The organism is Candidatus Accumulibacter sp. ACC012 (assembly GCF_907163155.1).
Lineage (GTDB): Bacteria > Pseudomonadota > Gammaproteobacteria > Burkholderiales > Rhodocyclaceae > Accumulibacter > Accumulibacter delftensis.
In genome coordinates, this window is the sequence record NZ_CAJQUC010000003.1 from 57,672 (window position 1) to 173,014 (window position 115,343).

Genomic DNA, 115,343 nt, shown 5'->3' on the forward strand with positions numbered 1-115,343 from the left:
GACTCGACGTCGTTCATCAGTTGATGCAAGCGCATGGCCAGCCCGGCGATCATCTTGCGGCCGAGCTTGGGGTCGGCATCCAGTTCTTCGTTGATCGCCGCCTTCGAGATGTGCAGTAGCAGCGAGTCGGCGAGCGCCTGCGCATAGACCATGAACGGCCTGTCGGTGAACATGACTGCCTCGCCGAAGGTTTGCCCCTGCGGCAGGATGTCGACGACTTTTTCGCCGCCTTGCGGTGAGGTGAATGCCAGCTTCACCTGGCCATAGACGATCAGGTAGAAGCCGGTCGGTGTGTCGCCCTTGTGGAACAGGATGTCGCCACGCGTGGCTTTTATTTCGCGTGTGCCGCGCGCAAGGCGCGCAATCTCCGCTTTCTCCAACTCGTTGAACAGTGGTACGTGCGCCAGTAGCGCTTCAATATTGATGCCGGGTTGGGGCGAATGCATGGGCAGTTTCCGAAACGGTCAGCCAGAAGTAGAAGTAACTGCGGGCAACAATATTCGCATGTGTATTCGCCGGGAGCAAGCTGCGCTCGGCCGTAGCACCTCGACGCCTGCCAGCGAATGACATGTAGATTTCCCGTGATAAACGCCGGGCAGCGCCGCTCGTTTGGCATATCGCGCCGCCTGGCCGTATACTCGGCCGATTTTTTGCGTGAGGCAATTGTGGATTCACACATGGTGACGCTTGGTTCGGACGCACCCCTAGTGCCGGAAATCGCTGCTGGCACGCCCGCCAGCTTGGCGCGTGCCTGGTTGTGGTTAGGGGTAATGGCGCTGATCGGCTCTGGCTTGTTGGCGGTTCTGCTGGTCCTGTCACGAACGCCGGGCATTCAGGATGTCTTCCCGCTCAAGGATTTGTTCCGTGCGGCGCTGGTGGTGCACGTCGACCTGTCGGTGGCGGTGTGGTTCATGGCTTTTGCCGCGGTCATCTGGTGTGCCGTCGGTGCTGCCGGTCTGGCGTGGCTGGGCTGGAGTGGTTTCGCCCTGGCGGCCCTGGGTACCGCGCTGATGACCGTTTCACCGTTCTTCCCGGGCGCCGAGCCGGTACTCAACAATTACATCCCGGTGTTGAAGCAGCCGCTGTTTTTTACCTCGCTGTGGATCTTTGCCGTCGGCATCACTCTGACGGTAATGCGCGGGTTGATCACCATCTGGCCGCAACGCTTTCTCGGTGAGCCACTACGCCTTGGCGCTTTCCTGGGCGCGGTCGCCGCTTTCCTGGCGCTGGCCGCATTCTACTGGTCGTGGTTGCTGGTGCCCGAGGTCGAGGGAACGATCTATTACGAAGTGATGTTCTGGGGCGGTGGGCACACCCTGCAATTTCAGCACGCGCTGCTGATGGTTGTCGCCTGGTTGTGGATCGCCGCAGCGCTCGGCTGCCCGTCGGCGGCATCGCACCGTGCGGTGTCGGTGCTGTTCCTGGTCGCCGCGCTACCGCTGCTGGCGGTGCCGGCCATCTATCTGTTGTTGCCGGTCGGTGAACTGCCGCATGTCGAGCTGTTCGCCAAACTGATGGAGTGGGGCCATCCGTATATGGGACCGCTGATCCTGCTCGGTGCCTTGTCCCTGTGGGGCGTGCGCTCCTTGCCCGCGGCACCGGCCAAGTCGGCGTTTATCGCTTCTTTCACGCTGTTCGCGCTCGGCGGTGTCCTCGGCTACATGATCCACGGCGTAAATGTTGTCATTCCGGCGCACTATCACGGCTCGACGGTTGGCGTCACGCTGGCCTTCATGGGCCTGGCCTATGTGCTCCTGCCTCGCCTCGGCTTCGGCCCGGTCGAAGGTCGCATGGCGCGCTGGCAGCCCTACGTCTATGGCGGTGGGCAACTGATCCATGTCCTCGGCCTGGCCTGGTCGGGAGGCTACGGCGTGCAGCGCAAGGTCGCTGGCGCCGAGCAGATGCTGACCACGCTGCCGCAGAAGATCGGCATGGGGATGATGGGCCTCGGCGGCCTGATCGCCGTTATCGGCGGCCTGATGTTCGTTTTGGTGTGTCTGAAAGCGATGTCACGACGGCGCGCGCAGGCAGCGGAAAAGGTGGAAAAGGTGGAAAAGGAGCGGCGGGCATGAATCAGCAGCGTGCGCTGTGGGTGGCGGTAGTCGCCGGCGTATTGACCGTGGCCACCGTGGCACTGCTCGCCTATCGCGTCCTGGTTCTCGGCGGATTGCCTCCCGGCGACACCATTCCCGACAGCTTGCGCTCGCCGCCGCAACTCTCGCCGGAAGCAGCGCAGGCCGAAGTTGACGCGATCATGACGCTGACTCTCGATGATCTTGATGGCCGCCCGCAGGCCATGGCGCAGTGGCAGGGCAAGGTCCTGGTGGTCAATTACTGGGCCAGTTGGTGCAAACCTTGCGTCGAAGAAATGCCGGTATTTTCCCGCCTGTACAGCCGCTACGCCGCGCAGGGCGTGCAGTTTGTCGGCATTGGCATCGACGAAGTCGACAATCTGCGCAGCTTCGTCAAGGCGACGCCGGTTTCCTATCCGCTGCTGCTGGGCGGCAAGAATGCCGGCGAGACGCCGGGCCTGCAGGTGAAGGCGCTGCCGTATACGGTGGTCATCGGGCGCGATGGGCGCTTCGCAAGCAGTCGCCTGGGGCGGCTGGATGAGGCGACACTCGAGCCGATGCTGAAGGAGCTGATCGGGAAGTAAGCGGACTAAGCTGTTTGAGCTGTTTGAGCTGGCGGTTGCTGGTGACCGATTGCTGCGGCGAGCATGGGGACGCGGCAGCTAGTTGCGGCCGGGGTGAGAGCGGTCTGCGCTGACCTGAGCGCGGTGAAGTTGCAGCCGGCCGTCCGAACGCGTGGCGCGCAGAGCAAAGTCGAAGCGATCGGCGTGCGCGCAGAGGCTGAGATCGCTGGCAGGCAGGTTGGCGTTGCTGTCGGCCTGAAAGCGCCGCCCGAAATCGGAGTTGCGCACGCGGGCGGCGTACACTTCTGGATCGGGGTCTTCGCCGTGCAGCAGGGCTTCAATATAGTCTGCGCAAGCGATATCCTCGTCACCATCGCGGTCGACCCATTCGCCGGTGATCACGAAACAGACCTCGGCAGGCTGCAAGGCGAGAAGCGCCTGTGCCGTCGCCCGCCCGAGGACCAGGCTGCCGGCGAACAAGGCGCGGCAGGAGCTGAATCGCAGCAGCCCGCGAACTCCCGCGGCAGTGGTCTGAATGAGTGGTCGCCCGGCCAGCTTGGCGCCCTGCAAGGCAGACGGCGAATTGCCGAAGTCGAAACCGGGTATCGGGTCGCCACCGCCTACCGCGCCAGTGGTCAGCGCGTCCGGCAGCGCGTGTTGCAGGTGAAAGGCTGCGGAGATCGTTTCCACCGGGTAGATGGTACTGGCGCCAGCGGCGAGAGCGTAGGCGGCCGTCGAGAAAGAACGCAGCACGTCAATCACCACCACGGCATCCTCGGGCTCGTGTTGTCCGGGATCGAGGCGGTTCAGGAAGAGGCGGCGGGTGTGCATGCTTGCTTCAAACCCCTGTTCAACAAGACGAAAAGAACGATTGAGGCCTCAAGGTGAATCAATGAATTCGCGTAGATCGCGGACGAAGCGGTCGCGCTCCCACTGGTGCGGAGAGTGGTCCGTGCCTGCGTAGACATGCAGGATGGCACCGGCGATGCGGTTCTTGACGTAGTGTGCAGTTTCGCTACGGTAGTAATTGCTGTCGCCGCCGTAGACCAGTAGCGCCGGGATGTCGATACGTTCGAGAACGGACCGGTAATCGGCTTCGGTCAGGCTCTCCCAGCAGGCAATCAGCGGCTTCGCATCCTGCGCGCTCAGCCACTGCCGCGCTTTCTCCAGACCGGGCGAGTTTTCGTGATACTTCTGCCTGGCGCGGACATTGAGTCCCATGCCGCCAAGGCGAAGAACCGATTCGGCGAAGTCGTCTTCCAGATGCTTCAGGAAGGCTTGCGACTGCTCACGGTCGAAGTTGCCGTAGATGCCGTTGGACCAACTGTCATCGGTCAGCAGTTTTGGCGACTGGTCGATGAAGACCAGCTTGTGCAGATTCCGGCAACCGTGTTCGCCGATGTACTGCCAGAGAGTCAAGGCACCCATCGAGTGGCCGACGACCACCAGTTTGTCGAGTGCATAGTTCTCGATCAGGTTGTTCAGGTCTTGCGCCATGCGTTGCACGGTAGGCACCGTGGCCTGCGTCAGGCGGTGGCCACCATGACCGCGGGCATCCCATCGGAATACACGGTGGTGGGCGGTCAGTGCTTCGAGGAAGGGCTGCCATTCGCGGTGGCTGGCGGTCCAGCCGTGCAGCATGAGGATTGGCGAGCCATCGCCGGAAACCTGTACGTGGATTTTTTCGCCATCGTCGGCAAAGAAATGCGTCATAGAAGGGGATCAGCAGGAAAAATGCCAGGGTGTCACAAGCAGGTGACAACGGCAACAATAATTGCCATCTCGCAAGAAAGGTTTGGCTGTCAATTGCCGAGTGAGGAAATCCTCGAAGTTTTCGCCACCGACCTGGATCTGAACGCCCAGGGACTCGACGTCTGGCTGGGCGCTCGCTCAGCGCCCGGTACGCGTCGAAAGAAGCGGCGTCGCGCGGGCGGCAATAGTGCGGGTGCAGCCGTCACCGAACAGCGCGGTCGGGCCGCCGATTTTGCAGTAGATGCCGCTGTCGCGAGTCGGAATGGCGCCTTCGACGACCAGCAGGGAGGCGCCCTTGTTCGCGGCCATGATCGTCCTGCACTTTGCCGACAATGGCGCGGGCATCACCGAGGCCAATTTGGCGCGTCTCTTCGATCCCTTCTTCACCACCAAGCCGGTCGGGCAGGGTGGCCGGGGTCTCAGGCTGTCGATCGGCTATGGCATCGTCGAACCCCAGGGCGGCCGACTGGAAGCGGCGAACCGGCCGCAGGGTGGCGCTCTGTTCACCCTGAGCCTGCCTCTGGCGCCGCGCTAACGGTCATGACATGTCAGGATACCCCGGATCATGAAATTCATGACCGTTTCCCCCTCTTCCCCGACCCTGCTCCCGCGAGCCGAGAAGGGAGTTTCGTGAGTCGCATTCGCGACTTTCACATTAACGGTCATGACACGTGGAGACACCCCAAATCATGAAAGTCATGACCGTTTCCCTCTTCCCCTGCCCCTTCTCCCGCAAGGGGAGAAGGGAGTTTCGTGAGTCGCTTGCGCGACTTTCACATTAAGCTGGGTCACCGCCGCCGGTCATTTCTCGCGCTTTAACCCAGCGGTCGAAGTCCTCGCCACTGACGTACTCCAGCTCCAGCGCTGCTTCGCGTAGCGTGCTGCCGGCATGGTGTGCGCGCTTGGCGATCTCGGCGGCGCGGTCGTAGCCGATGTGCGGTGCCAGCGCGGTGACCAGCATCAGCGAGCGCTCCAGCAACTCGCCGATGCGTTCGCGTCTGGCCTCGATGCCGCCAACGCAGTGCGCCTCGAAGCTGTTCATGCCGTCGGCCAGCAAGCGCACACTTTGCAGAAAGTTGTGGGCGATCAGCGGCTTGAAAACATTCAGTTCGAAGTTGCCGGAGGCGCCGCCGATGCCGATTGCGACGTCGTTGCCCATCACCTGGCAGCAGAGCATGGTCAGCGCCTCGCACTGCGTCGGGTTGACCTTGCCGGGCATGATCGAACTGCCTGGCTCGTTTTCGGGGATGCTGATCTCGCCGAGGCCGCAGCGCGGTCCCGATGCCAGCCAGCGGATGTCGTTGGCGATCTTCATCAGCGCGACGGCCAGCGTCCTGAGCGCGCCGTGTGCAGCGACCAGGCCATCGTGCGCCGCCAGCGCCGCGAACTTGTTGCTTTCCTCGATAAAGGGCAGGCCGCTTTCGCGGGCGAGTTCCGCGCTCACGCGCGCGCCAAAGTCTGCGGCGGTGTTGAGGCCGGTGCCGACCGCGGTGCCGCCAATGGCCAGCGGGTACAGCGAGGCCAAGGCGTCTTCGATCACCGCTTCGGCATGTTCGAGCTGGGCGACGTAGCCGGAAAACTCCTGACCCAGGGTCAGCGGCGTTGCGTCCTGGAGGTGAGTGCGGCCGATCTTGACGATGTCCGCAAAGGCTGCCGACTTGGCCGCCAGCGTCGTGCGTAGCCGGGCCAGTGCTGGCAGTAGTGCGCGCGTAATGCCGAGTACCGCCGCCACATGGATGGCCGTCGGAAAGACGTCGTTCGACGACTGGCCGCGATTGACGTCGTCGTTGGCGTGCACGCAGCGCTTCGCGCCGCGTTCGCCGCCGAGCAGTTCCGACGCGCGGTTGGCCAGGACCTCGTTGATGTTCATGTTGCTCTGCGTACCCGAGCCGGTCTGCCAGACCGAGAGCGGAAACTCCTGGCGATGGCGGCCGAGCAGGATTTCCTCGGCGGCAGCAGCGATCGCCGTTGCCTTGCTCTCCGCCAACAACCCGAGCGCGCAGTTCACACGCGCGCAGGCCGACTTGACGGTGGCGAGGGCGAGCACCAGCTCCTCGGGCAGGCGCTCGCTGGAGATGTCGAAGTGTTCGAGTGAGCGCTGCGTCTGCGCTCCCCAGAGGCGATCGTTGGCTACCTCGATGCTGCCGAACGAGTCCTGTTCCCGGCGCGTCGTGCTCATTGCCGGTATCGCCGCGGGTGGGGATTGGTTTGCCGGAATCGGCGCATCGCCTTTTCTCCTGACTGATGGAAGCGCGAATCATAGCTTCCGGGCCTGGCTACGGCTAGTAACGGCTAGTAACCGCCAGTCATCGGTTCCGGCCGATTTGCCAAAAATAAATTGTTAGATGTCACTTACTAAAAAAATAGGTGCATCTCGGCCGGGCGCGTGCTATCGTTACTCCATGGTTAATCGACTGGCACGTTACGAATTCAGCGAACGACTCGCCGACCTGCTCGGCGAGTCGCGGCGCGACCTGCGCTTTCGGGTCACCCTGATGGTCACCGGCGGGCTGGTGGCTCCTGGCCCCCGCGGTCGTGGTTCGCCACCGGCGACGCCGCAGTACGCGGCGCAGTTGTTGATCGGCGCGATGGCGGCACCGCAGCAGGCGCAGACCATCGAAGCCATCCGCTGCTATGAGGATTTGCGGCCGGCGGCGGTCGCGCCGGGGGGGAATACTCCCCGTGTCCTCTTCGGTCCGGCAGTGGCAAGGACCGACGCCGAGGAGCCACCGGCGGCGGCGATTGGCCTGCACGGCATGCGCTTTGGCGAAGCGCTGGCTCAGCTTCTGGAACTGGCCTGTGCCGAGGAGACGCGCGCCATCGTTGCCGGCGAACTTTTTGGCGTCTGGATCAACCGTGGTTGTCCGGTTGCCTCACTGCAATTCAGCGCCTGGTGGCAGGGCCGCCGCGCCGTCTTCAGTCACACCTATGGCCTGGCCCCGGGCGCTGCCCCGCCGGCCTGGCTTGACCCCCAGCGTGGTGGATTGGTCGATCCAGGGCTGTTCCACACCGTTTTCCTGCCGGTCCGCAAATTGATCGAGATCGGTTCGCTTACCACCTTGTCCGATGACAGGAGTAGTCCAATGCTGAACAAACTGGGCAACAAAATGGCCGCCATTGCGAATATGGCAAAACTCGCTGCCAAGACGCCGCACGGAAGTCGCTGGGAGAAGCTTCTCTCGACGCTGGCCTCGGTAAAAGCCTGGTCCGACCAGGTCGACGCGCAGGAAAGCCGCTTGCGCGAAGTCAGCGCCTTCGGCAGTAATCCCGGTGAATTGAAGATGTACACCTATCTCCCCGAGGGGCTGCCAGCGAACGCCCCGCTGGTCGTCGTCCTGCATGGCTGTACGCAGAGCGCCGCCTCCTACAACAAGGGCAGTGGCTGGTCGACGGTCGCCGATCGGCATGGTTTCGCGCTGCTCTTTCCGCAGCAGCAATGGAACAACAATCCGCTGTGCTGCTTCAACTGGTTCCGCCCCGAAGACAACGAACGCGAACGTGGCGAGGCGCAGTCGATCGTACAGATGGTCGACAAGATGGTGGTCGAGCACGGCCTTGATGGTTGCCGGGTCTATGTGACCGGCACCTCGTCCGGTGGCGCCATGACGGCGGTGATGCTGGCCAGCTATCCGGAAGTCTTTGCCGGTGGTGCAGTCATCGCCGGGGTACCCTACCGCACGGCCACGGGCTTGCAGGAGGGGCTGGAGAGCATTTTCCAGGGGCGAGTACGTTCTGGCCAGGAATGGGGGGCGCTGGTGCGCGCCGCGTCTGCACACCAGGGGCCGTGGCCGACGCTGTCGGTGTGGCACGGCGATGCCGACACAGCGGTGAAGCCGGTCAATGCCGAAGAGCTCATCAAGCAGTGGGCCGACGTGCACGGGCTGGACGCCAGGCCAAGCATCGAGATGCGCATTGACGGCTATCCGCGCCGGGTCTGGCAGGGCGCCGACGGCGAGGAGTTGATCGAGTCCTACACGATTACCGGTATGTCGCACGGCGCGGCGCTCGATCCCGGACCCGAGCCGCATCAGTGCGGCACCGCGGCGCCGTTCTTCAACGCCGTCGGGATTTCGTCTACCCACCGTATTGCCGATTTCTGGGGCCTGCTTGCCGAGCGCCCGGCAAGCGCGCAGGCGCCCGGAGTCGTCGAAGGCGCCGGCGCGCGGGCAGCGAATACGGCGGCCGAGTCTGCTGCGGAAACGGCAGCGGCAGCGGAGCCTGCTCCGGCGGGCGCCAGTCGTGCCCGCCCCGTCGGTGTCGCTGAGCCCTTGCTTCGCGAGGAGCCCTCTGCAGGCGCAGGCGCCGGGAAGGCGCACGCGGGGCGCGCTGAAGAAGCGTCGGGGACTGCACATCGCGCCCTGGGTCTCGATGTGCATGGCATCATTTCGGCATCGCTGCAGGCGGCGGGACTGCTCAAGCCGGGCAGCCGGCCACGCAGTTCCGCGCCACTGGGCATCGATGTTCCGGGAATCATTTCCACCGCGCTGGAAGCGGCGGGAGTGCTCAAGGGCGGTGCGCAGCGTTCAGGTCCGTTCAGCCCGTTTAGCCCGGAAACCTTGCGCAGCGCTGGCTGGGAAGGCGCCGGCTGGGATTTGCTGCACGATGATGCGCGTGCTTTTCGCGGTGGGTCGATGCTCTACGGGCATGCTTCGTCAGGCGATTCCGGGGCCGTCGGCGCGCGCGCGCAATCGATCTCGCGGCGTCTCACGCTCGGTCCGCGGCCGGAGCTGAGCTATGTGCGGCGGCTGGACCTGAACGCTGCGGTCAATGACTACACCAGCGCCAGCTTCAGGGTTCTGGTCGATGGCATTGTCGTCGATGAAGTTACGGCGATTGGTATGGTCCACCAGGAGAACGAATGGCTGCGTCAGTCAGCGCTCGATCTGGCGCGTTTTGCCAACCGTGAGGTGACACTGACGCTCGAAGTGGCGGCCTATTCGAACATCTACAGCACGGTGTATGCCAAGGCCTGGGTGGATCAGGTGACGATCAGCAATACGGTCGATGTTGCGGCGCATTGCTGATGCTGGTGGGCAATACGCCGCGCGGGGCTGCAAGGCTCCGCGCGGTTTTTACGTTCAGCGGTTGGTGAAAGCCGCTTTACGTTTTTCGACGAAGGCGGTCATGCCTTCTTTCTGATCGTCGAGGGCAAAAGCCGAGTGGAAAGCACGCCGTTCGAAGAGCAGGCCTTCGTTGAGCGAGCTCTCGTAAGAACGATTGATGCACTCCTTGATCATCATCACCACCGGTAGCGAGAAACCGGCGATGCGGGTAGCGGTCGACATCGCCTCGTCGAGCAGCTTGTCGGCCGGCACGACGCGCGAAACCAGGCCAGAGCGTTCGGCTTCCTCGGCGTCGATATTGCGCGAGGCGAGGCACATTTCCATCGCCTTGGCTTTGGAGATGGCGCGTGGCAGGCGTTGCGTGCCGCCGGCGCCGGGCAGGATGCCCAGGCGCACTTCCGGCTGACCAAACTGCGCCGTGTCGGCGGCCAGGATGATGTCGCACATCATCGCCAGTTCGCAGCCACCGCCGAGGGCGTAGCCGGCGACTGCCGCAATTACCGGTTTGCGGCAATTCTTGACGCCTTCCCAGTTACGGCTGATGAAATCGCCTTTGTAGGCTTCCATGTACGTCAGCGATTGCATTACCGTGATGTCGGCGCCGGCCGCAAAGGCCTTGTCCGAGCCGGTGATGACGATCGCCCCGATATTCTCGTCGGCCTCGTAGGCGGCCAGCGCGCTACCCAGCTCGTCCATCAGTTCATCGTTGAGGGCGTTCAGCTGCTTCGGGCGATTGAGGGTGATCAGGCCGACTTTTCCACGGACTTCGGCGATGATGTTGACGTAACTCATAAAGGAAATCTCCAGATTCAAAATGGGTGATATTGAGTATCCACGACAAGGTGGGCACTCCTGTTGCTGCGCTTGACTTGGTTGTGCTGCTTGCCGCGACCGCTATCATGAACGCCTTATGCCGCCGTCGCGTGCTCTGCCGTCGTTTTTTCGCTGTACGCGAAGCCTGGCCAGAAGCGACGCGGCCGACCTAGACGATTCTCGTCGGGCCGGCCGCGTGATCTACAGCGGGTCAGAAGGCGATCGTCAGGTGCACGGCGCCGTCATTCCCTGGGATCCTCACTGCTCAGGAAATGTCCATCTGGAACTTCACCGGGCCGCGCGCCGCTTTGCCATTGGCGTCGGTGAACTCGCCGGTCACCGGTGCCTTCTTGCCATACGGGCTGGTCAGAATGGCGACGTGACCACCGTAGAAAGCGACCGACTCGAGACCGTCCCAGCCTTCCAGGAACTTGTTGCCGGCGGTGGCGCAAGCCGGCGTGACCAGGTCGTCCTTGATCGCGTAGTTCTGGTACCACGGCACTTTCAGGTCGATCAGGCTCTTGATGTTCAGCGGCTGGTCGAAGAGTTTCACCGGCAAGCTGCCATCGTCGGCAATAGCGTCCTGGAAGGTATGCGAACTCATGTTGGCGATGGCTAGTGGCAGGTGCACACGTTCCTTGAGCAGCCAGCGGAACAGGGCGGCGGGCGTCTTGCCCGGGTTCATGCCGGTGGCGCGCTGCAGCGAGGCCTGATCGAGCACCTTGACCAGCGGCGTTTCGCGGTCGATGGCCACAAAGCGCATGCCCAGGCTGAGCAGGTAGCCGTTGGCGACCTTGTTGCCGCTCGGCAGGGTGGTGGTGACAAAGTCGTGGTGCATCTGCGGCATGCCGCTGATAGCATCGCTGTAGGTGCCGTCAACCGGCGTTACGTTGGTGATCAGGGCGTCGCAGACATCCTGCAGCTTGCCCGAGAGGATGTTCATCATGCAGATGTAGCCGCCCTGGCAAGTACCGTTCAAGGTGACTTTCTTGCCGTCGTTGAGCTCCATGATCTTGGCGCAGAGCTGGCGTGTCTGCTCGCAGTCCTCCTCCGGCGTCATCGTTTGCACCTTCTCGGTGGTCATGATGTCCTTGACGACGCGGACGTAGGTCGGAATGCCCTCGTTGGCAAAGGAGTGGCTGTAGCTCTTGTTCTCGAAAGGCAGGAAGGCCAGGATATGTACGCCGAGCATGTACGGCGGAACGAGCATGACCGGCTTCAGATCCTTGCGGACCTCGACGCCTTCTTTCAGCGGCAGCACCTGGTAGAGATCAAAGCTGTCTGTTTCGTGAACCAGTTTGTAGTTGGGAGTATCGAAGTGGAAGCCGAACTCGTCGCCAATGGCCTCGATCTGTTCGTTGAAGTTGGCAACCGCTTCCATGATTTCGGCTTCGCGGCGCATGTAGCCGCCGAGCTTCTCACCGTCGGAATTCAGGATCGTGTTCAGATAGGCACGGGTGCCTTCTTCAATCTGGTCGAAAGCGTAGTCGGCCATCTTCTCCTGCATGCCGGCAGATCCCTTGCGGGCCAGGCCGACACTATGTTCCATGACCTCGAAGCTTTCCAGCATGCTCATCGGGTTGTCGCGTGCGGCGGTCATGGCGATGTGCGCGGCAATGAACATATTGTCATTGAACTCGCCGACTTCGCGGTTGGAAGCGCGCGTCATCGCCAGCATGTATCTCCACCAACTCGTGGTGAAATCCGGCATTTCCCGTAGCAGTGAATACATATCCTTACCTCCAGCAATAAAATGAATCAAAACGAGCCAGCCCAAGCGGGGCGGCCCACGCGTACCCTGGTCCCGCCGGCAGTCCTGATCGTAGTGGACTGGCCGCGGACGATGATCCTGTTGGTCCTTGTTGCCAAGCTGCAAAGCACTGAATCGGTGCCGCATATCTCGCCAGCGTCGGCCGGTGCCAGCCGACCTTGAATGAGCTGAAACGACCCCGAAAACGAGCGCCATCCCGCACCGCACAATTCATTCTACTCCTCTGAGCCGGATTTGTTCACCCGGGCGACACTAATGGCTAATATTATCCGATAGATGGCAAAAAAGACCACAGCACCACCGTTTCAGCCCTTGGGCCAGCGCGGCGGAGGGCTTTCTACGGGTCGAGTCGCCAGCGAAAGTAGCTATGCGTGGCTTTTCGCTGTTGCCCGTGATGGCGTTATATAGTATTGGTATGTTGCGCTGCGATGCCGGTGCTCACGGCACGGCTTTCAGCCGAACCACTTGCTGGCGCAGCCCGGGTTCATGGGCCGCGGTGCTGCAGTGCGGCAATGCCGCGCCTAGGCATATCTCCCGGCGGCAGGTCAGGCCTGCCTGGTGCGTGCAGCGAGTTGCGCTCGTCGCCGATGTGCCGCGGAGTCAGTTCAAATTGAGGGCTGGCGCGCTTCGGTACGCGCGCCCCGGGTTTCGTCACAGGGAGGAAAAAATGCTGCAACTAGCGACGCTCATCAAACACCACGCGCAGTTTCGGCCGGATCAGGTCGCGGTCGTCTTCGAGCAGGAGCGTCTCACCTGGCGCGAGTTCGAGGCGCGCGTCAGCCAATGCGCTCGCTTGCTGACCTGGCTTGGCGTGCGCAAGGGTGACCGCGTGGCGACCGTCTTGTCGAACTGCCGCGAATTGCTCGAAGTCTACTGGGCCGTGCCGTCGATCGGCGCCGTCCTGGTGCCGCTCAGCCCCTTGCTGATGCCCTCTGGTCTCGCCAGTCTGCTGCGTGACTCGGGTGCCAACTGCCTGATCACGCAGCGTTCGATGGCGCCGATGCTCGATCAGGTGCGTGCCGAGCTGCCCGACCTGGCTGCCGATCACGTGCTGATGGTTGACGGTCCGACAGCCGATTACCCCGACTACGCGTCGCTGCTCAAGACCTGTCCGCAAGGCGGCAGCGAGCCAGTGCGGGTCGGCGCCGACGATATTTTCAACATCATGTATACGAGCGGCACGACCGGACTGCCGAAAGGAATCATCCACAGCCATTTCGTCCGCTCGATGTACGGCACCTTGTTCGCGTCTGCCTGGCGGATGACTTCGGAGTCGGTGGTGCTGCACACCGGTGCAATCGTCTTCAACGGCGCCTTCGTGACCCTGATGCCGTGCTTCTATCTCGGCGCGCGCTACCTCCTGCAGCGCCAGTTCGACGCTGAAGAAGCCATCGAAATCATCGCCCGCGAGCGCGTTACCCACACCATGATGGTGCCGGCGCAAATCATCGCGGTGCTCAATGCGCCGAATTTTTCGCCCGAGAAGCTGGCCTCGCTGGAAATGATTCTCTCGCTCGGTGCGCCGCTGTACCAGGAGTACAAGGACCTGCTCAATCGCCTCTTGCCCGACCGCTTCTACGAACTTTACGGCCTCACCGAAGGTTTCTGGACCATCCTCGACAAGACACAATCGCTGCGCAAATCGGGTTCGGTGGGCCGGCCGCCCGCGTTCTACGCGATGCGCATCGTTCGTGAAGACGGCAGCGACGCACCGGCCGGCGAAGTCGGCGAGATCGTCGGCCGTGGACCTTCGCTGATGGGCGGCTACTACGGTCGCCTCGACTTGACCGAACAGGCGATTCGTGACGGCTGGCTATTCACCGGTGACCTCGGCTATCGAGACGGTGAGGGCTATCTCTACCTCGTCGATCGCAAGAAAGACATGATCGACAGCGGCGGCGTCAAGGTCTACCCGAAGGATGTCGAGGAAGTCGCCGCCCGCCACCCGGCGGTCAGGGAAGTCGCCGTCTTCGGCGTGGCGCACGAAAAATGGGGCGAAACACCAGTCGCTGCCGTCGTCCTGAATAGCGGCGCCTCGATCACCGCCGCCGAACTGCGCGACTGGATCAACGAACGCGTCGGCGCCCGCTACCAACGCCTGCACGCCCTGCAGATCATGGACGACTTCCCGCGCAACGCCGCCGGTAAGACGCTGAAGCGCGAAATGCGCGACGCTTATCAGGCGGCGGCAGGCTAGGGCGGCTGAAGTTCTTGGCCGGCGCCGCGCTGATCACCGGGCGCGGGCTACGCCTTAGTGGTTGTCATTGGGCGCGGAGTCAACAGGCAATCGCCGTGTGATGGCGGCCCCATGGCGAGCAAGGAAAGCGCTCGGCTCAGGGCTGCTGGCCCTTCGCCGTTTCCACTCCGGCGGTATTCTCCAGCAAGCTCCTGGTGGCAATTTGCAGGAAGGCTTCGAGCCTGGTTTTCAACTCCGGGGCGAGGTCGAGCGGAATGCGTTCGGCTTTCGGATTGGCACCCAGCTGGTAGCTGTAGAGGCGCGGCTCGAAGCCCTTGGGCTCGATCAGGATGCGCTGCGGGGTGACCAGAGCGACGGTCTGATCGCCGCCCGAGGGCTTGATCACACCGATGCCAAGGTCGCCTTCCGGCAGATTGAGCAGGTCGCGTCCCCAGCACTGATGGCGTACCGTGCCGCCAAGGCGGCCCATGATCGTCGGCACCACGTCGACCTGCGTGCCGACGTGGTGATTGTGGCTGCCAAACTTTTCCTGAATTCCCGGAGCGATCAGCAGCAGCGGCACATTGAAGCGGAAGAGATCCATTTCGGTCAGTTGCTGGTCGCTGCCGAAGCCATGGTCGCCGACCACGACGAACAGGGTGTGCTTGTAATACGCTGACTTGCGGGCTTTCGCGAAGAACTCGCCGAGCGCCCAGTCGGCATAGCGCATGGCGGTCAGGTGTTCGCTGAAAGTGCCGCGATCGGTGACCGGCTTGACCGGCAGGTCCTTCGGCAGCGCGTAGGGGGTGTGGTTGGAAAGAGTCTGCACCAGCGCATAGAAAGGCTTGTCGGCAGGCAGCTTGTCGAGCTCGGCGGCGGCGCGGTCGAACATGTCCTGATCCGAAACGCCCCAGGTTGGGTCCATATACACCGGGTTGACGAAATCTTCACGACCGATGAAGCGGGTCATGCCCTGGTTGCTGAAGAAGCCGGACTGGTTGTCCCACTGGAAGTTGCCGTTGTACACGTACAGGTTGTCGTAGCCGCGCGCGCTGAGCAGCTGCGGCAGCCCGGAGAACCTGTGCGCGCCTTCCGGGGTGCGCATCAGGTACTCGAAACCGGGCAGGTTCGGAAAACAGGCCATGGTGGCGAACATGCCCTGGTGGGTGTGCGTACCATTGGAGAAGAAGCGGTCGAAGAGCAGGCCTTCTTTGGCCAAAGCGTCGAAGTGCGGGGTGATGTCGCCGGTGCCGCCCAGCGCGCCGACGAAACGGCCGGCGAAGCTTTCCATCAGAATCACCACCACGTTGCGAATCGGCAGCGTACGCTCGGCGGGTGGAGTGAAGTCACGGCGGATCGCCGCGCTGTCGGCGTCGACCAACTGGTCGTGCGGCGTCAGCAGCAGTTGGCGTACGGTCTGCAGCGCCTGTTCGTCGGGCATGGTCGCTTGCCAGGTATTGCTACGCTGTGAGGACATGCTGGCCTCGGCCGCGGAAAGCAGCGTCAGCGAACCGTTCAGGCCAAGCTGATTGGCGAACATCGAACTGGTGGTATAAGCGTCACCCCAGCGTAGCGGCGGACCTTGACGCAGGTGGCCGCGGGCGGCGACCACGGCAAGCAGTGCGCAGAGGAGGAACAGGCCGGTTCGCCAGTACCAGGTCGGTGCGGCGTAGCTCGGCTGCGGCGGCGATGCCTCTGGCGCCGCCGGGATTGCCGGCCGGCTGAGCCGATCGAGGCCCTTGAACAGTCTGGCCAGCAGCCAGGTGGCGGCTGCCCAGGCCAGCAGGTAGCGGCCAACCGGGAAGCCGTTCCACAACATGCTTCCCACCGTGGCCAGGTCTTCCTCGAAATACTGGAACACCAGGCCGTTCAGGCGCTGGTGGAATTCGCGGTAGAAATCCAGTTCGCTAATGCCGAGCAGCAGAGTGAAACTGGCGAAGGCGGTCAGCCACCCGCGCAGCAGGCCGCGGGCGGCCATGGCGCGGATGCTGAGGAGCGCCAGCAGCAGTGGCGTGAGCGCATAGACCACCAGGCGCACATCGAAACGCAGGCCATTGTAGAAAGCCTCGATAAAGGTCGCTGCCGGAGTGCTGCCGATCAGTTCGCGGTTGTAGAGCAGCAGCGCGAGGCGCAACAAGGTGTACAGCGTGAGCAGCGCGGCGGCGCTGAGGAGGGTGAAGGCGAGGTGACTTTTCAGGGTCGGCTGGCTGATGTGGCGGCTGAGCGGCGGGCTGCGCTGGGCGAGGGTGGCGGTCATGGTTGCTCAGAGTTTCAGAGTTTCAGAATGAGGCGGGGCGGGCGAGTTTCAGGATGCGCTGGCGCCCCTGTTCGGCCAGCAGGTAACTGCCGGCAGCGAGGGGAATGATGGTTTGCGCGGAACGCAGGTGGGTCAGGATGACCTGCAGCTGGCCGCTGGTGTCGAGCAGCAGCACACGTGCCATGTGCGTTGCGTCCTCGGTGATCCAAAGGCCATCCGTAGTGCATTGTACAAAACCGGGTGCGTTGAGGCCATCGGCGACGACGATGTCCGGGCCCTTGGCCCGCCATTGCTTGACCCAGCCCTGGCGCTTCTCGGTATAGAACAGCCGGCCGTCGGCGCACAGGCTGACGCCCTCGCCATCGTCCAGCCCGTCACGAAGCACGCTCAGTTCGCCGCTATCGGGGGTGAAGCGCAACAGGCGGCCCGGCCGCGCATCCTCGATGGCGTAGAGCACCTGGCCGTCGGTGGCGATGCCCTCGATGCCGTTGCCCTCGAAGAGTGTCTCGGTCTGGCCGTTGCGCAGCCACAGCACCGGCAGCTTGCCACCTTCCTGGCCGGTCACCAGGCCGCCACGGAAAATCACCTGGCCGTCCGGTTTGGAAAGCCCGCTGAGTATCTCCGTGAGGTCGCCGTCGGGCGTCAGTTTGAGGATCTTGCCCTTGCCGCTGGCGATCTCCTGGCTGATGTAGAGACCGCCCTGGCCGTCCAGTGCCAGCGCGCTGACCATGGGAATCTCGTCGCGATAGACCTGCACCTCCCAGCCCGCCGCGGCAGTCACCGGGTAGAACTGCCGCCAGCTGGCATGGATCAGATACAGCGTCAGGGCGGCGCCGAAGACGGCGAGAGCAGCGCGCCAGTAAGGCTTCAGGAGCAAGGACATGCTGTGGTCTTTCCTTTGTATTCAGTATCTGAAGTCGCGTCGGCGATCGGCAGGCTGGCGTTGTCGCCAGATCTTGCCGGCCTAAGTGGTGTCAATGATGGGTGCAAAAACGACGGTCGCTGCGACTCTATCGAAATTTCTTGGTGGTCGCTCCTTTGATGCACGTTAATGCACGCGAAAGTCGCGTGGGAGCGAAGATAGCGAGCGGGAATTAGGGGAAGCTTAGGGGCAAGGGCTTACTGCTGATCCGGCGTGGACAGGAATCGTGCGTTAATGCTGGACAGCGGACAAGATCCGCATTCCTGCCGCCAGATGTTCTCCATGCACCCTACCGTTAATGTGAAAGTCGCGCATGCGACTCACGAAGCTCCCTTCTCCCCCTGCGGGAGAAGGGCCGGGGGAAGAGGGGGACGGTCATGACTTTCATCATCCGGGGTATCTCGACTGTCATGACCGTTAGCTCGCGAACCGACAATCGGGGTGACGCCGCGCGCGGCGTTTTCGCTCCCGCAGCAGGAAGACCAGCCCGCCAGTGCGGGTGGTGCGTGAAGCGCATTTTCACAGGCCGCTGATCTCCACATGTCGCAGCCCTCATCCGTCGCCCCATCGCTCAGGTCAGACGGCGGCCCAAAAATCGCCGCAGCCGTATTTTTCGATCCGGCCAAAAAGCGCTGGCCGCGTCTCCGCCTGGGCATGCTGCTGGTCGGTGTCGCCCTGACCCTGCTGCTCGGCGGACTGCTGCTCAGTGTTCTGGCAGCGCCGGTCTTGCCGGCGCTACGTCTGCCGAACGTCAGTTTTCTGCCGCACGGCGCGCACGCCGTGCCGGATATCCCGGCGCTCGCTCCCGAACGACCCACGACCCGCCGCGAACGCGCCTTGCGTGACGAGCAGCTCAAACTCGCCCGCGAGCGTGAGCGCAGCCTGCGCCAGCTGCTACAGCCAGCGCGCGCGAACGCCGCGAACGCCGCGAACGTGGATCACCAGCCCTTGGCGATTGGCTTCTTCGTCAACTGGGACGATGCCAGCATGAGTTCGCTGAAGGAGAACCTCGGCAGCCTGGATACGGTGATCGCCGAGTGGCTGCACCTGGCGGGTGAGGACGGCACGCTGCGCGAGAACGATGCGCTGCGCACCGCACACGTCAGCGACTACATTCGCGCCCGCCGACCCGACCTGTCGCTGGTGCCGCTGGTCAACAACTGGAACGGCCATGAGTGGGAAGGCGCCAAACTGGGACGCATGCTCGCCGATCCGGCTGCACGCAAGCGAACGATCGAGCAGATTCTCGTCTTTGTCGAAGCGCATCGCTATGCCGGCATCAGCATCGACTTCGAGAACATTGCCGCCAAGGCGCAAGCCGACTTCCAGCGCTTCATGGCCGAGCTGTATGCGGTGATGCATCCGCGCAAGCTGCTGGTGTCGGTCAACGTGCCGGCTGCCGACGCCGCTTTCGATTACCGCCGCCTGGTGCGCAATGCCGACTATCTGATTCTGATGGCCTACGACGAGCACTGGGCCGACGGCTCGCCGGGGCCGATCGCCAGTCTGCCGTGGTTCGCGCGCGTCCTGCGCGCCAGGCAACGCGACATCCCGGCCGAGAAAATGATCGTCGCCATCGGCAACTACGCCTACGATTGGGGCCCCCCCGGCCAGCCGGCCGAGGAGCGCACTTTCGAAGAGGCCGTTCTCATTGCCAAGGAATCCGAAGGCAAGCCGCGGCTCGACCCCACCTCGCTCAACCCGACCTTTTCTTACGCCGACGATGACGATCGTCGCCATCACGTCTGGCTGCTCGATGCCACGACTGCCTTCAAGCAGCTGGTCACCCTGCGCTCGCTGCAGCCGCGCGGCGTCGCCCTGTCGCGGCTTGGCAGTGAGGATCCCGCCTTGTGGAAGGTCTTCGCCAGGAAAGGTCCGCTCGACGCCGCACGCGCCGAGGAACTGGCCGAAATTCGTTTCGCCTATGGCGTCGACTACGAAGGCCAGGGCGAAGGCCTCGAGGTCACTGCGCAGCCGCAGATCGGCCGGCGGATCATCAAGTTCGACGCACAGCGCGGCCTGATCTCCGGCGAGCGTTTCAGCGCTTTTCCGTCGCCCTACGTCATCACCCGCCACGGTAGCGCCAAGCACAAGATTGTCCTCACTTTCGACGACGGGCCCGATCCCAAGTCCACGCTACTAATTCTCGACGCCCTGCGCGATGCCGGCGTGCCGGCGACCTTCTTCATCATCGGCGCCAACGGCCAGAACCATCCGGAATTGCTGCGCCGCGCGATCGCTGAAGGGCACGAGTTGGGCAACCACACGTTCACCCATCCCAATATTTCAAGCATCTCGCCGCAGCAGCTGGAACTCGAGCTTTCTGCCACGCAACACCTGCTGGCCAGCGAAGTCGGTCGGCACTCCCTGCTCTTCCGCTCGCCCTATGCCGTCGACGCCGAACCGGAAACCATCGACCAGGTTCGCCCCGTCGAACTCGCCGCCCGGCAAGGCTATGTCAACGTCGGCATGCAGATCGACCCGGACGACTGGAAGCGTCCCGGCAGCGACGCGATCGTCAAACGCGTTGTCGAGGCCGCGGAGCGCGGTGAAGGCAACATCGTGTTGCTGCACGATTCGGGCGGCGACCGCACCCAGACCATCGCCGCGATTCCGGGAATCGTCGAAGAACTGCACAAGCGTGGCTTCGAATTCGTCACCATTGCGCAGCTCCTCGGCCGCAGCCGCGACGCCATCATGCCACCGGTGCCGCCCGAAGAGCAGTTGCGCAGCCGTTTCGACGGCGCCGCGTTCGCGGTCATCAACTGGGCTGGCGCGGCGATCGACTGGCTGTTCGTGCTCGGCATCGTCCTGGGCATTGCGCGTCTGCTGTTCGTTGGCGGGCTCGCCGTGTCCCAGCGCTACCGTGAGCGTCATCGTCAGCCAGGCCAACGCTGGCAAGCCCGCCGCGCTCAACTTCGGTTTCGCGCAAACGACGGCCGACATCGTCGTCGCCCTCGACGCTGACACGGTGTTAACCAGGGACACCGTCAGCGAGCTCGTTCGCCATTTCAAGGATCCCCGTGTCGGTGCCGTTGCCGGCAACACCAAGGTCGGCAATCGCATCAATCTGCTCACTCGCTGGCAGGCGCTCGAGTACATCACCAGCCAGAACCTCGATCGCCGCGCCTTCGCCGTCCTCAACTGCATCACCGTCGTTCCCGGCGCCGTTGGCGCCTGGCGGCGCGAGCTGGTCGAAAGTGCCGGTGGTTTCAGGCACGACACCCTGGCCGAAGATGCCGACCTCACCCTGGCCATTCGAAAACTCGGCAAGCGCATCGTTTACGAAGAGGAGGCCATCGCTCTAACGGAAGCACCCGACACCGTGCGGGGCTTCATCGGTCAGCGCTACCGCTGGATGTACGGCACCATGCAAGCGGCCTGGAAACACCGTGACGTGCTTTTTCGCCGGCGTTACGGCGCCCTGGGTTTTGTCGCCTTGCCCAATGTCGTCATTTTCCAGGTGCTCTTTCCGCTGATCTCGCCGATCATGGACCTACTCCTGATCGGCTCGCTGGGATCGGCCGCCTTCAGCTACTCGCACCACCCGGAGGAGGAGGAGTATTCGGCCGACAATCTCTGGCGCGTCCTTTTCTACTACGCGCTCTTCGTCAGCGTGGACTACCTGGCCGCCATCCTGGCCTTCGCCCTCGAACGCAAGGAAAGCTGGGGGCTATTGATATGGCTGTTCTGGCAGCGTTTCTTCTATCGCCAGCTGATGTACTACGTGGCCATCAAGAGCACCATCACCTCGTTGAAAGGCGTTCTCGTTGGCTGGGGGAGGCGGAGCGTAAAGCGAGCGTGCAGGTGGAGGCTTGATCGTCGCTTGGCGATGCCGGGCGAGCGAACGGTCATTACGGTCCTCCTCTCACTTGCAGTGCGCATTCCGGCTTGCACGCCGGAATCGTTCGCCGGGCAGGGAGCATGCTCCCTGAATTCCCCGCCTCACCCCTGGCCGTTTTCCCGCGAGGGGAGAACGGAGATTCGTGAGCCGCTTGCGCGACTTTCACATTAACCCAGACGCGCCAGCAAGCTGAGGAATTCGTCGGCGCTCATGAAGCCGACGACGCGTACGCCGTCGATCTCCCGGCCCTGGCCGTCAAAGAAGATGATCCCTGGCGGACCGTAGAGATTGAAGCGCTGCAGCAGGGCCTTGTCTTCGTCCGAATTGGCGGTGACGTCAGCTTGTAGCAAGGTCCACCCTGCCAGCCTGGCGCGCACGCGCGCATCGGAAAAAGTGAAACGTTCCATTTCCTTGCAGGACACGCACCAGTCGGCATAGAAGTCGAGCAGCACCGGCTGGCCAGCGCTCTCGATGCGGCTCTCGAGTTCGGCGAGAGTCCGGACGCGGGTGAACGGCAGCGGCCGGATTTCGACCTCGGCGGCACTGCTGCGCAGTACCGACAGCGGCTGCAGCGGGTCGCGCGAGCCGGCCAGTGCGCCGAGCAGCATCGCCGTGCCGCCGATGAGCATGAAAATCCCGATGCCTTTCCAGAAGCGCAGCCAGCCTTTGCTGTGCGCCGGCAGCGGATCGAGGGCGTGCAGGTAGATGGCCGGGATGATGAGCAGCAGGGCCCAGGCAATCATTTGTGCGACGACCGGGATGACCGGCGAAAGCAACCACACGGCGGTGGCCAGCAGGAGCACGCCAAACGCTTTTTTGACGGCCTCCATCCACGGGCCAGAGCGCGGCAGCAGGATACCGGCCGACAGGCCGACGGCGAGCAGTGGGGCGCCCATGCCGAGCCCCATGGCGAACAGTGCTGCGCCGCCGAGGACGGCGTCGCCGCTGCGCCCGATGTAGAGCAGGGCGCCGGCCAGGGGGGCGGCGACACAGGGGCCGACGATGATCGCCGAGAGCACGCCCATGGCCGCGACAGCGGGAAGCGAGCCGCCGCGCAGGTGGCTGGCTTCCTCGGAGACCTTGCTTTGCAGGAAAGTCGGCAACTGCAGTTCGTAGAAACCGAACATCGACAAGGACAGGGCGACGAAAACCAGTGCGAAGCCACCGAGCACCCAGGCGTTCTGCAAGGCCGCGGTGAGCAGCGTGCCGGTCAGCCCGGCCGCGACTCCGGCGGCGGCGTAGGTAATGGCCATGCCCAGGACGTAGGCCAGCGACAGCAGGAAGCCGCGCGCGTGCGAAACGCCGCGACCGTCGCGACCGGAGCCGACGATGATGCTCGACAGGATGGGAATCATCGGGAAGCAGCACGGCGTCAGGGACAGCAGCAGCCCGAAGCCGAAGAAGCTGGCGACCAGCAACCAGAAGCTGGCATTCTTGAACAACTGCGCGATGCGTCCGGACTCGTCGTCGCTGAACTTCTCGCTCGCTGCACCGGTGGCGCTGGTGGCTATTGGCGTTGTCGCCGGGTCCGGCAACTCGAGCTTGAGCGTCTGTCTTTGCGGCGGATAGCAGATGCCGGCGTCGGCGCAACCCTGGGAAGTGACTTTCAGGGTCAGCGGCAGTGGCCCGGAGCTGTTACGTTCCACGGGAATGCGGATCAGCGCTTGCTGGTAATAGACCTCGACGTCGCCGAAATTGGGATCCTCCTTGACCTTGCCCGGTGGCAGCATCGGCGTGCCCAGTGGCACGCTCTCGGGTTCGGCGGCGAAGCGGAATTTGTCGCGGTAGAGGTAATAGCCCCGGGCGATCTCGAAACGCACTTCGATGGTCTGCCCGTCGATGGCTCGTGCCGTCGGTTTGAAGGCAACGGCCGGGTCGAGGAACTCTTCGCCCTGCGCTGGCCAGGCGAGCAGCAGCAGCGAAAGGAAGAACGGCAGCAGGGAGGAGCGTCGGATTGGGCGCGGGAACGAGAACAGCCAGGTCATTGCGGTGCGTTTTCAGTCTTCAAGGTCGTCTGAGGCGGGCGTTTCGGCAGCTACCCAGGCGAGATAGTCGGGTAGCCCGGCGGTCACCGGCAAGGCGATGATTTCCGGAAGCTCATAGGGGTGGTGCTGGCGAATCGCTGCTTCGAGCGCCGCGTAGCGTTCGCTGCGGGTCTTGATCAGCAGCGGCACTTCGCTGGCAGTTTCGAGCTCCCCCTGCCAGCGGTAGATCGAGTGGCAACCTGCCAGCACATTGACGCAGGCGGCCAGACGCGTTTCGACGAGTTCTCTGGCCAGCGCTTCGGCAGAGAGTCGGTCGGGTAGATTGGTCAGGACGAGAAGGGTGGTCACAGGGTGGATTGTACTCCTCTACTCTTCGACGCCCCCGACGCTACCGCCACCCCGGCAGCGTCCGCGTTCAGTGGCGCCAGGCGCGACTGACGATTTCGCGGATGACGTGAAGGCGACGGTGGAAGAAGTGATCGGCGCCGGGGACGACGATCACCGGTAGCTCTAGCGGCTTCGCCCATTCGATGACGTTGGCCAGGGGCACGGTGCTGTCTTCCGAGCCGTGGATGACGATGGTGTCGCCGGGCACGGCCTTGGTGTGGTACTGGCGCGCGCCTTCGACGAAACCGGACGCCGTGCCGACCAGCACCAGGCGCTGTGCCGGATGACCGGCTTCGAGCAAGGCCGCGGCGACACGCGTCTGCACGTAGGCGCCGAAGGAGAAACCGGCCAGCGCCACCGGCAGATTGCCGTAGCGGCACTTGGCTTCGGCGAGTACGGCGAGCATGTCTTCGGTTTCACCGCGGCCGTCGTCGTGCGTGCCCTCGGTCTGACCGATGCCGCGGAAATTGGGGCGCAGCGCGACGTAGTCGAGATGGGTGAAGGTGCGCGCCAGTGTCTGCACCACCTTGTTGGTATTGCCGCCGCCAAACAAGGGGTGCGGGTGGCCGATCATGGCGATGCCACGCGGCGCGCCGGGGTTTTCGACGATGATCTCGATCTTGCCGACCGGTCCGTCGATGAGCAGGTGTTCGGGCTGTATTTTCATGGCCAGGGTTTCCTCTCGCTGCCGTTTCTCAGATGCGCAGTCGTTCGACGACCCGCCCGTGTACCAGGTGTTCCTGGATGATTTCCTCGATGTCTTCGTGGTCGACGTAGCTGTACCAGACCTCTTCCGGATAGACCACCAGGACCGGTCCGTTGTCGCAGCGGTCGAGGCAGCCGGCGCGGTTGATGCGCACCTTGCCGGCACCTTTCATCTTCAGTTCGCCGATGCGGTCTTTGGCATAGGTCTGGGCGGCGGTCGCGCCCGCGTTGTTGCAGCAGGTCTCACCCTCGCCGCGCTGGTTGCAGCAGAAAAAGACATGATGCTTGAAGTAACTCATGCGCACGGGCTCCTGGCGACTGTTTGCTGATTGCGGCGGTCGATTCTAACCCCGATTCGTCTGCCGCAAGAGCTCTGCCGAGCGCCGCAGCGCGATGACTACAGGCCGAAGAGCGGAGGAAAGCTCGTCGATCGCGTAAAATTCGCCTGCTGTCGTGGCGTCCGTGGGCTCTTCTGTCTTCTGGTCACGGCAAGTTTTCAAGCTGCCAGAACTGCCCAATCAATGACTATCTGTGAAGATCCTTTCGCCATTCTCGGTGTCAGCCCCGAGGCTTCGCCGGCCGACGTCAAGCGCGCCTATCGCCGGCTGGCCATGCACTGGCACCCGGATCGCAATCCGGCAGCGCTGGCCGAGGCCGAGTTCAAGCGCGTGAACGCGGCCTACGAGCTGTTTCTCGACCCGCAGCGGCTGGCCGAATGGCGACAGGCACAGGCTGCCAGCGAGGCCGGCGAACGCCGGCAGCGCGAAGGCAAGGGCAGCGCCAGCAAGGCGCGCGAGAGCAAAGGCGATGGAAGTAGTTCCGGCGCCCGCAAGGCGGCTGGCAAGCAGAATGAGCAGAGTGCCGGCGAAGACCTGACGCAGGCCTTGACGCTGACCTTCGAGGAGGCGGCCCTCGGTTGCCGGAAAACGATCGCCCTGGTGCAGGGCGTTCGCTGTGCCAGTTGTCGCAGCAGCGGCCGTGTGCAACACCGCAATTCGGTACCCTGCAAGCATTGCAGCGGTTGCGGTCGGCTTAGCCAAGGCGGCGGCGAGACCCGCATCTGCACGAGTTGTGGTGGGCGTGGCTTTCTGCGTGAGACCGACTGTCCTGATTGCAGCGGCAGTGGTTGGCTACACCAACCACGCACGCTGTCAGTGACCGTGCCAGCGGGCTTGCTCGCAGGTGAGCGCCTGCGGCTGGCTGGCCAGGCGCCGCTGCCTGCAGGCAGTGGCGGTGGCGGTAGCGACGCTGGCAAAGCCGGCGACCTGTACCTCGAGATAAAGCTGGCCGCGCATCCACTGTTCGTCCTGCACGGGCGCGACGTCCATTGTCAGGTGCCGGTGAGTGCCTACCGCCTGCTCTGCGGTGGGCGGATCGAGGTGCCGAGCCTGGGCGGCACCACGACGCTCAAACTCTCTACCGACCCGCAGCAGCCGCTTGAGTATCGTCTGCCGGGCCAGGGCTGGCCCGCAAAAGGACGGCATAAGGCCGGCGATCTGCTGCTGCAGTTGCAGCGTATTCAGCCGCAGAGCGTCAGTGCGCCGGACGTCGAGCTGCTCGAACGCCTGGAACAGCGTCTTGCCGGCGATCTCGCTCGACGCGCGCCAGAATTGGCCGTGTGGGAAGCGGCAATGCGGGCTCGGCGGAAGCTGGCCGGCGCGTAACTCGCGTAACTCTTCGCTACAGGCGCCGCCCGAGCGCGGTCAGATAGGGCAGGGCGAGGAAAGGCCAGAGACTGGCGATCCAGCGGGTCAGGCCGTTGAAATTGAGGAAGTGACCTTGTCGCCAGGTGGCCAGTGCCGCTTCCGAGTACGGGTTGGGTGGCGTCAGATTGACCAGAGCCGCGCCGCCCATCAGGGCGACGCCGGCAAAGCCGATGCGCCAGGCCGCCGGCAGCATCAGCAGTAGTGAGAGCAGCACGCCGCCGATCAGCAGCCCGAGCCGCGCCCCCGGGGTCAACCAGGCCAGGGCGTCATGCGGAGCGAGCAGTACCGCCGCGGCCAGCGTCCTGATCGCCAGCGCCAGCATGAAAAAGGCGAACAGCACCAGCTGTGGCGCGTTCCGGTCGGCGAGCAGGGTGCGCGCGAACAGACCGATGACGATCGTATTGCAGACGATGACTCCGGTTTCGAGCATGAAGAATGCCGGCGGGGCATACGGCACCGCCGGCGTTAGCCCCAGCACATGGCGCAGGTCACCAACGCCAAAGAGCAGTGTCTCCGGTGACAGCTGGGTTAGCAGCCACATGCCGATCAGCACCAGGCCCAGTTCGGCGTGCGGAATTGGTGCCAGCAGCGCCTGCTGCAGCTGAGCGATGCCCCGAAAGATCGGCTTGCCCTTCCATACCGCGATCACCGCACCGATCGCGCTTCCGGCGCTGTTGCACGCCAGGTCGAGATTCGAGGGCACACGCGCCGGTAGCCAGTTCTGCAGCCACTCCAGGGTGAGGCTGAGCAGGGCGCCGGTGCACAGCGCGGCGAGCGCCGCTGGCCAGCGGCCGGGCAGCCGGCGCAGGGCCAGCGCCAGCAGGAAGCCGAGCGGCACATAGACGATGACATTGACCGCGAGGTCGAAACCCGTCCAGTAGCGCGGCCAGGCGGCGCCGAGAAAGGCCAGCGGCGAGAGGCCCAGGTCGCGCCAGTTGGCGAGCGGGTAGAGGCTGGCGTAGCTGATCAGCACCAGGTAGGCGAGGGCCAGGTAGAGGGGCAGGCGCGTCGGTCGCGGCAGCGCTTGCAGCGCCTGCGCAGGAGTCTCGTCGGTCGGGGAAATAGCTGGGGGCGGTGCTTGCTCCATGCGCATGGTGCCGAGCGTTATGAAGCCGCCATTCTAGCGCCTGCGAGCGCCGTCGCGACTCCCGTTCCTGCCTATGGCGACATCGGGTGCCGCTAGTGGCCCGATTTGTGCGACACTCTGCCCTTTTTCACCCTCCTTGGCCGTCGCCACGGCCAATTGCGAGACCAGCGGGAGAGACGCCTTGGCAAAACCAAATTATCAGTTCGAGAAGCGCCAGAGAGAACTTGAGAAGAAGCGCAAGAAGGACGAGAAGCGCCAAGTCGCTCTCGCCAGCAAAGATGCAGGGGCCAACGACACGGACGCTGCAGAGCAGCCAGCGGCGGCGGAAAGCGATGCACCGGGGACGACAACCGGCAGTTGAGCAAAGCGGCGATCACGGCCTGCGTCCTGCCGTAGCTAGGCGTGGCCTGCGCACGGCCCGGGTCTGGTGCTGTGGCGCCGAGCCCGGGCCGTGTGCTTTCGTTGCGGCTGCCGCCGGCCTGGTTCTTGCCGGCAGATGGGCGGACGACAGAGACGACAGCGAAGACAGCGAATTGCGCACATGTTTTTGACGCTCATTCTCCTTTGCGTGCCTGCTTTTCTGGTCGCGGCGGCAGGGCTTCTGGCGGGCCTCGTCTTCTTGTCTCGTCTGTCCATGCCCAGGGTGCAGCGCAGCGGTACGGTGACCCTGATCCTGCCTTTGACCGGTGAAGCCGACGGAGTTGTCGCCCTGCTGCGCGCGCTCGCGGCGCAAACGCTGCCCGTACGGCGCCTGTTGATCTGCGTCGAGGGCGTGCATGACCCGGCCTATGCCCGGGCGACGGAACTGGCGAGCACGAGTAGCACGAAGAGCACGATCAGCCTGCCGATCGAGATTCTGATTGCCGGCGAGGCGACGCATTGCGCCCAGAAGTGCTGCAATCAGATTGCCGGTCTGGCGCGCATCGATGCGCGTGACGAGGTGGTCGTCCTGTTCGACGCGGACATCGTGCCGCCGCCGTGGTGGCTGTCGGCGCTGGCGACTCCGATTCTTGACGGCAGTGCCGATATCGTTACCGGTTACCGCTGGCCGCTGCTCAGCGGGCAGGGCTGCGGTGCTCCGCTTGGCGCCATGCTTGCTGCACAGATCGCCGCGGCGATTGACCGGGGAATTGCCTTGTTGCCGCGCCTGGCTGCCTTTCCGGTCACCTGGGGCGGGTCGCTGGCGCTGTCGCCGCGCGCCCTCGAAAAACTCGACGCGGCGCGTCTTCTCGGCGGCACCCTGTCGGACGACTGCAGCATTGGCGCGCAGGCCGCCGCCCTCGGCTTGCGCGTGCTCACCCGGCGCGCGCTGCTGGTGCCGACGCCGGCGAGCGACGGTCTGGCGGCGCTGTGGCGTTTCGGTCGCCGGCAGTATCAGATCATCCGCGTCTATCGGCCGCCGCTGTGGTGGCTCGCCTGCCTCGCGCTGAGCAGCCGGGTGATCGCCTGGGGAGTTCTGCTGACCAACTTCGGGGAGGTCTGGGCGCGCCTGGCGACGCTGGCGCTGCTCGTTATCGCGCTGGCGGCAGTGGGCGTCCAGGCGCTCGTCGGACGGCGTTTGGGAATGGCGGATCCGCTGGCGGTGACGGTGCTGCAGGTCGGTGTCGCGCTGTGCAAACCGCTCGTCGATGTCTTTCACTGGAGCCTGATGCTGGCCGCCTGGGATACGCGCGTCATTTGTTGGGGTCATCTCGGTTATCGCGTCTTCGGGCCCGGACAGATTGCCATCGTGAGTCGTCGCCGATGGGGCTGATCCTGTCACTTGCCGGCCGTCTCGCCGGTCGCTCGGCGCTCATGACGCGCCTGGCGGGGCGTTTGGTGGCGCGCGAGTTGCGCCACCTCAAAGGCAAACCGGTCGAGCGCCAGTTACTGGTCTACGACCTGCCGGAAACGCAACTGGCCCTGGCCAACGATCTGCGCGTCGTCGACACCCTGCTCAGCGATCGGGCGGGAACCTTCCCCAAGGCGGCGGCGCTCGAGCGCCTGCTCCGGCCGCTGGTCGGCGGCGGTGTTTTCGGCCAGCCCGGGGGCGACGCCGTCAAGCAGGCGCGGCGCATTTTCCTGCGCGCGCTGGTGCGCATCCCCGAGCAGCGGGTAACTGGCGTGGCCCGCGAGCTGACGCGCGCCTATCTGGCCGACTGGCAACGGCAAGGCCAGCCCGTGGCGATCCCCAGCGAACTGTCGCGGCTGACCATCGACATCGTCAGCGAGGCCAGCCTGGGCGGGCGTTTCAGCGCCGCGGAGGGGAAGCGTTTCGTCGAGCTGTTCTTTGCCTATCACCAGCGCGCCAATCCGGTACTGCTGCTGCTCGGCGGCCAGGCGCCGGCCACGCAGCAGGCATTGGTCGAACGTATGGGGCTGGCGGCGATCGGCGCCGAGATGCGCGCCTTGATCCGCCAGCGCTTCCTGGTGCCCTTGCTGGAAGACCGGCCGCTGGCCGAGCGTGCGCCGTTCGCCGCTGCCTTGCTCGAAGCCGCCGCCATGGGGCGGGGTGTGGAGGTCTCGCTGGCGCAGGATGAGGCGCGCCAAACGGCGATGCTCGACGAGATCGCGGTGATGCTCCTTGCCGGACACGAGACGACCGCCTCGGTGCTCAGCTGGCTGCTCTGGGAACTGGCCGACGCGCCGCAGGAGCAGGACACTGCCGCCCGCCTGATCGCCGCGGCAAGCCTCGGCGAGGGGCAAAATGGCGACGCTGACGCCAGCCAGCAGCAAGCCGCCGTTGACGGCGGAAAAGCCGCCGCCAGGCAGTTGGCGGCGCTGACTCAGGAGGCGCTGCGTTTGTATCCGCCGATTGCCTTCCTGTTGCGTGAAACGACCGCCGCAGTGAGCTTTCGTGAACGGCCCATCTGTGCCGGCGGCTTCGTTGTCGTTTCGCCATGGACTCTTCAACGCCACCGGGCGCTGTGGTCCGCGCCCGATCGTTTCGATCCCGGGCGCTGGCTGGCTGCCGAGCCGCCGCCGGCGATGGCGGAGCGCCTGGCGATGATTCCTTTCGGTTACGGTCCGCGCGTCTGTCCGGGCAAGCGTTTTGCCGAGGTCGAGATGCAAGCCATCCTCTCCGAGCTGCTCGGCAGCTGCCATATTGCACGCGGCCGCGGCCGGGCGCCCAATCCGCTCGGCACGCTGACTTCGCGGCCGGACTACGACTTTCGTCTGCAGGTCACGCCGCGTGGCCCTGGCTGAGCGCATGTCCGACTTGCTCCCTCCGTGCCCGATTACCGGCCGACCGGCGCGCCGCCGCGTGCATGGCGTGTCGACGCGGGCTCTGTTGGCGATGTGGCGCGCGGCCGGCGCTGGCGATCTGAGCCATTTGTTTCCCGAAGCACCGCAGGTGGTCCTCTACGAGTCGGATACCGGGCTGTACTTTTTTGCGCCCGCGGTTGCCGGCGATGCCGGTTTCTACCAGCACTTCTACGCCACCCACGCCGCACATGCGACGCTCAGCGCACATTCCGAAGCGCGGCGCGAGTTCGTCAATGCCGCCCGCTGCATCACTGCCGGGTCGCAGGTGCTCGACGTCGGCTGCGGCAGTGGCGCTTTTCGCGACCACCTGCCGCTTGGCACTTATCGCGGACTTGATCCGTATGCCGAAGCCGGGGTGGCAGGCGACGTCATCCGCCAGAGCCTGAACGAGCATGTCGACGAAGCGCGTGGGCGATACGACGTGGTGACTGCCTTTCAGGTTATCGAACACGTCGCCGACCCGCTCGGTTTCACTCGCCAGCTGGTCGCCCTGCTGCGTCCAGGCGGCACGCTTATCATCTGCGCGCCGCTGCACCCCTCGCCTCTGACCGAGATTCCCAATTTCCTGATCAATGCTCCGCCGCACCACCTCACTTGGTGGACTGCCAGTGCCTGCCAGGCCCTCGCCGACGCGGTGGGCGTCGAAGTGCTTGAAATCGTCGCCGTCGCGGCATCGCCCCACGAGGCCATCGTTTACTGGATGCACCGCTTTTCCCTGCTGCACGCGCGCCCCGGACCGGGCGAGCGCTATTTCGCGCACCGCTGGAGCTGGCACCTGAACCTGGCGCTCAGTTACCTGTTGGCGCGCGTGGCAACGGCGGTGCTGCCGCCACCACGCGGCGGGCGGCCCTGCAACGTGATGCTGATCGCGCGCTCGCCGCAGCCTTAGCCAGTCTGGTAAACTCTGCCGCCCGAGAGTGATCGCCGCAACCATTGGAGAGCTTTGTATGTGTGACGACCAGGCCGTGCTCATCAGTTGCCGCGCAAGCGTGCCTGCCCGCTGATGAATGAGCATCGTTACCCGGCGGCGGATGTGGCCGCCATCGAGCGGGTCATCCGCGAGCGTCGCGATATTCGGCAGTTCGCCGAGGGGGCGCTTCCCGAAGGTCTGCTCGGCCGCCTGATCGAGGCCGCTCATCGCGCGCCGTCGGTAGGTTACATGCAGCCCTGGCGTTTCGTGCGCATCGTCACTGCCCCGACCCGCGAAGCACTGTGGCGCATCGTTGATGTTGAACGTCTGGTGACTGCCGCGAGTCTGCCGACGCGCGCTGCCGCGTTCTTGAAACTCAAGATCGACGGCATTCGCGAGGCCGCCGAAGTGCTGGTGGTGGCGCTGATGCCGGATCGGGAAGCGCATATTTTTGGCCGCCGCACGATGCCGGAAATGGATCTCGCGTCGACCGCCTGCGCCATCCAGAATATGTGGCTGCTGGCGCGGGCCGAAGGTGTCGGCCTGGGCTGGGTTTCGTTTTTCGACCCTGAAGCGGTTAGTGATTTGCTCGAGATGCCGGCTGGCAGCCGTCCGATCGCCATCCTCTGTCTTGGTCCGGTGGCCGAGTTTCCACCGCAACCGGTGCTTGAATCGAAAGGTTGGGGTAGCCGCTTGCCGCTTGATGAGGTGCTCTTCGAGGACCGTTGGCGAGCCGGCGCCGGTGGCACGCCGACGGCGTATTGATTGCCATCGCCATTGCCCAGGCTCGCTTGCCCGGCGAGTGCTTCCGGGTACGCCGGCCTGATCAACCGCTGCGGCTTGAACCTGGGCGTGCCCGGTGAGCGAGCCGAGCAGCCGTCGCAATTTTCTGCGTGGCCGATTTTCGCGCCGCCCGGCCGCGCTGCGGCCGCCGTGGGCGCTTGCCGAAGCCGCTTTTCTGGAGGCCTGCACGCGCTGCACTGACTGCCAGTCGGTCTGCCCAACGGGCATCATCAGCAACAGCGATAGCGGCTATCCGGTGCTTGATTTCAGTCGTGGCGAGTGTTCGTTCTGTGCGGCTTGTGTAGATGCCTGCAGCAGCGGCGCCTTGCAGCGCGCAGCGGCACAGCCGCCGTGGTCGCTGCGCGCAGCGATTGGCGAGCACTGCCTGGCGGCCAAGCAGATCGAATGCCGGATCTGTGGCGACTATTGCCTGGTCGGCGCCATTCGCTTCGTGCCGCGGGTCGGTGGCGTTTCGCTGCCGGTGGTGGACACTGCACGCTGTACCGGTTGTGCCGCCTGCTTCGCGCCGTGTCCAACCCAGGCCATTCGTATCAGGGAAATCGATGATAAAACGTGAGCACTGGCAGGGAAGTAAATCCTGCATCGCCGCTTCGCACTTGCTGTGCGCTGCAGTTGGCGCGGGCGGGGAGCCGAGACCGTGAGCGTCGCACAGCCGCAAGAACCGCAAGCATTGCCAATGGCCTCGGAGCGCTTGCTGAGCGTGCTCACCGCCCTGGTCGCCGAGACACGCCCGGGACGGGTTGAACGGGTGAGCATGAGCAGCCATCTCGAGCGCGACCTGGGGCTGGACAGCCTGGCGCGCGTCGAGCTTCTGTTGCGTGTCGGTAGTGAGTTTGGCCGCTCCTTGCCGGAAACGGCGCTGGCCGAGGCGGAAACGGCGCAGGATTTGCTGCGCTTCATTGCCAGTGCCACGGCCGAAGAGCGTTCGACGACGCGCATCGATTTGTCGACCTCCAGCGGCCCGATCAGCGTTCCGACACAAGCGACGACCCTGGTCGAAGTGTTCGAATGGCATGTGCAACAGCATCCGCAACGCACGCATGTGCTGCTCTACGGAAGTGGCGGCGAGCGGGGTGAGTTCCATCCCGAGGCCATCTCCTACGCCGATCTCTTCGAGCAGTCGCGCCGCATCGCCAGCGGTCTGGTGAGCCGCGGGCTGTTGCCGCAGCAAACGGTGGCCTTGATGCTGCCCACCAGCCGCGACTATCTGAGCAGCTTTTTCGGGGTGCTCCTCGCCGGTGGAATTCCGGTGCCGATTTATCCGCCGGCGCGGCTGGCGCAGATTGAGGATCACCTGTGCAGGCACGCGCGCATTCTCGCCAACGCGGAAGCGGTGTTCATCATTACGGTGCCGCAGGCAAAAGGCGTCGCCGCGCTGCTGCGCCGCGACGCGCCGAGTCTGAGTGAAGTGCTCACGCCGGCGGAACTCGATAGCGAGCCGATGGAACTGCTGTATCGCGCACAAGCCGACGATATTGCTTTCCTGCAGTACACCTCGGGCAGCACCGGCGACCCCAAGGGTGTCGTACTCAGCCACGCCAACCTGTTGGCCAATGTGCGCGTGATGTGTGAGACCTGCGCGGTCAGCAGCGACGACGTTTTTGTTTCATGGCTGCCGCTCTACCACGACATGGGACTGATTGGCGCCTGGTTCTGTCCGCTCTATTCCGGGATGCAACTGGTGTTGATGTCGCCGCTGGCTTTTCTGTCCCGGCCGGTGCGCTGGCTGCGGGCCATCTCCGACCATCGCGGAACGATTTCGCCGGCGCCCAATTTTGCTTATGACCTCTGTGCAAAAAAACTCGTCGACAGCGACCTGCAGGGACTGGATCTCTCGTCCTGGCGTCTGGCACTGAACGGCGCCGAACCGGTGAGCCCGGCCACGCTGCAAGCTTTTGCCGAGCGCTTCGCCCCTTATGGTCTGCACGGCGAGGCCATCACGCCCGTCTATGGCCTCGCCGAATGCTCGGTCGGGCTGGCCTTCCCGGTGTTGAAGCGCGGTCCACTGATTGATCGGATCGAGCGCGACGAATTGATCAAGCGGAAATGCGCGGTACCGGTCAGCGGCAGCGATGGCGAAGCGATGCTCGTTCCGGCGTGCGGGCGGGCCTTGCCCGGGCATGAGGTTCGTATTGTCGACGCGGAAGGTTGCGAGCTGCCGGATCGCAGTGTCGGGCGACTACAGTTCCGTGGCCCTTCGGCGACGCGTGGCTATTATCGCAACCCGGTGGCGACGCAGGCCTTGTTCAGCGATAGCTGGCTCGACTCTGGGGATTGCGCGTATACCGTCGCTGGCGAAATCTATCTGACCGGCCGGGTCAAGGATTTGATCATCCGCGGCGGAAGAAACCTCTACCCCTACGAACTGGAACAGGCGGTGGGCAATATTCCGGGCGTGCGCAAGGGCTGCGTGGCCGTTTTTGCCAGCAAGAATACGCTCAATGCCAGCGAACGGCTGGTGGTTCTGGCCGAAACACGTGAGGAAGAGGCCAGCGCGCTAGAGGCCATGCGGCAGAAGATCGACGCTGCCGCGATTGACGCAATTGGGATGCCGGCTGACGAAATCGTCCTGGCCCCGCCGAATTCGGTGCTCAAGACTTCGAGTGGCAAGATACGTCGCAACGCTTCGCGCGACGCCTACGAGAATGGCTTGATTGGCGCTCCCACGGTGCCAGCCCGGCAACAAATGTTGCGCCTCGGTATCGCGTCCCTGCGTGCGCGTTTGGGAGAGGCGGCACGGCGCTTTGGCAGGCGCGCCTATGGCCTCTGGTGCTGGAGCGTTTTTGTCGTCCTCGGTGTGCCGACTGCGGCGGTAGTTGTCGTCCTCGGTAAACTGCTGCGCTCGCCGGCGAGCGGACGCCGCCTGGTGCGCCGGGTGGCGCGGCTCTTCTTTGCGCTGGCCGGGGTTCGCTTGCAGACTAGCGCGGCGGTGGATTTGCCGGCAGTGCCGCATCTGCTACTGGTCAACCATTGCAGCTATCTCGATGCGCTGGCCCTTTGCGCGGCCCTGCCGCCGAGCCAGGCCTACGGCTTTGTGGCCAAGCGCGAGTTGGTCGAACAGCCGGCGATCCACGCTTTTCTGAGCGCGCTCGGCACGCTGTTCGTCGAACGCTTCGCGGCGTCCAGGAGCGCCGAGGACGTCGACGAGATTGCCGGCGCGCTCCGGCAGGGACAGAATCTGGTCATTTTTCCGGAAGGGACTTTTTCTCGCGAAGCCGGGCTGAAACCGTTTCGCATGGGGGCTTTCGTCGCCGCTGCGCGGGCGGGGACGCCAGTGCTGGTGGCTGGTCTATGCGGGTCGCGCCGGATGTTGCGCGATCAGACCTGGATGCTGCGGCGAGGTCGCCTGGCACTCGCCTTCGGGCCGCTACTGGCCCCGGCGGGTGACGATTGGGCGGCGGCGGTGGCTCTGCGTGATGCGGCGCGCAAGGAAATGCTCAGTCTGTGCGGAGAGCACGATCTGGAACGCTGAGTAGCGTGGCTAGCGCCCGGGGAGAGGGAGGAAAGGCTCTGACAGTGCCAGAGCGGTAGCGGCACGGTGGCACGGTGGCGTGGCGGCTTTCCCGAGCTGAGTGGCCGGCACTTGGCCGGCCCACTCCCTGATGCTACTTCCTGGCTTAGTTCTTCTTGACCGGCTTCTTGACGGCGTCGCCCTTGAAGGTGTTGTCGACCAGCGGCGGCGCGTCAATCTGTGGCACGTGGCACTGCACGCAGCTGTAGCGAGCGCCGGTCGCTTCGGCGTGTTTCTTGCCGTCGCGGTCGATGAAATGGCTATCGCCCATCTTTGGTGCTTTTTTCTTCTCATGGGTTGCTGCCGAGTGGCAGTCCATGCACTGGTTTTCTTCGAGGTTGATTTCGTCGAAGTTCTCCACTGCGTGCGGGATGACCGGTGGCTGCGTGCTGAAGGTGCGTGCGACCGGCGCTTCGGTGCCGGGGCGTTTGCCGGCGTAGTCCTTGACCGCGGGCGCCGGGCTGGGTGCGGCGACGTCTATGCCGCGCATGGAGGTTGTGGCGTCGGCGGCAAAGACCAGCGAAGTCAGGCAACTGGCGACGATGGCGATGGTAAGTTTCAGTGAGTGCTTCATGGTTGGTGTTCCCTCCACGTCAAAAAAATGATTTCTGATGTTTCTCGAGTACTTCAGTTGCCGTTTGTCGCTGCTTGCGGTGTGACCTGCCTGCCGTTGTCCGGCGGGTTGTCGAAGCGCAGGCCGAAAGTGAACACATCTTTGGAGCAGACATCGATACAGCGCCCGCAGTTGGTACAGTTGCTGGCCAGAATGACCGGGCCGACACCTTTGCCGGCGCCCTTCAGTGCCGGGCGAATGACCTGTGGCTCGGGGCAGACTTCGAAGCAGTCCATGCAGTCGTTGCAGGCTGCACGCTTGCTGGCCGTCACGCGCAGCGGACTGCCCTTGCCGAGCAGGCTGTAGAAGGCGCCGACCGGGCATAGGTGGCCGCACCAGCCGCGGCTCATCACGAACAGGTCAAACAGAAAGACAGCCAGCACGACGGCCCACGCGGCGCCCAGTCCGAAGAACAGTCCGCGATGCAGCATCGATACCGGATTGACCAGTTCCCAGGCGATGCTGCCGGTGAGTGCCGCGAGCAGCAAGGTCATCGCCAGGATCCAGTAGCGGCTGCTGCGCGCGATGTGTGCGCTGCCCTTGATCCCCAGCCGGCGGCGCAGCCAGCCGGCGAGGTCGGTGACCGGATTGATCGGGCAGACCCAGGCGCAATAGACACGGCCGCCGACGAGAAAATAGAAAACCACAACGATCGAGACGCCGATCAGCGCGAGTTTCTCGGGCCAGTTGCCAGCCAGTAGCGATTGCAGCAGCACGTAGGGGTCGGTCAGCGGCAGGGTGTCGAGGGTCAGGCTATACGCCAGATTCCCTTTGATGATCCATACGGCCGCCAGGGGGCCGAGCAGGAACAGGGCCAGAATGGCCAACTGGCACAGGCGGCGGGCCAACAGCCACTGGTGGGCAGCGATCCAGCCCTTGGTGGCAACTGCCTCGGCACCGGTGCGCTTGCTGCTCATCGCGCAGCCTCGGCAGGCAAGGCATTGACGCGACTGCCCGGCGCAGCGGGACCACCGAGACCCGGCGGCAGGCTGGGAAGCGCCGGGCCGTTAGCCGGCATTCCTGCCGGCACTTGCTCGCTACCTGGATCGAAGTGGCCTTCGAGGTGCATGCCGTCAGGCATGCGGTCGGGCAAATCAACGATGCCCCTGTCTTCGACCAGCGAATGCCCGCCGGCCTTGCTTTTCTCGTCCCAGCCGAGGCGGTAATGCTTGCCGAGTGAGCCTCTTACCAGTTTGGCGGGCAGCACCTTGATTGATGCTTCTTCGGTGACGCAGGCGCTTTCGCACTTGCCGCAGCCGGTGCAATGCTCGGAGTGTACGGTCGGGATGAACATCGCGTGCCGGCCGGTACGGGTGTTTGGGCGTACTTCGAGGGTGATTGCCTTGTCGATGACCGGGCAGACACGGTAGCAGACGTCACAGCGCAGACCGAGGAAGTTGAGGCAGGTCTCCTGGTCGGAGAGAACGGCCAGGCCCATCCTTGACTGGTTGATGTCGGTCAGGCGGTGGTCCAGGGCGCCTGTCGGACAGGCCTTGACGCAGGGGATGTCTTCACACATCTCGCAGGGTCCGCTACGGGCAGTGAAATAGGGTGTGCCCGTGGCAATCGGCGACTCTGGTCGGGCCAGTTCGAGAATGTTGTAGGGGCAGTCGCGCACGCACATACCACAGCGAATGCAGGCGCCGAGAAAGTTGTCTTCGCTGGCCGCGCCTGGCGGACGGATCGCCAGCGCTGGCAAGGCCTTCGCCTGTTTGGTGTACGCCGCGAGGCCCAGTCCGAGTACGCCGACACCGCAAAGCAGTCGTGCCGAATCGAAGACGAACTGGCGGCGCGCCAGCGACTGGATATGGGTGGTTGCGGTGGTCGCACGCGCGGGCAGGCGACTACTGTTTTTGTTTGCCGTGGGCATTATTGCGTAGCCAGAAACCGGGCAGGTGCCTAGTGTGAAAGTCGCGTCCGCGACTCTCGAATCTCCCTTCTCCCCCTGCGGGAGAAGGGCCGGGGGTGAGGCGGGCATTCAGGGAGCATGCTCTCTGCCCGTCGAACGATTCCGGCGTGCAAGCCGGAATGCGCACTGCAAGCGAGAGGGGGCGGCCATGAGGCGGGCGATGTTCTGCCCGCCCTGGCTCTCCCTGATTGCCCTGCGTTCGCGCGTCGATCAGGCCTTGACCACCTTGCACGCGCATTTCTTGAAGTCGGTTTCCTTCGAGATGGGACAAGTGGCGTCGAGCGTCAGCTTGTTGACCAGGCGATGCTCGTCGAAGAACGGGATGAACACCAGGCCGGCTGGTGGCTTGTTGCGGCCACGCGTTTCGACGCGCAACTCGATCTCGCCGCGGCGGGTGCTGGTCTTGACGACGTCGCCGCGTTGCAGGCCGCGCTTCTTGGCGTCGGCTGGATTCATGTAGATCCAGGCGTCAGGCATCGCCTTGTACAACTCGGGGACACGGCGGGTCATCGAGCCGGTATGCCAGTGTTCGAGAACACGCCCGGTGCACAGCCAGAGGTCATACTCCTGGTCGGGCATTTCGGCGGCCGGTTGGTAGGGCAGCGCGAAAATGACTGCCTTGCCGTCCGGCTTGCCGTAGAACTTCACGCCTTCGCCAGCCTTGACGTAGGGGTCGTAGCCCTCGCGGAAGCGCCACAGCGTTTCCTTGCCGTCGACCACCGGCCAGCGCAGGCCGCGTGCCTTGTGATAGGTATCGAACTCGGCCAGGTCGTGAGCATGGCCGCGACCAAAGGCGGCATACTCCTCGAACAGGCCTTTCTGCAGGTAGAAGCCGCAGGCTTTTGCTTCGTCGTTGTCGAAGCCCTTGTAGGTCTGGCTGATCGGGAACTTGTCGACCTGGCCATTGGCGAAGAGCACCTCGTAGAGAGTCTTGCCCTTGTACTCGGGGTTCTTGGCGAGCAGTTCTGCCGGCCAGACTTCGTCGGTCGTGAAACGCTTCGAGAATTCGATGTACTGGATCAGGTCGGAGCGGGCCTCGCCCGGGGCCTTGACCTGTTGGCGCCAGAACTGCGTGCGGCGTTCGGCGTTGCCGAACGCACCTTCTTTTTCCATCCACATGGCCGAAGGCAGGATCAGGTCACCGGACATCGCCGAAACCGTCGGATAGCAGTCGGAGACGACGATGAAATTGTCGGGGTTGCGCCAGCCCGGGAAGACCTCGTCATTGACGTTCGGCCCGGCCTGCATGTTGTTGGTCGTCGTCGTCCAGTAGAAGTTGATCTTGCCGTCCTTGAGCAGGCGGCTTTGCAGTACGGCGTGTGCGCCGACCCAGTCCGGAATCGTTCCGGCAGGCAGCTTCCACACTTTCTCGCTCGCCTCCCTGTGCTTCGGATTGGTGACCACCATATCGGCCGGCAGGCGGTGCGAGAAGGTGCCGACTTCACGGGCCGTGCCGCAGGCCGAGGGCTGGCCGGTCAGCGAGAACGGGCTGTTGCCGGGCTCGGAAATCTTGCCGACCAGCAGGTGCACGTTGTAGATCATGTTGTTGGCCCAGGTACCACGCGTGTGCTGGTTGAAGCCCATGGTCCAGAACGAGGTGACCTTGGCGTTCGGATCGGCGTAGGCCTTGGCCAGTGCTTCGAGATTCTCTTTCGGTACACCGGAGATCTCGTGCGTCTTGTCGAGCGTGTATTCGGCGACAAAAGCCTTGAATTCGTCGAAAGTCATCGGGCTGGCGCCGCCGGGGTCGCCCTTGGGTTTGCCGTCTTCACCCGGATAGCCGTTGTTCATTGCCACTTTTTCGAGCGGATGATTCGGTCGCAGGCCGTAGCCGATGTCGGTGACGCCCTTCTTGAAGTTGACGTTGCGGGCGACGAATTCTTCATTCACCGCGTTGTTCTGGATGATGTAGTTGCAGATGTAGTTGAGAATTGCCAGATCGCTCTGCGGCTTGAAGATCAACTCGTTGTCGGCCAACTCCGTTGAACGATGGCCAAAGGTCGAAAGCACGTGGACCTTGACGTTCTTGCCGGTCAGGCGGCGATCGGTGAGCCGCGACCACAGAATCGGGTGCATCTCGGCCATGTTCGAACCCCAGAGCACGAAAGTGTCGGCATGTTCGAGGTCGTCGTAGCAGCCCATGGGTTCGTCGATGCCGAAAGTGCGCATGAAACCGGCGACCGCAGAGGCCATGCAGTGACGGGCATTCGGATCGATGTTGTTGCTCAGCAGCCCGGCTTTCATCAGTTTGGCGGCAGCGTAGCCTTCCCAAACCGTCCATTGCCCGGAGCCAAACATGCCGATGTTGCGCGGACCGCCTTTCTTGAGCGCGGCCTTGCATTTTTCGGCCATGATGTCATAAGCCTGGTCCCAGGAAATCGGCGTGAACTCGCCGTTCTTGTCGAACTTGCCGTCCTTCATGCGCAGCAGGGGAGTGGTCAGGCGATCCTTGCCGTACTGGACCTTGGAGAGGAAATAGCCCTTGATGCAATTGAGTCCTCTGTTGACTGGTGCGTCCGGATCGCCCTGGGTGGCAACGATGCGGCCGCCCTTGGTTCCGACCAGCACGCCGCAACCTGTTCCGCAGTAGCGGCAGGCGCCTTTGTCCCAGCGCACGCCGTCGGACTTCGCGGGGGCTGCCTGGGCGATGGCGGGAATGCTGATGCCGGCCGCGGTGGCGGCGGCGGCGACGGCATTGCTCTTGATAAAGTCACGCCTGGTCAACGTCAATTTCATCTCATGCTTCCTCATCGGGATGGGGTTCAAACTGGTGGTAAACCAATGCTGCGGAGAGTACGCCTGGCTGCTGACTGACCGTGGTGAACATGTCGGCTGCAGCGCGATCGCTGTCGGCTTCGATGGTCACGATCAGTTGGCCCTTCTCGGTCGCGGCGTGTACTTCAACACCGCCCAGGAGCAGCAGACCGTCCTGCACCTGTTGTTGAAGTTCGGGGCGGGCATTGACCAGCAAGCTGGAAATATTCATCGGATCGAGGCTCTCCTGTTGGCAAGCTGAGTGCGGGTGTCGCCGAAGCGGCGGAACACAACGTCAAGCAATCTTGCATCTGGCAAATACACTAAGCGTCCGGTGAGGTGTTTTGCTTGATCCAGGTCAAGCGGGAAGGAATTCAGCGTGCAAGCCGGAATGCACACGGCAAGTGCGAGGTGAGAGGTGATGACCGCTAGCGGAAGGGGGGCGCAAAAAAAAGCGCGGGACCAAAGGTTCCGCGCTTTTAAATTTTGTCCCCGCAAGTGCCGTCAGGCCGGCATCCTGAACCTGGGTTCAGATAGGTCACTTTCCTTCCGCATCAGGTATGCCCGACTTGAGGGGCACACACAACAACGGTTTCTATGGTCGGCGACCAATGCCAATTAGCATTGGTTCAAGGAATCTATGACCTTAACAAACACCGCAGGGAACTCTCTCGGAGTCTTCGGAACCTGCTATCAGGGCTTCAGCACGGGGGCTTCAGCGCTGCCTCAAGTTCCGTCTCCATGTGGCAAATTCTACGCCTAAAGGCGTCGATGTCCAGCGCTATTTCTGATTCAATTCTCTGATCTTCCGTGGCTACACTCTGATTTCCGGAGAGGTGCTCGTGGGCAATGTTCAGCGCAGCCATCACCGCGATGCGCTCGGTGTGATTGCTCCTGGTTTTCTCGGCGATGTCGCGCATCTTGCCATCAACATAGGCCGCAGCATTGAGTAGCGCGGCGCGCTCATCCGCTGGGCAGGCGACACGGAACTCCTTGCCAAGGAGGGTGATATCCAGAAAATTGGCTTCGTTGGGCATCGGACAAGAACCTTCAGGCTTTGGCTTCGGGGAGCTGCTGGGCAAGCTGCTCAAGTCGGGCGGAGGCCGCTCCCATGCGCTCGGCGAGGCCTTGTCTGTCCCCTTCGGCGACAGCGAGTTGCTCGCGGAGGTGGTCATTTTCCGCGCGCAGGCTGTGACAGAGGGTCACCACCTGGCCAATCTTGCTCTCGAGCGTGTCTAGTTCATTCAGCATGGCCAGACTATAGATTCAAGAGGCGTCCCCGGTCAAGGTGTGCAGCGCTTCGCGGCTGTGCCTGCTTGCCTGGCAGCGGTGGCTTTCGGTGGCGATGGCGGGCCGCCGGCCGTCTGGCGCGCTATAATCCGCCCTTTCGTCGACTGCGGTTAGCGAAAAACCATCGTGCAAGGTGCCGCAACGCAGATCCTCTGCAGCGGTTAAACGGGAAGCAGGTGCGTGTTCTCAGGAACACCATGCCTGCGCTGCCCCCGCAACGGTAAGCGAGTGCGGGTGTGTCGAAATGCCACTGGGCGCCGGCCTGGGAAGGCGACACACCAAGACTCGCGAGCCCGGATACCGGCCTTCGCACACATTTGACGCAAGTGCCGCGGGGAAGCGGACACGAAACGCTCGGCTGCGCCGCTCGCCTCGTTGTTTGCTCCCTCGTGCATTTGATATTTGTTTGCTCGCCGGCTTGCGGGGACGCGTGCCGGATCCAGGGAGAAACCCATGAGATATCAGAGGGCGCCGCGCGCAGGTTCTGCCGCGGCATTGGCCACGCTTTGCGGCGCGCTATTTCCGGTGGCGGCCAACGCTGCCGATCAGCAGCTTGATCCTATCGTGGTCACCGCCACGCGACAGGCGACGCGCGCCAACGAATTGACCAGCGACGTGTCGGTGATCACCCGCGAAGAAATCAATGCGGCCGGACAATCAACGCTCGAGCAACTGCTGTCGCGGCAAGCCGGCATTCAGTACACGGCCAATGGCGGTCCTGGCACCAACAGCGGCGTGATTATCCGCGGCGCCAGCAGCAATCAGTCGATCGTGCTCATCGACGGCCAGCGCATCGGTTCGGCGACGACCGGCAGTGCGGCGCTGGCGCGCATTCCTCTTGACCAGATCGATCGCATCGAGATCCTGCGCGGCCCGGCTTCGTCGCTGTACGGAGCCGACGCCATTGGTGGCGTCATCCAGATCTTCACTCGCAAAGGCGAGGGTCCGACGCGACTGAATGCGAGTACGGGCTATGGCACTTACGGGACCACTGACACCACGGTCGGCGTCTCCGGTGGGACAGATCTGGTTTCCTACAGTGTTCAGGCGGGTTATCTGGATACTGGCAGTTTCAACGCCATTCACAACAAGTCGGACATCAATTACAACCCCGACGATGATGGCTATCGCAACAGTAACCTGAGTGCGAACTTCTCCGTGCGTCCGGCAGCCGGTCAGGAAATTGGCGTCAACCTGCTCGCCAGCGACGGTAGCAACCAGTACGACTCGAACGACTTCAGTGCCGTCGGCGCCGACAAGAACTACACCAACGATCAGCTGCTGGAGTCCTATTCGATCTACTCGCGCAACCGCTTGAACCAGGTATGGACGAGCACCCTGCGTCTCGGTACCAGCACCGACGCCTCCAAGGGCTATGCCGGTAACATCAGGGAGTACACCATACGCACGGACATGGATCAGGCTTCGTGGCAGAACGATATCGTCCTGCCCATCGGCGAAGCGCTGCTGGCCGTCGAGTACACCAAGCAGAAAGTGTCTGGCAGCACTGACTACACGGTGACCGAACGCACGATTCGCTCGCTGCTCGGTGGCTGGAACGCCAGTATCGAGAAGCACCGCTTGCAGTTCAACCTGCGCCGTGACGACAACTCCCAGTTCGGCGATGAAACGACGGGTTCCGCTTCCTACGGCTACCAGTTCACTCCGGACTGGCGCGCGCACTTATCGTATGGGACGGCATTTCGCGCGCCGACTTTCAACGAACTGTATTTTCCCCCGAGCGCTTTCTTCTCCGGCGGTAACCCCGATCTGCAGCCGGAACAGGCGAAGAACACCGAGGTGGGTGCGAACTGGGAGCGCGGCAATCATCGTGCGTCGCTGGTCCTGTACAACAATGTTGTCACCGACCTGATCGAGTTCCGGCCACCGACCTATGCGCCGGTCAACGTCAGCAAAGCCTTGCTGCGTGGTGCAACACTGACCTACGACGGACGCTTCTCGGAATGGGGGGCGGGCGCTGCCGTCGATTTCCTCGATCCGAAAAACGAGGAAGACGGGCCGAACAAGGGCAATCGACTGGCCCGCCGCTCCACACAACAGATGAGCAGTTACATCAGCCGAACGCTTGGCAACTGGGATTTGCGCGGCGAGTGGCAACTGGTCGGCAATCGCTACGACGACCAGGCCAACACCAATCTTCTCGGTGGCTACGGTCTGGTCAACCTGTATGCCGACTATCGCCTGCAACGTGACTGGACCCTGTTCGCTCGCGCCAACAACATTTTCGACAAGTACTACGAGACGATTGACAACTACGCCACTGCGGGAGCGAATGTCTTCGTCGGTGTCCGCTACGCACCCAAGTAGGAAGCTGGATGCCCACCCGTCGCCGCGCTTTGCTGATTCTCGCAGCCCTCGCCGGGCTGTCGCAGTTGAGCATAGCGCTGGCGCTGATGGTGGGCAGTATTTCGATCACCCCCTTCGAGGTCCTGGCGGCACTGGTCGACAACGGCGGCGGCACCGCTGGCGAGGTTGTGCGCAGCCTGCGCCTGCCGCGTGCCTTGACCGGTTTCGCCTGCGGCGGCTTGCTGGCCCTGGCCGGGGCCCTGCTCCAGGTGTTGTTGCGCAACCCGCTCGCCGATCCCTACGTACTCGGCATTTCGGGGGGAGCCGGTATTGGCGCGCTGCTGGCCATCGTCTTCGGGTTCGGCGTTGCCGGGGTCAACGGCTTGGCTTTTGTGGGCGCACTCGGCGCCATGCTACTGGTCTTCGGCCTGGCGCATGGCGAGGGCGGCTGGACGCATTCACGCCTGTTGTTGACCGGGGTGATCGTTGCCGCCGGCTGCGGCGCGGTGGTTACCCTGATGTTGGCCATTGCTCCCGAAGATCGGCTGCGCGGCATGCTCTTCTGGTTGATGGGCGACCTCTCGCAGACCGGAGACCCGAAATTGGTGCTCATCCTGCTCGCGATGGTGCTCCTGATCTCCCTGCCGTTTGCCCGTGAACTCAATCTCCTGGCGCGCGGAGCCGATGTTGCGCAGGCGCTTGGTGTCGCGGTCCGCCCTTTGCGCCGCGGTGTCTACCTGGTTGCCTCGCTGGCCACTGCCGCGGCAGTCACGCATGCCGGTGCGATCGGTTTTATCGGCCTGATTGTGCCGCATCTGGTGCGCCTGGCGACCGGTAACGACCAGCGTCTCTTGCTACCAGCCTCGGTGCTCGCCGGTGGTAGCCTGCTGGTGATTGCCGACACGCTGGCGCGGACCGTCCTGGCGCCACAGCAATTGCCGGTGGGTGTTCTGACCGCGATGATTGGCGTGCCTGCCTTTCTCTTCCTGCTGACGCGCGGCGCTGCCGGGAGGGGATGAGATGGAGCAGACGGCGCCTCTCCTGACCACCCGTGCCCTTGCTGTCGGCATCGCTGGCCGGACTTTTTGCCGCGATCTGGAACTGAGCGTGCAGCCAGGTGATTCGCTGGCCATTCTCGGCCGCAACGGCGCCGGCAAGTCGACCCTGCTTTCGGTGCTGGCGGGCTTGCGCGAGCCGGAAGGCGGCGAGGTGCGCATCGCCGGCGCCCGCTATGCGCAACTCGGTGCGCGTCGCTGTGCTCGTATTCGTGGCTGGTTGCCGCAGAGCCGCAGCGAAGCTTTTTCCTCGACGGTCCTGGAAACGGCACTGGTCGGACGTCATCCCCATCTCGATCGCTGGGACTGGGAGTCCGAGGCAGATGCTCGGCAAGCCCGTCGGGCGCTGGCCTGCGTCGGCCTTGCCGACCTGGCGCAACGCGACGTGCAGACACTTTCCGGCGGCGAGCGGCAGCGCTTGGCCATCGCCACCCTGCTGACGCAGGCGCCGCAGCTCTACCTGCTCGACGAGCCACTGGCTCACCTCGATCTGAATCACCAGATCGCCACTCTCGAGTTGTTTGCGGCGCTCAATCGCGAAGAGCAGATGGCCAGCGTGATGGTCCTTCATGAACCCGGCCTGGCGGCGCGCTTCTGCTCGCGAGCACTGCTGCTTTTCGACGACGGCACGACGCTGCTGGGACGCAGTGACGAGGTCATCAGTAGCGATTCCTTGAGCCGGTTGTACGGCTATCCGCTGCGCGAAGTGGGCGCTGGCGAACTGCGCTGGTTCATGCCGGCGTAGCGACGCTCGGCAGTCAGTGTGCAAGTCGCGGACGCGGCACACGATCCTTTCTCCCCTTGCCGGAGAAAGGCCGGAAAAGAGGGGGGGTCAGGTGCTCGGCGTTGCCGGCCCACTGCGGCCACTCTCCAGGCCTTGCTTGCGCCGGTACATGTCGGCATCGGAACACTGCACCAGCGATTCGACATCCTGCCCATCTTCGGGGTACATGGCCAGGCCGACAGAAGCGCCGGTGTTGGCATCCAGCGCCGTCGTATCGATCGACAGCAGTGGCGTGCCAAGCAGCTGCTCGATGTTGCTGCGCGCGCTCTCCGCGTCCTGGCGGTTGTTGACCGCATCGAGCATGACCACGAACTCGTCGCCAGCGTAGCGCGCGACCAGGTCGCGGCTGCGCAGTCCGCTGAGCATGCGCTGCGCGATTTCCTGCAGCACCTTGTCACCGACGTCATGGCCGAAGCTGTCGTTGATGTTCTTGAAACCGTTGAGGTCGATGAAGAGAATGGCGAAGGGGCGGGGCTCGGGGAGTTCGCGTTGCCGGGCCAGGCGGTCGTCGACGCGGCGCAGGAAGGCTTCGCGGTTGGCCAGCCCGGTCAAGCGGTCGCTGAGCAGTTTGCTCTGCATGCTCCGGAAGCTTTTCGCCAGGTCGCCGATTTCATCGCTGCGGGTGACATCGAAAGCCGCATTGAGGTCGCCGTTGCCGACCTTGCGGGCTGCCACGGCCAGTTCCTTGAGGTCGCGGGTGACGACCGAGAGGACCATGAAGCCGATGAAGATGGTCATCAGCGAGGCGAGCAAGGCGAGTAACACGGTGCGCTTGAAGTTCTCGGTGACGCCGAACAGAAAGTCGCTGCGTGGTACCGCGACGACGATGATCCAGTCCAGTCCGGCGGCATCCTGGATGCGCGCATAGGCGGCTTCGACCGCCTCACCGTTGGCGCTTTCAAAGACCGCGGTTTGCGGGTGCGGGGCTTTGGCGGAAGGGTGTAGCAGCTTGCGGATCTCGCGGAAACTGGCGGCTACCAGGGGATCGTCGCTGTCCTGCACATTGAGTCGCACATTGCCCTCGGTGGCATCCTTGCGCAGGTGTGGGCCGCGTGAGGTGCCGATCAGCCGGCCGTCGGTTTCGACGACGTAGGCGATGCCGTTGGCGCTCAGTCGCAAGGAGCGCAGAAACTCGTTGACTCCTTGCAGCGACAGATCGGTGGCCACGACGCCCTGAAACTTGCCCTCTGCGTCGTTGACTCGTCTGGCACGGGTGGCGACCAGTTCCTCGGTTTTGAAGTCGATGTACACCGAGGTCCAGGTGTGCATCGTCGAGCTCTCGCCAGACTTGAACCACGGGCGTTCACGGGGCTCGAAGATGCGCATTTCGCGCACCGGGTCGCTCAGTTCGCCAGCGATCCCGGAAAAGCGATAGATCGTTCGCGGGCCATCGCCGGTGGTTCGCAGGCGCAATTCGGCGTCACTTTCGGAATGGCGCCAGAGTCCGAAAAAGTGTCCGCTACGATCGCCGTAATAGGCGTAGTTGTTGGGGTCGCGATGCACCGAGGTGGCCAGCCAGAAGCGCGTGCGCAGGTCGTCGAGGTCGTCGTCGATGTTGGCCGGCGCGGCCACGCCGGTGGGAAACGCCGTTTCGAGCACCGCACTGGCGCCAAAGACGTGCCGCTCAGCCGCCTGGGCGATTCGGTACACCATCTCCGAGAGCAGTTGATTCGACAGGGTGTCGACGGCAACGCGGCCTGCCGAATACGACAAGCCGCCGATGGCTGCCGCCAGCAGCAGAACCAGCACCACGTACGGCATGGTGAGCATCTGCCGCAGTGAAAGGATTTGCAGGAACTTCATGGATTCCTCGCTAGGGGCCGGCTGCGGAAATACTCGCTAGAGCGAATGCTATGCGAAGGCTGTGGGGCCCGCGCGTGAGGGATGTCACGATGCGTGGCGCAGCCTCGCTGTAAGGCGTCCCTGGTTAATGTGAAAGTCGCGCATGCGACTCACGAACCTCCCTTCTCCCCCTGCGGGAGAAGGGCCGGGAGAAGAGGGGAAACGGTCATGACTTTCATCATTCGGGGTATCTCGACTGTCGTGACCGTTAGCGGCTGACTGGCGGCAGTTCGAGTGAAGCCGGTAGCGCGTACCGGTCGTCAAGGCGTAGGAGTTGCGGCGGCCGCCTTGACGCTCGGCACGTAGTCGAAGTCGGCGACCAGGATGTGGTTGTAGAACCAGCCGTTGATCAGGAACTTGACCTCGTCGGCAATCTCGTCGAGGGTCATCTGCTTGGCATTCTCCAGCAGCGTGAACAGCATTCGCCGGAATTCCGTGTGCAGTTGCCGATGCGCCTCGAGGCCAGGGTAATGGCAAGCGGCCATCATCTGCTCTTCTTCGCGCAAATGAACTTTCACGTACTCGGTCAGTATGGCCAGTGACTTGAGCACCCGGATTTGATCCCCATCACCAGCAAAGGTCGCCGCAAGGTCGAACAATTGCCGATGCTGCGCATCAATGTTTGGCAAACCGACGAGTATCTTCGGCGACCACTCCACCAACTCATATTTCATTTACTGCTCCAATTGCTGTGTAGGGGGCCAAGCACCTCACGAGATTGTCGGGCCGGCCGAATCGATCCGTTCGGCGAGCGTCAGCCAGTGCTCTTCCAGTTTCGCCAACTGCACGGCGATCTCGCTCATGCGTGTTCCCAGAGCCGCCAGATCAGCGGCGGCCAGTGGCTTCGACAAACGGCTCTCCAGAGAGTGCTGTTCTTGCTGCAGATCGAGCAGCTCCTTTTCGATCCGGCCCTGGTCGCGGGCCAGGGCTTTCAGCGTTCCGGGCCCTTTCCGGTTGGCCGTGGTGCTCACCGATGCTGCGGCTTGGCGCGGCTCCTTGGCGCTCTTCAGCGATTTCTTGAGACTGTCTCGGCTGCGTTTTGCTTCGTCAAGCAGGTAGCGCTGGTAGTCATCGAGATCGCCCGTAAAGTCGGCCACGCCACCGCGGCTGACCAGCCAGAACTCGTCACATACCGAGCGCAACAGCGAGCGGTCGTGGCTGACCAGCATTACCGTGCCCTCGAATTCGTTGAGTGCGATCGACAAGGCTTCGCGGGTGCCGAGGTCGAGATGGTTGGTCGGTTCGTCGAGCAGCAGCAGGTTGGGGCGTTGCCAGACGATCATGCACAGCACCAGGCGTGCTTTTTCGCCGCCACTCATCGTGCCGACCGCTTGCTTGACCATGTCGCCACTGAAGTTGAAGGTGCCGAGGAAGCTGCGCAGATCCTGCTCGCGGCCGCTCTGGCCGTTGGGCAGTCCCTCCTTGGCCATGCGCACCATATGTTCGAGAGGTGTTTCGTCGGGGCGTAGAACGTCGAGCTCCTGCTGCGCGAAATAACCAATGTGCAGGCCTTTCCCTTCGGCGAGGCTGCCGCTGGTACAGCTGAGGACGCGGGCAATGGTTTTCACCAGCGTTGACTTGCCCTGTCCGTTGGCGCCCAGGATCCCGATGCGCTGGCCAGCCAGCACCGAGCGCGTGACCTGACGGACGATCACCGTCGGCGGGGTGCCGGCGGCTGCCTCGGCAGGTGCCGGGTAGCCGAAGCTGGCGTTGTCCATGATCAGCATCGGGTTGGGCAGGTTGGCGGCTTCCTTGAACTCGAAGCTGAACTCGGCATTGGCCAGTATCGGCGCCAGACGCTCGATTCTTTCCAGTGCCTTGACCCGGCTCTGCGCCTGCTTGGCCTTGGTCGCCTTGGCTTTGAAGCGGTTGATGAAGCTCTGCAGATGGGCGATCTTGTCCTGTTGTTTGGCGTAGGCGTTTTGCTGCAGTTCGAGCTGCTGGGCGCGGGTTTCCTCGAAAACGCTGTAGTTGCCGCCATAACGCGTCAATTGCTCGTTGTCGAGATGCAGCGTCACCGTCGAAATTGCGTCGAGAAACTCACGATCGTGACTGATAACCAGCATTGTGCCTTCGTAGCGCTTGAGCCAGCTCTCCAGCCACACCAGCGCGTCCAGGTCGAGGTGGTTGGTCGGTTCGTCGAGAAGCAGGAGGTCGGACGGACACATCAGCGCCCGGGCCAGCTGCAGGCGCATTCGCCAGCCGCCGGAGAAGCTGTCGACCGGATTGTTCAGTTCGGTAGTCTTGAAGCCGAGGCCAAGGATCAGGGCCTGCGCACGTGCCTGCGCATCGTGTGCGCCAGCGTCGTGCAGGGCCATGTAGGCATGTGCCAGGTCGTCGCCGTCGCCGCTCGCTTCGGCCAGGCGTACTTCCTCCTGGGCTGCGAGCAAGGCGGTGTCGCCGGTAATCACGAAATCGGTGGCGCTTTGCGAGGTTTCCGGCATTTCCTGCAGGACTTGCGCGAGGCGCCACTGGGCTGGCCGGAAGAACTCACCGGCGTCTTCGTGCAGGCTGCCGTCGAGCAGCGCGAAAAGCGTCGACTTGCCGGCGCCGTTGCGACCGATCAGGCCAACCCGTTCGCCGGTGTTGATGGTCACCGAGGTGTTATCGAGCAACACCCTGGCGCCGCGGCGCAGGGTAACGCCTTTGAGGGTGATCATGCGGCAGAAAACTCCAGGTGGTCGTCCAGCAGACTTGGTCGTGCCGAGACTTGAGGGTAATGGCTATCGGTGCTGGCGGGGCTCAGCGGAATATCACGGTCTTGTTGGCGTGCAGAAGGACGCGATCTTCGAGGTGATAGCGCAGCCCGCGCGCCAATACCGCCTTCTCGATGTCCTTGCCGTAGCGCACCATGTCTTCGACGGAGTCCGAGTGATCGATGCGGATCACGTCCTGCTCGACGATCGGTCCCTGGTCGAGTTCGCGGGTGACGTAGTGGCAGGTTGCGCCGATCAGCTTGACGCCGCGCTGGAAGGCCTGGTGGTAAGGCCGGGCGCCGACGAAGCTGGGCAGAAACGAATGGTGGATGTTGATCATCTGTCCCGGGTAGCGGGTGCACATATCGGCCGGCAGAATCTGCATGTAACGCGCAAGGACCATGGTGTCACCCTTGACTTCGTCGTAGATGCGACAGATTTCAGCGTGCGCCGCCTGCTTGTTGTCGGCGCTGACCGGCACGTGGTGGAAGGGGATGCCGTGCCACTCGACGAAAGCCTTGAAAGTGTCGTGATTCGAGATTACGCAGGGGATCTCGATGGCGAGCTCTTTCGATTGCCAGCGTGCGAGAAGGTCGTAAAGGCAGTGTTCCTGCTTGCTGACCATCAGCACCACGCGCCGCTTGACTGCCGAGTCGCTGATCTTCCAGTCCATCGATAGTTCAGCAGCCAGCGGCGCGAAGCGGTCGCGAAACTCGGCCAGATGAAAGGGCAGCGAATCGGCTTTCACCTGCATGCGCATGAAGTAGCGGCTGGCATGCTCATCGTTGCCTTCGTCGGCGTGATAGCTCGATTCGAGAATCCAGCCCTGGTGCTGGGCGATGAAGCCCGAGATGCGCGCGATGATGCCGATCTGGTCGGGGCAGGATCCGGAAAGGGTGTAGAAACGTTTGCTTTGCATGCGGCGGTAATCCTAGGCGGCGGCGCGCGTGGCGAAGGCTTTGTCGATTTCGGCACGGAGGTCGGCGAAGGTCTGCGTGACCGGATACTGCGGGAACTCCTTGATCACTTTCTCCGGTGGGCGAAAGAGGATGCCGGCATGCGCTTCGCCGAGCATGGCCGTGTCGTTGTACGAATCGCCGGCGGCGACGACCGAGAAGCGGAGTTCCTTCAGGCGTTGCACGGCCTCGCGTTTCTGGTCCGGCATGCGCAGCCGGTAGTTCACCACCTTGCCGTCGGCGTTGGCTTCCAGACTGTGGCAGAACAATGTCGGCCAGCCGAGCTGGCGCATCAGAGGATGCGCGAATTCGTAGAAGGTATCCGAAAGGATGATCAGCTGATAGGTTTCGCGCAGTCCATCGACGAATGCGCGGGCGCCCTCGACCGGTCCCATCTCGGCGATCACTTTTTGTATGTCCGGCAGGCCCAGCTTGTTCTCGGCCAGGATGGCCAGCCGGTAGTTCATCAGCTTGTCATAGTTGGGCTCGTCGCGCGTGGTACGGCGAAGCTCTGGAATGCCGGTGCGCGCGGCGAATTCGATCCAGATTTCGGGGACGAGTACGCCTTCGAGGTCAAGGCAGACGATTTGCACGGCAGGCTCCTGGTGGGTGAGGTTTGGCAAAAAGACGAGATTCTACCAAATCCGCCCTGCCAGGTCCGCAGAGCGACCGTGTTTGGGCGATCGCAGCGCTTGAACGGTGGTGATTGCGCCCGGCTCCGATTACGCTCGGTCACCAGGCTCGTTTATAGTACACGCGGCTAACAGGCGCATCAGTCTGCGCGCCGGTGGCGGTGACGCGAGCGAGCGGACCGACCACTACCACTCGATGAGGATATGGAAGGGGAATTGCATGCGTGCTGCGGGCGGTTTGCTGGCCCTGTTGATGTCGATCAGTGCTGCGGCGTCCGCCGACGAGCCTGTGCCGGTTCCCGTGCCGCAGACGCTGGAGCAGGCCGTGGCCCAACGTGAGCGGGCCGACGCGCTACGCGAGCAGGCCGAGGAGCGCTATCAGGCCGAACAGAATGCTTGCTACGAGAAGTTCCTGATGAGCGATTGTCTGGTGGCGGCCAAGAAACGCCACGCGGCGTCGCTGGTCACGGCGCGCAAGCTCGACCAGCCGGCGATCGATTTCGAGCGTGCGGCGCGGCGGCAGGAACTCGACTCCAGGGAAGCGCAACGCGCTGCCGACAATCTTGCTCGCCAGTCCGAGGAGCCGGAGCGCGCTCAGCGCTACCGCGCCGAGCAAACGGCCAAGCTGGCCGAGCGCGAGGCGAAGCTGGCCGACAAGGCGAAAAAAGCCGAGGCGGGGCGGCAGAAGGCGGCTGCTGAGCAGGCCAAGCGGCAAGCCAAGCTCGACAAGCGGGCGCGGCAGGACGCCGAGAGAGAAGCCAGGAAAGCGGCCGAAGCGGCCGCCGCTGCGAGCAAGTAAGGAAGCAAGGCGGTCGCCAGCCCGGTCAACTGATCCCGGCAAGGGTTTTGCCGGCGGGCCGGCCGGCGGGCCGATCGTCGCTGCTCTACGCCGGGCCGACGAGTGACCCGCGTCGCTGCCGGGTCAGGCCAGACCCTGGCTGGCGAGGTACTCTTCGTAAGTGCCCAGGTAATTGACCAGCGTGCCGTCGAGGCGAATTTCCAGGATCCGCGTCGCCAGTGACGAGACGAACTCGCGGTCGTGGGAGACGAAAACCAGCGTTCCCTTGAATTTCTCCAAGGCCGTATTGAGCGACTCGATGGATTCCATATCGAGGTGGTTGGTCGGCTCGTCCATGACCAGCACGTTTGTTTTCATGAGCATCAGCTTGCCGAAAATCATGCGCCCCTGCTCGCCCCCGGAGATCACCTTTACTGGCTTGCGCACTTCGTTGCCCGAGAACAGCAGGCGGCCGAGGGTGCCGCGGATCAGCGTTTCGAGGTCGTCTCCCTCGCTCGCGCTGGCGCGTGCGTAGCCAGCGATCCAGTCGGTCAGGTTGACGCCGCTGTCGAAATCATGGGCATGGTCCTGAGCATAGTAACCGAGGCTTGCTTTCTCGGCCCACTTGATGCTACCGCGTTGTGGCTGCAACTCGCCCATCAGCAGCTTCAGCAGCGTCGTCTTGCCGACACCGTTTTCGCCAATGATTGCCAGCCGGTCGCCGCCGTTGATGCTCAGAGTCAGCTTGTCGAAGATTTTCTGCTTGCTGCCCGGATAGGCGAAGCCCAGGTTTTCGATTTCGACGGCCTGGCGGTGGAGCTTCTCCCGCTCATCGTATTCGAAGCGGATCCAGGGGTACTGTCGCGACGAAGGCTTGACGTCTTCCGGCTTGAGTTTTTCGATCAACTTGACGCGTGACGTTGCCTGCTTGGCCTTGGAGGCATTGGCCGAAAAGCGGCGCACGAAATTCTGCAGGTCGGCAATCCGTTCCTTGGCCTTGGCGTTGGCGTTCTGCTGGCGTTCGCGTGCCTGCGCCGAAGCTTCCATGAAATCGTCGTAATTGCCCGGGTACACGGTGATCTTGCCGTAATCCAGGTCGGCCATGTGGGTGCACACCTGGTTCAGGAAGTGGCGATCGTGGGAAATGATGATCATCGTGCTGTTGCGGTCGTTGATCACGTTTTCCAGCCAGCGGATGGTGGCGATGTCGAGGTTGTTGGTCGGTTCGTCGAGGAGCAGGATCTCGGGGTTGGCAAATAGTGCCTGAATCAACAGCACGCGCAGCTTCCAGCCAGGAGCGACATCGCTCATCGGACCGAAATGCTGTTCCGCCGGGATGCCGACCCCGAGCAGCAGTTCGCCGGCGCGTGCCTCGGCGGTGTAGCCATCGTATTCGGCAAAGCGGCCTTCCAGTTCGGCGGCGTGCAGGTAGTCCTCCTCGCTCGCTTCCGGATTGGCGTAGATGGCGTCCTTCTCGACCATGCAGGCCCACATTTCCGCGTGGCCCATCATCACCACGTCGATTACCCGCTGTTCTTCAAAGGCAAACTGGTCCTGGCGAAGGTAGGCCATCCGCTCGTGCGCGTCTTTCGAGACGTTGCCGGCGGTCGCTTCGAGTTCGCCGTCGAGAATCTTCATGAAAGTCGACTTTCCGGAGCCATTGGCGCCGATCAGTCCGTAGCGATAGCCCTCGCCGAACTTGACCGAGACATTTTCAAAAAGGGGCTTGACCCCGAACTGCATGGTGATGTTGTTGGCAACGAGCACTAAGAAACCTCGGTAAAATCACACCCGTGAAAGTCGCGTCCGCGACTCACGAAGCTCCGTTCTCCCCCTGCGGGAGAAGGGTTGGAGAAGAGGGGGACGGTCAAGGCTTTGGTGGTCGACGGCGTCTCGACATCTCGTGACCGTTGAGGTGCAAAAAGGGCGATATTGTACCTCAGGGTTTGCTGGTGTGCTTGCCTGGCGCCCGCCATGGCGTACCTGCCCCGCCCGTGTGCGGCTGCGACGTGGCCAGCGTGCCAGGGCCCGGAATCAGCTGGAAGACGACAATCGCGGCAATGAAGCTCGAGTAGTTCTGAATCTCGAACACCTCGTTCTCTCCGCTGCGCTCGGCTAGCGTCGTCGCTCAGGCATGGTCGACGGCGACGCTGCTCACTGCCAGCAAGCGATCAAGCTCCAACCACAAGGGGTCGCAGAGGCCTGCGCGGTAAGCCGAGCGTCTGAAGCCCGCGTGTTCCTCGCGATAGACAGTCATCAGGCCGCGTTGGTCGTCGAGGACGCAGCTTCTGACGTTCGCCAGGCGGTCTGCGGCCTTGACCAGCAGGGCCACTTCGTTGGCGCCGGTGACCGTGGCCAGGAGGGCGTAGGTCTTCGCCTTGCGCTCGGCGCGGCTGGCTCCGGAGAGGTCGGTAAGCAAGCTGACACAGTCGGCGACCAGCGCGCCGAAGCGGGCGCGGATTTCGCTCTCGGTGACCGCCGTGTCCTCGACCACGTCATGCAGGTAGCCGATGACCTGTGCCTGGCTGCCGTAGGGGGCGAGTAGGGCGACGACCGCGTCAAGGTGAAAGGAATACGGCCGGTCGCCGTAGCGTTGGCTGCCGTGGGCAGCCAGGGCAAAGGAGCGTGCTTCGTCAAGCATGGTTCTTTCCTTGCGGGCAGCCGTGCAACGGCTGCTGTTGGGCAGCGTTTCGCCAGCGGCTTCAGCTCAGCCTGACCAGGCCTGGGTCACTGAAGTGTTCGATCAGGATCCGCCGCACGCGATCCTGCCACAGCTCGGCGAACAGCGCTGCCTGCTCGGCATCGCCCTTGCCCGCGAGTAGCGCCTGCAGCAGCGGCGCGAGACGGGAGTCGGCAGGAACCTGGCCGAGGTGCAGCGAGGCGCACAGACTTTGCCCGTTATCCTGACGGGTGAAGCGTATCTCGCCGGGCAACTCGGCTCCGAAGCTGAGCAGCTCGCGACGCGAGAAACGACCGGCCAGTCCCTTGAAGCCGCCAATTCCGGCGGCCCCGGTGAGCAGTCCGACCACCGCTGCGACGACGCCGGTCACCGCGCTCTCCTGCGCATCGCGGAAATCGACGCGCAGTTCACCGCGCAGCGGTATCTCGTCCGGATAAAGCGCCTGTAGTGCGCGGCTGCTGAGCAGATAGCTGCCAGCCACTGTCGGGCAGGAATGACCAGCCAGTTTGACGGCATCGGCGTAGCCGTATTCGATCAGGCCGCCAGCGGCGGCGCCGAGGAATTCGGCCAGGCGATCGCGCATGACGATCGTCGGCACGGCGGCGAAGAAGCTCGGGAAAGTCATGACCGTCAGCCTTTCTTCTGGATCAGCTCGATCTTGTAGCCATCGGGATCTTCGACAAAGGCAATCACCGTCGTTCCGTGTTTCATCGGACCCGCTTCGCGGACCACCTTGCCGCCACGCGTCTTGATCTGCTCGCAGGCCGCGTAGGCATCGGCGACTTCGATGGCGATGTGGCCGAAGGCATTGCCGAGTTCGTAAGCCGGCGTATCCCAGTTATAGGTCAGTTCCAGCACCGCCTCTTCCGACTCCGGGCCGAAACCGACAAAAGCCAGGGTGAAGCGACCGCCCGGATAATCCTGGCGGCGCAGTTGCTGCATTCCGAGGACCCCGGTATAGAAAGCCAGCGAGCGGTCCAGATGGCCAACGCGCAACATGGTGTGCAGAATTCTCATGATTTTTCCTTGCCGGTTTGCGCTTGCGATGCGATCGCGCGATTGCCGGAAAAGATACACCAGAAGTGCAGGCTTTTGTCGACCTGGAGTTAGCGTCGGGCTGGGCGGGGCGGGGCGCTGCCTTGCGCCGGGACGGCGATGGGCATAACGTGTCTTCCCCGCTCACAGGATCGGGCGGTGTCGGCGTATCGCCAGCATTTAGCGGCGATACCGAGACGCTTGTCAACACGTTAATGTGAAAGTCGCGCAAGCGACTCACGAAACTCCCTTCTCCCCTTGCGGGAGAAGGGGCAGGGGAAGAGGGAAACGGTCATGACTTTCATGATTTGGGGTGTCTCCACGTGTCATGACCGTTAAGGCGATTGCCGGAAAAGTACGTACCAGATTGCGCCGGATTTTCGGCCGACTTCAAGGTGCGACAACAGGCGCATAGTCGAACGATGTAACTGTTGTCGCAACACAGAAGTCGGGCGAAAAGACAAGCAAGATGGTAGGTTATTTGCCAGAAATCGCCTAAGGAGGTAATGAGCATGAGAAAGATCGTCATCTCGCTGCTAACCATGACCCTTGCTGCGAGCGGGCTGTCGGGTTGCGCCAATATGAGCGAGACGCAACGCGATACAGGAACCGGGGCCGCCATCGGCGCAGTCGCCGGGGCGGTAATCGGGCGCGCTACGGCCGGCGGCAACAAGGGCCGCAGTACCGCCACCGGTGCGGCCATCGGTGCCGCGGCCGGTGCTGCCGGTGGTTATCTGTGGTCGCAGCGCATGCAGCAACAGAAGGCCTCGATGGAGCAGGCCACGCAAGGTACTGGGGTCGCAGTGTCGCAGACTGCCGACAACCGACTCAAGCTGGACATCCCGAGTGATATTTCCTTTGACGTCGGCCGTTACAACATCAAGCCGAACATGAGCCCGCTGCTCGACGGCTTTGCCGCGAGTCTGAACCAGCATGCCGTGACCACAGTGACCATCGTCGGACACACCGACAGCACCGGCAGCGATGCGATCAACGATCCGCTATCAGTAAATCGTGCCGCCGCGACGCGCGACTATATCGTTGCCCGAGGCGTAGCCGCCAACCGCATCGCCATCGATGGCCGTGGGTCGCGCGAGCCAGTCGCCGACAACGCCACCGCTGCCGGGCGGGCGATGAACCGCCGCGTGGAAATATTCGTCGCCGAGCCCGCTCGCTGAGCAGCTCGCGGCGGTGGCCATTTTTTTGCCATGCCGGCGCTGCGGAACGCTGGACAGCGCCGGCAAGCCTTCTGCGCGATTGGCCATCGCGGTGCTCTGGATGCCTTGCCGCTTGACAACGCCGCCTCCATACCCACTAATGTGGAATGTCGTGGCGGACTAGTCCCAAGAGTGCTCTCTCACCCGACGAAGGCGAAGGGAAAAACACCATGAGTCTTGCGCCCGTATCTGGTCTTCACAACCTCTCCGAGTTTTCCCTCAAGCAACTGGTCGCCTGGGGCGACCACCTCAAGGTTCATCAACCGCAGATCGACGCGCAGCACGAGGCGATCTTCAATCTCGCGCTGGAAATCGCACACATCTGGCAGGATCATGGCGACCTCGATGAACTGAAGGCGCTCGCCGAGAAGCTCGACAAGGTGCTGCACGCGCATTTCCGCTACGAGGAGCAACTGCTGGCCGAGATCGGCTATCCCGAACTCGCAGCGCACAAGGCGGAGCATCAGGTGATGCTCCACGAACTGCAGATCATCCTCGACCGCCTCCACAAATCGCAACCCGGGAGTGTCGTTGGCGAACCCGGACTGGCCTTTCAGAACTATGTGCTTGGCCTCACGGTCGGGCACATCTTCAACAGCGACATGGATTACTGCCTGTATGCCCGCAAGGCCGCGAGCGATAAGGAACATGTCTGGCCAGGCAAGTAGATTCGCGGAAGGCACGCGGTGCCCGCGCGCGTAGCGTAGCGCTGCCGCTTCACCACCTGGCAACGAACTAATCTGTCTTCGCGGCCTGCCACTACCAGCGCGGGCAGGTCGCGGCGAGTCGTTTCAGTTCCTGGCGCGCGGCTCGCGGCTCGGTAGTCGGGGCACAGCCAGGCGACGATTGCCCAGAAGCGTGGGCCGTGGTCTTTGGTGTGCCTTTCGGACCTTGCGAACCTCGGACAGGCACGAGAAAACCTGCCCTTCCGCGCACCATGCCTACCCGGCGTGCCTGACGCAGGCGCATCACGACCTCGATTGGACAGCCGCTGCCTACGACGGCAGCGACTACACCACTCTACGATGGTCGACCAACAAAGCCTCTGCCGGTCGCTTGGCGCGACCTTGACGAGTGGCTTCGGCACGGCGACGAATGAAAGCAGCGGCTGGTGAGGCAGGCGATTAGAATGCGCATGTCGGCACTCCGGTCGACGGCTGCGGTCCCTTGGGTTCGGGCCTGGCAAGGCGGATCGAACTTGTTGGAAAGGCGCAATTCCATGTTCTCGCTCTCATCTCTTGGCGACAAGTTCATTAGCGATTCGTCACCTTACAGCGATCCCGCAGCGGCGGCCCGGCGCATCAATCGGCGACGACTGCGCGTATTCCTCATTGTCTTCACCTTGAGCTTGCTGCCCGGACTGGCCTGGAATTTGCTCCGTTCGCCCGAATACCGGGCGACTGCACGCGTGCAAATTTCATCCGGCGCGGTGGCTGCCCAGACGGTAGCGAGCAGCGTTGGTTGGAACGCGGAGCTGCGGCCTGCGCAGCCGATCGACGTGCTCACGCAGGCCCAGGTCCTCACCAGTCGCCCCCTTTTTGAGGAGGTCTCTCGCCGCTTGCTCAAAGACGGTCACGATGACCCCTTCGTGGGCGTCGATGCTGCACTTGCCCTGCAGAACGCGGTCACCGCCACCCCAATCCTGGGGACGGATATCGTCGAATTGCAGGCTACCGGGGCTTCGCCGCAACTGCTGACGAAAGTCGTCAATACGCTGATCGAAACCTATCATGAGCAGTCATTGACGACGCACAGCAATGCCTCCGACGAAGCCATTGTCAATCTACGCGACGAAGTCGAGCGACTCGGCGACAGCATGGCCGAAAAACGCGCCCAATTGGCGGCCTTCCGGGAAACAAGCGGCGTCGTTTCGTCGGAACGTAGTGAAAATCAGGCCTTGGCGCGGATCAAAGGCCTCTCCGAGTCACTCAACAAGGCAAACGAGGATTTCGCAAAAGCCGATGCCCGGCTGCGCACCCTGCGCGAATCCGCGGCTAGCGGCCGCAGTCCCGTTCTTGCCAAAGACAACCCGACGCTGGCTTCGATAGAGCACCGCGTTTCTGTGACCCGCGAGCAACTGCGGGATATGGAACGTAGCTATACGCCTGCGTTCATGGCCATGGACCCGACGGCGCGAGCCCTGCGCGCGCGCCTGAGCGAACTCGAACAACAGTTGCTGAGCAGCCGCTCGGCCAGTCAGCAGGCGGCGCTGGCGAACGCCGAAGAAGACGCGGCGGGAGCTCGTGCGACGGTCGAACGCTTACGCGGCCAGCTCGACGAGCAACGGCGAACAGCGCAGGTGGCTGCCGCGAACTTCCAGGAAGCCAAGGCGATGGAAGACGATCTGGTGCGGCTCGAAGGAGCGCGACGCAATGCCAGCGAACGCCTGGCCAAGCTCGAAGCGACTGAAAACACCCGCCAGCCAAAGCTGACGCTGATCGAGTCCGCCAGTGTGCCCGAGAAACCATGGCGCCCCGACTATCTGCGCGATGGCCTGATCAACCTGGCCGCGTCCTTTTCGCTCGGCTTGCTGGCCATGTGGTTCGTCGAACTGTTCAATCGTTCGCCAGCGCCAGCAGCGCTCGGGACGACCACGGTCGTCGTCTCCCAGCCTTCACCGACCCCGAGTGTCGAAGCGCCGAAACCACTCCCCGGCTTGACCTACGATGCCGCTTGCCGAGTCCTTCCACAACTGCCAACGGCGGCGAGCGTCGGCCGCGAACTGACTCAGGACGAGCTTGCCGCTCTGCTGGCTGCCGCCGACGGCGAGGCGCGTTTGCTGTGCGCGACGCTGCTTCTTGGGCTGACGCTAGATGAGCTCAGGGAACTGGCGGTCAAGGATGTCGACGGCGCGAGCTCGCACCTGAGCGTGCGTGGCGCCTGGGCAAGGACACTGGCGATGCCTGGCTGGCTGGCGCAGACACTGGAGAAACATGGCGGCGAAGACCCAGACAAGTTACTGTTCTGCGCTTCATCAGGGCAGCAACTTGCGGCATCCGAGATCATCTCCCGGATCACTTGCGCCGCGCTGGATGCTGGGCTGGACGCCGCCGCATCGGTATCGCCAGCAGCCTTGCGGCACACGTACATCATCAACCTGATCAATCAGAACGTGCGTTTCTCGGATCTTGGGCCCCTCGTCGGACGTCTGAGCAGCGAAGAGCTTGCGTCATACGCAGCCGTCAGTTCGGGGCCACGGCAAGTTCGCGGCGCTGACGTTGATACCATCATGCCGGCCTTGCGGAGCGCAGAAACGACTTGACCGAGATGCCGAGGAGTAACGGTCTGTGCCGCCGAGCAGGCACCGCCGGCCGGCCCGGCCATCGCTACTGCGACCTTTGGCAAGCACGGCATGCTCCCGCCGGCAAACCACCTGCTAAAACCGTGCAAGACCCTTTGACACCTCGCGGAGTTCGGCACGCAAGTCCCTGTAATCAGGAACTATTGCACCAAGGATGCGCCAAAACTCCGGGCTGTGGTTCATCTCGCGCAGGTGCGCGAGTTCGTGCGCCACGACGTAGTCGATGACTGTTGGCGGGAAATGAATCAGCCGCCAGTTGAGGTGAATGCCGCTGCGCAGGCTGCAACTTCCCCAGCGCGTTCGCGCTGACGACAGCGACAGCCGTGGCAGCGTCACGCCGAGCAGCGGCGCGTAGTGGGCGAGGCGCTCGGCGAACAGCTCGCGGGCCTTTTCGCGCAGTGCTTTCTCGAGCACGCGTGCAGCTTCTGTCGGTGCGCGCAGGCATAGGGTGAGTGTCGGCTCGGTCGCCTGCAGGTTCCAGACGCCGCGATTGGCGCCGAGCGCGAGACGGATGCGCAGCGGCTTGCCGAGCACTGGTAGCTGCAGCCCGTCAGTGATCTGCAGCACTTCGGGCGCTCGCCGCGTGGACCATTCGTCGAGTTTCTCGCCGATCCACTGACCATGCTGCAGGAGCATGCTTTCGACCTCGCGCAGCGAGGCACGGCGCGGTGCGCCGACGCGCAGGCCGCGGTGGTCGATGGTCAATCCGATGGTGCGCCGGCTGGCCCGGCGCAAGACATAGGCAACCGTGCGCTCGCCCAGTTCGATGCTGCGGGCTGTTTCCCCAGCGGGTAGCGCAGGCAGTGAAGGCTCGCCGGGAGAGGCCGCGTCAGGCAGCCACGACATCTACGACAGCGGCAGGCGCCGGGTAGCGGTGCGGCGAGAGGCGGCGCATTTCTTCCTCTATCCAGGCCGCGGCCAGAGTGTTGATCCTGGCCGCCGATTTCTCGGCCGGGTCGATCGGCGGGCCGATGCTGACGGTGATCAGGCCGGGCTTGATCCGGAAGGCATCCCTTCCCCAGATTTCACCAGCGTTGTGCGCCACCGGTACCACCAGCGCGCCGGCGCGGACCGCCAGGTGCGCGCCGCCGGGCTTGTAGCGACAGGTTTCGCCGGGCGCGACACGGGTGCCTTCGGGGAAGATCACCACCCAGTAGCCAGCGGCGAGACGGTCGCCTCCCTGGTCGAAGATCTGCTTGAGAGCGTCCTTGGCGGCGGCACGGTCGATGGAGATCATTTTCAGCGCCGCCAGGCCCCAGCCAAAGAAAGGCACGCGCAGCAGCTCTTTCTTGAGCACGAAGACCAGCGGCGGAAAAATCTCCTGCAGGCCGACCGTCTCCCACGCCGCCTGGTGTTTGGCGAGGACGATCGATGGCCTGGCGGGAATGTTTTCGCGCCCGATGACCTGGTAGCGAATGCCCAGAACGTGGCGCGAGAGGGCCATGAAGCCGCTTCGCCAGAAGGCGATGATCGCGTAGCGCGCAGTGATCGGCAAGGCGATGGCCAGCGTGACGAGCACTCCGAAAGGGATCGTCCACAGGCTGACCAGGAGCAGGAACAGCGCCGAACGGATAACGATCATCACGAGGAGAGCAGAATATGCTCGGTGGCCGCCGCGAGATCGGGGAAGACCAGCGTTCCGTCCGGCAGGCCACCGGCCTCGACCGTCTGCGCGCCCAGGCCGGTCAGGACCAACAGCGGCTGGGCGCCGACGGCCGCTGCGGCGAGCAGGTCGCGCAGGGTATCGCCGACCGCCGGGACGCCGCTCAGATCGACATTGAAGCAGTCGGCAATACGCTCATACATGCCGGGCTTCGGTTTGCGGCAGGCGCAATGCGCGTCGACCGAATGCGGGCAATAGAAAATGGCGTCGATGCGGCCGCCGCAGCTCTGCAGCGCGCGGCACATCTTGTCGTGGATGGCGTTCAGCGTATCCATGTCGAACAGCCCGCGACCGACGCCCGACTGATTGGTCGCCAGGACCACCTTGTAGCCGGCCTGATTGAGGCGGGCGATGGCTTCCAGGCTGCCGGGGATCGGCCGCCATTCGGCCGGTGACTTGATGAACTGCTTCGAGTCGTAGTTGATGACACCGTCGCGGTCGAGGATGACGAGTTTCATACGGCCAGCTTGGCGATGTCGGCGACCGCGTTGAACTGCTCGAAGAGCGCTTTCAGGAGGCCCAGACGGTTACCGCGCAGCGCGGGGTCGGGAACATTGACCATCACTTCGGCGAAGAAACGGTCCACCTCGGCGCGTACCGAAGCCAGTACTTTCAGCGCCTCGGCGTAGTCCTCGTTGGCGACGTGCGACTTGACCAGCGGGGCGATCAGGCGCACGCGCTCGAAGAGCGCTTTCTCGGCGTCTTCCTCGAGCAGCGCGACGTCCGCTTCGGGCAGGTTCGCATCGGCCTTCTTCAGGATGTTGCCGATGCGCTTGTTGGCCGCGGCCAGTGCCAGCGATTCGGGCAGCTGCTGGAACTCGCGTACCGCTGCCAGGCGGGCGGGAACCCGGTCGATGCGGGTCGGTTGTTGCGCCAGCACCGCTTCGATGACGTCGATCGAGTAGCCGGCGTCTCTGAGCGTGCCGCGCAGACGGTCGAGCATGAAGACCAGCAGCGGCTGGGTGACCGGTTCGAGCTGAATGCCCTGCGCCTGCAGTGCCTGCGCGGCGGTCTCGATCAACTCCGCCAGGTCGAGCGGCAGCGGCGTTTCCATCAGGATGCGCAGCACTCCGAGAGCGGCGCGGCGCAGGCCGAAAGGATCCTTGTCGCCGGTCGGCAGTTGCCCGATGCCGAAAAAGCCGACCAGGGCGTCGAGTTTGTCGGCCAGCGCAGCGGCACAGGCGATGCTGCCCTGGGGCAGGGCGTCGCCGGCAAAGCGCGGCCGGTAGTGCTGCTCGACGGCGTCGGCAAATTCCGGCGAATTGCCTTCGTGGAGCAGGTAGTAGCGGCCCATGATTCCCTGCAGTTCGGGGAACTCGCCGACCATGTCGGTCAGCAGGTCGACCTTGGCCAGCAGGCCGACACTTTCGGCGATGTTGCCGTCGGCGCCGAGCTTTTCGGCAATGTTGCGCGCGCTACGGCCGAGGCGCTGTGCGCGGTCGCCCTGCGAGCCGAGCTTGTTGTGATAGACGACGGCGCCAAGACGCATGGCGCGGGTGGTGAAACCGCTTTTGCGATCCTGGTTGTAGAAGAAGCGTGCATCGGCCAGGCGCGGGCGAACGACGCGTTCGTTACCGCTGATGATCGCGCCGGGATCGTCAACCTGCATGTTGGAGACGATCAGGAAGCGGTTGAGCAGCTTGCCGCTGCTATCGAGCAGCGGGAAGTACTTCTGGTTCTGCTGCATGGTCAGGATCAGGCATTCCTGCGGCACTTCGAGGTATTCGGCCTCGAACTGGCCGGCATAGACGACCGGCCATTCGACCAGTGCCGTCACCTCGTCAAGCAGGCCGTCGGCGGGGTTGAGGCGCGCATCGAGGCGCTTGGCGGCCGTGTCGAGCTGGGCGGCGACCGCGGCACGCCGTTCGGCAAAGGAGGCGATGACCTTGCCGGCAGCGAGCTTGTCGGTGTACTCGGCCGCGTTGTCGATGACGATTTCGCCGGAGGACAGGAAGCGGTGGCCGAGAGTTAGCCGGTCGCTGCGCAGGCCGAGCACTTCGCCGGCGATGATATGCTCGCCGTGCAAGAGGATCAGGCTGTGCACCGGGCGAACGAACTGGTGCTCCGAGTCGCCCCAGCGCATGACTTTCGGAATCGGCAGTTTTTTCAGCGTTTGCGCGACGATTTCGGCGAGGTAGGCGGCGAGTGTCTCGCCTTTCTTCTCGATGCGGGCGACAAAGTACTCGCTCTTGCCGTCAGCCGCCTTGTGCAGTTGCTCGAAGCTGACGCCGGCCGAACGCATGAAGCCTTCGAGCGCTTTCGTCGGCTTGCCGGTCGCGTCGAGCGCGCTGCCCAGCGCGGGGCCCTTGCGTTCGAGGATGCGGTCGGGCTGGCGGGCGGCGACGCCGGTGATCGACAGGGCCAGTCGGCGCGGCGTCGCATAGGGCGTGCATACGCTGTCGTCGGCGGTGAACTGCTGCGCCTTCAGGGCCGCAAAAACGCTGTCCGCGAAAGCCTCGGAGAGCTGGCGCAGCGATTTCGGGGGCAGCTCTTCGCTGCGCAGCTCGATCAGGACGGTATCGTTCATTTCATTGCCCCTCGCGGCCGGTAGTCGTCTTGCACATGGGGAAACCGAGGGCCTGGCGGGAATCAAGGTAAGCCTGCGCAACTTCGCGGGCCAGCGCGCGCACACGGCCAATGTAGGCCGCGCGTTCGGTGACCGAGATGGCGCCGCGCGCGTCGAGCAGGTTGAAGACGTGCGAGCACTTCATCACCATTTCGTAGCCGGGCAGCGCCAGACCGGCAGCGATCAGGCGGCGGGCTTCTGATTCGTGCTCGCTGAAGTGTCGGAAGAGCATTTCGACATTGGCCTGCTCGAAGTTGTACTTCGACTGCTCGACTTCGTTCTGGTGGAAGACGTCGCCGTAGGTCACCCGGTAGCCCGGTCCTTCGGCCCACACCAGGTCGAAGACATTCTCCACCCCTTGCAGGTACATGGCCAGGCGCTCGATGCCGTAGGTGATCTCGCCGAGTACCGGCTTGCAGGACAGCGAACCGACTTCCTGAAAATAGGTGAACTGAGTGACTTCCATGCCGTCCAGCCACACTTCCCAGCCGAGTCCCCAGGCACCCAGCGTCGGGCTTTCCCAGTCATCTTCGACGAAGCGGATATCGTGTGCCGAGGTATCGATGCCGAGCGCGCGCAGCGACTCGAGGTAGAGATCCTGGATGTTGTCCGGTGAGGGCTTGAGGACCACCTGATACTGGTAGTAATGCTGCAAACGGTTGGGGTTCTCTCCGTAGCGACCGTCCTTCGGGCGGCGCGACGGCTGCACGTAGGCAGCGCTCCACGGCTCCGGGCCGATGGCGCGCAGGAAGGTCGCGGTGTGGAAGGTGCCGGCACCGACTTCGATGTCGTAGGGTTGCAGCAGCACACAGCCCTGTTGGTTCCAGAAATTCTGGAGGCGCAAAATGACTTCCTGGAACGTAGGCATGGGAGAGTTTCTGCACAGACGAAAAGGGGGGATTTTACTTGGTTTCTGCCCGGACAAGAATCGCTTTTGGCGCCAGACTCCCCTGCTGGCGGCCACGCAGGCCAGCGTCCATGCCGGCCGGCGGCACTGCCGAGGGCGCCGGCCGGGCCCCCGGCGGTGGAGCTAAATCATTCCGCTGCGCAGAAGCGCGGCTGCGTGACCCATCCGCGTGGCCGCGTGGCCAGGCTCGCCTGATACGCCGCGAGGGCGACCAGTTGCGCATTGTCGTATTTTGCGATCAGCCGGACCATGTCCGGATGCGCATTGCCGCGCTTGCCGGCGCGGATATCGGCCAGTTGGCGCAGCAGATAGGCGTAATGTTGCCCGGCGAGGACCGGATAGAATTTCTCCTGCACGCCGTCACCGCTGAGGCCATGGCATAGGCTGCATTCCTTTTCGAAAAGCCGCTTGCCGCGAGCAATCTGCTCGGCCGCATCCGGGGCTTCGTACTGGCCCGCGCCGCGAGGGATGCAGAGTGTCTCGATATAGGTTGCGACATCGGCCAGTGCCTGTGCGTCGGGCAGCTCGATGGCGAAGGGATACATCACCGGGTTGTCGCGGACGCCGGCACGAATATCGGCCAATTGCTTGATCAGCACCGTGCGGTGCTGACCGGCCAACTGCGGGATGCCGCCGTCGGGATTGCCGCCACCGCTCGGCAGGTGGCAGGCTGCGCAGTAAGTTTGGTAGGTGTCCTCGCCGGCCTTGGCGTCGCCCATCAATGTCAGGGCCGCAGTCTTCTCGGGGTAAGCGGCGTTCCATGGCGAGTTCGGGCGCATGCTGCTGGCGCTGCTTGCGGCTTCCGGCGCGGCCAGAGCGAAGGGGGAAAACACGGTTAAAGTCAGAGATACGGCAACAATCAGTTCTTTGAACATCATTGCTCCCTCCGTGAAAACTGCCTCTGTTGCCGATTGGGATTTGCACTTCTTTTTACAGCATCGCTGGCGCCATGTAAACGAGATTCATTGTCAAGCAGAGAATGCGTCCGGGATGCCGGCGCACGCTTTTATCAATCTGCGAAATCTGCGAAATCTGCGAAATCTGCGGATAAACCAGCCGCCAAAAAACGCGCGTCGCGCCGCCGCTGCCAACAAGCACATGGCCTTGCTCATCACGACCGGGAAAAGTCCTTCAATATCCGCAGATTACGCAGATTTCCACAGATTACTACACGGCGACGCGTTCAGCGCGCGTGCCGGTTGCTCGTTCTCGTTGCCGGAAGCTTGCGTCGGCCGAGCAGTGCCAGCAGTCCGGTCAGCAGCGCTGCCAGGGTTATTGCCGGCCAGTTGCCGAAGCGCACGAAGGGGGTCGCGCCGGCGTAGCCCTGCACTTTGTCGACCAATGCTCCGCGCGTGAAGGGAGGCAGGGCCGAGCGCACGCGGCCATCGACATCGACGATCGCGGTCATGCCGGTGTTCGTCGCGCGCAGCATCATGCGGCCGCTTTCCAGGGCACGCATCTGGGCAATCTGCAGGTGTTGTGCCGGCGCCAGCGAGTCACCGAACCAGGCCACATTGGAGATGTTGACCAGGAGCGTCGCCGCTGGCAGTGCGCCGATGATCTCCTCGCCGAAGGCGTCTTCGTAGCAGATGTTCACGGCCACCTTCTGTCCCGCCAGCTGCAAGGGGGGCTGTTGCGCTGCACCCGCCGTGAAGTTGGACATCGGGATATTGGCCATGGCCATGAACCAGGCAAAGCCTGGTGGGACGAACTCGCCGAAGGGCACCAGATGCACTTTCCTGTAGCGCTGTGACGGCGTCGCGCCAAGACTTACCGCGGCATTGAAATATTGCCGGCCCTCGGCGACCGCGATGCCCAGCAGCAACTCGCCTTGCTGGCGCAAAGCCAGCTGGCGCAGTCCTTCGACATACTCGGCGGGAATCTGGTCAAGAAAAGCGGGCAGGGCGGTCTCCGGCAGGATCGTCAGTTGCGCGGGGTTTTCCTGCGCCAGCTGGTAGTAGACGCGCAGCGAATCGGCGAAGCGCTCGGGACGCCACTTGATCTCCTGCGCAACATTGCCCTGCAGCAGCGCCACTGACAGTGCTTCGCCGCTGGCCTGCGTCCAGCGCACTTCACGCAGCAAGGCGCCGGTGCCGAGGAGCAGCGCGAGAGTCAGCAAAGGCAGGGCCGGCCAGCGATGTCCCTGGTCGGCGCGACATTGCTCTGCCGAGCGCAGAGCGCAGCGCAGCAGCTCGCCGAGCAACGCTCCGGCGAGCGCCGCCGAAAGCGTCACTCCATAGACGCCGACAATTGGCGCAAAGCCGGCGAGCGGGCTCGGCGGGACCTGCGCGTAGCCCGCGGCGAGCCAGGGAAAGCCGCTGAACACCCATGAGCGCAGCCACTCGGCCAACGTCCACAGGCTGGCGAAAAGCAGCACCCGCGGCAGCCAGCCGGCGGCAGCGAAGCGCACGTAGAGCGCTCCGGCGAGCGCCGGGAACATGGTCAGCACCAGGCAGAAAAGAAGCGTCGCCAGGCCCGCCAGCCACGCCGGCATGCCGCCGAAGACGCTGAGGCTGACATAGACCCAGCTCACGCCGGCCAGGAACAGGCCGAAAGCGAAGGTCGCGCCGAGCAGGGCGCCACGGCGCGCGCTGCGCATGCCATCGGCCTCGGCGCAGAGCAGGCCGAAAAGGGCACCGAGGCTCAGCCAGTTGACCGGAAACCAGCCGAAGGGCGCAAAAGCGAAGACTCCCGCGGCGCCGATCAGCAGGGCTGTCAGGAGCCGCCAGCGCAAGGGTCTGTTAGGCAGGGATGTCGTCGGCATTCAGGGGTGCGGAAACGAGCAGGGTGTAGATGCGGCGAGTGTCCGCCCGCAAGACCTGGAAGCTGGTGTCGTCGATGGCGATGCTTTCGTTGCAGGCCGGCACCCGCCCCAGTTGGCGCAGGATCAGGCCGCCGACGGTAGCGCTTCGTCCGTCACCCAGGGCGGTTCCGAAGGCTTCGTTGAAGTCGTCCACCGCGGTGTGCGCCTTGACCCGGTAGAGGCCGCTTTGATCGAGCTGGATGTCTGCATCCTCGGCGTCGAAATCGTATTCGTCCTCGATTTCGCCGACGATTTGCTCGAGCACGTCCTCGATGGTTATCAGGCCGGTGACACCTGCGTATTCGTCGATCACCACCGCCATGTGGTTGCGCGAGATGCGGAATTCGCGCAGCAAACCGTCCAGGCGCTTGAACTCCGGAATGAAGATCGCCGGCCGCAGCCAGTCGCGCAGCCTGAAATCATCCTCACGCTGTACGCGCAGCAGATCCTTGGCCAACAGGATGCCGATTACATGGTCACGATTGCCCTCGATGACCGGAAAACGCGAGTGCGCCGTACGATTGACCTGGGCGATGATCGTTTCCAGCGAATCCTCGGCATCGATGACTTCCATCAGCTGGCGTGGCACCATGACTTCCCGCGCAGTGACTTCCGAAGCGGCCAGGGCGCCTTCAGTAATACTCAGCGCGTCGGCATCGAACAGCTTGCGCTGGTGTGCCGACTGCAGCAGTTTCATGAGTTGTTCGCGATCTTCAGGTTCGCGCACGAGAAGTGAGGAAAGGCGTTCGAGCCAGCCCGGGGTGCCGCTACTGGGGGTCATAAGCTGATCTTTAAGGACTGAGGCGATAGCGGCGATGGCCTGGACGCTGCCAGGGCTGCCGCGCCGCTATCGCCTCAGTCCTCGCTGCCGTAAGGATCCGGATAGCCGAGGTCAGCCAGGATGCTGCGTTCGAGATCCTCCATCGCGCTCGCCTGTTCCTCGCTTTCTTCATGATCGTGGCCTTGCAGATGCAGCATGCCATGCACGACCAGGTGCGCGTAGTGTGCGTCCAGCGATTTGTCCTGTTCGGCGGCCTCGCGGGCGACGACCGGCACACAGAGGACCAGGTCACCACAGAGCTGTGGTTCCAGCGCGTACGGAAAAGAGAGGACATTGGTCGCGTCCTCCTGGCTGCGGTACTCGCGGTTCAGCCGTCGCCCCTCATCGGCAGCGACGAAACGCACGGTCACCCGCCCGTCCTGGTTCCCGCTCTCGGCCAGTGCCGCGCGTGCCCAGGCGCGGACGCGCGGCTTTTTCGGCAGGTCCTGGCGGTCGCAGGCGTACTGGACTTCAACTTCGAGCAGCTCAGCTTTTTTCGGCATGGTGTCGGGCCCTGTTTTTGGCCTCTAGCGCTTCCAGGGCCGCGGTGTGCGCTTCGTAAGCCGAGACGATCCTCGCCACCAGCGGGTGGCGGACGACGTCTTCCTTGAGGAATTCGGTGAAGGCGATGCCGCGCACCTCCTGGAGGATCTGGCGGGCTTCGATGAGGCCACTCTTCTGGCCACGCTGCAGGTCGATCTGGGTGACGTCGCCGGTGACCACGGCCTTGGCGCCGATGCCGATGCGCGTCAGAAACATCTTCATCTGCTCGGGCGTCGTGTTCTGCGCTTCATCAAGGATGATGAAGGCATGGTTGAGGGTGCGCCCGCGCATGTAGGCCAGCGGCGCGATCTCGATGGCGCCACGCTCGAAGAGCTTGCCGACGCGCTCGAAGCCCATCAGGTCGTAGAGGGCATCGTAAAGTGGGCGCAGATAGGGATCGACTTTCTGGTTCAGGTCGCCGGGCAGGAAGCCCAGGCGCTCGCCGGCCTCGACTGCCGGGCGGGTGAGGACGATGCGCTGTACCAGTTCGCGCTCGAAGGCGTCGATCGCCGAGGCGACGGCGAGATAAGTCTTGCCGGTACCGGCCGGGCCGGTGCCGAAAGTGATGTCGTGTTCCTGGATGTGCTTGAGGTATTCGATCTGCCGCGGCGTACGGCCGTGCAGCTCGCTCTTGCGGGTCATCAGCGCCGGCGAGACGCCGCCGCCCGACGATACCTTGTGCACCGGCCGATTGAGAAGCTCGATCAGGCCGAGCTGGATTTCGTCGACCGACAGCGCTTCCCTGGCCTGCGCGTAGAACTGCTGCAGCGCCTCCGAGCAGCGCGCCGTCTGCGCGCTGTCGCCACGCAGCGTGAAGCGCTCGCCGCGGCGGGCGATCGAGACGTCGAGTGCGGTTTCGATCTGGTGCAGATTCTCGTCGAGTGCGCCGCAGAGGTTGGCCAGGTGCTTGTTATTGACCGGTGACAGCAGCAGCTCGATGGCCCGGCTCTTGGTTTCAGGTGTCTTGGCGTTCATGCCACTTCTCCCGCAGTTTGCTTGGCCATCTCACCCCGCAGGGAGTGCGGCAGAGCGGCGCTGATGCGCACATCGACGAAGCGATCGAGCCACTGCGTGGCGTCGCCAGAATCGCTGGCGAAATTGACGACGCGGTTATTGTCGGTGCGCCCGGCCAGCTCGCTCTTGTCTTTTCTCGACAAGCCTTCGACGAGTACCCGTTGCACGCTGCCGACCATGGCCAGCGACACTTCCTGCGCCAGTCCGTCGATGCGCTGCTGCAGGCGCTGCAGGCGTTCGAGTTTCACCGCTGCCCGCGTGTCGTCGGTCAGGTCGGCCGCCGGAGTGCCTGGTCGTGCGCTGTAGATGAAGGAGAACGAAGCGTCGAAACCGACATCGTCGATCAGCTTCATCGTCTTCTCGAAGTCCTCGGCGGTCTCGCCGGGGAAACCGACGATGAAGTCGGAGGACAGGGACAGATCGGGGCGCGCCGCGCGCAGTTTGCGCACCAGGCTCTTGTACTCGAGCGCGGTGTAGCCGCGCTTCATTGCCGCCAGTACGCGGTCGGAGCCGGACTGCACCGGCAGATGCAGATGCGAAACCAGTTTCGGCACGCTGGCATAGACCTCGATCAGTCGTTGCGTCACTTCACGCGGATGCGAAGTCGTGTAGCGGATGCGTTCGATGCCCGGGATCTCGGCGATGTATTCGATCAGCAGCGCCAGGTCGGCCGTTTCCTCGCCGGGCTGGGCCTGGCCCTTGCCGCTCATCGCACCGCGGTAGGCATTGACGTTCTGGCCGAGCAGGGTCACTTCCTTGACCCCCTGTTCTGCCAGGCCGGCGACTTCGGTCAACACGTCATCGAAGGGCCGCGAGACCTCATCACCACGGGTGTAGGGAACGATGCAGAAGGAACAGAATTTGCTGCAACCCTCCATGATCGAGACGAAAGCGGTCGCGCCGGCGACGGTCGCCGGCGGCAAATTGTCGAACTTCTCGATTTCGGGAAAGGAAATGTCGACCTGCGACTTGCCCAGGCGTCGCCGCTCGGCGATCAATTGCGGCAGGCGATGCAGGGTTTGCGGTCCGAAGACCACGTCCACGTAGGGCGCGCGGGCGACGATCGCCGCTCCTTCCTGGCTGGCGACGCAACCGCCGACGCCAATTACCAGGTCGGGATTGGCGCGCTTCAGCAGGCGTACCCGGCCGAGGTCGTGAAAAACCCGCTCCTGCGCCTTCTCGCGCACCGAGCAGGTATTGAAGAGAATGATGTCGGCGTCTTCGGGGGTGTCGGTCTTGACGATTTCTTCCGATGCAGCGAGTACGTCGGCCATCTTGTCCGAGTCGTACTCGTTCATCTGGCACCCGAAGGTGCGGATGAACAGTTTTTTTGGCATGTTTTACTTGTGTGAATGAGGTGGCTGGGGTGGCTGCGGTGACTCAGCGCGGGCGAGGCGCCGAGGCTTCGCTCGGCGTCAACATCCAGACGCGATGGATCGCGCCCGCAGCGTTGGGGAGATAGACGACTTCCGCTGCGCTCTGGATTTGCATCGGCATCACGATCAGGTTGCGTCCGTTGCGGAACTGCGCTGTCGGCGCCAGCCGCCACAGCTGGTCATCAATGGTGACGTAGCCGTCGCCCCTTGGCGGCAGCAGGACGCCCATCTTTGCTTTCGCTGGCAGCATACGCGCCATGACCGTCGGCTCGTTGATCAACTGCGGGTCAGGCGACGGCTCGAGTGCCGCCTCGGCAATGCCGCTGAGGATGGTGTACAGGAGGGCCGCGGGGATGTCCATCGGCCCATTATAGACACGCTGGCGGGCGGCTGTCAGCTTTCGGCATTGTCGAGCGCGCCACAAGCGGCGTACAATAGCGCCCTTCGCGGGCGTCGTATAATGGTAATACCCTAGCTTCCCAAGCTAGAGCCGAGGGTTCGATTCCCTTCGCCCGCTCCACCTCCCGCCTATCGTGCTGATTTCATTGTTTCATTGAAGTTGGCCCTGAGCTTCGCGAGGTGACCGGCAAGACTGCGGCAAGCTAGTCCCCACATGCACGGGAACCCGGGTCTCTATCGCCGCTCCAGCGGCATCCACGCTGTTCGCATTTCTGTCCCCACACCTCTGCTGGCGCACCGTCGGCAAGTCGGAAATCCACGTTTCCACTAGCCTCTGGGACCTGAACGCTGCCAAACTTGCAGCCTTGCGGATTCTGATCGGGTGGCGGGAGCATTTCATGACGCGGGCTGCCAAAAATCTCGCTGCGATAGTGCGCTCATGGTCACCACTCAACGCTGAGGTGTCTCGGAGCCTGCGTGTTGTCGTAATTGACAACGGACATCTGGCGGTGTGATGATCGCCAACATGAAGGCGACCCTGATCACTGAGTTCAAGGATGTCTCCGAAGACGATAGCATCATTCAGATGATTGTCTGGCGCCTGCCTGTACCCGTGCCGCCAACGGCGCATGGCTTCAAGTACCGGCTCGTGTATGTCGTCGATGGAGCGCGCGTCGTCGGCTTTGATAACGAGAGAGGCAAGGGCGATCACTGCCATCTTGACGGCCAGGAGTTTTCATATTGTTTCTCAACGATCGATCAGTTGATCGAGGACTTCATCAAGGAAGTGGATAAACGGAGGGCGCGATGAGCAAACGCAGACTGACAATCACCTTGGGCTCCGACTGGCGAGCGGCCCTGCGTCAGGCTGGAAAGGCCGCGACAGCCTCGACCTATGAGGGAGAGACCCTGAACTTCGAGACGCCGGCAGCCTTCTTTGGAAGGCTGACCGAACGGCGCTGGGCCATCGTCCAGGCCTTGCAGTACGACGGCGGCACGGTCGGGGTTCGCGAACTTGCACGCCGTTTGGGACGAGACGTGAAACGTGTGCACGAGGATGCAGCAGAACTCGTTACATTGGGGCTGGTCGAGCGCACCGAGGCTGGCGCCTTGCGCTGTCCGTTTCGTGACATCCATGTCGATATGCACATGGCTACGGCCGCCTAAGCATTTGGCGTCGGGCGGGTTACGGCCAGGAAGAGACATGGCTGCCCCGAAGCTTTTGGAAACTCGAACGGCTGCTTACTCATTCCCAACCGGTCGCTCGCCTCGGTTAGCTGTCGGGCCGTGCGCCTCCCATTGCTGAAAGTGGGAAGCTAATGGGATAATCACCTGACTGAAAGGTCTGCTTTCACGACTCACGGCAAACAGTTGCCTGTCCCCATATATCGTCGCGGCGTGACGTCATCTTGCCAACGGATTGCCGTTAGAGTAACCAGTTGTTAAGTCAGGACGAGATACGTATGGCCAATATACAAAATAACAATTCTGCATTCGTTGCTTACACATCACGCGACCGATTTCTCGCGAACTTGATCAGCGAAGGGGTAGCGAAAGCCAACCGCAAATTGAACAACCTGCGTTACGAACCTTGGGAGTTCAATGATACCGCTGGAAATCTCTTGATTTCTCCAGTCGTGGACGCAATTGATCAATCCTGTTTTATAGTCGCTGACATTACGTATCTGAATCCCAACGTCGTCTACGAAATCGGCTTTTCGATTGGGCGTAGCCGCCGTTGCTTTCTTGTTCGGCACACAGGCACGGATGGCGACAAAAAGATAGCTCGCGACGTTGGTATCTTTGATACGCTGGGTTTTGAACCCTATGAAACCGCGGACGAACTCACAAATACGCTGACAGCATACGTCGACCCAGCTCCATTGCCATTTTCTGCTCAATTGGATCGGCGCGCCCCTGTGTACGTTGTTGAACCGCCGACGAAGGGCGGCATTGCGACCGTGATGACATCACGGCTCAAGAAAGCAAGGTATAAGTATCGGAGCTTCAATCCCGCAGAAGACGCCAGGCTCTCGGCATTTGATGCGATCCGCCAAGTTGCTAGCTCCGCTGGCGTTATGGTGTCGCTCCTCGACGGCCTCAGTGAGGAAAGCATTATTCACAATACGCGAGCCCTTTTTGTTGCGGGACTTTCCTATGGAATGGGCAAACCAACGCTCCTCCTAGCTCACGCAACTGCCGACGTACCACTCGACGTCCGTGATTCAGTAAGAACATTTACGCGTCCTGACGATATCGTTACCCACATAGCAAGCTTCTCTCTAGAAGTCACCGAACATTTACAGCAAGCTGATCCAGCTCCTCTATGTCATCCAACGTCACTTCAGTCGCTTCAGATCGGCGACCCGACCGCAGAGAACGAGATGACCACGTTGGCAAACTACTTCCTCAACACCGATCAGTATAGCCGAGCGCTGCGGGGTGAAGTAAATTTAGTTGTAGGAAGAAAAGGCGCTGGCAAGACAGCTCTTTTTATTCAGGTGCGAGACAAAACGCGCTCAGACAAGAGGAACGTAGTTGTCGACTTAAAACCTGAAGGCTACCAGTTATTGAAGTTAAAAGAGGACATATTGGCGCACTTAACCCAAGGCGCGAATCACCATCTCGTTACAGCTTTCTGGGAATATTTAATACTCCTGGAAATTACATACAAGCTGTTAGAAAAAGACAGAGGACAGTATAAGTTCAACCATGAGATAAGAGATCTTTATATTAATCTCGAGCGAACGTACAGAGTGAACGATTTTTCGGTCGAGGGTGATTTCTCAGAGCGGCTGCTGTCCCTATCTCAACGAATCGCCCAAGATTATGTTTGTCGGTTTGGTGGCACTGACTCGACAAAGCTCACCACAGGGCAAGTTACTGAGCTTGTTTATTCGCATGATGTCAGATCGCTTCGTGATCAGGTTTCAGCGTACCTAGCTCATAAAGGTGGCGTCTGGGTTTTGTTCGACAATCTTGACAAAGGATGGAGCACTCAAGGTGTCGATACCGTAGATGCAATGGTTCTTCGGTGCTTAATTGATGCTGGACGTAAAATCGAGCGTGACATGAGAAAGAGTGGTCACGCCGTCCACTGTATTGTTTTTGTTCGAAACGATGTTTACGAACACCTAATGCGCCAAAGCTCTGATTACGGCAAGGAGATGCGGGTAGCATTGGACTGGACGGATCCTGATATGCTGCGAGAACTCCTCCGCTTACGCCTTGTGTCTGCTCTCGGTCCTGAATACGAGAATATGACCTTTGAGCAAATTTGGCCCAGGTTGTGCGTTTCGCATTACAAAGGGGAGGAAACATCGTCGTACGTCATCGAACGCGCTTTAATGCGTCCGAGAAACGTCATCAAGATTTTTTCTCATGCGAAAGGATTTGCTGCAAACCTGAATCACCAGAAGATTGAGGAGACCGATCTCGAGAAAGGCGTTCGCGCGTATTCACAGGACTTGTTAGTAGAGTTGGATCATGAGCTAAATGACGTTTTCCCAATTGCCAGAGAGCTGTTGTATCATTTTTTGGATTCGCAACCAGAAATGTCACCTCTCGAACTGCGCCAAATAATTTCTCAGGCGCAAATTTCCTCCGAAGATACTGATCGGGTTATCGACTTTCTACTTTATTATGGGATAGTCGGCGTGAGAGCGTCGCCTGACGAGGTTTATTACATTTTTAATGTCAACTACGATTTGAAAATTCTCCAGATCCGCGCGGCCCGTGGCGGCGAAAATACCGGATACGTGATGAACTCAGCGTTTCGTCCCGCCCTTGGAATAAAGAGTTGCGATTGAATATGTCGTCGCGACGGAGGCAAATGTCGAGCGGTAGCGGCTTGGCTGGCAAGTTACCGCAAGGCCAATTGAAACCACCCGACCGTAGGCCGCCACCGTCTGATTCTGGGGAACCTAAGGCGATATGTTCAAGAGCACCGACGGCACCTTTAGGATCGAAAAGCTGCCATACCACTTGCAGATATCATCAGGCAGGTTTGGGTCGTTATGCAAAGTCGCCGATTATGGAAAGTCGCTGTCATTTTTCAACGCCAACCGCCATCGGAAGGGGAGCATGAAGATCGGGGCGAACACATAATCTCAGCATCTCAATGAGGGGAGTCTGCAGGTCTCGACGACGATAGCGCTGGAGCCTGCCTGTCTCGTCAGACTTAAGATCCTTGCCCGGCCTGCGTTTTCGGCGAGACGACAACCAACAACCGGGATCTGGATGTTCATAGATGTCCTCTGACCTAGGGTTCCGACGTAAGCCAAACGCAGAAATTATGTCGAGCGTTTGGCAGCGTTAGATGTTGCCGTGCCAGTCTTTGCCTGGCGCCGTCACCAAGGCGCCTCGACAACTTTCCATAATCGGCGACTTTGCATAACGACCCTTATGGAAAGCTTTCCATAAGGGTCGTTAGGAGCATAGCCTTATACACAACTTTAGGTTTCGTCTGTAAGCTGTCGTTTTTCCTTGAGAAGGTATCATGGCGAGGTGGGCTGAGGAGGAACTGAATGGAATCAACCTGGGTGATCGCCGTCGGGACAAACGAGCGATCGCGTTGCTGGATACGCTTTCTGCGAGACCGACGGCGAGTATCCCGGGGGCGTGTTCGGACTGGTCGGAGACGATGGCGGCTTACCGCTTCTTCGGCAACGATGACATTACCTGGGAGGCGATCCTCACGCCCCATTGGTCTTGCTCCCGAAGACGGATCGCGCAGCACAAAGTGGTGCTGATGCTGCAGGACACCACCGAACTGGACTTCAACGGGCAGAGCATCTCTGGCTTGGGGCCGCTGAGCTACGAAGCTCAGCGGGGCCTGTACGTGCATCCGACGTATGCGGTCAGCGTCGATCGCGAGCCGTTGGGCGTTCTGGATGCTTGGATGTGGGCGCGCGAACCGAAGGACGCCGACGGCCGGCGCCCGGGGATCAAAGAGAGTACGCGCTGGATCGAGGGCTATGAACGGGTCGCCGAACTGGCGACGGAGTTGCCAACGACCCGGCTGGTCTACGTGGCCGACCGCGAGTCGGACATGATCGAATTGATGGCTCGGGCCAGCGAAATGGGCCAGCCAGCTGACTGGCTGCTGCGTGCTCAGCACGATCGAGCGCTGCCCGACGGTCAGAAGCTGTGGCAGACGGTGACGTCCGACGAAGCGCTCGGGGGAATCGCCTTCACGATGCCCGCGAGGCAGGGCCAAAAGGCGCGTCCGGTACGTCAGCAGCTTTGGGCGCGTGTCGTCGATCTTCCTCATGGCAAGAACCAGACAATCCGGGCCACCTGTGTGGTGGCCAAGGAGATCGATCCACCGGCCGGCAGTCGCCCGGTCGAGTGGCGCTTGCTGACCAATCGCCCCGCCGAGACGCTCGAACAGGTGACGGAACTGATTGACTGGTATCGCGCACGCTGGGAAATCGAGATCCTCTTCCACATCCTCAAGAACGGCTGCCGCATTGAGGCTCTGCAACTGGGAACCATCGCTGGTCTGCAACGTGCCATCGCACTCTACCTCATGGTCTCCTGGCGGATTGCTGTGCTGATGCGATTCGGCCGAACCTGCCCCGAATTGCCCGCCGACTTGTTCTTCCACGAAGATGAATGGCATGCCGCCTACCTCCTTCACAAGAAGAAACCACCCGCTGACCTCCCAACTCTCAACCAGGTCCTGAGATTGGTCGCCATGCTCGGCGGCTTCCTTGCACGCAAAGGCGACGGAGAACCGGGCGTCAAAACCATCTGGCTCGGTTTGCAGCGTGTCATGGATTGCGCTATCGGCCTCCAGTTCATGCGTCAGGCAGATCCTGGGTAAGTTGTGTATAAGGCTATGCGTTAGGAGCCCTTAAAGGAGCTTCAGTTGGTCGATCTGGCGAGCGTGCCACTGCGCAGCAAGTTGGGCGTGACGCGCAGACAGCCAACGCGGTTCAGCCGTTCTACTACGAGCGGGGACTGAACTCTTACGACGATGGGGAGAATTACGCGCTGCCGCTCGCCTGCGCTCAGCCCCGTGTCCCCGCGACTGCGCCTAAGGCGGAGCCTGTCGAGCTCGGGAAACGGCGCGTCGGCGACGGCCTGCTCGCGCGATGCTGCCGCCATTTCAGGCGCTGCCCAAGCGCCTGCAGGTCGCTTGCCGGCTCCTTGAGTTCATGTTCTACTGAGCTTGCGGACCGATCCGCTGCCCCGGTCGATGACGGACCGGCACACGAACAAGATCGCGCAAACCGAACTCCCGTTGAAGAGTCCTGCGGACCAGGCCTGTCTTGGCCCTGTCGCCGCCGTCACGGCGCTCTTTACCAACAACCTGCCGGGCGCAGCACTTCGCTGCCGACCGCTTCATACTCTGTGCTCAACTTTTGAAAGAAGCCCCTATGGATTCCACGCCAAACCCCGCTATCGCCCCCTCGTCTGTCAATACGGCAGAGTTGAATGCGGCGATCAATCTTCGCCTTGCCCTGCTCGAATTGCCCCTCGCGGCCGGCGATGATGGCGCGTCGATCACCGAGCTCATGGCACCAATTCTCGCGCGGCAGCGGGAAATGAGCCGTCGACTTTCCGACAGGCTTTGTCCTGTCGATACCCGGATTCAGAATTTTCTCAAGGAGTATCTTGCCGATGTCGGTCGCGCACCCCGTTTGCCGGGGAAAACCCTGGTGCTCGACCAGCCCGGGCTGGCGCGCGGCATTTCCCTGCCCGCCAATGGGGATCTTTACAAGTCGCCGCTGCTCAGCAGCTATCGTCTGCGCAATGGGGTCCTGCACAATCCCGCCAGCGATCGGCGCACCACCGCGGGCGTTTTCCACATCGTCGAGGGTGGTTTGCCGATTCCCGACGACAAGCGGGCGGTGCCCAAGCTGGCTTTTTCAAAGCTGCTGGCCCTGGCCCTGAATCCGCCGCCTGAATCGCTGCAGCTACCGTTTACGGCGGGCGAGAAGGCACCGGCCATGTGCTTCGTTTCCCTGCTTTTGCGTCCCCTGGTGGTGCCTGCCGTGCCCGGATTTACGACCGAGAAGCGCATGGAAACCCGCTTTTTCGTGCCCGGGGCTCTGGTCGCCAATCTCGATTTTGTGGAAAGCATTTTTGGCAATGCCGGCGATCCCTATTTGCCTGAAAATGATTCCTCGCTCGACCCGGATGGCTGGACCGGCCACACCGGTTGCGTGATTCTCGCGCCGCATCTCACGCATGTGCCGAAACACCTGCTCGGTCTCCCGCACTGGGATGCGGCGACGCCGCTGCAGCGGCGCGATGGCATGTGCTACAAGAACGAAGACGAGTTGTATAACGGCGGTAGTGCATTCAAGTTGTGCGCGCGGGACGAGCGTGGCGTGGTGGTGACCCTCATTGCCGACAATTATTTTGGTTACTGCAAGAAAGAAGTAAAGACGCAGATCAGCTATTCGGCGAACCTGTTTGGTTCCGCCGAAGAAGAGCATTCCGGCGGCGCGCTGGTGTTTCCAAGTTATAACGAGGGTCAGGAGTATACCGATCTGACGGCGGGCGATGACTACTCGCTGCAAGAGGTGCTGGCACGCGATCCCGAACGCTTCGTCGGGCAGTTGGCCGGGCATGCCATTGATCGCCTTCAGCGCAATGTCGTCCTGGTGCCCGCGAAATCCACCTTCAGCCTGCGCTCACGCACCGTCTCGTGGCCAAGCCTGGATGGCGCGACCTCGTCGATCAAGTTGCAGGCCGGCAAGACCTATATGGGCCCCAACGGCTATCGGGTACACATGGAGTCATCGCGTGCCGATCGTCGCCAGTGGAACCTCGTCGGAACCTCGGCGGAAGTGACTGCCTGCCACAAGCCGGCGACTGTTTCCGGGGGAGGGAAGTCCGAGATATCGAAGGCCATTTCGGACGCCATACTTGTCGGCAACGTGTTCGTTGCCGACGTGGAAAAGGACATGGAGGCGGTGGCCGCCATTCTGGCGCGTGATTTCTCCGGGCGCTACAGCGATCAGGAAAAGAACGGCCTTGATCAGCGGCTCATACTGAGTGCTGACCGTTCGCTGGGTAGCGTCATCAAGCTGCTCACCCCGTCGAGACGGGATTATAACGAGGCCTACAACACCTGGTTGAGCGCTATTCCGCAACATATCAAGGAGCTGGTCTTCGTCGTCAAGCGCTTTCACCGCCCGGAATGGGGCGATAGCTGGCGCAGTCATTACTCGGTGGATCTGATCAACGGTCGGCCGGGGAATTCACTGAAGCTGGACGGAAGCACGCTGGTCGTGAATACCCTGCGCGTCGGTTTCGAGAGGGACGGCGCCTGGCGTGTCTTCGGCTTGCGTCATGACTTTCACCCGGCTGGCAAGGTGCAGACCGAGGACGATATCACCGCCAGTGTCGTCGCCCCCGCCAGCGCGATTGCCGGAGAGTCCGGGACCTTGTCACGCAAGTACCTGCAAAACTGCGAGCGCCGCCTCTTTCAAAGGCCGGACGACGCCATCCATCGCGGCTACGATGGCCAGGCCGAAGCGGATATCGCGACACCGGGGAGCTTCATCTCCAACTTCCAGCCGCTTGACGGTGCGGATGCGCGCGAACTGCTCGATGATGCGATTGGTTTCAATGAGTTTACCCCGCCGATGCAGAACCTGATCCAGGCCGCGGCTAACGCGCCCGAGGGATCATCGCCCGCCTATTTCGTCTCCTCGGCACATCCGCGTATCGTCGATGGCAAGCCGACGAAGAATCCGCGCTATCTGCAGCTGCGCCCGGACCTCGCCTGCCCGGAAGACACGGAAATTGCCAGGCTGGCGATGCGTTTGTTGCGCCGGCAAGCCACTGCCGAGCCGCTCATGACTCCGGTGCATGTGGTCGCCGCCGGTCGCCGCAACAACCCTCCGGAGGAAGGCATCCGCGCGCTATGTCCCTACAATCCCCTGCACTACATGGAACTGCCCGAGCTGTTCATCGAGTTCATCAGCTCGATGACCGGCAAGTCACCCTCGACGACCGGGGCGGGTTCGGAGGGCGCCTTGACCAAGGGACCGTTCAATGCCTTGCCGGCGATCATCGACCTCAATGCGGCTTTCGTCTCCTTCGCTCTCACTGGTTACGACGGCTGGGTTTCCTCTGCCGGTTACGTCGGGCCAAACATGCGCGTTGATCATGACGTCAGTCTGCTGGTGCCCGAAGTCTTTGCCCGCATGAGCCCCAGTGAACGCGACGCCAAGAATCTGATTGCCCGGGGTGCCCTCGAACGTGTGGACGATTTCGAGCACCGTGGTCAGCCCGTGCTGGCCAGCCGGCTCGGCTACCGGATGACCGCGCGTATGGCCAGCACCTACTTTGGCCGCATATTTCTGCATCCGCATGCCGTGTTCACCGAGGAAATGCTGCGCCCCGAGCTGCAGGACATGGACATCTTTGCCGACGGCGTGGCGAATATCGTCGCCACCCACCAGCGGGTGGCCGAAAGCTACTTCACTGATGGCACGATTTCCCTGGCCTGCCCGCCCCTGAAGGCCGTGCTGGAGATCATGGCGCACGGCAAGACCGCCGCTGGCCACGGCCTGGAGTCGCCGCAAGTGCGTTCGCTGTTTTCCCGCGAAAGCGTCCTCGCCAGTGACTGGTATGCAGCACGCCTCGATGCCAAGCAAGCCAGTGACGAGAAGCGTCTGACCCAGGCTGTCGCTTCGCTCTACGAGTTCCTTGATCGAAGCGAGAATGCCGAGGTGGCTTCGCGCCTGGGACTTGTGGCGCGACGTGCGCAGATACAGGGCGAACGCGTTCTTGTCGGCTCGGCGGCCTATCGTGCCGGGCTGGTGGGGACCATTGGCCGACAGCCCTTATAGAGGCCTGTTGGCTGTTGGCGATCGGGCAGCTGCTGTAGCTGCCTGATCGTCGGCTGGACTATGGGTTCAAAGAGGGTCCGCTACGCGAGGAACAAATCGCTGGGGTCACGCGACGCAAAGGCGCGATGCAAGGGCGCGGGGCCGGGACGCAATGCGCGGGTCAGGTCTTTGCTTTTGCAGGGCACGAGGCGGCCTGCCGCTGAGCGGGGAAGTAATAAAGTGCTCGCCTGCTCGAACTCGCTCCATCGACGATCAGCGCGCGAGGTTGAAGCTTCGATCCTGAAGGATCGGCCTTCGATCGTCGCGATAGAAGCCTGGCTGAAAAAGATCCACGCGTCGGTGAAAATCATCCAGGCTTCCATCGTTTTCATCGGCGTATCGATGGCGACGATGGAATGATCCATGATGCGCAATGATCGATCGATGTCGCGCATTGATCCTTCGCTGCCGGCGATGGAAGGATGACTGCGGAAGGATGAGGCCTGGATCAAAAAGTATCCGCTGCGGGTCGGCAAAGATGAAGAGTGGATCAAAAAGATCGAAGCGTGATCGGTGCTCATGCAGCTGTCGATCGATCCGCTACAGCCTTCGCCGGCGGCGCTCGGCGCTGCGATCAAAAACAGGCAGCGATCGCCCTCGCGCAGCGACGGTTTCATCACCGCGATGAAACGATCGCAGGCGACGATGAATGCCTCGATCGAAGGCGTCCAGCCTCACCGGCCGCGATGGCTCGTCGCTCGTCCTGCGGCTTGGCCGCACTCAGCCGGAGGAATCCGCTAGCCGGCGTTCCAGCGCCAGGATCATCGCGTCTCTGTGCAGCACCTGCAGCCCGGCCGCCCGCAGGGCTCGCAGTAGGTTCACCGCGCGAGCGTAGTGCTCAGGCGCCCGCGCCGGATCGATATTCGCCATGTGCATCAGAGAAACCACCACGTCGCCCTGGTAGTCGGCGCGCTGGGGCTCGGCGCGTGCGAGCCGTTCGGCGATATCGAGGCCATTCTGGAAGCATTCGCGGGCGGCCTCGCCGTTCCCGAGCGCTCGCATTAGATCGCCGAGCTTGTTGTAGGAGATGGACAGGTCGCGCTGGTAGTCGGCGCGCTGGGGCTCGGCGTGTGCGAGCCGTTCGCGGATGTCGAGGCCCTTCTGGAAGTATTCGCTGGCAGCCTCGCCGTTCCCGAACTCGCGCATGAGATCGCCGAGGTGGTTGTAGGAGACGGATAGGTCGCGCTGGTAGTCGGCGCGCTGGGGCTCGGCGCGTGCGAGCCGTTCGGCGATGTCGAGGCCCTTCTGGAAGTACTCGGGGGCGGCCTCGCCGTTCCCGAGCTCGCGTATGAGATCGCCGAGGTGGTTGTAGGAGACGGACAGGTCGCGCTGGTAGTCGGCACGCTGGGGCTCGGCGCGTGCGAGCCGTTCGGCGATGTCGAGGCCCTTCTGGAAGTATTCGCGGGCGGCCTCGCCGTTCCCGAGGTCGCGAATGAGATCGCCGAGCTTGTTGCAGGAGACGGACAGGTTGCGCTGGTAGTCGGCGCGCTGGGGTTCGGCGCGTGCGAGCCGTTCGCGGATGTCGAGGCTCTGCTGGAAGTATTCGCGGGCGGCCTCGCCGTTCCCGAGGGCGCGCATGAGATTGCCGAGTTTCTCGTAGGAGACGGACACTTCGCTCTGGTAGTCGGCGTGCTGGGGCTCGGCGCGTGCGAGTCGTTCGCGGATGTCGAGGCTCTTCTGGAAGTATTCGCGGGCGGCCTCGCCGTTCCCGAGGGCGCGCATGAGATCGCCGAGTCTCTCGTAGGAGACGGACAGGTCGCGCTGGTAGTCGGCGCGCTGGGGCTCGGCGCAGCAGCGCTGCTCAAGCAAATCCTGCAGCCGTCGGTAGACGGCCAGGCCCTGTGCGGTCAGGCCGAGGGCAACGAGGGCACGGGCCTCCTGATCCACCAGGGCGGAATAATTCGGGTGGGCGGGTGGGATTACCTGCAGCACCTCGCCGGCGAAGCCGCCGGCGGATGCGAGCTGATTGGCGCCGCGCAGAAACTCGGTAATGCTCAGTGCCTCCCCGCTGGCCACGTCGTAATCCTGCGCTTGCAGCAGATTGCGCACCGCCTCCATGCCATCGACCAGGTCTCGGGTTTCATTTTCAACTCGCCACAGCCGGTAGCGCCCGGCACGGGCGTAGGTGGCGCGGCAGGCCGCCGGGTCCAGCTCCGCTCCGGGCTGGAGCAGGCATTGCGCTGTCCAGCGATGCACGAACACCTCGTCCGGGCTCGGAAACACGAGCAGGGAAAGCTCTGCCAGGCACTGCAGGGCTCGCCGGGCGGCGCTGATTTCCGGGCCCGTGGGCGGGCGATCGTGCAGGGCATGCGCTACCCCGCTGACCGGCATCGGTAGATTGGAGACGGCCGCCTGGCGCAGGGCGGCGGCTTCTTCCCGGCTGGTGAGCGCCAGCAGTTCGGAGAGCAGCACGTCATGTGCGCCGACACGCAGGCTTTGGGCAATGGCCTCATCGAGGTCGGCGGGCGGTTGGTCGAGTGGCACGCCGGCGGCTTGGGCCTGTACTTCCAGCCGGGCGCGGATTTCCGGCAAACGGCTGCGGCCGCCGCGCAGCAGGGCATCGAGGTACTCCAGCATGCGTGGGTGGCCACCGATACGGGTGAGCACCGTGCCCAGATCCTTCCCTTCGCGCTTCGCGAGTTCTGGCAGGCGCAGGATCAGCTTGCGCGTCTCGGCCAGGGACAGCGGCGGCAGGGCGACACTTTCCAGCCAGGCGGCGAAACCGGGTGGATGGTGACGGGCGGTGAGCAAGAGCCGCCCGGTGCGCGCACTTTGGCACAGCAGCTGCAGCCAGGTGGGCACGGTGTCGTCCAGCCAGGCCTCGCCGCCCACACTGAGATTGCTTTCGAAGTTGTCGAGCACCAACAACAGGCGCTCGCTGGCGAGGCGCTGGCAGATGCTCCTCAGGCGGGTGGCGTCGTCGTCATTGGCCAGTCCCAGGGCGCGGGCGAGACTGTCGATATTGAAAGCGCCGGCCAGGGTGACGCAATGCCAGCCGTCTTCGCTCAGCCGCGCCATGATGCGACCGGCGAGCGCGCTCTTGCCAACGCCACCGATGCCCTGCAGCAGCACACCGGCGCGCTCGCCGTAGCGGTCCTGGGCGGCCGGGGTGTTGCGCAGGATGGCCAGCGCTGCGCGCATTTGCCGGCGCCGACCGATCAGCTGCCCGAGCTTGAGCCGTGGTAGCCCCTGGGCATCGACTTCATGCACCGGCGGGCGGCGCAGCGGGCGCTGATCCAGCCGGCGATCGAGCAAGGGCTGCTCCGCCCCGGCACAGTACAGGGCGGCGGTGGCGTATTCCGGCGCCGCCGCCTGGGCGAGCTTGCGGCGCCGTGCCGCTTCCAGGGTCAGCCGCGCCTGCGCCAGCGCGCGGCTGGCCAATGGCCGCTCGGGCGTGTTGAGTTCCCGGTAGAAGGCGGCGGCGAGCTCGATGGCGTAGCGATCGCTCACCCGCGTCTGCATCGCCAGCACTTGCGGCACACCGGCCTGCACCAAGGCCTGCGCGAAGCCCGCCGCTTCGCCGGCCGGCGAGCCGCCATGACAACTGGACAGAAAGACCAGGGGCAGCGCTTGGCCGGCCTGGCGCAGCGTGGCGACCAGCTCGGCAGCGCTGACCGCCACCGCAGCACCGTCTTCGTCTTCCAGTTCGATGCTGCCCGGGCTGCCGTGGCAGGACAGGTGCAGCACGTGGTAGGCGTCCGCGGCCAGGGCGCGGCGGATTTCTTCGGGGTGACCCACTTCCAGAATGCGCACCTGCGCATTGCCGTGCTGCGCCGCTGGTTCGACGGCGTCGAGCAGGTCGCGCAGTTCCCGTTCGTAGTCAAGCGGGATGCTGGAGCTGCGGCCTTCGTCCGGTGCGCCGACGGCGACCAGGATTTTCAGCGGGCCGGGTAGGGGAGGTAGGGGTGGTAGGGGTGGTAGGGGGGCAGCGCTCGGCGCTGCCGGGAGCGGTACCCGGCGCGTGACGACGACGCCGGGCAGCAGCGCCGGCAGGCGGCCATCGGGCAGGCGCGCCGCTTCGAAGGCTAGGCCCAGGAAGAGCGGCTGGGCGGTTTCGAACACCAGATCCAACTGCTCGCCGACCGCCAGCGCATCGAGCGCCTGCGCCAGTGCCGGGCCGATGGGCGCGGCGAACAGCACAGCGCCGAGTTCCTCGCCCAGGCGCTGCAAGCCCTGCTCCAGCGACTGCAGTGCCGCCTCTTCGCGGGCGCCGCGGAACGTGCTGCCGAAGTCGGCGTGCAGGGATCGCGCCAGATTGACGGCAAACGCCCGCGGCACCGGCGTCTCGTCGATACGGCCGATGTCGCGCTCGTCCAGCCGCGCCAGCAGCCGCATCTGTCCGGCGGCCGGCTGCGACAACTGGATGACGAAGCTGTGCCGCGCAGCCTCGCTGATCGGCTCAGCCAATGGCGGCTTATGCGTCACGCCCCTGATGGCATCGGCGATGGCGTCGAATTCGTCGATGCCGCGCCGGGCTCGCGGGCGGAGCAATGGCGGGATGGGAGCGTCGGCATCGATCATCACCGGGATGAGGCGCTTGCCGTCCTCGATCAGCGCCTGGGTCAGACTGTCCTGCTCGGCGGCGTACCACAGCCCCCCGGCCTGCTGCTTGTTCGAAAAGAACAGCAGGCCGACGGTGCATTCCTCCAGACCGGCATTGATTTTGTTCACGATGCTGTCGCCGGCAAGGATTTCCCACTTGTCCAGCCAGGCGTCGATACCCGCCGCACGGAGCCGCGCCGCCAACGCCTCGACCTCCGGCTTATCCACGCTACGGTGACTGCAGAACACACGGATGCTCATGGCGTCTCCTTTATCAATGTCAGCGGGGGGCACTTTAGCAGTACCCGGAAACGGGCCGGGCCAGGTCTTTACTTTTGCTCAAGGCACGGCGAATGACCGAGTCGCGGTGCCTGGTGCCTCGTCAATCGAGCTGTGCGGCCCTGCGATCTCCATTCCTTGCAGGCACCACAGCACTGAAAGTCCGAAGAAGGAAGGGGCTGTGGCAGAGCCTCAGAGAGCCGCCTTTTCGAGGGTCTCGATCAGGAACAGGATCTCTGCGGCCATGGAGTAGTGCAGTTCCGGGGCGTCGGCGAGGCTGCGGTCGCGGCTGCCGGCAGTGATGGCTTGCAGGGCGTGGATGAAGGGGAGGAGCCAAGCGGCGCCAGGCTCTGCTGCGCGTTGCTGGAGGAGCGACGCGGCGACGGCCGGGTCGCCAGCGAGCAGCGGCTGGGACGCGGCGAGGGCGATGCGGCCTGGTGCGTCGTGGTTCTCGCCGCCGTCGCGGCGGTAGGCGAGGTAGCAGGCAATGGCTTTGGTCCTGGCCCCAGTGGCGGCATCGAGATCGCCGGCGTCGGTCTCGATATCGGCGAGTATGGCCCAGGCTTTCCAGGGCGCGGTCGCGTGACCGAACGGCGCCAGGCATTCGATCGCCCCGCGGATTTCCTGCCGCGCTTCGGCATGACGGCGGAGCTTGCAGAGCGTGACGCCGAGGTTGTTCCTCGTACGGGCTTCGTTCGCCAAGTCCCCAATCTCCACGTACTTCTCCGTCGCCTGCCGGTAGAACGACACGGCTTCCTCCGGGTGGTCAAGTGCGTCGTTATACAAGTTCCCCAGTTGACCGAGCGTGCTCGCCTGCCCGGCGACATTGCTGAGCTGTACTTTAATCGCGAGCGACTTCCGGTAGGCCTCCTCGGCCGCCTCCGGCTCGCCCGCCTCCTGATACGCCATGCCGGTCTGATGCCAGATCCCCGCGACGCTACCCGGCTCGCCCAGCTGCGTGAATTGTTTGCGGGCGACTTCAAAAGCTTTCAGCGCCTCCGGGTAGTGGCCTTGGAGCAAGTGGAGTGACCCTAGCTGGCTCTTACCGACGGCGACATCGCGGTCATCACCGCGCTGCTCATTGAGCCGGATGGCCTCTTCGTAGGCCGCCGCGGCCTTGTCGAGCCGGCCCAGGTCGCAAAGACAGTCGCCCTGTTCCATGATGCAGGCAGATGCCATCCTTTCCGCGCCTGCCCCGGGGCGCTCCTTGGCGATGGTTTCGAAACGCCGGCGGGCCTCGTCCAGCAGCGGCACGGCGCGCTCCGGTCCACCTCTTGTCTCGAACGTGCGGGCCAGGACCCAGCAAGCCATCGCCAGATCGTAATCGGCAGCGGGATAGGCCTGCTCGCCCGCCTCCCGCGCGCGCTGCAGCAAGCGCTGCGCGCCAGCCAAGGCCTCGCGCAACTGCCCGCTGTCAAGCTGCTGCTCGATTCGCGTCCCCGTTGCCTCGAATCGCGCATGGTTCCAACCGTCACCCAGCGCCGCTGCAGCGGCGTCGCGGACCTGCCCCACCCGCTCCAGCAAGCGCGGCTTGCCGAGCATGCTCAGCAGGCTGTAGAGCGAAGTCGCCAGATTAATCGTCGCCTCGGCATCCGCCGCGCGCCACACCCGATCGAGCAGCGCAAAGAGGTTTGGCAACTCCAGCAGCGTCAGCGTCGCCGCGACTTCGGCGTTCTGGCTCCGCTGCTGCCCAAGGAAGCGCACATACTCGCGCATCCCCTCGTCCCAGCGAGCCGTCAAGGCCTCGCGCTCCGTCTCGTCCAGGCAGCTACGCAGGTAGGGGCAAAGCGCGGGATTGAGACCGAGATGCTTGAAACGGTTCGGCGTCGCCAGCCCGGTCGCGACCAGTTCGCCGGCCAGTGCGGCGACATCGGCCTGCTCCCAATGCATCATCACGCGTAGGGCGTCGAGGTCGACCCCGCCATGAAACACCCCGAGCACACGCGCCCGTTCGCGATTGTCCGGCGACAGGCGGCGAAGCGAGAGCTCGACGCTGGCGAAGAGCGATTGTTCCCGGGCATTGGGGTGATCCACCGGGAAGCGCCGCGCCATCTGCGCCATCAGCTCGACGAGCGATTTGCGGCTGGCTTCGACGCCGCGGTCGCGCAGCGCCGGGGCCAGGAGCGCCAGGGTGCGCGCGTGGCAGTGGACGGCGTCGACCAGGCGATCGATCTCCTCGCGGGCGGCGTCGCTGGAAGCGCCGGCATCGCCGCCGGCGGCGTTCAGCGCCCGCTCGACGAGCTTCACCGCGTCGTCGCGATCCAGGCGATTCAGCTCGCGCCGCTGGCGCTGGGCGTCGAAGGGCGCCGGCAGCGCCTCGCGGCTGGTGAAGATCAGCCGCGTAGCGCCGACCGGCAGCAGCCGCTCGCAGAGCGCGAGCAGCGTCTTCAGCTCCTCGCCCGCCTCCTGCGAGAGTGCTTCGGGTGTCTCGCTGGCGATGAACGGCGGCAGCAGGACGCTCTCCATGTTGTCGAGCAGCAGCAGGGTCGGCTGCTCGCGCAGTGCGCGCGCTATCTCCTGCTCGGCTTTTCCGAGGTCGCCGCCACAGTCGGCCTGGGTCGAGAACGCCTTCTTGAGCAGTTGCCCGCCGAGCTGGTCGATCACCGACTCGGCGAGGTTCTTCTCCAGCCCTTCCACACAGACGAAGGCCGCGCGGCGCATCTGTTGCGAGCGCACCAGCCAGCGCGCGAACTCGGCGGCGAGCGCCGTCTTGCCTTCACCGCCCTGACCGCGCAGCACGGCGTAGCGGGCGCCGCCGTCGGGCCCCAACAGGCGTTGCAGGGCGAGCAGCTCACGGCTGCGGCCGACGAAGCCGGTCTCGGGTTCCTTCGGCAAGGCACCGAGGCGGGTGGCGAGCGCGCTCCGAAAATCGGCCAGCGTCTGGCTCGCGGGGGCGCTCCTGAAGAGCTGCGGGTCGTCTTTTTCCTGGAACAGGACGGGGACGAACCAGTCGTCGAGGCGCAGCTCGCCGACGCCGAAGATGCGCCCGCGGAAGCTGTCGTCCTTGAGCCGGCGCTGGCCTTCGAGCATGGCGTCGCCGACGCGCCTGCCGGCGGCCAGCGCCTGGTAGAAAGCGGCAACGAAGCGGCGCGCGGTGTCGACGAGCACGCTGTGGCTCATCGCCACCACCGACCCGACGCCGACCTTGAGCAGCTCGGAGGCCACCGACTCGGACGCCTGCCCGGCCTGCGCGCTCTGGCAGGCTTCGAGGAAGACGAGCGGAATGCGGTGGTCGCGCAGCAGCGAACCCAGCTCGTCGGTGAACACGGTGCTGTGCCGGCGCTCGTCGAGCTTGCTGCTGTCCTCGGGCCGCTCGAAGCACAGGCCACCGAGGCCGAGGCTGCGGTCGTAGACGCCGTGGCCATCGAAGTGCACGCCGTGGTAGGGCTTTTTCTCGCCATGCGCGCGCTCCAGCTCGGCGCGTAGCGCCGGCAGCGTCGGCGGGCTGAGCAGCCGGAGCTGGACCAGGCCGGGCAGCGCTTCCATGGCTTCGACCAGCGGCAGGGCGCTGGCACGATGATCGATGTAGCCGCAGGCGTCGTCTTCCGGCCGCGCGCTGACCAGCAGGATGCGGATCGGCGTGGCGACCACCGCCACCCCGTGGTCCCGGGTATTCGGCAGGCGACGGCGGACGCGCGTCGGTCTGGCGCCCTGGAAGAGGTAGGCGTGGCCATCGTGCAGCAGCTCCCACGGCAGGCCGAGCAGCAGCGTCGCGGCTTCGCGTGCGCTGGCGACTTCGGCGTCGGGCGCGCCGGCCTCCGGCGTGCTGTCGACCCATACCGAGAAACGACGCCCGCAGCGGTCGCCGATCTTCGCCCAGGCCTGCATGACCTGCGCGCTATGGGCGACGGGAATCGCCGCCTGGTGCAGGCGCTGCCCCCACTCGGCGAGTTGCTCCTCGACCCGGCGCGCGCGCTCCTGGAAGTAGTGGCTGGGCCAGACGGCGTATTTCTCCAGATACCAGCGCAGTTCCTCGGCCTCGATCGGCCCCATCGGCGCGACCAGCCGCCAGCTCTGCGCGCAGCCGACCTCGCGCTGGCCGACCGTGGCCGGCTCATAGACCAGGCGGGCGCGGGCGGAGGCACGGCGGACGCCGTCGCTCTCCTGGAACTTCAGGTCGCTCAGTTCGAGGACCAGTTCCTCCAGCGGCTCGGCCCTGGGTTGCGGCGTGGCAGCGACGTCGGCCGGCAGGCGCCGGCCCAGGGCGACGAGGATCGCGTCCATCACGGCGGCGATGCCAGCGGCGTCGCCAGCGTCGCTGCTGACGGGGATGTAGATCGGCTCCTCATCGAAAAACATTTCCAGCACGCCGAGTTGAGTGCCGTCGAGCGACAGCGGGATGACCGGGAAGCGGTGCTTGCCGCCGTCGTCCTTGCCACGCTGTTTCTGCACCTCCAGCGCGCGGCGCAGCTCCTTGCCGACCCATTTCGACTGCAAGGCGTCGTTGCTGATCAGCACGGCGTAGGCCGACGCGCCGTCGATCGCCTGTTCTATTTCCGACCACAGCGGGTCGCCGCCGCGCAGCTCGCGCGAATCGATCCATCCTGGCTGGTCTTGGTCGGCAAGCGCGGCACGTAGCTCGCGGACGAAGGCGTCGTCGCGGGAGCTGTGGGAGATGAAGAGTTTGCTCATGGTCGGTCGGCTCATCGGCTGCGGCTCATAGTCTGGAGGGCGGGCGCCCCCTCTCCCCCGGCCCCTCCCCGACGAGGGTGGAGGGGAGGGGCGCCTTGGTCGGCACATTCTATTCCATCGTGGTGACAATGCTTTCTTGCCGGGAGGGTCTTGTTCGGAGAGGGGCGGGTGCTGGCCCGGGTGGCACCCTGGCGCTAGGCGCCTGCGCGGGGCGGGTCGGCGGTGGCCAGCGTGCCATCGGCTTCGTTCGAGGACGCGGCGGCCTGCGTTGGCCGCAGCGCTTGCTCCACCGCGCGCAGGGTCTTTACTTTTGCCCAAGGCACGGGGAAAGACCTGACCCCATAAGTGGGAGCGCCGCGATGCGCGCGACGTCATACAAGGTTCGCGGCAGGACTCGCGCGAAGCCAAGCGGGACTGCAGGGCCGACAATGAAAAAAGCAATTCCGAATGCCGGCAGGACAAGCGGAGAACCAAACACGAAGGTCGTGAGGAGTCACGCGACGTCAGAGCGGGCAAACCGACTACGCCACAATAGTCCCCTGACACAACAAGTTAGCCAAGGGTGACCGTACTTTGAAGGCAATAGCCTACCCCGCCTGACCTTGGTGTTTCGATGTCCGCAAGCCAAGTCTCCAGTCGATCCGGATACGGCACGATCGTGTCCCTAACGATCATGTCAGTCGAGATACCCCGGATGATGAAAGTCATGACCGTCCGTTCGCTTCCCCCGGCCCTTCTCCCGCAGGGGGGGAAGGGAGGTTCGTGAGTCGCATACGCGACTTTCACATTAACACCAGGGGCTGACATGAGTGCGCAGTTTCAATCCAGGCGATTTTCGACAATCAAAACCCATGGCCTTGCACGTGTAAATTGCACGTAGCCATCGGGGGATAAGGTCAATATCGTTTTGGAAACGGAATTTCGGACATTTCCGCCAATGGCATGCACGGTTTGACCGTTGGTTTCCACGACAATATCGCAATGCATCCGCCATGAGTAGAGTGAATCCTCAATTTCCTCGGTCACTTCTGGAGGCCTGATTTTACCCCGGGTAGCACAGATCAAGTCTCCTGGTTTAGGCTTGTATTGATAAATGGTATGGGGTATCCATGCCGCATATGGATTGTCGGCGTTGGCAATAAAATGATTTAGATAAAAGCGGTGGGCGCTGCTCGATGGAAACATGTCGTTCGGTACGCCTGCCGCCTGCATAATCCAACTGATGAACGCGGCGGACCAAGGCTGCTTGCAATCGTAACCCGATATCCGGGACTTGCCGACTGCGCGCCAATACTGGTTGATCCGGTCGCTGTGGCTATCGTCGTCATCTTCCCAAATTCCCACATGGGGAATACTCTCCTCCTCACCGTCAATCACGACTATCTGCTGGCCGAAGTACACCCATTCCGCCTTCGCAGCCTCCACGATCCTGTTTTGCCGGAACCCCAAAGAATGTGCTCCAGAATAATCGACTTGCGGTTCGGTCTCCTGTGCCTTTGGCTGTTTTTCTGGCTGCCCAGGGATCTTTGGTGTCGAGCCGCAAGCGACCAAAAAAATAGTCAAGGCGATAAGCAGAGGGTTGGTTATCAACGTCGTATCTCCGTCGAAACTTGGATGCCGAAAAAAATCTTGGTAGGCCTTGTAGCGACCTCGTACTATAACTATAACCGAATGCTTGATAAAACGACCATCCAGGGTGTCAACGCATCCCGTTATACACGACTCACATGACATGACGGATCTCGCGCATATGCTCTACGCCGGAGACGAAATCACGCCAGCGCTGGATGCTGAGCCAGAGGGATTTGACGTCGGGTTCGCCGTCGCCCTTGCGGGCGAGGAATCCGCCGAGTTGTGCGATCAGGTGGATGACCTCGCGAATTCTCGGCACCTTCGTCGGTGGCTTCTTCTTGTTGAGGATAAAGGTGCCGGCCCATTCGGTTTCGGAGAAGAACAGATCGGCAGACCACTGCGGGCGGATGCGTCCCAGGCGGATCAGGCGGGCAAGGTGCAGCGGAAGCTAACGTCCGCTTCGTTGGCAGCGTCACATGCAGCGCTTTCCATGCCAGCCTTGGCGACCGACGATAAGGGATGTGTCGCCCCGCGGCTTTACAGCGCTCCAGCCGGACGCGTAGTATCCAACGGCCGCAGCCTATCGGCATGTCATCCGATTTACCGACTTGTGGAAGATTCTGCGAACCATGACCGACCATAGCTGGACGTGCCCTGCCTGTCACAGTGCCAATGCCGTGGCCACTGAAGCGTGCCGCGAGTGTGGCGCCCGCGCGGCAACTGCACCGGAGCCCGGCGAGACCTTTTTCGCGTCCCGCGAAAGCCCTTTGGCCAAGGCGAGGATCTACGTCTTTGCCGGCCTTGCCGCGGGTTTTGCCATGGTCATTGTGAAACAGGGCGGCTTTTCGTCTGACCTGCTCCTTACTCTGCCGATCCTGCTCCTCTTCGCCTTACCCGTCTGGCTCCATTTCCGCAACCAACTCAGGTTTGGCCAAGCCATGGTCACCCTCAGTGATGAGGCGATCGAGGCGCCAAATCTCGCCGCAACGGAAAAGACACTCCGCTGGGCCGACGTTGACGCCATCGCGCTCGATCTCAAGCAGCTCACCCCGGTTCTCGCATTCCACCTCAAGGAGCTTGACGGGTTTCGGCGCAACAGGAAGTCGTGGTCGGGAAACAATCCATCGAAGCCCACCCTGGGATTGTCCGCTTTCTCGCCAGCTGATCAGGAACGCCTTCTCGACGCGGTCAGACGTCGCCACCGTCGGGCGCTGGGCGGGATCGCTCCCGAGCCGGGGGCAACGGGCAACGAACTACGGGAGAGGCGCGAGTTCCAGGAGCGCATCAAGGCGCTTCAGCCCTACACCTGGGCGACGCACGCGCTGATCGCTGCCAACATCCTGATCTGGCTGGTGACCCTGCTCTATGGCGCCGAGTTTTCGCGAACGGCGGCAGAGAACCTCCTCCTTTTTGGCGGCAACGCCGCTTCCGAAGTTCAGAAGGGAGAATGGTGGCGGCTGCTGAGCGCCATCTTCCTCCATGGTAGTCTTCTCCACCTGGCGATGAACATGCTCGGGCTGTACACGGCCGGCATGATCGTCGAGCGGATCTACGGCCCACGGCTCTTGCTGATCATCTACCTTGGTTCGGGAATGCTCGGTAGCGCTTTGAGCCTGCATTTCGCGGCACAGCAGGCGCTATCGGTCGGTGCTTCGGGGGCGGTTTTCGGCGTCGCCGGGGCTCTGCTGGCGGCGCTATTCCAGCATCGCGACAAACTGCCGAGCTCCTTCAGCAAGCAGACGCAGGCCGGCATCGGCTTGTTTGTTCTCTATTCGCTCGTGCAGGGCTTCGGGCAAAGCGGCATCGACAACGCGGCGCACGTGGGAGGCCTGCTGGCCGGCTGTCTCGCGGCCTTCGTTTTGCCCGAGCGCTTCGACCTGGATCACTACCGAAGAGTGTTCGCCAGCCGAGCCATCGCCGCGCTGGCCATTCTAGGTCTGGCGACGGTGGGCCTCGCGGCCACGGCTCCGTTGGCGACAGTCGATCCGGGACGGATCCTTGCCGGTTCACAGTTGCCGTTGTTGGAGCGTGCAGTTAGCCGTTTTGACAGCGGCTTGAGGTCGATCGCTTACGACCAGGACGAAGTCAAGGCGGGCAGGCTTTCGGAACGGGAAGCGGACGAACGCAGCCGGTCCGTTCATGCGCCGATTTTCCGGGGCATCAGCGACGATTTATCGCAAGTGGTTCTCCGTCCTGGTGATCCACGAGTGCCCTTGGTTCAGGACATGCGGCGCATGTCTGAACTGCTCACCGAGTCGCTGGCGATGGAGTCGGTGCTCGACGAAGCCTCCGGAAAGCTCGAACCGGCGAACCCGGCGCGAATGGCGGAGATCGAGAGCGAACTGGTGGCGCCTGGTGAGCGGGTGACGAAAGCGATCCAGGCGCTGGCGGCGAAGAAATGAGCTGACTTCCGCCAGCGGGCGCCTGCTCTGGGGCGGGCCGTGTTTACTGAGCTGAGGATGGAGGAGGCGATGGTTCGCAGCAATGCAGGACTGGGCAAGTGGGCGCTAAGGGCATTCGCCTTCGTCGCCGTGGCCGAGATTCTCTACCTGCTGTCGGGGAACCTGCTGCTCAACGCCGGTTTTCTGCCGCAGCTGCTGAACCGCGACCCCGATCGTTTGCGCATCGAATGGACTTCCGCATGGACCTTCCTGCCGGGCCATCTGCGTGTCACGGGCTTGACGCTAAGCGGTCGGACAGCCGAACAGGAATGGTGGTTTTCGCTGGGCCAGGGGGAAGCACGCCTGGCCCTGGGCAGTCTGTTCTTCAAGACCGTACGCCTTGAAGGCGTCGAGGCGGACAAGGTGACGGCAGGGGCGCGCGATCGGCTGGCGCGGGCCTCGGGGTCGGCAGCAAGGCCCGCTTCCGTTGCCGACCCGGCTGCCGGTGGTGTGCCGACGGCCACTGCTGATCCGCAAGCGGATGCGGCGCCGCTGAGCGTGCCACCGCCAGAAGCGGAAGTTGCGCCAGCGGCGGGGGCGCCGTTGGCCCCGACAGCGCCGGAAGCCGCGCCGGCCAGCGAATGGTCGGGCTGGAGCATCGCTGTTGGCGATGCAGACATCGCACAGATCGAGGTGCTCGAAGTCAAGGGCTACCGTTTCGGCGGGCAGGCGCGGCTGCGGCTGGAGGATTTCAGTTACCGTCTCGATGGGCCCGTGGCCATGGCGCGTGGCAGGCTTCAACTGGACTCGGGCAATCTCCGGCGCGATTCCGAGCTGCAGGCCGGCGACTTGCTGGCCGCCGAGCTGCAGGGCGATGTCGACATCCGGCTCGACGAGTTGGTCGCCGCGGAAAACCCGGGCGCCGCAGCGGCCCGGTTTCTTTCCGGTCGCGTTGCCGTGAGCGGCGATCTGGCCTCATTTGCTTTTATCGACGCCTACCTCAGCGACAGCCAATGGCTGCAGCTGGATGGCAGTGGTCGCCTGCAGGCGAGCCTCCAGATCGAACAGGGTCGCTTGCTGGAGGGCAGCGAACTATCGATCGAATCGCCGGACTTGACCCTGGTTCTGGATGAGCGCCTCGCCTCGGGTGGGCGTGGAGAGCGTCACCTGATCCAGGGGGCGGGCCGGGTGCACGCTGATGTGCGGCTTGAGGAGGGCAGGGGGCAAACGCAGCTGCAGGTGGAGTTGCGTGCGGTGGCCATGCGCAGGCTGCCGGGAAACGAGCTTTTTCTGCAAGCCGAGGGCTTTCACCTTGGCTTGACCGCCGCGCCCATCAATTTGAGCGAAAGCCCAGGCGAGCCGGCGGTGTCCATGCAGTGGCGGCAGGCGGTGATGCCCGATATTGCCCTCTTGAACAGCTATCTGCCCGGCGGGCTTCCTTTCCGCCTGGTTTCGGGGCAGGCGCGGCTGAATGGCGAGCTGGCCTATGCCGGGCGGGCGCTCTCCGGGAGCTTTGAGCTGGCGGGGGAGAAAATCTCCGGAATTGTTCGTGACAAGCCCGTGCTCGGGAGCCTCGCCGTCGATCTGCTACTCAAAGAGCTTGATTTCGAAAACCGGCGCCTCGATCTTTCCGGCTCCCGTATCCGCATGCAGGCCGCCGAGCAAAGGGCGGCCGGAAGGGCCGGCCCGGCCACTTTGCAGACTGAGCTCAAACTGGTGCAGCTGCAGCTGGCATCGGAGTTGTCGCTAGCCGAACTCAGGGACTTTTCCGGGCAGCCGCCGCTCAGCGGCGAAGTCAAGCTGGAGGGAACGGTGGCCAACATCGATTTTCTCAACGCCTTCCTGGCGCCGCGTCACGCCATCGAGTTCGCTGGCGGTGGCCGCCTGCAGGCGGAGTTGCGCCTGAATGACGGGCAGCTGGCCTCTCCCAGTCGCCTGACGGTCGAATCGGAGCGACTGCTCGGCCGCTTTTCCGGCTTTGAGCTTAGCGGTGCGGGTGGCGTCGTCGCCGAGATTCAAACGCTGGCCGGCGCGGCGACGATGCGCATGGAGATGGGTTTGCGGGCCATGCAGCTACGCCAGCTGAAAGGGGGCGCCATTTTTCTGCGCGGCAAGGGCATACAGCTGACCGCGACAGGTCCGCTGCCCGCTGCTGGCAAGATGCGCGTCGAGCCGACGGCCGTGCTGAGCTGGCAGGATGCGCTGATGCCTGACGTTGCGCTGCTGAACAGCTACCTGCCGGGGAAACCGCCATTCAGCCTGAGCTCTGGCGCTGCCCGTTCGAGTGGCCGCCTCAAATACGCCGGCCGGAAATTGTCGGGCAGCGTCAAGCTGGCCGGCGAGCAGATCGCCGGCACCCTGTTCGGGGAATCGGTGGTCGGACAGCTTGGTGTCGACCTGGTGATCAAAAAGGCCGATCCGGCGAGCGGGCTCCTGGACCTCTCGGGGAGCAGCGTACAGATGCAGGCGGCGGCAGCGGCGGCATCGAGCGACGGGGTGGCGCCGCTGCAGACCCGCATCAACGTCAAGGAATTACGCCTGCAATCCAAACCGCCAACGGGCAAGGCGGCCCGCTCAGGGCAGCCATCTCCGCCCAGCGGAGTGGTGAAGCTGGAGGGGTCGGTGGCCAATATCGCTTTCCTCAACAGCTTCCTTCCCGGTGATCAGGGGCTGGAATTCTCTGGCGATGCGCGCATGAGCGCGGATCTGCGGCTTGCCGAAGGGAAGGTCGCACCCGGCAGCAGTCTGACCGCCGAGTCGGAGCATCTGGTCAGCCGTTTTCTTGATTTCGAGGCCAGCGGCAGCGGCGTGTTGCAGGCCGCCATGCAGGGTACTTCGGGAGCGCCGGAGGGAAAGCTGGAGGTGGCTCTGAAAAGCTTCGGGCTGCGCCGGCTGGACGACAAGGCGGCCTATGTCAGCGGGCGCGACTTTCAGATCACGACCGTCGGCAAACGCTTCGATGCCAAACAGGGGCTGCGTGAGCTGGAGACGGTGGTCACTCTGGGGGCTGCCGAAATACCGGACATTTCCATCTACAACAATTATTTGCCCAAAGAGAGCGGCGTCTCGATCGGCTCCGGAAAAGCAAGTCTGGCGGCAGACTTCAGGCTGAGCGGCGTTACCGGCAGCGCCAAGCTGGAGATGCAGGCCCGCGGCGTCGAGGTGCACGTCAAGGAGCAGACCATCAAGGGAGACCTGCGCATCAGTACCCGCCTCTCGGCAGGGAATCTGGAGAAGATGAGCTTCGATGCCGCGGGCACACAGCTGCGCATCGATAACGGCTCCCTGGAAAGCGAAGGGGCGGCGCAGGACAAGCTGTGGTGGGGACAGATCGACATCGAGCGCGGACGCATGACCTGGAAACGGCCACTGAAACTGGACGCGGAGATCAGCCTGCGCCTGCGTGACAGCGGTTTGCTCGTGCATCTGTTCGTAAAACAGACCAAAGAGAAGCCGTGGTTGAACGACTTGCTGACCATCAGGGACGTCAGCGGTCGCAGTGAAATTCGCCTCAACGACCGTGCCATCGTCCTCAGCAATACCCGGTTGAGCGGTGAAAAGCTGCTGGTGCTGGCCAACCTGCAGCTGAATGACGAGAAAATGCGGGGTGGCCTCTATGCCAGCTACGGGATCCTGGGTGCAGGCATCGAACTCAAGGGCGATGAGCGCAGCTGGAAACTGTTCAATCCCCGGGCATGGTATGACGCTTATTCCGCAGCCTTCTCGGCCAGGCAGCCTTGATGTAAAAGCGGTAACCACCGCAGACCAAGCACGGTTTTGGCCGCCTATGACTCAAAACGAACCTTCAGAGGCTGCGTTGGCGCGCTTGGGTTACGGCGTAAGGGGCTGGCCATCGATCAACAGCGGCGGCCAACAAAAACCGACCCACCATGAGCGACTACATTAGAATGCCTTCGCCTCTGCTTTCGGGGGATTCACTGTCTCTATATTCAGGAAGGCTTTATCGAGACGCGGCATGATGGCCATTGGTGGCGAGCGGCGATGCGTGAGTATGTAAGTAAAACAAATGCTTGTACTGCTTGCCTTGGGCGGCTGCTGCGTCGTTGCGCGCTTTCTGCGTGCCTGTTCGGGTGGCTGGTTTGCGCACAAGCGGCATCCCCGTCCGTCGCGCTGCACTATGGTGCCGACGCGCCGCTGGAAGAACTCAAGGCCTTTGATATCGTCGTCGTCGAAGCGGATCACGGTTTTGACCCGCAGCGCTACAAGAAGCCCTATAGCGAACTGTATGCCTACATCGCCATTGGCGAAGTACAGCCCTCGCGCGCCTATGCCGCGGCGATTCCGGCCAAGCACCTGCTGACCACCAATACCGACTGGGGGTCGAAGGTCATTGACCTGAGCTGGCCGGAACTGCCGACTTTCGTTGCCGAGGCCATCGTCGGCCCGCTCTGGGAAAAAGGCTACCGCGGCTTTTTCCTCGACACGCTTGATTCCTACCGCCTGGCCAGCGGGATCGACGAAGCAGCGCAACAAAAAGGGCTGATTGCCGTCATCGACACCCTGCACCAGCGCTTCCCGGGTATTCGCCTGATTCTCAACCGTGGTTTCGAGATCGTGCCGGCCGTCCGCGACAAGATCAGCATGGTCGCCGCCGAATCTCTCTTCCGGGGCTGGAACGCGGCTGCGCGCCGCTACGTGGAAGTGCCCGCCAGTGATCGCGAGTGGCTGCTCGGCCAGTTGCGTCGCGTGCGTGACGAGTTCGGCGTCCCGGTGCTGGCCATCGACTACCTGCCGCCCCAGGCACGTGGCCAGATGCGCGAAACGGCGGCGCGCATTCGTGCCCTCGGCATCGAGCCCTGGGTCACCGACGGGCAGGTCAGCACGCTCGGCATCGGGCGCCGGGAAATCGTGCCACGACGCATCCTGATGCTCTACGACGGCAGCCCCGGAGAGCTCTTGATCCATCATCCGGCACTGCGCTTTGGCGCCATGCCGATCCAGCACATGGGCTATGCGATCGACTTCCACGACTTGCGCAAGCCGCTGCCTGCCGGCCCGCTGGCGGCGCGCTACGCCGGCATCGTGAGCTGGGCCGAAGCGCCGCTGGCGCACGGCCGCCAGGTGGCAGACTGGCTGCAGAAACAGATCGAGCAGGGCCTGCGAGTCGCCATCTTCGGCAGCTTTCCCTTTGCTGCAGAAGGCCGCCTGGCGCAGCGCCTGGGGCTGAAATCCGTGGCGGGATCGGGGACTGCCGGCCGCCTGACGGTGCTCAGCCAGGACGCGATGATCGGTTTCGAGGCCGCCCCGCAAGCCGACCGTCGCCAGCTGACTCCCTTGCAATTGGCTGACAGCCAGGGCCGCTCCCTGCTGCAACTGGCTGACGCTCGGGGGCAAACGTTCGATGCTGCCGCACTGACCCGCTGGGGAGGTTATGTCCTTGATCCCTTCGCTGCTATCGACTTGCCCAACACCGAGCAATCACGCTGGATCATCGACCCCTTTGCCTTCCTGCAGCAGGCGCTGGCCCTGCCCGCGCTGCCCCTGCCGGATACCACGACCGAGAACGGCCGTCGCCTGATGTTCATCCACATCGACGGTGACGGTTATCCTTCACGCGCCGCGTTGCCGGGCACACCATTGGCCGGCGAAGCACTGCTGACGCAAGTGCTGCAACGCTACCGGCTGCCGACGACAATGTCGGTGATCGAAGGCGAGGTCGCCCCGGGCGGGCTGTACCCGGCCCTCTCCGCCGAAATGGAGGCAATCGCGCGGCGCACTTTTGCGCTGCCCTACATCGAGATTGCCAGCCACAGTCTTTCGCACCCTTTTGACTGGAATCGCGCCGAGCAGGTGGCGCCGAAGGGAAAGGATGAAGAGAGCTACCATCTCGAGATTCCCGGCTACACGATGAATCTGGAGAGGGAAATCGTCGGTTCGGTCGACTACATCCGCAAGAATCTTGCGCCGCCCGGGAAAGCGGTTCAAATCATGCTCTGGAGCGGTGATGCCGCACCCCAGGCGCAGGCTTTGCGCATTGCCGAAAACGCCGGCCTGCTGAACATGAATGGCGGCAATACGATCATCACCCGCTCCTTCCCGAGCCTGACCGCCGTTTCTCCGCTCGGTTATGCGCTCGACGGCATCTTCCAGACCTTCGCCCCGGTGATGAACGAGAACGTTTACACCAATCTTTGGCGCGGCCCGTTCTACGGCTTCGAGCGGGTCATCGAGACTTTCCAGATGACCGAATCGCCGCGCCGACTGAAGCCGATCGATATCTACTATCACACCTTCTCGGCCAGCAAGCGGGCGTCGCTGAATGCGCTGTACAAGGTCTACGACTGGTCGCTGGCACAGTCGCCCAACCTGATCCACGCCTCCGACTTCATCCGCAAGGCCCTGGATTTCGAGACCATGGTCCTGGCCCGGGACGAGGGCGGCTGGCGCATCCGCGGCAACGGCGAGTTGCGTACGCTGCGCGCGCCGCTGAGCATGGGTTATCCGGACCGCGCCGCGTCCGGCGGGGTTGCCGGCTATCGCGCCGGCGAGGAGGGCAACTACATTCACCTGGCCAGTGGCGACACCTGGCTGCGTTTTGCTGCCAGCCAGTCCGGCGCCGTTTATCTTGCCGATGCCAACGCCCGCCTGACTGACTGGCAGCCGCAAGGGGCAGGCCTGCGCTTCGCGCTCAAGGGGCATCAGGCGATCGAGTTTTCGCTGGCCAACGCCAGCCACTGCAGCGTGCTCGCCAATGGGCGCCCACTGCGGCCGCGGAAGAGCTCCGGTGGCGTTCAATCCTTCCGTGTCGGCGATGCTGCTGCAACGATCGAAACTCGCTGCCGCGAGCGTTGAGCGCCCGCGCCTGGCGCCGCCGTGGTCGATCACGCTGCTTGGCGTGCTCGTGCTGGGCGTGCTGGTGGCCATCTATCCGCACAAGGCACTGGTCAATCGCATCATCGAAGCGCCGCCGAATGCCGTCACCGAAGCCTATCTGGTCAATCTGCTGCGCACCGATCCCGGCAATCCACAACTCGGCCTCATGCTCGCCCGCCACCGCCTGAGCAGCAGCCTCTATGAGCAGCTGGAGCAAACGCTGGCCAGGCTGCTCCAGTCACCCGACAAGGAAATTCGCCTGGAAGCCAGCTGGCTGAGATGGCGCGCAGCGGAGCAACGCTTTTCCCGCCTGCAGCCGGGGACAGCGCAATACACGGACAACAAGGCGCGACTGCGTGCCTGGCTGCACACTCTGGCGGTCCTCGACTGGCCCGAGCACATGACGATCGAGATTGCCCGGCGGGCTTTCCTGTTCGGTGATGCCGAGCTTGGCATCGAATTGTTTCAGCGCCTCTCGGGCAGCGCTGCGGGGCGTTCTGCCGACTGGTATGCAGAGGCCGCACAGGTAGCCCTGGCGGGGGGTGAATATTTTGCGGCGGGCAAGTTCTTCCTGATCGCGGCGCGGCGTAGCAGTGAGCCCGCCGAACAAAGCCGTTTGTTCATGGATGGCATGCTTGCGCTCCAGTCCGGCGGCCAGGTGCAGGAGGCGCTGGCCCTGCTTGAAGAAGAGCTGGCGCTAAGGCCGTCCCTGGGTGAAAGCAGGCAGGTGCTGGAACTGCTGGTGCACTTTGCCGGCGATTCCCGGCTGGGCATCGAGTTGCTGCAGCGCATCTCGGTAAGCGGGCAGGGACGTTCGACCGACTGGCACGCCGCCGCCGCAGCCGCAGCCCTGGCGGGCGGCGAATACCTCGCCGCCGGCAAGTTTTTCCTGAGCGCAGCGCGGCGCAGCAATGAGCCCGCCGAACAACGCCGTTTCTTCCTTGATGCCATGCTCGTGCTGCAATCCGGCGACCAGGTGAAGGAGGCGCTGGCGCTCGCTGAAGAGGCGCTGGTCGTGATGCCGCCGCTGGCTGAAAGCACTCGCGTTCTGGAGCTGCTGGTGCGCTTTGCGCGCTCGGTCAGGCGCCCGGATCTGGCCGACAAATATGCCCGCAAGCTCCTCCGCCTGTCGCTGCTGCGACAGTTGAAACAGGAGCAGCTGGCACAGGCCTATGCTATCCGTTGGCAAACCGTCGGCGAAAAGAGCGGCCCGCAACTGCCCTTCGACGACGGCATCTACACCCTCGGCTTCGAAGCTTTCCTCGACAACCGCAATCTCGAGGATGCCTGGCAGGTAGCCGCCTCCGCGGTGCGCCAGGCGCCCGACAATCTGCTCTGGCGCGAGCGCTTGGCGCGCGTTTCCGAATGGACCGGGCGCCCGGCGATGGCGCTGACCCACTGGCTGTATCTGGCGCGCGCCAAGGCCAGCGATGAAGCCTGGCAGGCCATCCTGCGGCTGGCGCCCGGGCTGTTCGACGACCAGGCCTTGCTGCTCGCGCTCGAACATCAGCTGCGCCAGAAACCCGGCGATCGGGCGCTGGTCGTGGAACTGGTGGCGACCTTCGAACGTCTGGGCCAGCCCAGGGAGGCGATGCGCTTTCTCGAGCAGGAATACCGCCGGCACAAACAGCCGCAACTGCTGCTCGGCATGGCCGAACTGGCCGAACGGATGGGGGAAGATGAACAGGCGCTGGCGCTCTGGCAAAGCTTCATGGCCACAAACGCTTTGACAGCGGCGCAGTCGGTCCACGTGGCGACGCTTTACCTGCTACGCGGCGAGCAGGCCAGCGCACTGGCGATTCTTGAAAGCGTTGCCGCTACCGATGCTGCCGATGCTGCGGCTGCTGGCGGTGCCGGCTATTGGCGCTTGCGCGCCAGCCTCGCCGCACAGCTCGGTGACGACAAGAAGGCCGCCGCCGCCTATCGCCAGCTGCTGGCTGGCAAAGAAGCGCTGGCCGTCGATCACGCGAATCTGGCCGGACTTCTGCTTGACGAGTACGCGCTCGAAGCCGCGCGCGTCAGCAGTGACGGCTGGTTACGCTTCCGGGACTCGCAGCTGCTGCTGCAGGCGCTCGGCCTCTATGCGACGGCGGCGCGCTGGCCGGAGATGGGCAAACTGATCAGCAGCCTGTCCGCCGAAGAATCCGCCCAGCTTCGCCAACAGGCCAGCTTCCTCCGTCTTTCCGCCCAGTACCTGATGGCGACCGGTCAGCGCCGTCTCGCGCTGGCCGACCTGGATGCCGCCTTTGCGCTGGCAGCGGACAACGCGGACGTGCAGCAGGCGTTGCTCTGGCTGCTCATCGAAAGCGGTGAAGGAAAGCGCCTGCGCAACCTCATGGCCGCCCACGAACGCCATTGGCAGCCTGATCCGGCGATGCACGATGTGCTGGCTGCCGCCAATCTCGCACTGTCGCTTCCCGACGTTGCGCTGCGCCGCTACCTGACTCCCCGGCTCGCCGCCCACCGTGACGACTTCCTGTGGCTCATGAACTATGCCGATGCGCTTGAGCAGAATCAGGATGTGGATCGCGCCTGGCGCCTGCGCAAGCAATTGTTGCTTGATGACAGGATGCGCCAGCGGCAGCAGCTCGCTGGCGAACAGTTGCCACGTGCGATGGCAGCGCTGCGCCAGGCGGTGCGCACAAGACTACGGATGCTGGCCGAGCCCGGTGACCCGGCCTATGCCATGCTGCGCGAAATGCTCAGGCTGGATCGTTCTGCCGAGGGCGAGTTGTCGCCGTCAGCGCGCGATGTTGCTTTCGGCTGGCTGCTCGAAGCGGAGCAGTTCGACGCGGCGCGTGGCTGGCTCTGGCAACAGTATGCAAAAACGGCGGCACGGCCACTATGGGGAGAAATGCGCCTCGCCCTGGAGTCCGGCGACCGGGCGCTGGCCGGCGAGTTGCTGGATGAGTTTGCGCCACTCATTCCACGCTACGACCGCATCGCGGGCGCACGCCTGGCCGGCGACCTGCGGCTGGCCCAGAGCGAAGCCTTCGACGCGCAAACCGAGTTGCCGGCAGATGACCCGCTCCACCAGCAGCTGAGCGAAGCACTACTCGCCCACTCGCAGCAGCTGGGTGGCCGTGTCTGGCAGAACGATATCGGCTCGGTTGATGAACGAAACACCGGTGTCAGCGCCCACGTCGCCCTCTCGCCACGCCTGTCGATGGATTTCGTGGCCGGGAAAATCGTGCGCCACAACCTGGATCCCGCAAGCATGGGGGAAACACCGGATGAGACCGACTACAGCGCGCGCATGGCTTGGCTGCACAAGGAAGGCAAAACGAAGCTCAGCGTTGCCGAGCACAACAGTTTCGCGAAGTACCATCCCCTGTTGATCGAGCACGAGCAGAATCTGGGTAATCGGCTGACGACCTCCTTGGCGCTCGGTCACGAGCAGCCGGCCAACGAGTCGACCGCGCTGCGCGTCGGTGGCATGAGGGATTTGGCCTCGCTATCGCTGGCCTACCAACTGACCCGCTTCGACCGCTTCACGCTTGAACGCAGCTATGATCGTTTCCATGCCCAGACCGGTGCCGCGGTGGGCAGCGGCAATGTCTGGCAATTCGAGTACGGCCATGCCTTGCGCAGCGAGCGCCGCAGCCTGGAGGCCAGCGCCTTCTGGTCGCAGCACCGCTACAGCCAGAAATCCTACGTCAACGACCCGCAACTGGCGCCGCTCTTCCCGGCGGGGGAGTATAGCCCGTGGAGCGTTGGCGCCTTCTTCGTTCCGACCGGATTCGAATTCAAGGGAATCCGCCTGTCGACGGACCGGAATTTCGAAGAAGACTACACCCGTGCCTGGCGCCCCTATGCCAGCGTTGCCCGCACCTGGCACAGTGACGAAGGGCCGGGCTACGACCTGGCCACCGGCATTGCCGGAAGTGTCTTCGGTGCCGATCATCTCCATTTCGGCTGGCGCCTGAGCCGCGGTGGCGCCAACACCGACGGACTGGTGCGAGAATTCGGCCTCAACTATCGCCTGCACTTCTAGAAAGAACGCATTGAACCCATTGAACACCTTGAACAGATTGAACCGCTTGACCACAGGAGACGCCCCATGAAACGCATCGTCCAAGGCTTTGCCGCACTGGCAGCGATTCTGCTGCTCGCGGCTTGCAGCACGCTCGACAGCAGCGAGCCACCCGCCGTCAGCAGGCAGGCCGCGTGGGTGTTGCTGCCTTTCGCCAACCTCACCGAAACACCGCTGGCCGGCAGTCGGGCGGAGGCGGTGGCCGAGGGTGTGCTGCGCGCGCAGGGCATCGCCAAGCTGCGCCGCTACCCGGCAGCCTTGCAGCAGGAAGCGCTTTTTGAAGCGGGTGATCGCCGGCAGGCCGAGGCGGCGCTCGAATGGGCGCGGGCGGAAGGGGCGCGTTACGCGCTTAGCGGCAGCGTCGAAGAGTGGCGCTACAAAGTCGGTGTCGACGGCGAGCCTGCCGTGGGCATCGCCGTGGCGATCATCGACGTGGCCAGCGGGGAAACCCTGTGGAGCGGTGTCGGGGCCAAGGCCGGCTGGAGTCGCGATTCGCTGGCAGCCGTTGCCCAGCAGTTGCTGCGCAAGCTGATCGGCGATGGCCTTTCGGCGCGCAAGGACTGAGCGGAGGAAGCACTTTGGCCGTCAAGGATAGCCTGCTCCGCCACCTCGCTCCCTTCGGCAAGCCCTGGGCGGTCGCCGGAGAAACCGCGATACTGCCCTTGCTGGCAGTCGCCATCGGCATCTGGGTAAATCCGCTCGACCCGCTGTGGATCAACGCCGGTTTTCCGTGGGTGTGGTTCGCTCCGGTCATTCTTGCCATGCGCTACGGTCCCTTTCCCGGCCTGGGAGGGGCGGCTGTGCTGCTCCTCGCCTGGCTCGCCTTCAACGCCTCCGGCTGGGTTGTCGGTGAGTTCCCGAAACTGAATTACCTCGGCGGCCTGATCCTGGTCATGCTTGCCGGCGAGTTTTCCAGCGTCTGGCTGGCACGTGCCCGGCGCGCCGAGGGCGTCCAGGCCTACCTCGACCAGCGGCTGGAATACCTGACCCACCAGCACTACCTGCTGCGCCTGTCGCACGATCGTCTGGAGCAGGATCTGATTGGCCGCCCAATGGCCATGCGTGATGCGCTGGCGAGCTTGCAGTCGCTGATTCGCGAGCAAGGCGCTGCCGCCGCCTCGCCCCTGCCCGGTGCGCAGGGCTTGTTGCGCCTGCTGGCACAATACTGCCAACTGGAAATCGCCACCATCCATGCGGCAAGCGACGGGGAAATCACGGCCGAGCCGGTGGCGACCATCGGCCAGGGTCAGAACAATGGCCAACTCGATGCCGACGATCCTCTGCTCCGCGAGGCCATTGAGGCAGGCACGCTGTCGCACCTGGCCGCCGCGCTGGCCGCTGGTAGCTCGCCCAGTACTTATGCCATAGCCGTACCCATGATCACTTTTGATGAGCAACTGATCGGTGTGCTGGCCGTTGAGCGCGTCCCTTTCTTCGCGCTCGGCGAAGAAATGTTGCAGACCCTGAACCTGCTCGTCAGCTACTACGTCGATGGGCTCGACGAGCGCAAACTGGCGGCCGAGATCCAAAGCGAATTCCCGGCCTGTCCTGACGATTTTGCCGCCGAGCTGCAGCGCCTGTGGCGTGTCCGGCAGGGCTCGCTGAGCAGCAGCATCATCACCGTTCTCGAATTCCTGCCGCGCCCGGAGCTCGACTATCTGGCCCTGCAGATTGGCCGCCAGCGTCGTGCCCTGGACGTCAGCTGGCTTATCGACTCGCCGCAACGAAAAGTATTGGTGACCCTGATGCCCCTGGCCGGTGCGGCGGCGGCAGAAGGTTATATCGCCCGCATCGAGGAGTGGGTTCGCCAAAAGAGCGGCTGCACGCTGAGCGAGGCCGGTGTTTTCCCGCACCTCCTGCCGATCGATGAAACAGCACCGCTGCCGCTGCTTGAGCAGCTGTTCGAAATCTGCAATGTTCCAGCCGAAGCTCGCTCTCGCCGCGCTGACGCTTGAGGCGGCCGCCTGGGCTGCCTTGCTGCTCGGCAGCAGCAGCGATGCTGCGCTGCTCGCCTATCTTGGCGCGCATGCCGCCGCCAGCTTCCTGCTCGCCCAGGTGGCGATCGTCTTCCTGCCCGCCAGCGGCAAGCGAGTGCCCGTCCTGCTGCTGCTTGCCGGGACCGGCTTCGCCGTCCCCGTCCTCGGTTTTGTTGCCGTCATCCTCGGCGTTGTAATGCTTCATTCCCTGCCGCCAGCCAAAGCTGAAAGCCTCTTCGCGGCGCTCTCCCTGCCGGAACTGGACTCCCGCCAGCGCGCCGGCAAGGGTTTCCGTCAGGCCGGCATGCGCTCTTTCATCAGTAATGAACGCGCCCCCGTGGCGGCCCGCCAGCGCGCACTGGTCGCCCTCCAGGAAGTCCCCGGGCACATCGCCTCGCCGCTCTTGCGGGGCGTGCTCACGGATGCCTCCGAGGATATCCGCCTGCTCGCCTACGGCATGCTCGACAGCAAGGAGAAGGTGATCAACGACGACATCCACCGCGCCTCGCAAAGCTATCAGACGGCAGCGGCAGGTAGCGCTGCCCGCGGGGAGGCCGCCGCACGGCTCGCCGACCTCTATTGGGAGCTTGTCTATCAGGAACTGGCACAGGGGGATCTGCGCACACACGCCCTGCGCGAGTCGCTGCGCTTCACGCGCATGGCTCTCGCCGCAGCGGCCGAATCAGCAGATGACGCCGCCCTGCATCTGCGCCACGGCCGCCTCTTGCAGGCCCTGAGCCAGCCGGAGGAAGCCCGCCTGGCCTACGCCCGGGCGCTGGCGCTGGGTATGCCGAAAACCCGTATCGTGCCCTATCTCGCGGAAGTGGCTTTCGCCACCGGGGACTACGACGAGGTGCGCGCCCTGATGGGCGATCTCGACAACTGGCAGTCCCTGCCGCGCCTGCAGCCAGTGATCGCCTACTGGAGCCGGACATGACTTTCCCGCAGGCTCGCCAGGCCGACATCGCGCTGCTTCTCGAAGGAACCTTTCCCTATGTCAGCGGCGGGGTGTCGAGCTGGGTCGACCAGATCATCCGTGCCTTCCCCGAACTGCGCTTTGCCATCGTCTTCATCGGCAGCCGTCGGGAAGACTACGAGGACATGAAATACCGCTTGCCGGACAACGTCGTTCATCTCGAGGCTCACTACCTGTATGACTTCGTCGCCCATGCTGAAAAGCCGAAACCCCGTCGCGGCAGTGCCAATGCCTTCGCCCGTGCCGACCGCCTTCACGAGGCTTTCCTGCGCGACGACGCAGCGGCTGGCGCCTGCGCTGCATTCAGCGAACTCATTCGTGACCTGATGCCCGGCGGCCGCCTGCCGGAAGCTGATTTTCTGCATAGCGAGGAGGCCTGGCGCATCATCAGCGACCGCTATCGCAAGAATTGCACCGATCCCTCTTTCGTCGATTACTTCTGGACCGTGCGCATGATGCATGCCCCGCTCTGGAAGCTCGCCCGTGTCGCCCATGAGCTGATCCCGGTGCAGGCTTTCCATGCCGTCTCCACGGGTTATGCCGGGCTGCTCGGCAGCATGCTTCGGCGGACGCGAGAGCGGCCGCTGATCCTCTCCGAACACGGCATCTACACCAAGGAACGCAAGATCGACCTGTTCAAGAGCGAGTGGATTCGCGACAACCGCAACATCTTCCAGCGCGACCCGACCGAACTCTCCTACTTTCGCCAGATGTGGATCCGCTTTTTCGAATGGCTGGGACGACTCTGCTACGACTCGGCCGATCCGATCATCGCCCTTTACGAAGCCAACCGGCTGCGCCAGGTGGCCGACGGAGCACTGGCCGAGCGGACCTGCAACGTCCCCAACGGCATCAGCCTGCAGCGTTTCGCACCGCTGCGCGCACTGCGCCCGGAAACGCCGCCGCCGGTACTGTGCCTGATCGGGCGCGTGGTGCCGATCAAGGACGTGAAGACCTTCATCCGCGCCATGCGCCGGGTGGCGAACCAGATGCCGGCGGCGGAAGGCTGGATCGCCGGGCCGGAGGACGAAGATCCCGCCTACGCCGCGGAGTGCCGCCATCTCGTTGCCAGCCTGGGCCTTGCCGACAAGGTGAAGTTCCTCGGTTTCCAGAAGGTCGAGGAGCTCCTGCCGAAGATCGGCCTGACCATTCTCTCGTCGATCAGCGAAGCGCTGCCCCTGGTCATCCTTGAAGGCTACGCCGCCGGCGTTCCCACCGTCTCCACCGACGTCGGCTCCTGCCGGCAACTGATCGAAGGGCTGGACGGCGACGACCGCCGACTGGGGGTTTCCGGCGCGGTCGTCAACATCGCCGAGCCGCAGGCGCTGGCCGACGCCGCCCTTGAGCTGCTTGGCGACCCGGCGGCCTGGGCGGCCGCGAGCCGGGCAGGAATCGCCCGTGTCGAGCGTTATTACACCGACGACCTGATGTTCGGCGCCTATCGCCGCATCTATCAGCGGGCGCTGGCCGCCACAGGGGCGCAGCACTAATGGCGGGTATCGGCTTCGAACTGCGCAAGCTGCTGAAGAAGGACACGCTGCTCGGCCTGCTGCAGGCCTACACCTTCGCCGGCATCATCGGCTCCGGCCCCTGGGTGCTGTCCATCCTCGGCATCCTGATCATCGGCCTGCTGAGCAGCACGGTGGTCGTGCCTTCGTTCCTGGTGACCCAGTTCCAGACCTCGGTGACTTACCTGATCGCCACCAGCCTGATCCTGACCGGTGGTTTGCAACTCGGCTTCACGCGCTTCGTTTCCGATCGCCTGTTCGAAAACAGGGACGCCATCATCGCCCCGAACCTCAACGGGGTGCTGCTGCTGATCATCCTCGTCGCCTCGGCCGTCAGCATCATCGGCTTGTTCGTACTGCTTCCCGGAACCGGGGTCATTTATCGCATCCTGATGCTCGCCGCTTTCGTCCTGATGTGCGCCATCTGGATCATGACCATTTTCCTGTCCGGAATGAAGCGCTACAAGGCCATCGTCGCGCTGTTCGCCATCGGCTATGCGATCACCGTCTCGCTGGCGCTGCTGTTGCGCTCGTTCGGGCTGGAAGGGCTGATGGCCGGATTCGTCATCGGTCACTGTGTTCTGCTCGCCGGCATGTGGGTCGTGACCATTGGCGAGTTTCGTCCGCGGGAGCTGGTTGCCTTCGATTTCGCGAAACGCGGGGCGATGTTTTCCAGCCTGCTCAGCATCGGTTTCCTCTACAACCTTGGCATCTGGGCCGACAAGTTCATGTTCTGGTTCTTCCCCGACACCTCGGAACCGATCATCGGCGCCCTGCGCGCTTCGCTGATCTACGACCTGCCGGTTTTTCTCGCCTACCTGTCGATCATCCCCGGCATGGCGGTATTCATGTTGCGTATCGAGACCGATTTCGTCGAGTACTACGACAAGTTCTACGGTGCCGTACGCAGCGGCGGTTCGCTGGAATACATCGAGGACATGCGCGACGAAATGGTCTACTCGATCAAGCAGGGGCTGGCCGAAATCGGCAAGATCCAGACCCTCGCCGTGCTCGTGACTTTCGTCGCCGGGCCGCTCCTGCTGAAGGCTCTCGACATTTCCGAGCTTTACTTGCCGTTGCTCTACATTCAGGTCATCGGCGCCAGCCTGCAGGTCGTGCTGCTGTCGGTGCTCAACATCTTCTTCTATCTCGACCAGCGCCGCATCATCCTGCTGCTCTGTGCGGAATTCCTGCTGCTCAACATCCTGCTCACCGGGGTATCACTATGGTGGGGAGCGGCGCTCTACGGCTACGGCTTCGCCCTCTCCGTACTCGTCACCCTGGCCACCGCCCTGGCACTCCTCGACCGCCGCCTGAGCCGGCTGGAGTACGAAACTTTCATGCTGCAATGATTGGTCCCGGCGTGAGGGCATGCGAAGCTTGGCCGGAGTTGGGAGTTGGGAGTTGGGAGTTGGGAGTTGGGAGTTGGGAGTTGGCTAGGCGTTTCATGCGTGGGCGAAAGCGTGATGTCTTGTCCGAGCGCCGGATGCGGGAAATCCGCCTGTCCGCTTCGACGAGCAGGATGTGGAAACGGACCGACGGCCAGACTACTTGGGCACCGCCAGACGAAAAGGGGCGGGAACCGACAAGTCGGACCTACCGCTACCGCGCCACATCTCGACCCGCTTTAATCGGCTTTAACGGTCATGACACGTGGAGACACCCCAAATCATGAAAGTCATGACCGTTTCCCTCTTCCCCTGCCCCTTCTCCCGCAAGGGGAGAAGGGAGTTTCGTGAGTCGCATACGCGACTTTCACATTAATCCGTTAGGGCTAAGGTTTCCTGCGTAGCTCATCGATAAGGCGATGAACGCCAGCTGAGAACTTGTCGACAGGGTTTTGCTGGTAATGGTTGTCCATAGAGGAAATGAACGCTTGGCCTTCACTCTCCTTTTGGTCTGGACCGTAGTAGTCCGCAGCTGAAATGTAGCCCAACGTGGCGTTGAGGTGCCGGCGCGGCTTCTCACGCAGGTCGCCTCAAACGCCGGGTTGGGCACCAGGGTTGGGGCTACCACTTCCGCTTTCGCCAATAGCCGGGCCGACGGCTGTGATGGACGATGGCCAATACTCGAAGGTCTTGGCCCGCAAGGGAATAGGCGATGGAGTATGGGAAGTGCTTAATGACAAGCCGACGGCTACCGTGAAGCCACACGGCACCGAGCATCGGGTGCTCAAGCAGCAGGTGCATAGCGTGCTCGAACTCGGCGAACAAAGCCTGCGCCAAAGGATTACCACCGCGCTCTCGATAGTATTCCGCCGCTTCCCGAAGGTCGGATTCATCCTCAGGATGCAACGAGTAAATCACTGAAACTCAGCCTTCAAGCGGGCAACCGCCTCGGCACCTGGAAGAAGCGATACAGCACCGCTTTCAATTTCAGCGTGACGCCGCGCGACTTCCGTGGCCCAAGCCGATTCGACATCTGGTTCTGTGTTGAGGCTCAAGATCAGCTTTTCAACTAAGCGAGATCGCTCCGCGACGGACAGGTTCAGAGCCTCGGCCTCTAGTACTTCAACAGTAATTGACATGGCTGTCTCCTCTAAACTGACCTTGAGGCAACAGAGTGCCACAAGGTTGAACGGACGGGCAATTTTCTCATGGGAACACGGACTGGGAGAGGCGCCGCTGGTGCCCAACGTCAGCCATCAGGGGCGCGCGGCGACCGACCCAGCAAATGCCAACACCGCTGTTCCGCGCATCGGCTGCATGGCCTTGTTGGGCGCGCTTGTTCGAGCGATGGGTCCCGACTGCAACGGTCACAGGAGCCAAATGGCGAAGACTATCGCCAGAAAACAGACTACCCCGAGTCAATGGTCCAGAAGCTCCCTTTGGTTTTGCTTGCCCCAAAGGTCAAACTCCAGAGCACCTGCGGTCCAGCGGAGCAGCAGAACGATACACAGTGCCATTAGCGCCGCCATTGGCACCAGAATCATTCCAGGAAAGTGTTCCTCGACTATTCGAACGATGAAGCCGCCCTGCCAAGAGTGATAGGCGAGGAAGCCGCCAGCGAAGAAGGCCCAGAAACCGACGCCCAAGAATACTACGGGTGGAGCCCATTTCCGAAAGAACTTCTCAGCTCGCGTTTCAATCGTGCTGCTTGCGTCGGAAGTCATGGTATCGTGGCTCGGTTCACGACTAGTATTTTTCATTGCTTATCTCCCGACTACCCGAGCGCCCAACGTGAAAGCTCAGGGGCGCTGCGCGGCTTTATTGCGCAGCGTCCGTTGGAGCACAGAGTTAGGG

Annotated in this window: 87 protein-coding genes, 1 tRNA gene, 1 pseudogene and 1 riboswitch (2 of these 90 cut by a window edge); of the genes and pseudogenes, 37 read left to right on the forward strand and 52 right to left on the reverse strand. The window is 63.3% G+C overall.

Annotated features, from left to right (window positions below; all coding sequences use genetic code 11):
• Positions 1-446, reverse strand: partial view of a Crp/Fnr family transcriptional regulator gene (locus QZ648_RS03755; protein WP_291996154.1) — the 5' portion only. It extends 247 nt beyond the left edge of the window; only the first 446 of its 693 coding nucleotides appear in the window; its start codon is at positions 444-446; its stop codon lies off the left edge, out of view.
• A 231-nt stretch (positions 447-677) separates the two neighbouring features.
• Between QZ648_RS03755 and QZ648_RS03760 the strand changes: the two genes are divergently transcribed.
• Both QZ648_RS03760 and QZ648_RS03765 read left to right on the forward strand, forming a co-directional pair.
• Entirely contained in the window at positions 678-2,072 is a 1,395-nt protein-coding gene (locus QZ648_RS03760) for a cbb3-type cytochrome c oxidase subunit I (protein ID WP_169066402.1), read from the forward strand.
• Positions 2,069-2,656: a TlpA disulfide reductase family protein gene (locus QZ648_RS03765; protein ID WP_169066403.1), complete on the forward strand. Its 588-nt coding sequence runs from the start codon at positions 2,069-2,071 to the stop codon at positions 2,654-2,656. The genes QZ648_RS03760 and QZ648_RS03765 overlap by 4 nt, the downstream gene beginning before the upstream one ends.
• 78 nt (positions 2,657-2,734) lie before the next feature.
• On the opposite strand, the gene QZ648_RS03770 is transcribed toward QZ648_RS03765, so the two are convergent.
• The 3 genes from QZ648_RS03770 to QZ648_RS03780 form a co-directional block, all read right to left on the reverse strand.
• On the reverse strand, positions 2,735-3,466 hold the full coding sequence (locus tag QZ648_RS03770; RefSeq protein WP_169066404.1) for a 2-phosphosulfolactate phosphatase: 732 nt from the start codon (positions 3,464-3,466) through the stop codon (positions 2,735-2,737).
• Positions 3,467-3,514: 48 nt separating this feature from the next.
• Positions 3,515-4,348 carry an alpha/beta hydrolase gene (locus QZ648_RS03775; protein WP_169066405.1) on the reverse strand — a complete coding sequence of 278 codons (834 nt, stop codon included), beginning with the start codon at positions 4,346-4,348 and terminating at the stop codon, positions 3,515-3,517.
• A gap of 177 nt (positions 4,349-4,525) precedes the next feature.
• Complete coding sequence (locus QZ648_RS03780; RefSeq protein WP_169066400.1) at positions 4,526-4,696, reverse strand: hypothetical protein; 171 nt, start codon at positions 4,694-4,696, stop codon at positions 4,526-4,528.
• 4 nt (positions 4,697-4,700) lie between these two features.
• Between QZ648_RS03780 and QZ648_RS03785 the strand changes: the two are divergent.
• Positions 4,701-4,922: pseudogene (locus QZ648_RS03785) on the forward strand (ATP-binding protein); the annotation flags it as partial.
• A gap of 243 nt (positions 4,923-5,165) precedes the next feature.
• Here QZ648_RS03785 and fumC read toward each other — a convergent pair.
• Positions 5,166-6,566, reverse strand: a complete 1,401-nt coding sequence (gene fumC, locus QZ648_RS03790) for a class II fumarate hydratase (RefSeq protein ID WP_169066407.1) — start codon at positions 6,564-6,566, stop codon at positions 5,166-5,168.
• A gap of 223 nt (positions 6,567-6,789) precedes the next feature.
• On the opposite strand from fumC, the gene QZ648_RS03795 reads away from it, so the two are divergent.
• Positions 6,790-9,411, forward strand: coding sequence for a PHB depolymerase family esterase (locus tag QZ648_RS03795; RefSeq protein WP_248595343.1), 2,622 nt, complete (start codon positions 6,790-6,792; stop codon positions 9,409-9,411).
• 54 nt (positions 9,412-9,465) lie between these two features.
• Here QZ648_RS03795 and QZ648_RS03800 read toward each other — a convergent pair whose 3' ends face one another.
• A complete protein-coding gene (locus tag QZ648_RS03800; RefSeq protein ID WP_291996155.1) occupies positions 9,466-10,242 on the reverse strand; it encodes an enoyl-CoA hydratase in 777 nt (258 codons plus the stop codon).
• A gap of 286 nt (positions 10,243-10,528) precedes the next feature.
• Positions 10,529-11,995 carry a metal transporter gene (locus QZ648_RS03805; protein WP_169066409.1) on the reverse strand — a complete coding sequence of 489 codons (1,467 nt, stop codon included), beginning with the start codon at positions 11,993-11,995 and terminating at the stop codon, positions 10,529-10,531.
• A gap of 706 nt (positions 11,996-12,701) precedes the next feature.
• Between QZ648_RS03805 and QZ648_RS03810 the strand changes: the two genes are divergently transcribed.
• A complete protein-coding gene (locus tag QZ648_RS03810) occupies positions 12,702-14,231 on the forward strand; it encodes an AMP-binding protein (protein WP_291996156.1) in 1,530 nt (509 codons plus the stop codon).
• A gap of 136 nt (positions 14,232-14,367) precedes the next feature.
• Here QZ648_RS03810 and QZ648_RS03815 read toward each other — a convergent pair whose 3' ends face one another.
• Positions 14,368-16,467 carry an LTA synthase family protein gene (locus tag QZ648_RS03815; protein WP_291996157.1) on the reverse strand — a complete coding sequence of 700 codons (2,100 nt, stop codon included), beginning with the start codon at positions 16,465-16,467 and terminating at the stop codon, positions 14,368-14,370.
• A gap of 22 nt (positions 16,468-16,489) precedes the next feature.
• On the reverse strand, positions 16,490-17,350 hold the full coding sequence (locus tag QZ648_RS03820) for a hypothetical protein (RefSeq protein WP_291996158.1): 861 nt from the start codon (positions 17,348-17,350) through the stop codon (positions 16,490-16,492).
• Positions 17,351-17,929: 579 nt separating this feature from the next.
• Here QZ648_RS03820 and QZ648_RS03825 point away from each other — a divergent pair.
• Both QZ648_RS03825 and QZ648_RS03830 read left to right on the forward strand, forming a co-directional pair.
• The gene (locus tag QZ648_RS03825; RefSeq protein ID WP_291996159.1) at positions 17,930-20,356 is read left to right on the forward strand and encodes a polysaccharide deacetylase family protein; all 2,427 of its coding nucleotides are present in this window, start codon (positions 17,930-17,932) and stop codon (positions 20,354-20,356) included.
• Positions 20,256-21,404 carry a glycosyltransferase family 2 protein gene (locus tag QZ648_RS03830; protein WP_291996160.1) on the forward strand — a complete coding sequence of 383 codons (1,149 nt, stop codon included), beginning with the start codon at positions 20,256-20,258 and terminating at the stop codon, positions 21,402-21,404. Before QZ648_RS03825 ends, QZ648_RS03830 begins: the two co-directional genes overlap by 101 nt.
• Here the strand turns inward: QZ648_RS03830 and dsbD are convergent.
• From dsbD to QZ648_RS03850, 4 genes are read right to left on the reverse strand one after another with little or no spacing between them, the layout of a single operon-like run.
• Positions 21,401-23,218: a protein-disulfide reductase DsbD gene (gene dsbD, locus QZ648_RS03835; protein WP_291996161.1), complete on the reverse strand. Its 1,818-nt coding sequence runs from the start codon at positions 23,216-23,218 to the stop codon at positions 21,401-21,403. The genes QZ648_RS03830 and dsbD overlap by 4 nt on opposite strands.
• Before the next feature lie 12 nt (positions 23,219-23,230).
• Positions 23,231-23,575: a divalent-cation tolerance protein CutA gene (cutA, locus tag QZ648_RS03840; protein WP_169066537.1), complete on the reverse strand. Its 345-nt coding sequence runs from the start codon at positions 23,573-23,575 to the stop codon at positions 23,231-23,233.
• A gap of 58 nt (positions 23,576-23,633) precedes the next feature.
• Positions 23,634-24,272, reverse strand: a complete 639-nt coding sequence (locus QZ648_RS03845) for an alpha/beta hydrolase (protein WP_169066413.1) — start codon at positions 24,270-24,272, stop codon at positions 23,634-23,636.
• A gap of 28 nt (positions 24,273-24,300) precedes the next feature.
• The gene (locus QZ648_RS03850) at positions 24,301-24,609 is read right to left on the reverse strand and encodes an NAD(P)H-dependent oxidoreductase subunit E (RefSeq protein ID WP_291996162.1); all 309 of its coding nucleotides are present in this window, start codon (positions 24,607-24,609) and stop codon (positions 24,301-24,303) included.
• Positions 24,610-24,831: 222 nt separating this feature from the next.
• Here QZ648_RS03850 and QZ648_RS03855 point away from each other — a divergent pair, with 222 nt between their 5' ends.
• Positions 24,832-25,974 (forward strand): DnaJ C-terminal domain-containing protein, encoded by a 1,143-nt coding sequence (locus tag QZ648_RS03855; protein WP_291996163.1) that lies wholly within the window; start codon positions 24,832-24,834, stop codon positions 25,972-25,974.
• Between the two features lie 16 nt (positions 25,975-25,990).
• On the opposite strand, the gene QZ648_RS03860 is transcribed toward QZ648_RS03855, so the two are convergent.
• Positions 25,991-27,109 carry a VanZ family protein gene (locus QZ648_RS03860; protein WP_248595346.1) on the reverse strand — a complete coding sequence of 373 codons (1,119 nt, stop codon included), beginning with the start codon at positions 27,107-27,109 and terminating at the stop codon, positions 25,991-25,993.
• Between the two features lie 175 nt (positions 27,110-27,284).
• Here QZ648_RS03860 and QZ648_RS03865 point away from each other — a divergent pair, with 175 nt between their 5' ends.
• The 7 genes from QZ648_RS03865 (at position 27,285) to QZ648_RS03895 (ending at position 35,535) form a co-directional block, all read left to right on the forward strand.
• Positions 27,285-27,464, forward strand: a complete 180-nt coding sequence (locus QZ648_RS03865; RefSeq protein ID WP_169066415.1) for a hypothetical protein — start codon at positions 27,285-27,287, stop codon at positions 27,462-27,464.
• A 180-nt stretch (positions 27,465-27,644) separates the two neighbouring features.
• Complete coding sequence (locus QZ648_RS03870) at positions 27,645-28,856, forward strand: glycosyltransferase family 2 protein (RefSeq protein WP_291996164.1); 1,212 nt, start codon at positions 27,645-27,647, stop codon at positions 28,854-28,856.
• Positions 28,847-30,289: a cytochrome P450 gene (locus QZ648_RS03875; protein ID WP_169066417.1), complete on the forward strand. Its 1,443-nt coding sequence runs from the start codon at positions 28,847-28,849 to the stop codon at positions 30,287-30,289. Before QZ648_RS03870 ends, QZ648_RS03875 begins: the two co-directional genes overlap by 10 nt.
• Before the next feature lie 4 nt (positions 30,290-30,293).
• Entirely contained in the window at positions 30,294-31,238 is a 945-nt protein-coding gene (locus QZ648_RS03880) for a methyltransferase domain-containing protein (protein WP_169066418.1), read from the forward strand.
• 114 nt (positions 31,239-31,352) lie between these two features.
• Entirely contained in the window at positions 31,353-32,024 is a 672-nt protein-coding gene (gene bluB, locus QZ648_RS03885) for a 5,6-dimethylbenzimidazole synthase (RefSeq protein WP_169066419.1), read from the forward strand.
• A gap of 94 nt (positions 32,025-32,118) precedes the next feature.
• Positions 32,119-32,619: a ferredoxin-type protein NapF gene (gene napF, locus QZ648_RS03890; RefSeq protein ID WP_169066420.1), complete on the forward strand. Its 501-nt coding sequence runs from the start codon at positions 32,119-32,121 to the stop codon at positions 32,617-32,619.
• Between the two features lie 81 nt (positions 32,620-32,700).
• Complete coding sequence (locus tag QZ648_RS03895) at positions 32,701-35,535, forward strand: AMP-binding protein (RefSeq protein WP_366144050.1); 2,835 nt, start codon at positions 32,701-32,703, stop codon at positions 35,533-35,535.
• Positions 35,536-35,680: 145 nt separating this feature from the next.
• Here QZ648_RS03895 and QZ648_RS03900 read toward each other — a convergent pair whose 3' ends face one another.
• The 7 genes from QZ648_RS03900 to QZ648_RS03930 all read right to left on the reverse strand — a co-directional run bounded on the left by QZ648_RS03900 (position 35,681) and on the right by QZ648_RS03930 (position 42,101).
• Positions 35,681-36,148, reverse strand: coding sequence for a nitrate reductase cytochrome c-type subunit (locus QZ648_RS03900; protein ID WP_291996165.1), 468 nt, complete (start codon positions 36,146-36,148; stop codon positions 35,681-35,683).
• A 53-nt stretch (positions 36,149-36,201) separates the two neighbouring features.
• Entirely contained in the window at positions 36,202-37,104 is a 903-nt protein-coding gene (napH, locus tag QZ648_RS03905) for a quinol dehydrogenase ferredoxin subunit NapH (protein WP_291996166.1), read from the reverse strand.
• Positions 37,101-38,057 (reverse strand): ferredoxin-type protein NapG, encoded by a 957-nt coding sequence (gene napG, locus QZ648_RS03910; protein ID WP_291996167.1) that lies wholly within the window; start codon positions 38,055-38,057, stop codon positions 37,101-37,103. The genes napH and napG overlap by 4 nt, the downstream gene beginning before the upstream one ends.
• Positions 38,058-38,306: 249 nt before the next feature.
• Positions 38,307-40,826, reverse strand: coding sequence for a nitrate reductase catalytic subunit NapA (gene napA, locus QZ648_RS03915; protein WP_291996536.1), 2,520 nt, complete (start codon positions 40,824-40,826; stop codon positions 38,307-38,309).
• 7 nt (positions 40,827-40,833) lie between these two features.
• A complete protein-coding gene (locus QZ648_RS03920; RefSeq protein WP_291996168.1) occupies positions 40,834-41,082 on the reverse strand; it encodes a chaperone NapD in 249 nt (82 codons plus the stop codon).
• A gap of 469 nt (positions 41,083-41,551) precedes the next feature.
• Entirely contained in the window at positions 41,552-41,887 is a 336-nt protein-coding gene (zapA, locus tag QZ648_RS03925; protein WP_169066424.1) for a cell division protein ZapA, read from the reverse strand.
• A gap of 13 nt (positions 41,888-41,900) precedes the next feature.
• Positions 41,901-42,101 carry a hypothetical protein gene (locus QZ648_RS03930; RefSeq protein ID WP_169066425.1) on the reverse strand — a complete coding sequence of 67 codons (201 nt, stop codon included), beginning with the start codon at positions 42,099-42,101 and terminating at the stop codon, positions 41,901-41,903.
• 153 nt (positions 42,102-42,254) lie between these two features.
• Positions 42,255-42,464, forward strand: a riboswitch (cobalamin riboswitch).
• 129 nt (positions 42,465-42,593) lie between these two features.
• Here QZ648_RS03930 and QZ648_RS03935 point away from each other — a divergent pair.
• Genes QZ648_RS03935 through QZ648_RS03945 form a run of 3 tightly spaced genes read left to right on the forward strand, consistent with a single transcriptional unit; the run spans position 42,594 to position 46,247 of the window.
• Positions 42,594-44,468, forward strand: a complete 1,875-nt coding sequence (locus tag QZ648_RS03935; protein WP_291996169.1) for a TonB-dependent receptor — start codon at positions 42,594-42,596, stop codon at positions 44,466-44,468.
• 8 nt (positions 44,469-44,476) lie between these two features.
• Positions 44,477-45,466 carry an iron ABC transporter permease gene (locus QZ648_RS03940; RefSeq protein WP_291996170.1) on the forward strand — a complete coding sequence of 330 codons (990 nt, stop codon included), beginning with the start codon at positions 44,477-44,479 and terminating at the stop codon, positions 45,464-45,466.
• Position 45,467: 1 nt separating this feature from the next.
• Positions 45,468-46,247, forward strand: a complete 780-nt coding sequence (locus tag QZ648_RS03945; protein ID WP_169066429.1) for an ABC transporter ATP-binding protein — start codon at positions 45,468-45,470, stop codon at positions 46,245-46,247.
• Between the two features lie 87 nt (positions 46,248-46,334).
• Here the strand turns inward: QZ648_RS03945 and QZ648_RS03950 are convergent, their stop codons facing one another.
• The 5 genes from QZ648_RS03950 to thrH all read right to left on the reverse strand — a co-directional run bounded on the left by QZ648_RS03950 (position 46,335) and on the right by thrH (position 52,373).
• Positions 46,335-48,089, reverse strand: a complete 1,755-nt coding sequence (locus QZ648_RS03950; RefSeq protein ID WP_169066430.1) for a sensor domain-containing diguanylate cyclase — start codon at positions 48,087-48,089, stop codon at positions 46,335-46,337.
• Positions 48,090-48,388: 299 nt separating this feature from the next.
• Positions 48,389-48,802, reverse strand: a complete 414-nt coding sequence (locus QZ648_RS03955; RefSeq protein WP_169066431.1) for a hemerythrin family protein — start codon at positions 48,800-48,802, stop codon at positions 48,389-48,391.
• 36 nt (positions 48,803-48,838) lie between these two features.
• On the reverse strand, positions 48,839-50,788 hold the full coding sequence (locus QZ648_RS03960) for an ATP-binding cassette domain-containing protein (protein ID WP_291996171.1): 1,950 nt from the start codon (positions 50,786-50,788) through the stop codon (positions 48,839-48,841).
• Between the two features lie 82 nt (positions 50,789-50,870).
• Positions 50,871-51,743, reverse strand: coding sequence for a formyltetrahydrofolate deformylase (gene purU / locus QZ648_RS03965; RefSeq protein WP_291996172.1), 873 nt, complete (start codon positions 51,741-51,743; stop codon positions 50,871-50,873).
• Between the two features lie 12 nt (positions 51,744-51,755).
• The gene (gene thrH, locus QZ648_RS03970; RefSeq protein WP_169066433.1) at positions 51,756-52,373 is read right to left on the reverse strand and encodes a bifunctional phosphoserine phosphatase/homoserine phosphotransferase ThrH; all 618 of its coding nucleotides are present in this window, start codon (positions 52,371-52,373) and stop codon (positions 51,756-51,758) included.
• 259 nt (positions 52,374-52,632) lie between these two features.
• Between thrH and QZ648_RS03975 the strand changes: the two genes are divergently transcribed.
• On the forward strand, positions 52,633-53,211 hold the full coding sequence (locus QZ648_RS03975; RefSeq protein WP_169066434.1) for a hypothetical protein: 579 nt from the start codon (positions 52,633-52,635) through the stop codon (positions 53,209-53,211).
• A 123-nt stretch (positions 53,212-53,334) separates the two neighbouring features.
• On the opposite strand, the gene QZ648_RS03980 is transcribed toward QZ648_RS03975, so the two are convergent.
• From QZ648_RS03980 to gloA, 5 genes are all read right to left on the reverse strand, one after another.
• Positions 53,335-54,957, reverse strand: coding sequence for an ABC-F family ATPase (locus tag QZ648_RS03980; protein ID WP_291996173.1), 1,623 nt, complete (start codon positions 54,955-54,957; stop codon positions 53,335-53,337).
• Between the two features lie 172 nt (positions 54,958-55,129).
• On the reverse strand, positions 55,130-55,282 hold the full coding sequence (locus QZ648_RS03985; RefSeq protein ID WP_248595349.1) for a hypothetical protein: 153 nt from the start codon (positions 55,280-55,282) through the stop codon (positions 55,130-55,132).
• A gap of 36 nt (positions 55,283-55,318) precedes the next feature.
• A complete protein-coding gene (locus QZ648_RS03990) occupies positions 55,319-55,831 on the reverse strand; it encodes an HD domain-containing protein (protein WP_169066435.1) in 513 nt (170 codons plus the stop codon).
• Between the two features lie 61 nt (positions 55,832-55,892).
• Positions 55,893-56,495, reverse strand: a complete 603-nt coding sequence (locus tag QZ648_RS03995) for a hypothetical protein (protein WP_169066436.1) — start codon at positions 56,493-56,495, stop codon at positions 55,893-55,895.
• A 5-nt stretch (positions 56,496-56,500) separates the two neighbouring features.
• The gene (gene gloA, locus QZ648_RS04000) at positions 56,501-56,887 is read right to left on the reverse strand and encodes a lactoylglutathione lyase (RefSeq protein ID WP_291996174.1); all 387 of its coding nucleotides are present in this window, start codon (positions 56,885-56,887) and stop codon (positions 56,501-56,503) included.
• A 530-nt stretch (positions 56,888-57,417) separates the two neighbouring features.
• Between gloA and QZ648_RS04005 the strand changes: the two genes are divergently transcribed.
• The 3 genes from QZ648_RS04005 (at position 57,418) to QZ648_RS04015 (ending at position 61,384) form a co-directional block, all read left to right on the forward strand.
• Positions 57,418-58,083 carry an OmpA family protein gene (locus QZ648_RS04005; RefSeq protein WP_291996175.1) on the forward strand — a complete coding sequence of 222 codons (666 nt, stop codon included), beginning with the start codon at positions 57,418-57,420 and terminating at the stop codon, positions 58,081-58,083.
• Positions 58,084-58,292: 209 nt separating this feature from the next.
• Positions 58,293-58,790 carry a hemerythrin family protein gene (locus QZ648_RS04010; RefSeq protein WP_291996176.1) on the forward strand — a complete coding sequence of 166 codons (498 nt, stop codon included), beginning with the start codon at positions 58,293-58,295 and terminating at the stop codon, positions 58,788-58,790.
• Positions 58,791-59,341: 551 nt separating this feature from the next.
• Entirely contained in the window at positions 59,342-61,384 is a 2,043-nt protein-coding gene (locus tag QZ648_RS04015) for a tyrosine-type recombinase/integrase (RefSeq protein WP_291996177.1), read from the forward strand.
• Between the two features lie 114 nt (positions 61,385-61,498).
• On the opposite strand, the gene QZ648_RS04020 is transcribed toward QZ648_RS04015, so the two are convergent.
• The 12 genes from QZ648_RS04020 to QZ648_RS04075 form a co-directional block, all read right to left on the reverse strand.
• Positions 61,499-62,269, reverse strand: a complete 771-nt coding sequence (locus tag QZ648_RS04020; protein ID WP_169066441.1) for a SprT family zinc-dependent metalloprotease — start codon at positions 62,267-62,269, stop codon at positions 61,499-61,501.
• Entirely contained in the window at positions 62,253-63,005 is a 753-nt protein-coding gene (locus QZ648_RS04025) for a lysophospholipid acyltransferase family protein (RefSeq protein WP_169066541.1), read from the reverse strand. The genes QZ648_RS04020 and QZ648_RS04025 overlap by 17 nt, the downstream gene beginning before the upstream one ends.
• Positions 63,005-63,544 (reverse strand): D-glycero-beta-D-manno-heptose 1,7-bisphosphate 7-phosphatase, encoded by a 540-nt coding sequence (gene gmhB / locus QZ648_RS04030; RefSeq protein ID WP_169066442.1) that lies wholly within the window; start codon positions 63,542-63,544, stop codon positions 63,005-63,007. The genes QZ648_RS04025 and gmhB overlap by 1 nt, the downstream gene beginning before the upstream one ends.
• Positions 63,541-65,613, reverse strand: coding sequence for a glycine--tRNA ligase subunit beta (glyS, locus tag QZ648_RS04035; RefSeq protein ID WP_291996178.1), 2,073 nt, complete (start codon positions 65,611-65,613; stop codon positions 63,541-63,543). The genes gmhB and glyS overlap by 4 nt, the downstream gene beginning before the upstream one ends.
• 1 nt (position 65,614) lies before the next feature.
• Positions 65,615-66,520: a glycine--tRNA ligase subunit alpha gene (glyQ, locus tag QZ648_RS04040; protein WP_169066444.1), complete on the reverse strand. Its 906-nt coding sequence runs from the start codon at positions 66,518-66,520 to the stop codon at positions 65,615-65,617.
• A gap of 167 nt (positions 66,521-66,687) precedes the next feature.
• Entirely contained in the window at positions 66,688-67,278 is a 591-nt protein-coding gene (locus QZ648_RS04045; RefSeq protein WP_336511652.1) for a c-type cytochrome, read from the reverse strand.
• Between the two features lie 464 nt (positions 67,279-67,742).
• The gene (gene lnt / locus QZ648_RS04050) at positions 67,743-69,293 is read right to left on the reverse strand and encodes an apolipoprotein N-acyltransferase (RefSeq protein WP_291996179.1); all 1,551 of its coding nucleotides are present in this window, start codon (positions 69,291-69,293) and stop codon (positions 67,743-67,745) included.
• 7 nt (positions 69,294-69,300) lie between these two features.
• Positions 69,301-70,143 carry a transporter associated domain-containing protein gene (locus tag QZ648_RS04055; RefSeq protein WP_169066446.1) on the reverse strand — a complete coding sequence of 281 codons (843 nt, stop codon included), beginning with the start codon at positions 70,141-70,143 and terminating at the stop codon, positions 69,301-69,303.
• A gap of 74 nt (positions 70,144-70,217) precedes the next feature.
• Complete coding sequence (gene ybeY, locus QZ648_RS04060; protein ID WP_169066447.1) at positions 70,218-70,685, reverse strand: rRNA maturation RNase YbeY; 468 nt, start codon at positions 70,683-70,685, stop codon at positions 70,218-70,220.
• The gene (locus QZ648_RS04065) at positions 70,669-71,700 is read right to left on the reverse strand and encodes a PhoH family protein (protein ID WP_169066448.1); all 1,032 of its coding nucleotides are present in this window, start codon (positions 71,698-71,700) and stop codon (positions 70,669-70,671) included. The genes ybeY and QZ648_RS04065 overlap by 17 nt, the downstream gene beginning before the upstream one ends.
• Complete coding sequence (gene miaB, locus QZ648_RS04070; protein ID WP_291996180.1) at positions 71,697-73,076, reverse strand: tRNA (N6-isopentenyl adenosine(37)-C2)-methylthiotransferase MiaB; 1,380 nt, start codon at positions 73,074-73,076, stop codon at positions 71,697-71,699. The genes QZ648_RS04065 and miaB overlap by 4 nt, the downstream gene beginning before the upstream one ends.
• A gap of 43 nt (positions 73,077-73,119) precedes the next feature.
• On the reverse strand, positions 73,120-73,476 hold the full coding sequence (locus tag QZ648_RS04075; RefSeq protein WP_169066450.1) for a hypothetical protein: 357 nt from the start codon (positions 73,474-73,476) through the stop codon (positions 73,120-73,122).
• Positions 73,477-73,561: 85 nt separating this feature from the next.
• Between QZ648_RS04075 and QZ648_RS04080 the strand changes: the two genes are divergently transcribed.
• The 6 genes from QZ648_RS04080 (at position 73,562) to QZ648_RS04105 (ending at position 83,329) form a co-directional block, all read left to right on the forward strand.
• Positions 73,562-73,635: transfer RNA gene (locus tag QZ648_RS04080), tRNA-Gly, on the forward strand.
• A 393-nt stretch (positions 73,636-74,028) separates the two neighbouring features.
• A complete protein-coding gene (locus tag QZ648_RS04085) occupies positions 74,029-74,325 on the forward strand; it encodes a DUF6516 family protein (RefSeq protein WP_248595350.1) in 297 nt (98 codons plus the stop codon).
• Positions 74,322-74,681 (forward strand): hypothetical protein, encoded by a 360-nt coding sequence (locus QZ648_RS04090; protein WP_169066451.1) that lies wholly within the window; start codon positions 74,322-74,324, stop codon positions 74,679-74,681. The genes QZ648_RS04085 and QZ648_RS04090 overlap by 4 nt, the downstream gene beginning before the upstream one ends.
• A gap of 296 nt (positions 74,682-74,977) precedes the next feature.
• Entirely contained in the window at positions 74,978-77,323 is a 2,346-nt protein-coding gene (locus QZ648_RS04095) for a hypothetical protein (protein WP_291996181.1), read from the forward strand.
• Between the two features lie 689 nt (positions 77,324-78,012).
• Positions 78,013-79,341, forward strand: a complete 1,329-nt coding sequence (locus QZ648_RS04100; protein ID WP_291995780.1) for an IS4 family transposase — start codon at positions 78,013-78,015, stop codon at positions 79,339-79,341.
• Between the two features lie 556 nt (positions 79,342-79,897).
• On the forward strand, positions 79,898-83,329 hold the full coding sequence (locus QZ648_RS04105) for a hypothetical protein (protein WP_291996182.1): 3,432 nt from the start codon (positions 79,898-79,900) through the stop codon (positions 83,327-83,329).
• Between the two features lie 80 nt (positions 83,330-83,409).
• On the opposite strand, the gene QZ648_RS04110 is transcribed toward QZ648_RS04105, so the two are convergent.
• The 5 genes from QZ648_RS04110 to QZ648_RS04130 all read right to left on the reverse strand — a co-directional run bounded on the left by QZ648_RS04110 (position 83,410) and on the right by QZ648_RS04130 (position 94,835).
• Positions 83,410-83,985: a hypothetical protein gene (locus tag QZ648_RS04110; protein WP_291996183.1), complete on the reverse strand. Its 576-nt coding sequence runs from the start codon at positions 83,983-83,985 to the stop codon at positions 83,410-83,412.
• Positions 83,986-84,088: 103 nt separating this feature from the next.
• Positions 84,089-88,171, reverse strand: coding sequence for a CHAT domain-containing protein (locus QZ648_RS04115; protein ID WP_291996184.1), 4,083 nt, complete (start codon positions 88,169-88,171; stop codon positions 84,089-84,091).
• Between the two features lie 210 nt (positions 88,172-88,381).
• Complete coding sequence (locus QZ648_RS04120) at positions 88,382-92,821, reverse strand: tetratricopeptide repeat protein (RefSeq protein ID WP_291996185.1); 4,440 nt, start codon at positions 92,819-92,821, stop codon at positions 88,382-88,384.
• 819 nt (positions 92,822-93,640) lie between these two features.
• Positions 93,641-94,411 (reverse strand): DUF2272 domain-containing protein, encoded by a 771-nt coding sequence (locus QZ648_RS04125; RefSeq protein WP_291996186.1) that lies wholly within the window; start codon positions 94,409-94,411, stop codon positions 93,641-93,643.
• A gap of 133 nt (positions 94,412-94,544) precedes the next feature.
• Entirely contained in the window at positions 94,545-94,835 is a 291-nt protein-coding gene (locus tag QZ648_RS04130; RefSeq protein ID WP_366144073.1) for an IS4 family transposase, read from the reverse strand.
• A 325-nt stretch (positions 94,836-95,160) separates the two neighbouring features.
• Between QZ648_RS04130 and QZ648_RS04135 the strand changes: the two genes are divergently transcribed.
• The 9 genes from QZ648_RS04135 to pelG all read left to right on the forward strand — a co-directional run bounded on the left by QZ648_RS04135 (position 95,161) and on the right by pelG (position 113,453).
• The gene (locus tag QZ648_RS04135; RefSeq protein WP_291996187.1) at positions 95,161-96,795 is read left to right on the forward strand and encodes a rhomboid family intramembrane serine protease; all 1,635 of its coding nucleotides are present in this window, start codon (positions 95,161-95,163) and stop codon (positions 96,793-96,795) included.
• A gap of 69 nt (positions 96,796-96,864) precedes the next feature.
• Positions 96,865-100,515: a hypothetical protein gene (locus QZ648_RS04140; protein WP_291996188.1), complete on the forward strand. Its 3,651-nt coding sequence runs from the start codon at positions 96,865-96,867 to the stop codon at positions 100,513-100,515.
• A 261-nt stretch (positions 100,516-100,776) separates the two neighbouring features.
• The gene (locus tag QZ648_RS04145) at positions 100,777-103,587 is read left to right on the forward strand and encodes a bifunctional glycoside hydrolase 114/ polysaccharide deacetylase family protein (protein WP_291996189.1); all 2,811 of its coding nucleotides are present in this window, start codon (positions 100,777-100,779) and stop codon (positions 103,585-103,587) included.
• Positions 103,520-107,602, forward strand: a complete 4,083-nt coding sequence (locus tag QZ648_RS04150; protein ID WP_291996190.1) for a tetratricopeptide repeat protein — start codon at positions 103,520-103,522, stop codon at positions 107,600-107,602. The genes QZ648_RS04145 and QZ648_RS04150 overlap by 68 nt, the downstream gene beginning before the upstream one ends.
• 66 nt (positions 107,603-107,668) lie before the next feature.
• A complete protein-coding gene (locus tag QZ648_RS04155) occupies positions 107,669-108,205 on the forward strand; it encodes a penicillin-binding protein activator LpoB (protein WP_169066470.1) in 537 nt (178 codons plus the stop codon).
• Between the two features lie 14 nt (positions 108,206-108,219).
• A complete protein-coding gene (locus QZ648_RS04160; protein WP_169066471.1) occupies positions 108,220-109,596 on the forward strand; it encodes a PelD GGDEF domain-containing protein in 1,377 nt (458 codons plus the stop codon).
• Positions 109,556-110,554, forward strand: coding sequence for a hypothetical protein (locus tag QZ648_RS04165; RefSeq protein ID WP_291996191.1), 999 nt, complete (start codon positions 109,556-109,558; stop codon positions 110,552-110,554). The genes QZ648_RS04160 and QZ648_RS04165 overlap by 41 nt, the downstream gene beginning before the upstream one ends.
• Positions 110,551-112,083 carry a GT4 family glycosyltransferase PelF gene (gene pelF / locus QZ648_RS04170; protein WP_291996192.1) on the forward strand — a complete coding sequence of 511 codons (1,533 nt, stop codon included), beginning with the start codon at positions 110,551-110,553 and terminating at the stop codon, positions 112,081-112,083. The genes QZ648_RS04165 and pelF overlap by 4 nt, the downstream gene beginning before the upstream one ends.
• Positions 112,083-113,453, forward strand: coding sequence for an exopolysaccharide Pel transporter PelG (pelG, locus tag QZ648_RS04175; protein ID WP_169066474.1), 1,371 nt, complete (start codon positions 112,083-112,085; stop codon positions 113,451-113,453). The genes pelF and pelG overlap by 1 nt, the downstream gene beginning before the upstream one ends.
• A gap of 657 nt (positions 113,454-114,110) precedes the next feature.
• On the opposite strand, the gene QZ648_RS24800 is transcribed toward pelG, so the two are convergent.
• From QZ648_RS24800 to QZ648_RS04195, 4 genes are all read right to left on the reverse strand, one after another.
• On the reverse strand, positions 114,111-114,407 hold the full coding sequence (locus tag QZ648_RS24800) for a type II toxin-antitoxin system RelE/ParE family toxin (RefSeq protein ID WP_366144051.1): 297 nt from the start codon (positions 114,405-114,407) through the stop codon (positions 114,111-114,113).
• Positions 114,404-114,628, reverse strand: a complete 225-nt coding sequence (locus tag QZ648_RS04185) for an addiction module protein (protein ID WP_291996194.1) — start codon at positions 114,626-114,628, stop codon at positions 114,404-114,406. Before QZ648_RS04185 ends, QZ648_RS24800 begins: the two co-directional genes overlap by 4 nt.
• A 279-nt stretch (positions 114,629-114,907) precedes the next feature.
• Positions 114,908-115,249, reverse strand: a complete 342-nt coding sequence (locus tag QZ648_RS04190) for a hypothetical protein (protein ID WP_291996195.1) — start codon at positions 115,247-115,249, stop codon at positions 114,908-114,910.
• A 39-nt stretch (positions 115,250-115,288) separates the two neighbouring features.
• Positions 115,289-115,343: the 3' end of a hypothetical protein gene (locus QZ648_RS04195; RefSeq protein ID WP_291996196.1), read on the reverse strand. 80 nt of this gene lie beyond the right edge of the window; only the last 55 of its 135 coding nucleotides appear in the window; its start codon lies off the right edge, out of view — the gene reads right to left on this strand; it ends in the stop codon at positions 115,289-115,291.

Excerpts from the sequence above, each read along its gene's own strand:
- zapA (WP_169066424.1), bottom strand. The coding sequence starts at position 41,887 with ATGCCCAACGAAGCCAATTTTCTGGATATCACCCTCCTTGGCAAGGAG.
- QZ648_RS04110 (WP_291996183.1), bottom strand. The coding sequence starts at position 83,985 with ATGAAACCGTCGCTGCGCGAGGGCGATCGCTGCCTGTTTTTGATCGCA.
- QZ648_RS04015 (WP_291996177.1), top strand. The coding sequence starts at position 59,342 with ATGTTCTCGCTCTCATCTCTTGGCGACAAGTTCATTAGCGATTCGTCA.
- glyS (WP_291996178.1), bottom strand. The coding sequence starts at position 65,613 with ATGAACGATACCGTCCTGATCGAGCTGCGCAGCGAAGAGCTGCCCCCG.
- QZ648_RS04090 (WP_169066451.1), top strand. The coding sequence starts at position 74,322 with ATGAGCAAACGCAGACTGACAATCACCTTGGGCTCCGACTGGCGAGCG.
- QZ648_RS03920 (WP_291996168.1), bottom strand. The coding sequence starts at position 41,082 with ATGAATATTTCCAGCTTGCTGGTCAATGCCCGCCCCGAACTTCAACAA.
- QZ648_RS03960 (WP_291996171.1), bottom strand. The coding sequence starts at position 50,788 with ATGATCACCCTCAAAGGCGTTACCCTGCGCCGCGGCGCCAGGGTGTTG.
- QZ648_RS04055 (WP_169066446.1), bottom strand. The coding sequence starts at position 70,143 with ATGACCCCCAGTAGCGGCACCCCGGGCTGGCTCGAACGCCTTTCCTCA.
- QZ648_RS03875 (WP_169066417.1), top strand. The coding sequence starts at position 28,847 with ATGGGGCTGATCCTGTCACTTGCCGGCCGTCTCGCCGGTCGCTCGGCG.
- QZ648_RS03975 (WP_169066434.1), top strand. The coding sequence starts at position 52,633 with ATGCGTGCTGCGGGCGGTTTGCTGGCCCTGTTGATGTCGATCAGTGCT.
- QZ648_RS04095 (WP_291996181.1), top strand. The coding sequence starts at position 74,978 with ATGGCCAATATACAAAATAACAATTCTGCATTCGTTGCTTACACATCA.
- QZ648_RS03940 (WP_291996170.1), top strand. The coding sequence starts at position 44,477 with ATGCCCACCCGTCGCCGCGCTTTGCTGATTCTCGCAGCCCTCGCCGGG.
- QZ648_RS03815 (WP_291996157.1), bottom strand. The coding sequence starts at position 16,467 with ATGACCGCCACCCTCGCCCAGCGCAGCCCGCCGCTCAGCCGCCACATC.
- QZ648_RS04025 (WP_169066541.1), bottom strand. The coding sequence starts at position 63,005 with ATGATCGTTATCCGTTCGGCGCTGTTCCTGCTCCTGGTCAGCCTGTGG.
- QZ648_RS03990 (WP_169066435.1), bottom strand. The coding sequence starts at position 55,831 with ATGCTTGACGAAGCACGCTCCTTTGCCCTGGCTGCCCACGGCAGCCAA.
- QZ648_RS03900 (WP_291996165.1), bottom strand. The coding sequence starts at position 36,148 with ATGAAGCACTCACTGAAACTTACCATCGCCATCGTCGCCAGTTGCCTG.
- QZ648_RS03935 (WP_291996169.1), top strand. The coding sequence starts at position 42,594 with ATGAGATATCAGAGGGCGCCGCGCGCAGGTTCTGCCGCGGCATTGGCC.
- QZ648_RS03800 (WP_291996155.1), bottom strand. The coding sequence starts at position 10,242 with ATGAGTTACGTCAACATCATCGCCGAAGTCCGTGGAAAAGTCGGCCTG.
- QZ648_RS04165 (WP_291996191.1), top strand. The coding sequence starts at position 109,556 with ATGTTCCAGCCGAAGCTCGCTCTCGCCGCGCTGACGCTTGAGGCGGCC.
- QZ648_RS03995 (WP_169066436.1), bottom strand. The coding sequence starts at position 56,495 with ATGACTTTCCCGAGCTTCTTCGCCGCCGTGCCGACGATCGTCATGCGC.
- QZ648_RS03845 (WP_169066413.1), bottom strand. The coding sequence starts at position 24,272 with ATGAAAATACAGCCCGAACACCTGCTCATCGACGGACCGGTCGGCAAG.
- QZ648_RS03870 (WP_291996164.1), top strand. The coding sequence starts at position 27,645 with ATGTTTTTGACGCTCATTCTCCTTTGCGTGCCTGCTTTTCTGGTCGCG.
- QZ648_RS04100 (WP_291995780.1), top strand. The coding sequence starts at position 78,013 with ATGGCGAGGTGGGCTGAGGAGGAACTGAATGGAATCAACCTGGGTGAT.
- QZ648_RS04065 (WP_169066448.1), bottom strand. The coding sequence starts at position 71,700 with ATGAACGCCAAGACACCTGAAACCAAGAGCCGGGCCATCGAGCTGCTG.
- QZ648_RS03945 (WP_169066429.1), top strand. The coding sequence starts at position 45,468 with ATGGAGCAGACGGCGCCTCTCCTGACCACCCGTGCCCTTGCTGTCGGC.
- QZ648_RS04145 (WP_291996189.1), top strand. The coding sequence starts at position 100,777 with ATGCGTGAGTATGTAAGTAAAACAAATGCTTGTACTGCTTGCCTTGGG.
- QZ648_RS04120 (WP_291996185.1), bottom strand. The coding sequence starts at position 92,821 with ATGAGCAAACTCTTCATCTCCCACAGCTCCCGCGACGACGCCTTCGTC.
- QZ648_RS03770 (WP_169066404.1), bottom strand. The coding sequence starts at position 3,466 with ATGCACACCCGCCGCCTCTTCCTGAACCGCCTCGATCCCGGACAACAC.
- glyQ (WP_169066444.1), bottom strand. The coding sequence starts at position 66,520 with ATGCCTACGTTCCAGGAAGTCATTTTGCGCCTCCAGAATTTCTGGAAC.
- QZ648_RS04085 (WP_248595350.1), top strand. The coding sequence starts at position 74,029 with ATGATCGCCAACATGAAGGCGACCCTGATCACTGAGTTCAAGGATGTC.
- gloA (WP_291996174.1), bottom strand. The coding sequence starts at position 56,887 with ATGAGAATTCTGCACACCATGTTGCGCGTTGGCCATCTGGACCGCTCG.
- bluB (WP_169066419.1), top strand. The coding sequence starts at position 31,353 with ATGAATGAGCATCGTTACCCGGCGGCGGATGTGGCCGCCATCGAGCGG.
- napG (WP_291996167.1), bottom strand. The coding sequence starts at position 38,057 with ATGCCCACGGCAAACAAAAACAGTAGTCGCCTGCCCGCGCGTGCGACC.
- QZ648_RS04155 (WP_169066470.1), top strand. The coding sequence starts at position 107,669 with ATGAAACGCATCGTCCAAGGCTTTGCCGCACTGGCAGCGATTCTGCTG.
- QZ648_RS03775 (WP_169066405.1), bottom strand. The coding sequence starts at position 4,348 with ATGACGCATTTCTTTGCCGACGATGGCGAAAAAATCCACGTACAGGTT.
- fumC (WP_169066407.1), bottom strand. The coding sequence starts at position 6,566 with ATGAGCACGACGCGCCGGGAACAGGACTCGTTCGGCAGCATCGAGGTA.
- QZ648_RS04020 (WP_169066441.1), bottom strand. The coding sequence starts at position 62,269 with ATGTCGTGGCTGCCTGACGCGGCCTCTCCCGGCGAGCCTTCACTGCCT.
- QZ648_RS03930 (WP_169066425.1), bottom strand. The coding sequence starts at position 42,101 with ATGCTGAATGAACTAGACACGCTCGAGAGCAAGATTGGCCAGGTGGTG.
- ybeY (WP_169066447.1), bottom strand. The coding sequence starts at position 70,685 with ATGCCGAAAAAAGCTGAGCTGCTCGAAGTTGAAGTCCAGTACGCCTGC.
- QZ648_RS03805 (WP_169066409.1), bottom strand. The coding sequence starts at position 11,995 with ATGTATTCACTGCTACGGGAAATGCCGGATTTCACCACGAGTTGGTGG.
- QZ648_RS04190 (WP_291996195.1), bottom strand. The coding sequence starts at position 115,249 with ATGAAAAATACTAGTCGTGAACCGAGCCACGATACCATGACTTCCGAC.
- QZ648_RS04185 (WP_291996194.1), bottom strand. The coding sequence starts at position 114,628 with ATGTCAATTACTGTTGAAGTACTAGAGGCCGAGGCTCTGAACCTGTCC.
- miaB (WP_291996180.1), bottom strand. The coding sequence starts at position 73,076 with ATGCCAAAAAAACTGTTCATCCGCACCTTCGGGTGCCAGATGAACGAG.
- QZ648_RS04140 (WP_291996188.1), top strand. The coding sequence starts at position 96,865 with ATGGTTCGCAGCAATGCAGGACTGGGCAAGTGGGCGCTAAGGGCATTC.
- QZ648_RS04105 (WP_291996182.1), top strand. The coding sequence starts at position 79,898 with ATGGATTCCACGCCAAACCCCGCTATCGCCCCCTCGTCTGTCAATACG.
- QZ648_RS03760 (WP_169066402.1), top strand. The coding sequence starts at position 678 with ATGGTGACGCTTGGTTCGGACGCACCCCTAGTGCCGGAAATCGCTGCT.
- QZ648_RS03825 (WP_291996159.1), top strand. The coding sequence starts at position 17,930 with ATGTCGCAGCCCTCATCCGTCGCCCCATCGCTCAGGTCAGACGGCGGC.
- QZ648_RS03955 (WP_169066431.1), bottom strand. The coding sequence starts at position 48,802 with ATGAAATATGAGTTGGTGGAGTGGTCGCCGAAGATACTCGTCGGTTTG.
- QZ648_RS04045 (WP_336511652.1), bottom strand. The coding sequence starts at position 67,278 with ATGGGCGACGCCAAGGCCGGCGAGGACACCTACCAAACTTACTGCGCA.
- pelF (WP_291996192.1), top strand. The coding sequence starts at position 110,551 with ATGACTTTCCCGCAGGCTCGCCAGGCCGACATCGCGCTGCTTCTCGAA.
- QZ648_RS04115 (WP_291996184.1), bottom strand. The coding sequence starts at position 88,171 with ATGAGCATCCGTGTGTTCTGCAGTCACCGTAGCGTGGATAAGCCGGAG.
- napH (WP_291996166.1), bottom strand. The coding sequence starts at position 37,104 with ATGAGCAGCAAGCGCACCGGTGCCGAGGCAGTTGCCACCAAGGGCTGG.
- QZ648_RS04010 (WP_291996176.1), top strand. The coding sequence starts at position 58,293 with ATGAGTCTTGCGCCCGTATCTGGTCTTCACAACCTCTCCGAGTTTTCC.
- purU (WP_291996172.1), bottom strand. The coding sequence starts at position 51,743 with ATGCAAAGCAAACGTTTCTACACCCTTTCCGGATCCTGCCCCGACCAG.
- gmhB (WP_169066442.1), bottom strand. The coding sequence starts at position 63,544 with ATGAAACTCGTCATCCTCGACCGCGACGGTGTCATCAACTACGACTCG.
- QZ648_RS03795 (WP_248595343.1), top strand. The coding sequence starts at position 6,790 with ATGGTTAATCGACTGGCACGTTACGAATTCAGCGAACGACTCGCCGAC.
- QZ648_RS03765 (WP_169066403.1), top strand. The coding sequence starts at position 2,069 with ATGAATCAGCAGCGTGCGCTGTGGGTGGCGGTAGTCGCCGGCGTATTG.
- QZ648_RS03850 (WP_291996162.1), bottom strand. The coding sequence starts at position 24,609 with ATGAGTTACTTCAAGCATCATGTCTTTTTCTGCTGCAACCAGCGCGGC.
- QZ648_RS04005 (WP_291996175.1), top strand. The coding sequence starts at position 57,418 with ATGAGAAAGATCGTCATCTCGCTGCTAACCATGACCCTTGCTGCGAGC.
- QZ648_RS03855 (WP_291996163.1), top strand. The coding sequence starts at position 24,832 with ATGACTATCTGTGAAGATCCTTTCGCCATTCTCGGTGTCAGCCCCGAG.
- QZ648_RS03880 (WP_169066418.1), top strand. The coding sequence starts at position 30,294 with ATGTCCGACTTGCTCCCTCCGTGCCCGATTACCGGCCGACCGGCGCGC.
- pelG (WP_169066474.1), top strand. The coding sequence starts at position 112,083 with ATGGCGGGTATCGGCTTCGAACTGCGCAAGCTGCTGAAGAAGGACACG.
- QZ648_RS03780 (WP_169066400.1), bottom strand. The coding sequence starts at position 4,696 with ATGGCCGCGAACAAGGGCGCCTCCCTGCTGGTCGTCGAAGGCGCCATT.
- QZ648_RS03860 (WP_248595346.1), bottom strand. The coding sequence starts at position 27,109 with ATGCGCATGGAGCAAGCACCGCCCCCAGCTATTTCCCCGACCGACGAG.
- QZ648_RS03820 (WP_291996158.1), bottom strand. The coding sequence starts at position 17,350 with ATGTCCTTGCTCCTGAAGCCTTACTGGCGCGCTGCTCTCGCCGTCTTC.
- QZ648_RS03810 (WP_291996156.1), top strand. The coding sequence starts at position 12,702 with ATGCTGCAACTAGCGACGCTCATCAAACACCACGCGCAGTTTCGGCCG.
- QZ648_RS04075 (WP_169066450.1), bottom strand. The coding sequence starts at position 73,476 with ATGGACATCCCCGCGGCCCTCCTGTACACCATCCTCAGCGGCATTGCC.
- QZ648_RS03950 (WP_169066430.1), bottom strand. The coding sequence starts at position 48,089 with ATGAAGTTCCTGCAAATCCTTTCACTGCGGCAGATGCTCACCATGCCG.
- dsbD (WP_291996161.1), bottom strand. The coding sequence starts at position 23,218 with ATGACCTGGCTGTTCTCGTTCCCGCGCCCAATCCGACGCTCCTCCCTG.